The organism is Paenibacillus sp. (assembly GCF_031177825.1).
Classification (GTDB): domain Bacteria; phylum Bacillota; class Bacilli; order Paenibacillales; family YIM-B00363; genus Paenibacillus_AE.
Genome location: NZ_JAPSKE010000014.1, coordinates 55,311 through 147,937, shown reverse-complemented (window position 1 = coordinate 147,937; position 92,627 = coordinate 55,311). Strand labels below are relative to the sequence as shown.

90 protein-coding genes and 2 pseudogenes (1 of these 92 only partly in view) are annotated in these 92,627 nt (G+C 62.3%); 75 read left to right on the top strand and 17 right to left on the bottom strand.

The window, feature by feature from the left end; genetic code table 11:
• A partial coding sequence (locus tag RIN49_RS17260; protein ID WP_483874278.1) for an NADP(+)-dependent, decarboxylating phosphogluconate dehydrogenase occupies window positions 1–580 on the top strand: 580 nt, incomplete at its 5' end.
• Between the two features lie 118 nt (window positions 581–698).
• A complete protein-coding gene (locus tag RIN49_RS17255) occupies window positions 699–1,223 on the top strand; it encodes a shikimate kinase (RefSeq protein ID WP_309121392.1) in 525 nt (174 codons plus the stop codon).
• Window positions 1,224–1,226: 3 nt separating this feature from the next.
• Here RIN49_RS17255 and RIN49_RS17250 read toward each other — a convergent pair whose 3' ends face one another.
• Window positions 1,227–1,520: a rhodanese-like domain-containing protein gene (locus RIN49_RS17250; RefSeq protein ID WP_309121401.1), complete on the bottom strand. Its 294-nt coding sequence runs from the start codon at window positions 1,518–1,520 to the stop codon at window positions 1,227–1,229.
• A 101-nt stretch (window positions 1,521–1,621) separates the two neighbouring features.
• Here RIN49_RS17250 and RIN49_RS17245 point away from each other — a divergent pair, with 101 nt between their 5' ends.
• The 11 genes from RIN49_RS17245 (at window position 1,622) to RIN49_RS17195 (ending at window position 11,777) form a co-directional block, all read left to right on the top strand.
• On the top strand, window positions 1,622–1,990 hold the full coding sequence (locus tag RIN49_RS17245; RefSeq protein WP_309121391.1) for a fluoride efflux transporter FluC: 369 nt from the start codon (window positions 1,622–1,624) through the stop codon (window positions 1,988–1,990).
• Window positions 1,987–2,343, top strand: coding sequence for a fluoride efflux transporter FluC (locus RIN49_RS17240; RefSeq protein WP_309121390.1), 357 nt, complete (start codon window positions 1,987–1,989; stop codon window positions 2,341–2,343). Before RIN49_RS17245 ends, RIN49_RS17240 begins: the two co-directional genes overlap by 4 nt.
• Window positions 2,344–2,425: 82 nt before the next feature.
• The gene (gene aroA, locus RIN49_RS17235) at window positions 2,426–3,715 is read left to right on the top strand and encodes a 3-phosphoshikimate 1-carboxyvinyltransferase (protein ID WP_309121389.1); all 1,290 of its coding nucleotides are present in this window, start codon (window positions 2,426–2,428) and stop codon (window positions 3,713–3,715) included.
• Between the two features lie 16 nt (window positions 3,716–3,731).
• Window positions 3,732–4,157 (top strand): CoA-binding protein, encoded by a 426-nt coding sequence (locus tag RIN49_RS17230; RefSeq protein ID WP_309121388.1) that lies wholly within the window; start codon window positions 3,732–3,734, stop codon window positions 4,155–4,157.
• Window positions 4,158–4,276: 119 nt separating this feature from the next.
• On the top strand, window positions 4,277–4,996 hold the full coding sequence (locus tag RIN49_RS17225) for a hypothetical protein (protein ID WP_309121387.1): 720 nt from the start codon (window positions 4,277–4,279) through the stop codon (window positions 4,994–4,996).
• Between the two features lie 109 nt (window positions 4,997–5,105).
• Window positions 5,106–6,992, top strand: coding sequence for a glucose PTS transporter subunit IIA (locus RIN49_RS17220; protein WP_309121386.1), 1,887 nt, complete (start codon window positions 5,106–5,108; stop codon window positions 6,990–6,992).
• Entirely contained in the window at window positions 6,976–8,724 is a 1,749-nt protein-coding gene (gene ptsP / locus RIN49_RS17215) for a phosphoenolpyruvate--protein phosphotransferase (RefSeq protein WP_309121385.1), read from the top strand. The genes RIN49_RS17220 and ptsP overlap by 17 nt, the downstream gene beginning before the upstream one ends.
• Before the next feature lie 38 nt (window positions 8,725–8,762).
• Window positions 8,763–9,287 (top strand): type 1 glutamine amidotransferase domain-containing protein, encoded by a 525-nt coding sequence (locus RIN49_RS17210; protein ID WP_309121384.1) that lies wholly within the window; start codon window positions 8,763–8,765, stop codon window positions 9,285–9,287.
• Between the two features lie 128 nt (window positions 9,288–9,415).
• Window positions 9,416–9,823: a hypothetical protein gene (locus tag RIN49_RS17205; protein WP_309121383.1), complete on the top strand. Its 408-nt coding sequence runs from the start codon at window positions 9,416–9,418 to the stop codon at window positions 9,821–9,823.
• A 214-nt stretch (window positions 9,824–10,037) separates the two neighbouring features.
• Window positions 10,038–11,039, top strand: a complete 1,002-nt coding sequence (gene ccpA / locus RIN49_RS17200) for a catabolite control protein A (protein WP_309121382.1) — start codon at window positions 10,038–10,040, stop codon at window positions 11,037–11,039.
• Window positions 11,040–11,075: 36 nt separating this feature from the next.
• The gene (locus RIN49_RS17195; protein WP_309121381.1) at window positions 11,076–11,777 is read left to right on the top strand and encodes a 5'-methylthioadenosine/adenosylhomocysteine nucleosidase; all 702 of its coding nucleotides are present in this window, start codon (window positions 11,076–11,078) and stop codon (window positions 11,775–11,777) included.
• A 78-nt stretch (window positions 11,778–11,855) separates the two neighbouring features.
• Here RIN49_RS17195 and RIN49_RS17190 read toward each other — a convergent pair whose 3' ends face one another.
• Window positions 11,856–14,942, bottom strand: a complete 3,087-nt coding sequence (locus RIN49_RS17190) for a transglycosylase domain-containing protein (RefSeq protein ID WP_309121380.1) — start codon at window positions 14,940–14,942, stop codon at window positions 11,856–11,858.
• Between the two features lie 266 nt (window positions 14,943–15,208).
• Window positions 15,209–15,808 carry a 30S ribosomal protein S4 gene (gene rpsD, locus RIN49_RS17185; protein WP_309121379.1) on the bottom strand — a complete coding sequence of 200 codons (600 nt, stop codon included), beginning with the start codon at window positions 15,806–15,808 and terminating at the stop codon, window positions 15,209–15,211.
• A 366-nt stretch (window positions 15,809–16,174) separates the two neighbouring features.
• Between rpsD and RIN49_RS17180 the strand changes: the two genes are divergently transcribed.
• From RIN49_RS17180 to RIN49_RS17160, 5 genes are all read left to right on the top strand, one after another.
• Window positions 16,175–17,593, top strand: coding sequence for a sensor domain-containing diguanylate cyclase (locus tag RIN49_RS17180; RefSeq protein ID WP_309121378.1), 1,419 nt, complete (start codon window positions 16,175–16,177; stop codon window positions 17,591–17,593).
• A 115-nt stretch (window positions 17,594–17,708) separates the two neighbouring features.
• Window positions 17,709–18,824: an aminopeptidase gene (locus RIN49_RS17175; protein ID WP_309121377.1), complete on the top strand. Its 1,116-nt coding sequence runs from the start codon at window positions 17,709–17,711 to the stop codon at window positions 18,822–18,824.
• 70 nt (window positions 18,825–18,894) lie between these two features.
• The gene (locus tag RIN49_RS17170) at window positions 18,895–19,134 is read left to right on the top strand and encodes an HPr family phosphocarrier protein (protein ID WP_309121376.1); all 240 of its coding nucleotides are present in this window, start codon (window positions 18,895–18,897) and stop codon (window positions 19,132–19,134) included.
• A gap of 158 nt (window positions 19,135–19,292) precedes the next feature.
• Entirely contained in the window at window positions 19,293–19,592 is a 300-nt protein-coding gene (locus tag RIN49_RS17165; protein WP_309121375.1) for an Fpa/YlaN family protein, read from the top strand.
• Window positions 19,593–19,702: 110 nt separating this feature from the next.
• Window positions 19,703–20,083: an Asp23/Gls24 family envelope stress response protein gene (locus tag RIN49_RS17160; RefSeq protein ID WP_309121374.1), complete on the top strand. Its 381-nt coding sequence runs from the start codon at window positions 19,703–19,705 to the stop codon at window positions 20,081–20,083.
• A gap of 86 nt (window positions 20,084–20,169) precedes the next feature.
• Here the strand turns inward: RIN49_RS17160 and ftsW are convergent, their stop codons facing one another.
• A complete protein-coding gene (gene ftsW, locus RIN49_RS17155; protein WP_309121373.1) occupies window positions 20,170–21,387 on the bottom strand; it encodes a putative lipid II flippase FtsW in 1,218 nt (405 codons plus the stop codon).
• A gap of 12 nt (window positions 21,388–21,399) precedes the next feature.
• On the bottom strand, window positions 21,400–21,744 hold the full coding sequence (locus RIN49_RS17150; protein ID WP_309121372.1) for a YugN family protein: 345 nt from the start codon (window positions 21,742–21,744) through the stop codon (window positions 21,400–21,402).
• Between the two features lie 167 nt (window positions 21,745–21,911).
• Between RIN49_RS17150 and RIN49_RS17145 the strand changes: the two genes are divergently transcribed.
• From RIN49_RS17145 to RIN49_RS17125, 5 genes are all read left to right on the top strand, one after another.
• A complete protein-coding gene (locus RIN49_RS17145) occupies window positions 21,912–23,063 on the top strand; it encodes a M20 metallopeptidase family protein (protein ID WP_309121371.1) in 1,152 nt (383 codons plus the stop codon).
• Window positions 23,064–23,110: 47 nt separating this feature from the next.
• Window positions 23,111–23,569, top strand: a complete 459-nt coding sequence (locus tag RIN49_RS17140; protein WP_309121370.1) for a CBS domain-containing protein — start codon at window positions 23,111–23,113, stop codon at window positions 23,567–23,569.
• A gap of 82 nt (window positions 23,570–23,651) precedes the next feature.
• Entirely contained in the window at window positions 23,652–25,376 is a 1,725-nt protein-coding gene (locus RIN49_RS17135; protein WP_309121369.1) for a DNA repair helicase XPB, read from the top strand.
• Window positions 25,373–27,172, top strand: a complete 1,800-nt coding sequence (locus tag RIN49_RS17130; protein ID WP_309121368.1) for a helicase-associated domain-containing protein — start codon at window positions 25,373–25,375, stop codon at window positions 27,170–27,172. The genes RIN49_RS17135 and RIN49_RS17130 overlap by 4 nt, the downstream gene beginning before the upstream one ends.
• A gap of 69 nt (window positions 27,173–27,241) precedes the next feature.
• On the top strand, window positions 27,242–27,685 hold the full coding sequence (locus tag RIN49_RS17125) for a YlbF/YmcA family competence regulator (protein WP_309121367.1): 444 nt from the start codon (window positions 27,242–27,244) through the stop codon (window positions 27,683–27,685).
• A gap of 96 nt (window positions 27,686–27,781) precedes the next feature.
• Here the strand turns inward: RIN49_RS17125 and RIN49_RS17120 are convergent, their stop codons facing one another.
• Together RIN49_RS17120 and RIN49_RS17115 are read right to left on the bottom strand one after the other, a co-directional pair.
• On the bottom strand, window positions 27,782–27,931 hold the full coding sequence (locus RIN49_RS17120; RefSeq protein ID WP_309121400.1) for a hypothetical protein: 150 nt from the start codon (window positions 27,929–27,931) through the stop codon (window positions 27,782–27,784).
• 113 nt (window positions 27,932–28,044) lie between these two features.
• A pseudogene (locus tag RIN49_RS17115) lies at window positions 28,045–28,791 on the bottom strand (asparaginase); the annotation flags it as partial.
• Between the two features lie 32 nt (window positions 28,792–28,823).
• On the opposite strand from RIN49_RS17115, the gene RIN49_RS17110 reads away from it, so the two are divergent.
• The 7 genes from RIN49_RS17110 (at window position 28,824) to RIN49_RS17080 (ending at window position 34,035) form a co-directional block, all read left to right on the top strand.
• Window positions 28,824–29,087 carry a YlbG family protein gene (locus RIN49_RS17110; protein ID WP_138196755.1) on the top strand — a complete coding sequence of 88 codons (264 nt, stop codon included), beginning with the start codon at window positions 28,824–28,826 and terminating at the stop codon, window positions 29,085–29,087.
• A 156-nt stretch (window positions 29,088–29,243) separates the two neighbouring features.
• On the top strand, window positions 29,244–29,681 hold the full coding sequence (locus RIN49_RS17105) for a hypothetical protein (RefSeq protein WP_138196754.1): 438 nt from the start codon (window positions 29,244–29,246) through the stop codon (window positions 29,679–29,681).
• 102 nt (window positions 29,682–29,783) lie between these two features.
• Complete coding sequence (locus tag RIN49_RS17100) at window positions 29,784–30,695, top strand: selenium metabolism-associated LysR family transcriptional regulator (protein WP_309121366.1); 912 nt, start codon at window positions 29,784–29,786, stop codon at window positions 30,693–30,695.
• Complete coding sequence (locus RIN49_RS17095) at window positions 30,686–31,576, top strand: PHP domain-containing protein (RefSeq protein ID WP_309121365.1); 891 nt, start codon at window positions 30,686–30,688, stop codon at window positions 31,574–31,576. The genes RIN49_RS17100 and RIN49_RS17095 overlap by 10 nt, the downstream gene beginning before the upstream one ends.
• The gene (gene galU, locus RIN49_RS17090; RefSeq protein WP_309121364.1) at window positions 31,566–32,447 is read left to right on the top strand and encodes a UTP--glucose-1-phosphate uridylyltransferase GalU; all 882 of its coding nucleotides are present in this window, start codon (window positions 31,566–31,568) and stop codon (window positions 32,445–32,447) included. The genes RIN49_RS17095 and galU overlap by 11 nt, the downstream gene beginning before the upstream one ends.
• A 4-nt stretch (window positions 32,448–32,451) precedes the next feature.
• On the top strand, window positions 32,452–33,759 hold the full coding sequence (locus RIN49_RS17085) for a UDP-glucose dehydrogenase family protein (protein ID WP_309121363.1): 1,308 nt from the start codon (window positions 32,452–32,454) through the stop codon (window positions 33,757–33,759).
• 114 nt (window positions 33,760–33,873) lie between these two features.
• A complete protein-coding gene (locus tag RIN49_RS17080) occupies window positions 33,874–34,035 on the top strand; it encodes a hypothetical protein (protein ID WP_309121362.1) in 162 nt (53 codons plus the stop codon).
• Window positions 34,036–34,121: 86 nt separating this feature from the next.
• Here RIN49_RS17080 and RIN49_RS17075 read toward each other — a convergent pair whose 3' ends face one another.
• Window positions 34,122–35,846: an Rqc2 family fibronectin-binding protein gene (locus RIN49_RS17075; RefSeq protein ID WP_309121361.1), complete on the bottom strand. Its 1,725-nt coding sequence runs from the start codon at window positions 35,844–35,846 to the stop codon at window positions 34,122–34,124.
• 207 nt (window positions 35,847–36,053) lie between these two features.
• Here RIN49_RS17075 and RIN49_RS17070 point away from each other — a divergent pair, with 207 nt between their 5' ends.
• The 17 genes from RIN49_RS17070 to spoVM all read left to right on the top strand — a co-directional run bounded on the left by RIN49_RS17070 (window position 36,054) and on the right by spoVM (window position 55,868).
• Window positions 36,054–38,834, top strand: coding sequence for a calcium-translocating P-type ATPase, SERCA-type (locus RIN49_RS17070; protein ID WP_309121360.1), 2,781 nt, complete (start codon window positions 36,054–36,056; stop codon window positions 38,832–38,834).
• Window positions 38,835–38,941: 107 nt separating this feature from the next.
• Window positions 38,942–40,858, top strand: coding sequence for a bifunctional homocysteine S-methyltransferase/methylenetetrahydrofolate reductase (locus tag RIN49_RS17065; protein ID WP_309121359.1), 1,917 nt, complete (start codon window positions 38,942–38,944; stop codon window positions 40,856–40,858).
• A 26-nt stretch (window positions 40,859–40,884) separates the two neighbouring features.
• Window positions 40,885–41,766, top strand: a complete 882-nt coding sequence (locus RIN49_RS17060; RefSeq protein WP_309121358.1) for a YicC/YloC family endoribonuclease — start codon at window positions 40,885–40,887, stop codon at window positions 41,764–41,766.
• Window positions 41,767–41,873: 107 nt separating this feature from the next.
• Window positions 41,874–42,134, top strand: coding sequence for an extracellular matrix/biofilm regulator RemA (gene remA / locus RIN49_RS17055; RefSeq protein ID WP_138196745.1), 261 nt, complete (start codon window positions 41,874–41,876; stop codon window positions 42,132–42,134).
• A 5-nt stretch (window positions 42,135–42,139) separates the two neighbouring features.
• Window positions 42,140–42,796 (top strand): guanylate kinase, encoded by a 657-nt coding sequence (gmk, locus tag RIN49_RS17050; protein WP_238392627.1) that lies wholly within the window; start codon window positions 42,140–42,142, stop codon window positions 42,794–42,796.
• An 8-nt stretch (window positions 42,797–42,804) separates the two neighbouring features.
• Window positions 42,805–43,038, top strand: coding sequence for a DNA-directed RNA polymerase subunit omega (rpoZ, locus tag RIN49_RS17045; RefSeq protein ID WP_309121357.1), 234 nt, complete (start codon window positions 42,805–42,807; stop codon window positions 43,036–43,038).
• 35 nt (window positions 43,039–43,073) lie between these two features.
• Window positions 43,074–44,306 (top strand): bifunctional phosphopantothenoylcysteine decarboxylase/phosphopantothenate--cysteine ligase CoaBC, encoded by a 1,233-nt coding sequence (gene coaBC / locus RIN49_RS17040; RefSeq protein WP_309121356.1) that lies wholly within the window; start codon window positions 43,074–43,076, stop codon window positions 44,304–44,306.
• Window positions 44,303–46,765 carry a primosomal protein N' gene (gene priA / locus RIN49_RS17035; protein WP_309121355.1) on the top strand — a complete coding sequence of 821 codons (2,463 nt, stop codon included), beginning with the start codon at window positions 44,303–44,305 and terminating at the stop codon, window positions 46,763–46,765. Before coaBC ends, priA begins: the two co-directional genes overlap by 4 nt.
• A gap of 247 nt (window positions 46,766–47,012) precedes the next feature.
• Window positions 47,013–47,507: a peptide deformylase gene (gene def, locus RIN49_RS17030; protein WP_309121354.1), complete on the top strand. Its 495-nt coding sequence runs from the start codon at window positions 47,013–47,015 to the stop codon at window positions 47,505–47,507.
• Entirely contained in the window at window positions 47,507–48,484 is a 978-nt protein-coding gene (fmt, locus tag RIN49_RS17025; RefSeq protein ID WP_483874279.1) for a methionyl-tRNA formyltransferase, read from the top strand. The genes def and fmt overlap by 1 nt, the downstream gene beginning before the upstream one ends.
• Window positions 48,481–49,938 (top strand): 16S rRNA (cytosine(967)-C(5))-methyltransferase RsmB, encoded by a 1,458-nt coding sequence (gene rsmB / locus RIN49_RS17020; RefSeq protein WP_309121352.1) that lies wholly within the window; start codon window positions 48,481–48,483, stop codon window positions 49,936–49,938. Before fmt ends, rsmB begins: the two co-directional genes overlap by 4 nt.
• A 117-nt stretch (window positions 49,939–50,055) precedes the next feature.
• On the top strand, window positions 50,056–51,126 hold the full coding sequence (gene rlmN / locus RIN49_RS17015) for a dual-specificity RNA methyltransferase RlmN (protein WP_309121351.1): 1,071 nt from the start codon (window positions 50,056–50,058) through the stop codon (window positions 51,124–51,126).
• A 5-nt stretch (window positions 51,127–51,131) separates the two neighbouring features.
• Window positions 51,132–51,869 carry a Stp1/IreP family PP2C-type Ser/Thr phosphatase gene (locus tag RIN49_RS17010; RefSeq protein WP_309121350.1) on the top strand — a complete coding sequence of 246 codons (738 nt, stop codon included), beginning with the start codon at window positions 51,132–51,134 and terminating at the stop codon, window positions 51,867–51,869.
• Window positions 51,870–51,896: 27 nt separating this feature from the next.
• The gene (gene pknB / locus RIN49_RS17005) at window positions 51,897–54,050 is read left to right on the top strand and encodes a Stk1 family PASTA domain-containing Ser/Thr kinase (RefSeq protein WP_309121349.1); all 2,154 of its coding nucleotides are present in this window, start codon (window positions 51,897–51,899) and stop codon (window positions 54,048–54,050) included.
• 33 nt (window positions 54,051–54,083) lie between these two features.
• A complete protein-coding gene (rsgA, locus tag RIN49_RS17000) occupies window positions 54,084–54,992 on the top strand; it encodes a ribosome small subunit-dependent GTPase A (RefSeq protein WP_309121348.1) in 909 nt (302 codons plus the stop codon).
• Window positions 54,993–54,994: 2 nt separating this feature from the next.
• On the top strand, window positions 54,995–55,657 hold the full coding sequence (gene rpe, locus RIN49_RS16995) for a ribulose-phosphate 3-epimerase (RefSeq protein ID WP_309121347.1): 663 nt from the start codon (window positions 54,995–54,997) through the stop codon (window positions 55,655–55,657).
• A gap of 130 nt (window positions 55,658–55,787) precedes the next feature.
• On the top strand, window positions 55,788–55,868 hold the full coding sequence (gene spoVM / locus RIN49_RS16990) for a stage V sporulation protein SpoVM (protein WP_138196790.1): 81 nt from the start codon (window positions 55,788–55,790) through the stop codon (window positions 55,866–55,868).
• 151 nt (window positions 55,869–56,019) lie between these two features.
• On the opposite strand, the gene rpmB is transcribed toward spoVM, so the two are convergent.
• Entirely contained in the window at window positions 56,020–56,208 is a 189-nt protein-coding gene (rpmB, locus tag RIN49_RS16985; RefSeq protein ID WP_138196733.1) for a 50S ribosomal protein L28, read from the bottom strand.
• A 163-nt stretch (window positions 56,209–56,371) separates the two neighbouring features.
• On the opposite strand from rpmB, the gene RIN49_RS16980 reads away from it, so the two are divergent.
• From RIN49_RS16980 to abc-f, 8 genes are all read left to right on the top strand, one after another.
• Complete coding sequence (locus tag RIN49_RS16980; protein WP_309121346.1) at window positions 56,372–56,731, top strand: Asp23/Gls24 family envelope stress response protein; 360 nt, start codon at window positions 56,372–56,374, stop codon at window positions 56,729–56,731.
• A gap of 17 nt (window positions 56,732–56,748) precedes the next feature.
• The gene (locus tag RIN49_RS16975; protein WP_309121345.1) at window positions 56,749–58,497 is read left to right on the top strand and encodes a DAK2 domain-containing protein; all 1,749 of its coding nucleotides are present in this window, start codon (window positions 56,749–56,751) and stop codon (window positions 58,495–58,497) included.
• Window positions 58,498–58,528: 31 nt separating this feature from the next.
• Window positions 58,529–59,389 carry a DegV family protein gene (locus RIN49_RS16970; protein WP_309121344.1) on the top strand — a complete coding sequence of 287 codons (861 nt, stop codon included), beginning with the start codon at window positions 58,529–58,531 and terminating at the stop codon, window positions 59,387–59,389.
• Window positions 59,386–61,437, top strand: a complete 2,052-nt coding sequence (recG, locus tag RIN49_RS16965) for an ATP-dependent DNA helicase RecG (protein ID WP_309121343.1) — start codon at window positions 59,386–59,388, stop codon at window positions 61,435–61,437. Before RIN49_RS16970 ends, recG begins: the two co-directional genes overlap by 4 nt.
• A gap of 380 nt (window positions 61,438–61,817) precedes the next feature.
• Entirely contained in the window at window positions 61,818–62,108 is a 291-nt protein-coding gene (locus tag RIN49_RS16960) for a stage VI sporulation protein F (protein ID WP_309121342.1), read from the top strand.
• A 101-nt stretch (window positions 62,109–62,209) separates the two neighbouring features.
• Entirely contained in the window at window positions 62,210–63,451 is a 1,242-nt protein-coding gene (locus RIN49_RS16955; RefSeq protein ID WP_309121341.1) for a DNA polymerase IV, read from the top strand.
• Between the two features lie 61 nt (window positions 63,452–63,512).
• Window positions 63,513–63,869, top strand: a complete 357-nt coding sequence (locus tag RIN49_RS16950; protein ID WP_309121340.1) for a YolD-like family protein — start codon at window positions 63,513–63,515, stop codon at window positions 63,867–63,869.
• A 466-nt stretch (window positions 63,870–64,335) separates the two neighbouring features.
• Window positions 64,336–66,189: a ribosomal protection-like ABC-F family protein gene (gene abc-f, locus RIN49_RS16945; RefSeq protein ID WP_309121339.1), complete on the top strand. Its 1,854-nt coding sequence runs from the start codon at window positions 64,336–64,338 to the stop codon at window positions 66,187–66,189.
• A gap of 120 nt (window positions 66,190–66,309) precedes the next feature.
• On the opposite strand, the gene RIN49_RS16940 is transcribed toward abc-f, so the two are convergent.
• The 3 genes from RIN49_RS16940 to RIN49_RS16935 all read right to left on the bottom strand — a co-directional run bounded on the left by RIN49_RS16940 (window position 66,310) and on the right by RIN49_RS16935 (window position 67,187).
• Window positions 66,310–66,438, bottom strand: a complete 129-nt coding sequence (locus RIN49_RS16940; protein ID WP_309121338.1) for a hypothetical protein — start codon at window positions 66,436–66,438, stop codon at window positions 66,310–66,312.
• Complete coding sequence (locus RIN49_RS28835) at window positions 66,435–66,848, bottom strand: CBO0543 family protein (RefSeq protein WP_375295263.1); 414 nt, start codon at window positions 66,846–66,848, stop codon at window positions 66,435–66,437. Before RIN49_RS28835 ends, RIN49_RS16940 begins: the two co-directional genes overlap by 4 nt.
• 192 nt (window positions 66,849–67,040) lie before the next feature.
• Window positions 67,041–67,187, bottom strand: a complete 147-nt coding sequence (locus RIN49_RS16935) for a sporulation histidine kinase inhibitor Sda (protein WP_309121337.1) — start codon at window positions 67,185–67,187, stop codon at window positions 67,041–67,043.
• Between the two features lie 423 nt (window positions 67,188–67,610).
• On the opposite strand from RIN49_RS16935, the gene rsmD reads away from it, so the two are divergent.
• Together rsmD and coaD are read left to right on the top strand one after the other, a co-directional pair.
• Complete coding sequence (rsmD, locus tag RIN49_RS16930; protein ID WP_309121336.1) at window positions 67,611–68,177, top strand: 16S rRNA (guanine(966)-N(2))-methyltransferase RsmD; 567 nt, start codon at window positions 67,611–67,613, stop codon at window positions 68,175–68,177.
• Window positions 68,174–68,686: a pantetheine-phosphate adenylyltransferase gene (coaD, locus tag RIN49_RS16925; RefSeq protein WP_309121335.1), complete on the top strand. Its 513-nt coding sequence runs from the start codon at window positions 68,174–68,176 to the stop codon at window positions 68,684–68,686. Before rsmD ends, coaD begins: the two co-directional genes overlap by 4 nt.
• A gap of 23 nt (window positions 68,687–68,709) precedes the next feature.
• Here the strand turns inward: coaD and RIN49_RS16920 are convergent, their stop codons facing one another.
• Entirely contained in the window at window positions 68,710–69,990 is a 1,281-nt protein-coding gene (locus RIN49_RS16920; RefSeq protein ID WP_309121334.1) for a nucleoside recognition domain-containing protein, read from the bottom strand.
• 97 nt (window positions 69,991–70,087) lie between these two features.
• Between RIN49_RS16920 and RIN49_RS16915 the strand changes: the two genes are divergently transcribed.
• The gene (locus RIN49_RS16915; RefSeq protein ID WP_309121333.1) at window positions 70,088–71,155 is read left to right on the top strand and encodes a YlbL family protein; all 1,068 of its coding nucleotides are present in this window, start codon (window positions 70,088–70,090) and stop codon (window positions 71,153–71,155) included.
• Here the strand turns inward: RIN49_RS16915 and RIN49_RS16910 are convergent.
• The 4 genes from RIN49_RS16910 to RIN49_RS16895 all read right to left on the bottom strand — a co-directional run bounded on the left by RIN49_RS16910 (window position 71,107) and on the right by RIN49_RS16895 (window position 75,191).
• Window positions 71,107–72,378 (bottom strand): nucleotidyltransferase, encoded by a 1,272-nt coding sequence (locus tag RIN49_RS16910; protein WP_309121332.1) that lies wholly within the window; start codon window positions 72,376–72,378, stop codon window positions 71,107–71,109. The two genes, RIN49_RS16915 and RIN49_RS16910, sit on opposite strands and share 49 nt — an antisense overlap.
• Window positions 72,379–72,459: 81 nt before the next feature.
• Window positions 72,460–73,185, bottom strand: coding sequence for a twin-arginine translocase subunit TatC (gene tatC / locus RIN49_RS16905; RefSeq protein WP_309121331.1), 726 nt, complete (start codon window positions 73,183–73,185; stop codon window positions 72,460–72,462).
• Between the two features lie 20 nt (window positions 73,186–73,205).
• The gene (tatA, locus tag RIN49_RS16900) at window positions 73,206–73,400 is read right to left on the bottom strand and encodes a twin-arginine translocase TatA/TatE family subunit (protein ID WP_309121330.1); all 195 of its coding nucleotides are present in this window, start codon (window positions 73,398–73,400) and stop codon (window positions 73,206–73,208) included.
• A 123-nt stretch (window positions 73,401–73,523) separates the two neighbouring features.
• Complete coding sequence (locus RIN49_RS16895) at window positions 73,524–75,191, bottom strand: PhoX family protein (protein ID WP_309121329.1); 1,668 nt, start codon at window positions 75,189–75,191, stop codon at window positions 73,524–73,526.
• Window positions 75,192–75,351: 160 nt separating this feature from the next.
• On the opposite strand from RIN49_RS16895, the gene RIN49_RS16890 reads away from it, so the two are divergent.
• From RIN49_RS16890 to RIN49_RS16810, 17 genes and pseudogenes are all read left to right on the top strand, one after another.
• Complete coding sequence (locus RIN49_RS16890) at window positions 75,352–76,557, top strand: copper amine oxidase N-terminal domain-containing protein (RefSeq protein ID WP_309121328.1); 1,206 nt, start codon at window positions 75,352–75,354, stop codon at window positions 76,555–76,557.
• 61 nt (window positions 76,558–76,618) lie between these two features.
• The gene (locus tag RIN49_RS16885; protein ID WP_309121327.1) at window positions 76,619–77,119 is read left to right on the top strand and encodes a YceD family protein; all 501 of its coding nucleotides are present in this window, start codon (window positions 76,619–76,621) and stop codon (window positions 77,117–77,119) included.
• A gap of 47 nt (window positions 77,120–77,166) precedes the next feature.
• Window positions 77,167–77,343, top strand: a complete 177-nt coding sequence (rpmF, locus tag RIN49_RS16880; RefSeq protein ID WP_138196712.1) for a 50S ribosomal protein L32 — start codon at window positions 77,167–77,169, stop codon at window positions 77,341–77,343.
• Window positions 77,344–77,490: 147 nt separating this feature from the next.
• Window positions 77,491–78,099: a transcription factor FapR gene (gene fapR, locus RIN49_RS16875; RefSeq protein WP_309121326.1), complete on the top strand. Its 609-nt coding sequence runs from the start codon at window positions 77,491–77,493 to the stop codon at window positions 78,097–78,099.
• Window positions 78,083–79,084 carry a phosphate acyltransferase PlsX gene (plsX, locus tag RIN49_RS16870; RefSeq protein WP_309121325.1) on the top strand — a complete coding sequence of 334 codons (1,002 nt, stop codon included), beginning with the start codon at window positions 78,083–78,085 and terminating at the stop codon, window positions 79,082–79,084. Before fapR ends, plsX begins: the two co-directional genes overlap by 17 nt.
• Window positions 79,085–79,092: 8 nt before the next feature.
• Window positions 79,093–80,082: a beta-ketoacyl-ACP synthase III gene (locus RIN49_RS16865; protein WP_309121399.1), complete on the top strand. Its 990-nt coding sequence runs from the start codon at window positions 79,093–79,095 to the stop codon at window positions 80,080–80,082.
• A gap of 66 nt (window positions 80,083–80,148) precedes the next feature.
• Window positions 80,149–81,090, top strand: a complete 942-nt coding sequence (gene fabD / locus RIN49_RS16860) for an ACP S-malonyltransferase (RefSeq protein ID WP_309121324.1) — start codon at window positions 80,149–80,151, stop codon at window positions 81,088–81,090.
• A gap of 31 nt (window positions 81,091–81,121) precedes the next feature.
• Entirely contained in the window at window positions 81,122–81,862 is a 741-nt protein-coding gene (fabG, locus tag RIN49_RS16855; protein WP_309121323.1) for a 3-oxoacyl-[acyl-carrier-protein] reductase, read from the top strand.
• Window positions 81,863–81,926: 64 nt separating this feature from the next.
• On the top strand, window positions 81,927–82,160 hold the full coding sequence (acpP, locus tag RIN49_RS16850; protein WP_138196707.1) for an acyl carrier protein: 234 nt from the start codon (window positions 81,927–81,929) through the stop codon (window positions 82,158–82,160).
• A 155-nt stretch (window positions 82,161–82,315) separates the two neighbouring features.
• On the top strand, window positions 82,316–83,557 hold the full coding sequence (fabF, locus tag RIN49_RS16845; protein WP_309121322.1) for a beta-ketoacyl-ACP synthase II: 1,242 nt from the start codon (window positions 82,316–82,318) through the stop codon (window positions 83,555–83,557).
• 10 nt (window positions 83,558–83,567) lie between these two features.
• On the top strand, window positions 83,568–84,269 hold the full coding sequence (gene rnc, locus RIN49_RS16840) for a ribonuclease III (RefSeq protein WP_309121321.1): 702 nt from the start codon (window positions 83,568–83,570) through the stop codon (window positions 84,267–84,269).
• Window positions 84,270–84,334: 65 nt separating this feature from the next.
• Window positions 84,335–87,907: a chromosome segregation protein SMC gene (gene smc, locus RIN49_RS16835; RefSeq protein WP_309121320.1), complete on the top strand. Its 3,573-nt coding sequence runs from the start codon at window positions 84,335–84,337 to the stop codon at window positions 87,905–87,907.
• Window positions 87,908–87,926: 19 nt separating this feature from the next.
• The gene (ftsY, locus tag RIN49_RS16830; RefSeq protein ID WP_309121319.1) at window positions 87,927–88,919 is read left to right on the top strand and encodes a signal recognition particle-docking protein FtsY; all 993 of its coding nucleotides are present in this window, start codon (window positions 87,927–87,929) and stop codon (window positions 88,917–88,919) included.
• Between the two features lie 295 nt (window positions 88,920–89,214).
• A complete protein-coding gene (locus RIN49_RS16825) occupies window positions 89,215–90,063 on the top strand; it encodes a tyrosine-type recombinase/integrase (protein ID WP_309121318.1) in 849 nt (282 codons plus the stop codon).
• Between the two features lie 27 nt (window positions 90,064–90,090).
• Window positions 90,091–91,224 carry a betaine/proline/choline family ABC transporter ATP-binding protein gene (locus RIN49_RS16820; RefSeq protein ID WP_309121317.1) on the top strand — a complete coding sequence of 378 codons (1,134 nt, stop codon included), beginning with the start codon at window positions 90,091–90,093 and terminating at the stop codon, window positions 91,222–91,224.
• A 7-nt stretch (window positions 91,225–91,231) separates the two neighbouring features.
• Window positions 91,232–91,873, top strand: a pseudogene (locus RIN49_RS16815) (ABC transporter permease).
• Window positions 91,870–92,627 carry the 5' portion of a glycine betaine ABC transporter substrate-binding protein gene (locus RIN49_RS16810; protein ID WP_309121316.1) on the top strand. 145 nt of this gene lie beyond the right edge of the window, so only the first 758 of its 903 coding nucleotides appear in the window; the start codon lies at window positions 91,870–91,872; the stop codon falls past the right edge of the window. The pseudogene RIN49_RS16815 and the gene RIN49_RS16810 overlap by 4 nt, the downstream one beginning before the upstream one ends.

Below are 92,627 nucleotides of genomic sequence, written 5' to 3'. Positions count from 1 at the left end.
GTCGATCATTACGGAATCCGTCTTCGCGCGCTTCCTGTCCTCGATGAAGCAAGAGCGCGTCGAAGCGAGCAAGATCCTAAGCGGTCCGGTGGCGAGCCACGCGGAAGTCAACAAAGCCGAGTTCATCGAGCAGGTGCGCCGCGCGCTGTACGCGAGCAAAATTTGCTCGTATGCGCAAGGCTTCGCGCAGATGCGGGCGGCGTCCGAGCATTACGGTTGGAACCTCCAATACGGCGAGATCGCGAAAATTTTCCGCGGCGGCTGCATCATCCGCGCGCAGTTCCTGCAGAACATTACGGACGCGTACAACCGCGATCCGGAGCTGAAGAACCTGCTGCTCGACGACTACTTCAAGAATGCGGTCGAGAAGTACCAGGACGCTTGGCGGAACGTCGTCGCGACGGCCGTGCAGCGCGGCATCCCGACGCCGTCGTTCTCGTCGGCGCTGGCGTATTACGACTCGTACCGGACGGAGCGGCTGCCGGCGAACCTGCTGCAGGCGCAGCGCGACTACTTCGGCGCGCACACGTTCGAGCGCGTGGACAAAGAAGGGACGTTCCACTTCGAGTGGATGCAGTAAGCCGCGCCCCCCTGAGCCTTCCGACCGCGAGACGCGGGCGGGAGGCTTCTTTTTTCGGGCTGTTCGGTCCGCGCGCGCTATGGTATGATGTGAAAAAAATGGGGACGGGGAACGACCATTGAACGCAAGCAACCGTAACATCGTGATGATCGGTTTTATGGGAACGGGGAAATCGACCGTCGGGTCGGCGCTCGCGGAACGTCTCGGTTGGCGGTTCGTCGACACCGACGCGGCCGTGGTCGAACGGGAGGGTCGATCGATCCCGCAGCTGTTCGAGGAAGAAGGAGAAGCGTATTTCCGCGACGCGGAGGCGACGGTGCTGCGGAGCGTCTTGGCGGGTTCGCGGCAGGTCGTCTCGACGGGCGGCGGCGCCGTGCTCCGTCCAGCGAACCGAGAGACGATGCTGGAGGGCGGCTTCGTCGTCGCCCTGACCGCACCGCCGGACGTGCTGCTGGCGCGTCTTCGGGGCGACGCGAATCGGCCGCTGCTCGCAGGAGATAAAGAAGAACGCGTTCATCGGCTCCTCGAGGAGCGGAAGAACGCGTACGATTTCGCCCACCTCGTCGTCGATACGTCGCGCAGCAACGTAAGGGAGACGGTGGAGAGCATTATCGAGCGGACGGGCTTGTCGCGCCGGGCGTGACGGTCAGCGGCTCTCCCAAGCCATCATGCCGCCGTTCATATTGACCAGGTTCGCATACCCTTGGGCGGTGAGATACTCGTAGACGCGGCCGCTGCGGGCGCCGCTGCGGCAGACGAGGACGACTTCGCCGTCGCGGGGAATGTCCGCGAGCCGATCCGGGATCGTGCCCATCGGAATGTGCCGGGCTCCCGGGATCATGCCTGCGGCCACTTCCTCGTCTTCGCGGACGTCGATAATGCATACCGTCTCGCCTGCGTCGAGCCGGCGCGCTAAGTGTTCGGGTTCGATCGTGCGCATATCGCTCATCGTTGCGCTCCTTTCGGTTGTCAATGTAGGATGCGAAGTCTGCCATCATCTTACGTCGGCCTTGGATTCAAAGTCAACTCGGAGGTGCTGCCATGCGATACGGATGGATTGCCGCGGGCGGAGCGGCGGGGGCCGTCTCCCGTTGGGGGCTCGGCGTATGGCTGGCTCCGGCGTCGGCCGGCGGATTCCCGTACGCGACCTTGGCCGCGAATCTGATCGGCGCCTATGCGCTCGGGTGGATGTCCGCCCGTTTCTCGGCGGAGGACAAGTCTTCCGCCGCGTACCAGGGCGCCGCCTCGGGCTTTCTCGGCGCATTCACGACGATGTCCGCCTTCGGCTTGGAGGCATGGACGCTGCTGGCGGACGGCCGTTACGTCGCCGCGGCGACGTATGCCGCGGCGTCCGCTTGCGCCGGACCGCTGCTCGCGAACGCCGGCCTTCGGGCGGGAGGCGCGTCTTGAGCGCCCTCGTCCTCTTCGCCGTCGCGGCCGGAGGGGCGGTCGGCGCCGCCTTGCGGGCCGCCGTCCTTCGCCGGAACCGCGCTTCGCACCGTCTGCCCTACGCGACGCTGGCCGTCAACGTCGCCGGTTCGTTCCTCCTCGGGTGGATGGCCGGCGGCGGGATCGCGAATCCCGTCGCGGCAGCGGGGGTCGGCGCGGGCCTGCTCGGCGGCTTCACGACGTATTCGACGTTCGCCGTGGAAGCCGCGACTTTGTCGCGAGCGGGAAGCCGGCGGCGGTCGGCGGCTTATATCGCCCTTACCGTCGCGGCATCGATCGCGGCGGCCGGCGCCGGAACGGCGCTCGCGCCGTAGCGGCGACAGGCTGGCTGGATAAGATACATAACTACTCGCGTTCGCGGCTCGTTCGTTCTATAGAAGAGAGGAGAATTTCAACATGGATGCCATCGTTAAACCTACCGCCCGTTTGCAAGGGGAGCTTCAAGCGTTATCCTCCAAAAACTACACCACCCGCTATATGCTCGTCGCCGCGCTCGCCGACGGCGTCAGCCGCATCAAATATCCCGCGCACAGCGAGGACAGCGACGCGCTGCGACGCTGCCTGAGGGACCTAGGAGCCGGTTTGACCGAGACGGACGTCGAGATGACGGTGCACGGCTTCGGCAAGCATCCGAAAGCGGTCAAGGAGTTGAACGTCGGGAACGCGGGCGCCGTATTGCGCTTCCTGTTGTCGGTAGCTGCGTTGCTTCCGGAGGTCACTTTCGTCAACACGTACCCCGATTCGCTCGGCAAGCGGCCGCACGACGACTTGATCTCCGCGCTGCAGACGATGAACGTCCGCATCGATCATAACCAAGGCAAGCTCCCGATCACGGTGTACGGCGGGCAGCCGAAGGGCGGCGCGATCGAAGTGTCCGGCAGCGTCTCTTCGCAGTTCCTTAGCTCGCTGCTGTTCCTAACGCCGCTGCTGAAGGAAGACAGCGAAATTCGCGTGCTGCACGACTTGAAGTCGAAGATCGTCGTCGGCCAGACGCTGGAGGTGCTGCGCGACGCCGGCATCGAGGTGGAAGCAAGCGACGACTTAATGTTCTATCGCGTGCCCGGGAATCAAGCGTACCGCGTCGGCGATTATTCGGTGCAAGGCGATTACCCCGGCTCGGCGGCGATCCTCGCGGCGGCCGCGGTCACGCAATCGGACGTGACGGTGCATCGACTGCTGGAGAACAGCAAGCAAGGCGAACGCAAGGCGGTCGACGTCATCCGCGCGATGGGAACGCCGTTGACGCATGAGAACGGGATCGTTCGGGTGCAGGGCAACGGCAAGCTGCGGGCGGTGGAGTTCGACGGAGACGAGTTTACGGACGCCGTTCTGGCATGCGTGGCCGCGTCCGTCTTCGCCGAAGGCACGTCAAGGTTCTACAACGTGGAAAACTTGCGTTATAAAGAATGCGACCGGATTACAGACTACTTAACGGAACTGCGGAAAGCGGGCGCGAACGTCGAGGAGAAGCGCGACGAGATTATCGTGCACGGCAAGCCGGAAGGCGTGAAGGGCGGCGTCGTCATCGACGCGCATTACGACCACCGCGTCATTATGGCGTTGTCCGTGGTCGGTCTGCGGTCGAGCGAAGGTCTCGTCATTCGGGACGCGCATCACGTCGCGAAGTCGTATCCGCAATTTTTCGAACACCTGAAAGCGCTGGGCGCCGATATCCGCATGGAATAAGAAGGAGGCTGAACCTATGGCGTACGAACATCCGAGCAGGGACGCAATCAAGACGATTCTCGAGCAAGCGGGCGCGATCGCCGTCGTCGGGTTGACCAACAACCCCGACCGCCCGGCGTACGAAGTGTCGGAGGCGATGATGCATCGCGGGTACCGGATTATCCCGGTCAATCCGAAGGGGGAGGACGTGCTCGGCCAAAAAGGATACGCGTCGCTGAAGGACATCCCGGAATCGATCGACATCGTCAACGTCTTCCGTCGGGCGGAGCATACGCCGCCGATCGCGGAGGAGGCGGCCGCGGTCGGCGCGAAGACGCTGTGGCTGCAACTCGGCATCGCTAGCGAGGAGGCGGCGCGCATCGCGTCGGATGCCGGGATGAACGTTATCATGGATCGATGCATTAAAGTGGAAGACGCGGTGTTGCGTCCGAATCGAAAATGATCGCTCCGGCGTATTCATAATTTCGCCGTTCCTTAGACACAATATTAGAGGCTTCCAAGGATGCGTCGTCTCGGCGCGCCCTCGGGGGACCACTTTTACTCTAAGGAGGAAATTCGATCGTGTTCAATCAATCGTTCCAACCTTCCTTCGGGCAACAATCTTTCGGTCAGCAACAAGGTTTCGGCCAACAAGTGCAGTCGCAGTACCGCGGCCTGCAAAAGGCGTTCCAACCGACGGGCGCCGTCCAGTCGTTCTATCAGCCGCAACAGTCGACGCAATTCGGGGGTTCGAACTACCACACGTCCGGCTACGTGGGGAATCAGCCGAACCATGACCGCAGCTTCCGAGAGGACAGTCAGTCGCCGAGCATGCAGACGGGCAACTATCACACGTCTAGCTATGTAGGGAACCAGCCGAATCACGACCGCAGCTTCCGCGAAGACAGCCAGTCCCCGAGCATGCAGACGGGAAATTATCACACGTCCAGCTATGTAGGGAACCAGCCGAACCACGATCGCAGCTTCCGTGAAGACAGCCAGTCCCCGAGCTCGTATGCGTCGAACCAAGGCCAAAGCTTCGGCTCGACGTCTTCGTTCCAGCCAAGCGCGCAGTCGAGCTTCCAAGGGACGAACAGCTACCATACGCAAAATTACGTCGGCAACCGTCCGGACCATGACAACTACCTGCGGGAAGATTCCTTGCGCGCAAGCACGTACGCGACGGGTCGCTCGCAAGGCGTCAACACGCTGAACAACGTGCAGGGTACGTACAACGTCAACACGCCGACGAGCCAAATCATGCAAAACCAAAGCAATTTCTCTCCTTACCGCAACTTCTAATACCGGCAACAAGACGAACGGCGGACGGTGACGTCCGCCGTTTTTCTCTTTGACAAAAGACAAGCGGTTCATTACCATTACGAATAGACGAAAGGGGGACGGACCGAGCGTGAATTGGATGGGGATATTGCAGCAATTCGGCCGATCGCTGATGATGCCGATGATCGCCTTGCCCGCGGCCGCGATTCTGCTCCGACTCGGCGCGATCCCTTGGGAAGCGATCGGGTTCGATCAGTTAAGCGATCTGTTCAGATACGCCGGCATGACCGTCTTTACATATTTGCCTTACATTTTCGCCGTCGGGGTCGCCCTCGGCTTATCGGAGAGCGCCGGCATCGCCGGCATGTCGGCGTTGGTCGGCTACTTCGTATACGATCGGGTGACGCAATTTTTCATCCCGGCCGGCTTCGAGCTCGGCGTTACGAGCGGCATCGTCATCGGCATCATGGCGGCGTTGTTATATCATCGCTTCAAAGAAATTCGGTTTCCGGAATACATTCAATTTTTCGGCGGGCCAAGATTCGTGCTGCTGATCATGTGCTTCGCTTCGTTCCTGTTTTCCGTCCTGGTCGTACAGATCGGTCCATACGTCCAGACGGGGCTTCGCGAGCTGAGCGGCTTGCTGCTCGGGATGGGCGGCTTCGGCGCGTTCCTCTACGGCATGATGCATCGTCTGCTCGTACCGTCGGGCTTGCACTACATCTTGAACAACGTCGTATGGTTCCAGACCGGCACGTACGAGCGATGGGACGGCAGCATCGTGAACGGCGATCTGCCGCGCTTCTTCGCCGGAGACCCGACCGCCGGCATCTTTATGGCAGGCTTGTACCCGACGATGATGTTCGCGTTGCCTGCAATCGCTTTCGCGATCATTCATGAAGCGAGAGAAGACTTGAAGCCCAAGGTGAAGGCGACGTTCTTGACCGCGGCGCTGTCTTCGTTCCTGACCGGAGTGACGGAGCCGATCGAATTCGCGTTCTTGTTCGTCGCGCCGTATTTGTTCGTCATCCACGCGATCCTATCCGGCTTGTCGATGTGGATCACGTACGCGCTCGACATTCATCACGGCTTCGCCTTCTCCGCCGGGGCGATCGACTTCCTGCTCAACAACCACCTCGCGACGAACAGTTGGATGCTGCTGCCGATCGGTCTCGCCTATGGAGTCTGTTATTATTTGTTATTCCGCTGGGCGATTCGCCGGTTCCAGATTCCGACTCCGGGCCGGGAAGAAGGCTCGGCGCTGGATGATTGGGCGGGGGACATCCCGTACCGAGCCCCGCTCATCCTGCAGGCGCTCGGGGGCAAGGAGAACGTCGTCCGCATCGAGGCGTGCATCACGAGACTGCGTTTGACGCTCGCGAACGACCGGGAGATGGACATCGGAGCGCTGCGCCATCTCGGCGCGGCGGGCGTCATCACCCTCGGCGGAGGGAACGTGCAGGTCGTCTTCGGCACGTTCTCCGAGCTCATCCGCGAGGAGATCATGAAGACGATCCGCAAGGATCCGCGCGTCGTCCCGTTCCGCTCGCCGGTCGCGGGACGCATGATCCCGCTCGAGGACGTGCCCGATCCGGTGTTCGGCGGGAAGATCGTCGGCGACGGGGCCGCCTTCCTGCCGGAACGCGGGGAGCTCGTCGCGCCGGTGGCCGGGAAAATTTCCACCCTGTTCCCGACGGCCCACGCGATCGGCATCGTTACCCCGGAAGGACTCGAAGTGCTGCTGCATATCGGCATCGATTCGTCGCAGGTGCCGAACGAGCCGTTCGAAGCGCATGTCACCGAGGGCGAAACGGTGCAACCGGGGCAGCTGCTGATCACGTTCGATCTGGCGAAGCTGCGCAAGCACGCGAAGTCGATCGCGACGCCGATGGTCGTCACGAATCCGGCAAGGGTTAAGTCTTGGAGCTACGCTCCGTTCAAGGCCGTTCGCAAGGGCCAGGCTTCGGTCATGTCAGTCACGCTAAAGGAGGATCCGTCCGATGTCAACCGCGCGTAACATACAGGGCACGGGTGCCTCGTCCGGCATCGCGATCGGCAAAGCTTTCGTTCTGCCGCATTGGGAGTGGGACGTTCCCGAAAACAAAAAGGACGTCACCGATCTCGCGGCCGAATTCGAACGACTGTACGAGGGCATTCGCCACTCCAAGCAAGAAATCACGTCGATCAAACAGGAAATCTCGGGGTATATCGGCGAGCAGGAATCGAACATTTTCGACGCCCACTTGGCCATACTGGACGATCCCGTCTTCATGAACGAGATCCAGGGCATCATCCAGCGCCAGTATAAGGCGGCGGAGGTGGCGGTGAAAGAAGTCATCGACAAATTCGTCAACATGTTCGATCTGCTCGACGATCAATATATGAAGGAGCGCGCGCTCGACATCAAGGACGTCGGCAATCGTCTCCTGAAGCACTTGATCGGCACGCCGGACGTGAAGCTGCCGACGGACAACAAGCCGTTCATCCTCGTCGCGAAGGAAGTATCGCCGTCCCAGCTCGTGCATCTGAATCCGAATCACGTGCTCGGCATCGTGACGCTGGCGGGGGGCAGCACGTCCCATACCGCGATCATGGCTCGGGCGCTCAACATTCCGCTCGTGCTCGGGCTGGAGGGCAAGCTGGCCGAGCCGATTCAGACGGGCGACGTCCTCGTGATCGACGGCAAAGCGGGCATCGTGCTGGTCAATCCGCCGGAAGCGGAAATCCGACGGTATTCGGAGCTGCGCGAGAGCGAGGTCCGCGTGCTGGAACGCTTGCAGTCGCTCGCGACGCTGCCGACCGTGACGACGGACGGCCTTCGCATGTCGCTGTTCGCCAATATCGCGTCGCTGCGCGATCTCGAGGCGGCGCTCGAGGGCGGCGCGGAGGGCGTCGGCTTGTTCCGGACCGAATTCATCTACATGGACCGGGAGACGTACCCGACGGAGCAGGAGCAATACGAGATTTATTGCCAAGCCGCTTCCTTGCTGGAAGGCAAGCCGTTGACGATCCGAACGCTCGACGTCGGGGGCGACAAGCAGCTCGAGTACGCGGACGTTCCGGAAGAAGAGAACCCGGTGCTGGGCTTCCGGTCGATTCGGATTTCGCTGGCGCAGCCGCACACGTTCAAGACGCAGCTGCGCGCCATTCTTCGCGCGGGAGCCTGCGGCACCGTTCGCGTCATGTTCCCGATGATTCAGTCGGTCGAACAATTCCGCGCGGCCAAGCGCATCTTCGACGAAGCGAAGGCCGAGCTGCGCGCGGAGCGGCAGCCATACGACGAACATATGCGCGTGGGTATGATGGTCGAGGTGCCGGCCGCCGCGATCGTGGCCGATCTGCTCGCTTCCGAGGTCGACTTCTTCAGCATCGGCACGAACGATCTGACGCAATACATTCTCGCGGCGGACCGCCTGAACGAGCATGTCGCGTCGTTGTACGACCCGTTCCACCCGGCCGTCATCCGGATGATTCAGACGACGGTCGCCGCGGCGCAGCACGCGGGCATCGGCGTCAGCGTCTGCGGCGAGATGGCGGGCGATCCGCTCGCGCTGCCGATTTGGCTCGGATTAGGCGTAAGAGAGCTGAGCATGGCGTCGGGTTTGATGCTGCCGCTCAAGAGCGAGCTGCTGAAGGCGTCCGCCGCCCGTTCCGCGGCGCACTGGGGCGAGCTGTCGAAGCTCAAGACGAGCCGGGACATCCGCGAGGCGCTCGAGCGGATCGGCATGGGGTGCGGCTGCGCGACGTAAGCGCGAGATCATTTTCGAAACAGGAAGGAAGAAGGAGCATGCGGTTATCCGGGAAAAAGGTGCTTAGCCTCGTAGACGAAGAATTCGAGGATTTGGAGTTGTGGTACCCGATCTATCGCGTTCGGGAGGAAGGAGCGGAGGTCGTCGTGGCCGGCGCGAAGAAGGGCTTCGCCTACACCGGGAAATACGGCGTGCCCGCGACGTCCGACGTTGCGTTCGGCGACGTGAACATCGACGAGTTCGACGGGCTGTTGGTGCCCGGCGGCTGGGCGCCCGATAAGCTGCGGCGCTATCCGGAGGTGCTCGCGATGGTGCGCCGGATGGACGAGCTGAGACGGCCGATCGGCCAAATCTGCCATGCGGGCTGGGTGCTCGTCTCCGCGAAAATTTTGCGCGGCCGGAACGTCACCTCGACGCCGGGCATCCGCGACGATATGGAGAACGCGGGAGCGATCTGGCACGACGAGGCCGTCGTCGTCGACGGACACATCGTCTCGAGCCGCCGTCCGCCGGATCTTCCGCCGTACGCCAAGGCGTTCTGCGACGCGTTGGCGCCAAGATAATCCGACGCGGGACGACGATTCCAAGAACTTCTAAGAGCGAAGCGGAAGGAGTTGCGCGACGTTCCTCGAATACGTAAAGAGGCACGAAAGCGCGAGCAAGTTTGCCATGGCTCTTAGGAGGGCTCGGATTGGAGAAATATTGCGTCTGCGGACAGACGATGTCCATTCGGCTGCGCACGGTCATCTTCTCGAACAAAGTGAACATCGAGAACGTTCCGATTTACTCTTGCAACGGCTGCGAACGCAGCGAGGTGCTGCAGGACGTAAAACAGGAGCTGAGTTCGTTGATTCGACAACTCGGCCGAAATCCCGTGAAACAACATATTCGCTTTAACGAGTCCAACGAACTGGCGTTCCTGCTTCATGAAGCGACAAAGAAAGAACGAGCGAACGTTCCGGTGGAACAGATCGTGAAGGAACGCGTCAATCAGCTGTTGGACTTGATGCTTCTGGCGCAATCGCTCGGCGACGAACCGTGGTCGGAGGAAATCCGAGATCGCCTTTCGCAAATCGCGAAGGCCAGCATCCCCACGTAGGTCGTTTTCCGTCGATTTCCCCCAAACCTCTTCGGAGGTTTTTTTGTTTTCCGGGCCCTTTCGGCCGCTATCGTTGCGTAAAGTAAAAAATTGTCGTATCATATTTTATTATATCCTTCAATGGATGAATGGATCTCGAATTTCCGTGTTACCGAGGAATAGTCTACTACCCGCTGTTCATATCTACAAATATTCATTATTGGAGAGAATGCTCGTGACAGTGACAATTTACGACGTGGCTCGGGAAGCCGGGGTGTCGATGGCGACGGTCTCGCGCGTTGTGAACAACAACCCGAACGTGAAGCCGCAAACCCGGAAGAAAGTGTTCGAAGCGATCGAAAGACTGGGGTACCGGCCGAATGCGGTCGCCCGCGGATTGGCCAGCAAGAAGACGACGACGGTCGGCGTCGTGATTCCCGATATTTCGAACACGATGTACTCCGAGGTCGTACGCGGCATCGAAGATATCGCGAACATGTATCACTACAATATGATTCTCTGCAACTCCGACAAGAAGAAGGACAAGGAAATTCGCGTGATCAACACGTTGTTGGAGAAGCAGGTCGACGGGCTGCTGTTCATGGGCGGCGTCGTGACGGACGAGCATATCGAAGCGTTCCGGACGTCGGTACCGATCGTATTGTGCGCGACGACCGACGCGAACCGCGTGATTCCGTCCGTGGATATCGATCACGAAGCGGCCGCTTATGACGCCGTGAAGGTATTGATCGACCACGGGCACCGCAATATCGGCATGATCAGCGGCAGCCTGCAGGATCCGTCGAACGGATTCGCGCGTTACCAAGGGTATAAGCGCGCGATCGAAGAAGCGGGCATCCCGTTCCGGGAATCGCATGTTCGCGTCGGCAACTATCGCTATGAAGCGGGCCTCGACACGATGGAGTATTTCCTCCAGCTGCCGGATCGGCCGACGGCGATCTTCGCGGCGACCGACGAGATGGCGATCGGCGCCATTCACGCGATTCAAGACGCGGGTCTCCGCGTACCGGAGGATTTGGCGGTGGTCTCCGTCGACAACGTCCGGATGGCTTCGATGGTGCGTCCTCAGCTGTCTACGGTGGCGCAGCCGATGTACGACATCGGCGCCGTATCGATGCGGTTGTTGACGAAGCTGATGAAGAAAGAGCCGGTATCCAACCCGGTCGTCGTCTTGCCTCACGAGACGATTATGCGTAAATCTGTGGCTCATGTCTAATGAGCCCTATTTTTTTGCCCAGGAGGACGTATACAAGTGGATTATAAGACATTAGGCATTATCGGCGCGATGGACGAAGAGGTGGAACGCTTCTTGCTCCGGATGGAAGGGAACGTCGAGACGGTAAAGGCGGGTATCCGCTTCCGGGAAGGCGAATGGAACGGCAAGCGCGTCATCGTGTGCAAGTGCGGGGTCGGCAAGGTCAATGCCGCCGTCTGCACGCAGCTTTTGATCGACGGCTTCGGCGTCGAAGCCATCGTGTTTACGGGAGTGGCCGGCGCGGTCCATCCGGAGCTGAACATCGGCGACATCGTCGTGTCCACCGACTTGCTGCAGCATGATATGGACGTGACGCCGCTCGGCTTCGAGAAGGGCGTTATCCCGTACGCAGGGGAGTCGGTGTTTCCGGCGGACCCGACGCTCGTCGAAGCGGCGGTAGCGGCGGGAGAGAGCTTATATCCCGGTCTGACGCGTACGGGACGCATTCTGTCCGGGGACCAATTCGTCGCGAACCGAGACATCGTCGCGGGGCTGCATCGCGAGCTTCAAGGCGCTTGCGTCGAGATGGAGGGGGCGGCGGTCGCGCAAGTATGCCGAATGAACGGCACGCCGTTCGTCGTGCTTCGTTCGATGTCGGACAAGGCGGACGGTTCGGCCCACGTGAATTTCCCCGAGTTCACGAAGCTGGCGGCGGAGCGGTCGGCGGCGATCGTGGAACGGATGCTCGGCGTCATGTAACGAATCGTTCGTTGATGATGAAGAACAAGAGGCTGCAGGATGCGCGTTGGCGCTTCCTGCAGCCTCTTATTCGTTAGGTTACGGTTTGAATTGTACCGCGGGGGAAGGCGGGGACTCCCCGGCCGAGTTCGCGGCCGTCACCCGGTACCACCCGGCGGTCGTCAACGACAGGAACTCGAATTCCGCGCTGCCGGAGACGCCGATCTGGTTATAGGGTCCGCCTTCCTCAGGCGCGTAGTAGATGCGATACTCGTCGACCTGATCCGCCTCGGCGCCCGGCGTCCACTCGAGACGAACGCCCAAGTCCCGCGCCTTCGCGACCGGCTTGCCCGGCGCCTTCGGCGCTTCGGCCGCCTCGTCGCCGGGGAGCGGCTCGAGCGGTTCGCCTTCGCCTTCCCCGAGCGACAGCGGGAACGGATCGCCCGTGTAGACGACCTCGCTCGGCTCGGAGACGTGCCCGGCGATGTCGACGGAGACGATGTAGTATCCGTAGATGCGGTCCGCGCTCGTCTGATCGACGAAGCTTAACGCCTCTCCGGTGCGAATCGTCTTCTCCGGAAGCGGCTGGAACGGGCCGCCGTCGACGGAACGGAAGACGCGGTATCCGGCGACGTCGCCGTTATAGCTGGCGCCGAATTGCACCTGCGCGCCCTTGTCCGTCTTCGTCAGCTTCACCCAAGGAGGCGCCGCCGGCGGCAATCCGTTCTCCGAACGAGGATCGACCTCGCTCGGCGCGTCGCCGTAGCCATCCGTCGGACGATACGATTCGATCGGCCTTCGGCTCTTCTCCGGCAGCTTCGCGAGCGCTTCTTCGACCCGCTTGAGCAGATCGCCGATCGGCTCCTCGCGGCGCACGACGCGCATCTTCTTGACCATGTCGGCCGGCGTTCCGGGCTGCGGCGTATACGCCTTCCCGTCCACGAGCACGACGTCGGCGAGGCCCAGCACGTCGTCTTGCTTCGTCGGGATATGCTCCCGGTTGAAGATGTCGGTCACGGTCAACTTCTCCTGCGTCACAAGCTCGCTCGGGAGCAAGCCCGAGACGCGGGACACCGTCTTCGAGACGATGCCTTCGGGCTTCTCGAACGCCTCGGTCTGGAACAGGTCCGACTTCGAAGCGACCAGCTCGTTCATGACGTCCGCCCACACGTATTTCGCTCGATTCGCTTCCGTCAGCGGGGAAGGCTGGTCATACCCGATCCAGATGCCGAGCGTGACGTCGGGAGAGTACCCTACGAACCAGAGGTCGTAGTTGTCCGACGTCGTGCCCGTCTTCCCGACGATCGGCACTTTGTCCTCGTGTTCGAACCGGCTCTTGACTCTCGACGCCGTCCCGTTCGTGATGACCGTTCGCATCATATCCGTCATTAGATAAGCGGTTTGCTCGGAGAACACGCGCTCCGGTTTCGTTTCATGTTCGTAGACGACGTTATCGGCCGAGTCGGTGATCTTCTCGACGAAGTACGCGTCGGCGTACAGCCCCTTATTGGCGATCGTCGAGTAGGCGTTCGTCAGCTCCTCGACCGACACGCCGTACTGCAAGCCGCCGATGACGCCCGTGCTTGCATGGTAGTCGCTCTCGGTCAGCGAGGTGATGCCGAGCTTCTTCGCGAACTCCCACGCCTTATCGATCGTGACGTCGTAGAGGAACAGCTTGATCGCGGGAATGTTCCACGATTGATTCAGCGCTTCCCGGGCGGTCAGCAGACCGTGGTAACGGCCGTCATGGTTTCTCGGGATATGTACGCCCTTCTGGCCGTCCGGCAAAATGAGCGGCACGTCGTCGATAATGGAAGCCGGTTGAATGGTTCCCGACTCGATCGCCGGCAAGTAAGCGGCGATCGGCTTCATCGCGGAGCCCGGCTGGCGCTGCATCTGCGTCGCGTGGTTCAGCTGCTCCAAGTAGAAGTCGCGTCCTTCGATCATGCCGAGAATGGCGCCGGTGTCGTTGTCGAGCAGAATGCCCCCGACTTGCTCGACGCCTTTTTTCTCGTGGTCCTTGGTGAACAACTCCGGATTTTCCGAGACGCGGTGCATCGCTTCGTATACGGTCTTGTCGATTGTGGTATAGATTTTATACCCGCCGCGCAGCAGCATCTCCCGTGCGTCCTTCAGCGCTTCCTGATATTCGGGCTTGCGCATGTCTGCCGGACCGAGCTCCGGATTGCTCTGGCGAAGCAGCGTCTCGGCGGCTTGACGCTCGGCTTCGAGCATCAAATACGGGTATGTGGCATAAGCTTTCTTCTTCGGCTTCGCGAGGCTGGCTTTAATGTCGAACGCGAGCGCCTCTTCGTACTGCGCGTCCGTGATTTTGCCGGTCCGCTTCATATGATACAGCACGAGCTCTTGGCGTTCTCTCGCTTCCTTAAAGCCCTCCTCGTCGAATTCGCCCTTCCCGGTGAACGCGGAATACGTCGAGGGCGATTGCGGCAGACCGGCCAAGTAAGCGGCTTGAGCGATGTTCAGGTCGTCGAGGTCTTTATCGAAAATGCCGGTGGCGGCCGCCTTAATTCCGTACACCTGGTATCCGGACGCTCCGTTGCCGAACGGAATTTTGTTCAAATAGGCGGCCAAGATGTCTTCCTTCGTCATGAATCGTTCGAGCCGCAGCGCAAGGAAAATCTCTTTGAACTTCCGGCTGTCGGTACGGTCCAAGTTCAGGAACACGCGGCGCGCGACCTGCTGCGTGATCGTGCTGCCGCCGGTCTGCACTTCTTCGTTGAGCACCTTCTCCTTCACCGCTCGGGCGAGGCTCATGAAGTCGACGCCGATATGGTTATAGAAATCCTCGTCCTCGGTCGCGAGCACGGCGTCTTCCACGATCTGAGGGATGTCCTCGTATTCGATCAATCGGCGGTCTTCCTCGGTCCGGAGCTGGCCGATGATCGTTCCGTCGCGGAAATAGACGAATCCGGTTTCGGAGTTGTGCTGCATTTCTTCGAGGATCGTCTCGCGGCTGCGGACCTCGTCGTCGCGCACGAGGGCGGAGACGTAGCCGGTAACGGCGGCTCCGGCGGTGACGGCGCCTACGACGCCGAGCAGGAACGTCCACTTGACGACGGAGAGGGTGACTCTCGCCGCCACGGGCATTCGCTTGCGCTTCTTCTTCGGCGTCGCCGGCTCGGCTGGTTCGGCCGCCGGAAACTTCTCGTTCGTATCGGACATATGTACTGTACCTCCCCAAATTCCACCCACATTATAACATAGTACGGCAAGATTGGTCACCGTTCGCATCCGGCATGTCGATCGGGCGCTTCTAAAATACCATAGGATCGCGAGGTTGAAAGGAGCGAACGGACCTAGGACGACAGGGCATTTTCAAACTTTGGGGTAAGGAGCGACAAGGTCGACGAGGACGGATGCGGCGGGGGAGAGGGGGGCGAGCGCAGAAAAAAACCGGCGCCCGCGACGGCGGGGCCGGTTTTCGAAAATTAACGGGAGTAGAACTCGACGATTTGCTTCTCGTCGATTTCTTGCGGAAGCTCGGAGCGCTCCGGAATGCGAGCGAATTTGCCTTCGACGGCCGCATCGTTGTACTCGAGGTAGTTCGGCAAGAAGTTGCGGTTCGCGATCGCTTCCTTCACGGAAGAGAGGCCGCGGCTTCTCTCGCGAAGGCCGATCACGTCGCCCGTCTGCACGAGGTAGGAAGCAACGTCGACTTTCTTGCCGTTCACCGTGACGTGACCGTGGGAGACGAGCTGGCGAGCGCCCGCGCGGGAGTTCGCGAAGCCAAGACGGTACACGAGGTTGTCCAACCGGCTCTCAAGAAGAACCATGAAGTTTTCGCCTGTGATGCCCGCCATCTTGGAAGCTTTCTCGAACAAGTTCGCGAATTGCTTCTCGTTCAAGCCGTACATGTGGCGAAGCTTCTGCTTCTCCATCAATTGCACGCCGTAGCCGCTGACTTTCTTGCGTTGTCCCGGACCGTGTTGTCCCGGAGGGAACGGACGCTTCAATTCTTTGCCTGTTCCGCTAAGGGAAATGCCGAGGCGGCGGCTCAATTTAAACTTGGGGCCTGTATAACGTGCCATAGTTCGTGTTGCTCCTTTGTCTTGGAAAATTATTGTTGTTAAAAATCTCGATTGTTCATATAGGCTTCCGCAATCGTTCCGGCACTTAGCGCCTGCACGCGCGCGCGAAATGCGCTTATCGAGCGAGTTCAGCCGCTGGCTCGGTAAGGCGTTCAGGAAAGGGTACCGCGAAGGGGTCCGATTTACGTACTCGACTATATATTCTACGTGAATAGAATCGATGCTGTCAAGGGTAATACAGGTCGGGCGAAAAAACGGTTTCCGGAGCCCGTTCTATATAACCTGTCGCGAAAATATAGTAGAATATTGAAAGATAAAGATAAAGACTGCGAAAGCCCGTATCGGCAAGGCGAGGAGGCAAGGCGGATGGGAGGAAGCGAGAGTTTCTATCGATCCATGTTCGATTTAAGCCGCACGTTGTTTCTGCAGCAGACGACGGACGGCGTATTAAAGCATATCGTATCGTCGCTCCAAGGGCATTTCCCGTTCGCCGTCTCTCAAGTGTATATGTCTCAAGACACGACGCCTTCCGATATTCCGATACTGCCGCTCGTCTTCCGGCATGACGGGAACGATCTGTGCACGCGGGCGTTCATGGGGGGCAAGCCCGTGCTCGGCTACCCGGCCGGCGATGCGGACGAGAGCGGAATCCCGACGTTCGCGGCGGCGGTGCCGCTCGTCGGGAAGCAAGGCGTCTACGGCGTGCTGGAGGTGAGGGCGGACTCGAAGCCGCTCGACCGGCGGGACGTCGACTTGTTGGTCGGCATCGGAGAGACGGCGGGCGCGGCGTTCGAGAACGCCAAGCTGTACGAGCAGTCGAATCTGCTCGTGACGGAGCTGCGCCTCATTAACGAAATCACGAAGCGCCTCAATCAGAGTCTTAGGGTGTCGGACATCTTCCAATACGCTTGCAAGGAACTGATCGACGTCTTCCATGCCGACTTCGCGTGCATTCTGGAGCACGACCGCAAGGAGGGCACCTTCGTCGTGCAGGCGACGAACCTGAGCGAGATGCTCAGCGACACGTTCGAGATCGATTACGGCTTCGTCGGCTTGCTGCATCGCACGAAGGAGCCGGTCATCGTGTCCGATTATTCGCACAACGCGCGCATCGAGTCGAAGCTGATGAAGTCGACGGGGTCGCGCTCGCTCATCGCCTCCCCGATCCTCGTGAACGAGGAAGTCGTCGGGGCGGTGCTCGTGACGCATGCGGAACCGAATTATTTCACGTATGAAAATTATAAGCTGCTGCTGCTGTTGGCAGGGCATATCGGACTCGCGATCATGAAGGCGCAGCTGCACGCCGAGCTGAACCGGATGGTAATCACCGACAACCTGACGGGTCTGTACGCGCGCCGTTATTTGGACGAGCAAGTGCACTCGATGCAGCAGAAGGACGCGCGGGGTTCGCTGATCGTCGTCGACATCGACGACTTCAAGCAGGTGAACGACACGTTCGGCCATCAGATCGGCGACCAGATCCTGCGGCAAGTGAGCGCGATCGTCCGCTCTTGCATCCGGGATACCGACATCGCGGCGCGATGGGGCGGCGAAGAGCTCGCCATCTACTTGCCGCAGCTGACGCTCGAGCAGACGGAGAGAGTGGCGGAGCGCATCCGCAGCCGCGTCGAGCTCGAGACCGACCCGTCGGTCACCGTCTCGTGCGGCATCGCGGAGTGGAGCCGCACGGACGAGAAGGTGAGCGTCGAGACGCTGTTCTATAAAGCCGACATGGCGCTTTATTCCGCCAAGCACAACGGGAAAAATCAATACCGCATCGGGTGACGGGGAGGTCCGCTTCAGGGGCTTCCCTTTCCGGTTTGTAAGGGGGAAAACGGCTATGCTACAATGAAACCGTATGGGCCCCCGGGCCTTGCGACTGCCGAAGGAGGAACCTCTCTTGAAAGACCCTAGAATTTTAAAACTTGCGAAGACGATCGTGAACTACTCCACTCGGGTGCAAAAGGGCGAGCGGGTATTGATCGAGATGATCGGCCCGGAGCGCGAGCTTCTGAAGAGCGTGATCGACGAGGTGCACGCGGCCGGCGGCCATCCGTACGTGCAATTGACGGATCGCGCGGTGCAGCGGACGATGCTGAAGTCGATGACGAAGGAAAATCTGGAGCATTGGGCGGAGCTCGATTTGGCGCGCATGAAAGACATGGACGTATATATCGCCATTCGTTCCGGCGAGAACGCGAGCGAGCTGTCCGGCCTTCCGGACGGACAATTAGGTTTATACGAGAAGACATATTATAAGCCGGTGCATCTCGATCAGCGGGTCCGGAAGACGCGCTGGGTCGTCATGCGGTACCCGAGTCCGGCGATGGCGCAGCAGGCGGGCATGAACACGGATGCGTTCGAAGATTTCTACTTCGACGTCTGCACGCTCGACTACGAGAAGATGTCGAAGGCGATGGATCCGTTGTCCGAGCTCATGAGTAAGACGGATAAAGTGCGCATCGTCTCGCCGGGCACCGACCTGACGTTCTCCATCAAGGGCATCCCGAACGTGAAGTGCGTCGGCGACAAAAACTTGCCGGACGGCGAGCTGTACACGGCGCCGGTACGCGATTCGGTCAACGGCACGATTCAATACAATACGCCGAGCGTCTATTCGGGCATTACGTTCGAAAACATCTTCTTCCGCTTCGAGAACGGCAGGATCGTCGAAGCGACAAGCAACGACACGAAGAAGCTGAACGAAATTCTCGACAACGACGAAGGCGCGCGGCATATCGGGGAATTCAGCATCGGCTTCAACCCGTACATCCTGCATCCGATGAAGGATACGCTGTTCGACGAGAAGATCGACGGCAGCCTCCACTTCACGCCGGGCCAAGCGTACGAGGAAGCCGACAACGGCAATCGCTCTTCGATTCACTGGGATCTGGTGCTCATTCAGCGACCCGAGTACGGCGGCGGCGAAATTTGGTTCGACGATCGGTTGATCCGCAAGGACGGTCGTTTCGTGGTGCCGGAGCTGGAAGGCCTTAATCCGGAGCATTTGAAATAAAGCCTCTTGATTCCTGCGCAGGGCGGCAGTATGATAAAGGAAAGCTGTCACATTATGGGAGGCGACGACGTTGACGAATAACAAGAACGCTGCAATCGTAGACATCGCACAAACCGCTGGAAAGTTTAAATCGTCCATCGTTCTGCAATTCGATAACAAGTACATAGACGTGAAGAGCATCCTCGGATTGTTCACGACTTTGGTGTCGGACAACGACTACGAGCTGCACGTGCACGGTCCCGACGAAGAGGACGCGAAGAAGGCGATGATCGAAGTATTCGCCAAGCACGGCCTCAACATTAAGGCGTAAGATAAGAAATCGACGAACGAAATCGACGACCGCAGGCCGTTCCCGGCAGGCGGTCGTTTTCGCCTTATCGAACGTTAGCACCTCTTCCCAACTTGTATGTCCCGCCGTTTTCAATTAATATTAGAGTATCATCGGTGCCGGTAGGGGGAAATCAGGCCATGTCATCTTCGGATTTATTGCTCGAACTCTCGCACAAGGCGATGCAGTTGCTGCAAGAGGATGCGAATAAGATAGAGACGCTCATTCAGGTACAGATGGAAAACTTGGCGACGCGCAAGTGCCCGTTGTACGAGGAAGTGTTGGACACGCAGATGTACGGCCTCTCGAGAGAGATCGATTTCGCTGTGCGCGCCGGGCTTCTGGAAGAATCGGACGGCAAGCAGCTGCTCGCGAAGCTGGAACGCAATTTGGCGCAGCTGTACGAGGCGTTGGCCATTAACCAAAACGCGAGCTCGTAACGAATCGGTCCCGGACAGGGGCCGTTTTTTGTTTCCGTAAAGGTCGGTTGCAGGCCGCCCGGAAACCCTTTACAATGGAAATACAGCTAACGGGAAGAGGTGGGGTTGCCATGACGGACGGTAACGGGATCATTCGGATTTCGGACGACGTCGTCGCCACGGTGGCGGGGTTGGCCGCGCTCGATACGCCGGGCATTGCGGCGATGTCCGGCGGCATTTCGGAAGGATGGGCGAAGCGATTGTCCGGGAAGAACGCCCAGAGAGGCGTATCCGTGGAAGTCGGCGAACGGGAAGCGGCGGTCGACCTGAGGGTGATCGTGCATTACGGCGTCGCCATACACGATGTATGCTGGCAGCTCCAAGAGCGCGTACGGGAAGCCGTGCAGACGATGACGGGCCTTACGGTCGTCGAAGTGAACGTGAAGGTGGAGGGCGTCCAATTGCCCGACGAAGAACCGGAAGAAGCGCCGCCGCCCTTGCGGGTGCGATAAATCGCCGGAGCCGATGCACGGCCGAATACGAAGACAACGAGAAAAGCTGCCGACCCGGCAGCTTTTCTCTTCGTTCGATGGAGTTTTTATCGAATCATCGGAACGTGCTCCGGCACGCGTGTCGACGCTTTCTTCATCGGCTTGCGGCTTGCCCCGGGCTTGGACGAAGTCGACTTGTCGCGGACCTGGCCGGTATCTCGGGAGATGCTCAGGAGCAAGCCCATGCTCATCAAGCTGACGAGCAGAGAGGAGCCCCCGGCCGAGATGAACGGCAGCGTGATCCCGGTCATCGGAATGGTGCGCGTGACGCCTCCGATGTTGATGAACGCCTGAATGCCGAACATGCCGACGATGCCGATGCCGATCAAGGTGCCGAACGGGTCGGAGCAGCGCAGCGAAACGATGATGCCCCGCCATAGGAAGGCTAAGTATAACAATAAAAACAAGGTCACGCCCAGAAACCCGAGCTCTTCGCCGATAATGGCGAAGATGAAGTCGTTCTGCGCCTCGGGCAAGTAGAACAGCTTCTGCACGCTCTGCCCGAAGCCCGCGCCCGCGACGCCGCCGTGCCCGAACGCCATCTCGGCCTGCACCTGCTGCCAGCACCAGTTCTGCGTATCCTGCCAAGGGTCCAAATAACATTCGAACCGTTTGAATTGATACTCCCGCCCCGCTCCGTCATCCCCGCGGCTCAGGAGCTGACCGCCGAAAAACAACGTTCCGGCGACGGCCAGCGCGATCAACCCGAGAAACAGGTGTTTCATGTTCGCGCCGCCCGCGACGATGACGATCGCGCTGCAGAACAGAAAGACGACGGTGGAGCCGAAGTCGGGCTGAAGCATGATCAGGCCGCCGACGATGCCGACCATGAGAGCGACCGGCAGCAGTCCGTTGCGGAACCGTTCGAATTTCTCGCCCTTGCGCGTAATGATCGTCGCAAGGTATACGATAATCGCCAGCTTCGCGAATTCCGCGGGCTGGATGGACATGACGCCGAGGTCGATCCAGCTGCGAGGCTTGTCCCCCGAAGGCTGCATCAGCACGAATAGAAGCAGGCCTAACACGCCGACGAAGAAGGGGAAGTATAACCGCTTCCACTTCAAGTACGGAATGTTCATGAACGCGAGCATCAGAATCGCGCCGAGGCCCGCCGCCATGATCTGCTTCTTCGTATACCAGAGGGCGTCTCCGTATTGCGTCGCGGCTTCGGGTCCGCTGGCGCTGAACACCATGACGATCCCGAAGCCGACGAGAAGGACGGTCATCAGCAGCAAGAAGAAGTCAGGCGTTCCTCTGCGCTCCATCCGTCGCTCCCGTTAGGCGAGAAGCTGCTTCAACGCGGCCAGCTTCTGCTTTGCGTTCTTCAGAATCGCGTCCGGAATCGGGGATTCGTAATCGAGACCGTGAGGGAACGAAGCGCGTCCGAGATAGACGTCCTCCACGGCGAGCACGGCGGACGGATTTTCCAGCTTGCCTTCGACCGCTCTCGTGTTAATACGTAAGTAGTAGTCTTCCCGGTTCGGTTGGTCTTCGATCTTCAGATCGTACGTGGCGCGGTAATATTCCCATTGCCAACGGACGAAGCCGAGCTTCTCGGACGATTGGTCCAGATCGGCGAGCTCCGCTTGAAGGCCTTTCAACCCGCTGTCGTCGATAATCAACTTGCATTCCTCCTGTTACCTAATACGCATCAAGGTCGCGGAAAGCGACAACCTCATGATATTATGAATAAACCATGGAACGCAACCTTATTTAAACGACGAAAAGCACAATTCTGTTAATATAAGAACTAATGTGGAATCGGAATCCCGGAAGGAGACGGACGAGCATGAACGGTACGCGCAAAGAAACAATGGACAAGGTCATCGCGTGGAGGCGCCATCTGCACCGACACCCGGAAGTATCTTATGAGGAAAAGGAAACCGCAGCGTTCGTCGCGGGCGAGCTGCGGCGGATGGGATGGAGCGTGCGGACCGGCGTCGGCGGCCACGGCGTCGTAGCCGATCTGGAAGGCGGCCGAGGGCCCGGCAAGCGCATCGCGCTGCGCGCCGATATGGACGCGCTTCCGATCCAAGATCAGAAGCGGACGGAGTACGCTTCGACCGTGCCGGGCGTCATGCACGCCTGCGGCCACGACGGGCATACGTCCGCGCTGCTCGGCGCCGCGGAGCGGCTGGCGGAGACGGTCGACGCCTGGACCGGTTCGGTTCGGCTGCTGTTCCAGCCTGCCGAAGAAATTCCCCCGGGCGGCGCGCAGGCGATGATTCGAGACGGCGCGCTCGACGGCGTCGACGAAATTTACGGCATCCATTTATGGTCGCAGTTCCCGGCTTGCACGGTCCATACCGCGGCGGGCCCGATCATGGCGGCGTCCGACGAGTTCTCGGCGCGCATCGTCGGCAAGGGCGGCCACGGCGGGCTGCCGCATCAGGCGGTCGACGCGGTAACGATCGGCGCCCACTTCGTCGTGAACGCGCAATCGATCGTCAGCCGCAATAGCGATCCGATTTTGCCGCACGTCATTTCGATCGGATCGTTCCATGCCGGAACGACGTTCAACGTCATCGCCTCGGATTGCCGCATGGAGGGGACCGTTCGCACGATGACGCCGCAGACGCGCCTCTACTTGAAGGAACGTCTCGAGCAGGTGCTAGACGCGACGTGCCGGATGTACGGCGCGGAGTACGAGCTCGATTACAAGTTCGGATATCCGCCGGTCGTCAACCACGCGGAGCCGACGGAACGGGTGCTGTCGCTGGCGCGCGAGAGGCTCGGCGAGGATCGCGTCAGCGTATGCCAGCCGATGATGGCGGGCGAGGACTTCTCGTTTTATTTGGAGAAAGTGCCGGGCTGCTTCCTGTTCGTCGGCGCCGGCAACGACCAAGTGAAAGCGCCGCATCACCATCCGCTCTTCGACATCGACGAGCGCGCGCTCGAGACGAGCGTCGACCTGTTGTACGATTTGGCGACCCGCCGGTGAATGGTTTCTCCTCCGCCCGGATACGCTATGGGGGAGGAGGGATGACCATGAGCACGACAACGACGTTAAAAACCGTCAAAGATATTATGGAAACCGAAATCGTCACGGTCACCTTGAAGGATAACATTTACGAAATCGCGTTGAAAATGAAACAGCACGACATCGGCTTCATTCCGGTCGTGGAAGGCAATCAGCTGATCGGCGTCGTCACCGACCGCGACTTGGTCGTGCGCGGGTATGCGGAGAAGCATTCCGGCTCTACGGCCGTGAAGGAAGTCATGAGCGATCAGACGGTCGTCTCCGTGCCGTCGACGATGACGGTCGACGAAGCGGCCAAGCTGATGGCGAAAAACCAAATTCGCCGCCTCCCGGTCGTGGAGAACAACCAATTGATCGGCGTCGTGGCGATCGGGGACTTGGCCGTGCGCTCCAAGCTGGAGGAAGAAGCCGGACACGCGCTCAGCGAAATTTCCGAAAAACACAAGCAATCGATCGGTACGAATTGACGAGATCGATCCGTCGCCGCTCCGTTTTCCTTCGGGAAAACGGATTTTTTGCTATTCGTTCCCGTCGGAAGGAGGACGCTTCATGAAGGAAAAACCGATTATCGTGCAGAGCGATTTCACCGTGCTGCTCGAAACGAAACATCCGAAGGCCGACGAGGTTCGGGCGAAGCTGTCCGCCTTCGCCGACCTTCGCAAGAGTCCGGACGGATTACATACGTATCGAATTACGCCGTTGTCGCTCTGGAACGCGGCGTCGGCCGGCGCGACGGCGGAGAGCATCGTCGAGACGCTGACCGCGTACGCGAAGTTCGGCGTTCCGGCTGCCGTCGTCAAAGATATTCGGACGTACGTCAACCGGTACGGACTCGTTCGAATCGAGCGGGAAGGGAAGCAGCTGATGCTGCGCTGCGACGATCCGGAGGTGCTCAAGGCGATCTCCGCCTACGATTCGCTGCGGTCGTACTGGGAGCCGAGTCCGATGGATCATCGACACACGATCGCCGTGCGGTTGACCGAACGGGGTTCGGTCAAACAAGAGCTCATGCGGCTCGGATACCCGGTCGTCGACGTCGCCGGCTATCAAGACGGAGAGCCGGTGCCGATCGCGCTGCGCGCTTCGCTCCGCGCCTCGGGCAAGCCGTTCGGCTTGCGGGAGTATCAGGAGGAAGCGATCGAGGCGTTCTACCGCGGCGGCGCGGCGGCGGGCGGCAGCGGCGTGCTCGTGCTGCCGTGCGGGGCGGGCAAGACGGTGATCGGCATCGGCGCCATGGCGAAGCTCGGACGGGCGACGCTCATCCTGACGACGAACTCGACGTCGGTGAAGCAGTGGCGCCAGGAGCTGCTCGACAAGACGACGCTGACGGAGGACGACATCGGCGAATACGGCGCGGATCGCAAGGAAGTGCGGCCGATTACGATCGCCACGTACCAGATGTTGACGCACCGCAAGTCGAAGGACGGGGATTTCTCGCATATGAAGCTGTTCGGCGAACGGTCTTGGGGACTCATCGTCTACGACGAGGTGCATCTGCTGCCCGCGCCGGTGTTCCGCGCGACCGCGGACATTCAAGCGACGCGCCGTCTGGGCCTGACGGCGACGCTCGTGCGAGAGGACGGACGCGAGGAGGACGTCTTCTCCTTGGTCGGCCCGAAGCGCTACGAGGTGCCGTGGAAGCGGCTCGAGGCGCAGGGGTGGATCGCGACGGTCGACTGCACCGAGGTGCGCGTGCCGATGAGCGGCGAGACGTTGGAGGCGTATCGGAGGAGCGGCGCGCGGGAGCAGCATCGCATCGCCGGGGAGAACCCCGCCAAGCTGGACGTCGCGCGGCAGCTGCTGGACGAGCATCGGGGCACCCCGACGCTCGTGATCGGGCAGTATCTGGATCAGCTCGGCGCGCTGTCGGAAGAGCTGGGCTGCCCGGTCGTAACGGGCGAGACGCCGAGCGCGGAACGCGAACGGCTGTACGCGGCGTTCCGCAAGGGCGAAATCGGCGTGTTGATCGTGTCCAAGGTCGCGAACTTCGCGGTCGACCTGCCGGACGCGGCCGTCGCGATCCAGGTGTCGGGCAGCTTCGGCTCCCGGCAGGAAGAGGCGCAGCGGCTCGGTCGAGTGCTGCGGCCGAAGGAAGGGAATAACGAGGCGCACTTCTATGCGCTCGTCTCGGAAGGGACGAAGGAGCTGGAATTCGCGATGAAGCGGCAGATGTTCTTAGTCGAGCAAGGTTATCGCTATCGCAGCGTCGGCTGGGACGAACGGCGGGCGGACGGCTTGAGCGCGACGCCGAAGGAAGGAGAGCAAGCGGGATGAACGAATTGACGACCGTCGAACGCAAGACGCTGGAGATGATCGTGCTGCGGTTCGCGGAGGAGCCGTTCGGCGCGGAAGCGCTCGAGCGCGCCTTCCCGGGGCGCGTGACGGGTTTCGAGGCCGAGCTCGGCCTCGAGCGGCTTCGCGCGCGCGGCATCGTCGAGACGCGCCGGAAGGCATGGGGGGAGACGATTCACGCGCTCGCCCCGGGGCTGTTCGCGGACTGGCAGGGCTACTATTTGACGGCCCTCGGCGAGCCTTGCCTGCTCGACGACGCCGCGGTCGAGCCGAATTACGAGCCGAAGGCGGGCTTCGCGAAGCTGCTGCTCTTCTTCCTCGCGGACGTCGCGAACGTCGGGATCGGCCTGACGCAGAAGGGAACTTTCGCGAAGAAGGACGCGATGCGACTCGCGACTCGCGTCGACGTCGCCGAGGAGTCGCTGGCGGGTCTCGACATCGCGTACCTGCATCAGGACAAGCTCGGCAAGCCGCTTGCGGTGCTGTACGACGCCGCGCTTCGCCTCGGGCTCGTCCGGAACGGAGCTTCGGCGCTGGAGCTCGACCGGGAACGCGTCGACGCGTGGCTGGCGAAGCCGCTGCCGGACATCGAAGCCGAGCTCCGGGCGTTGTGGTGGGACGTCTATACGCCGTCCGACGTCTGGCTGCAGCACGGCGGGGCCGCGCTCCGTCGGATGCCCCCCGGCCGCTGGTTCGCGGTCGACCGCGCGGCTGACGGCTTGCTTGCGGCCGGCGTGCCGACGGGCGGACGGACGGAGGACGAGGCGCGCGAAGCGATTGCCCGCCATTGGCTGCGGCCGCTCGCCGCCTTCGGGTTCGCGGAACTCGGCAGTTCGGAGGAAGGGCTCGCCGCGAGAATGACGGCGCCGCTCGACATCGACGAAGAGGAGACGGGCTGGTACGTACAGCCGGACTTCGAGTTGATCGTGCCGCCGACGGCGCCGTTCCGCTCTCGTTGGGAGCTCGAAGCTTGCGCGGAGTACGCCGGGGGCGACGCGGTCGACCGGTACCGCATCACGAAGGCGAGCTGGGAGCGAGCGCTCGCTTCCGGCCGCGACGCCGAAGCGCTGCTCGAGGTCGTCCGGAGCGGCGCCCGCTACGGCGTGCCGGAACCGGTGGAAGCGGCGCTGCGCCAGTGGAGCGCCGCGTACGGCGCGCTGACGCTCGAGGACGTTACGCTGCTGCGGTGCCGCAACGCGGAAGACGCGGCGTATCTGAAGGCCGAGCCGTCGCTTTCCGAATGCTTCGTCGCGCAAATCGGCGAGTTGGATTTCATCGTGCGGCGCTCGATGACGAAGACGCTCGCCGACGCGCTGAAGCGGCAAGGCTTCTCGCTTCGCGCGGGCGGCTCCGCCGCGGACGCGGCATCGAACGCCGAGGACGCCGGGGAAGCGCCCGCTCGAGGGCGGTCGGCCGCGCCGGGGGCGAGCGCCGGGGGCATCGTCCATTCGCGCCGCAACGCCGCGCTGTTCCCGCTCGATCCGGCGCCCGCGGGCACGAAGCCGCTCCGCGAACGGCTGTCCGCCGCGCCGCAGGCATGGCTTCGATCGATGCGCAAATATCACGCCTCTACCGTCCGCGATCTGATGGAGACGGCGATCGACGCGCGAACGTCGGTCCGGCTCGTCATGGACGGACGGGAGGTCGAGCTCGTACCGAAGCGGGTGATGCCGGCGGGGACGGATTGGATCGTGCAGGGCTACATCGACGGGGAGGAGACGACGGTCGCGTCGTCCGCCTGCGGCGAAGCGCAGCTGCTCGTTCCCGAACAAGCCTAGTCCGCGGCGCGGGTTCATGTTATGATAGAACTCGTATATATCAAACGAATATAGACGAGGTGGAAATCCGTGAGTGTGACGGAACGCGAGGCACTGGATTTTTCCATGCTGCTGTCGAAGACGTGCGATCTGTCGGACGCGATGCTGCGTTCGAAGGAGATGGCCGATTTTCTATATTGGAAAGAACGCATGGAGCAAGACCCCGAAGTGAAGGCGCTGCTCCGGAAGATGTCTCGGGCCAAGGAACGGTTCGAGGAATGCGAGCGGTTCGGCCATTACCATCCGAACTACCATGAAGCGCTCGACGCCGTGAAAGCGGTGGAGGCCGAGATGGAAGGAATCGAATCGGCGCGGGAGTTCAAGCGCGCCGAGAAGGCGCTCGACGCGTTGTTGTACGACGTCTCCGTCGTCATCGCGCACGCCGTGTCGGAGTCGATCAAGGTGCCGAGCAACGATCCCCTCCCGAAGCATGGCGGGAGCTGCGGTTCGGGGGGCAGCTGCGGCTGCGGCTAGGTAAATCCGAGGTCCGAGGTCCGAGGCAAGGCGAACGAAAGAAGGCGCCCCAAGCCGCTGGCTTGAGGCGCCCGTCTGCATAGCGGGGAAACTTGCCTACTCGAGGGAGAACGACGGCATGACGGCGCCGACCGCGTCGCCGCTCCAATTGCGAATCGCCGGCATGCGGTACTCGACGAGCTCGGCGCCGGCCGCGGCGTCGATCCAGCCGAGCTGGAGCAGCGCTTCGGTGACGGCCGGGTACAAGGCCCGCTGCGCGCCGTCCTCGATCTTGACGGCGAGGCCGAGCCCTCTTCGCCCGGCACGGCGACGGCGAAGACGCCCTCGGCGCCCATCTTGCCGATGACGCGGCCGTTCGTGACGCGGATGAGCGCCGTGTCGTACCGGTCGGTACCGGCGAGCATCTCGGGATGCGCCCGTACCGCTTCGACGACCGTCCGGCGAGCGTCCGCCTCGGGGGCCGCGCCGGTCGGCGCCGCAAGACGGGCGTACGCGAGCGCCAGCGCCGACAGCGGCGCGCCGTACACCGGCACGCCGCAGCCGTCGACGCCCAGCGCGACGGACGCCGCGGGGACGCCGGCGAACGCCGCGTACGACGCGAGCATCGCCCGCTGCACCGGATGATCCGGCGATTTGTAGTCGTGCAGCGTCGCGCCGAGATGCTTCGCCAGCGTCAACATGCCGGCGTGCTTGCCGGAGCAGTTGTTATGCACCGCCTTCGGCGCGACGCCCGCGCGGCGCAGCGCGTTCGCGGACGGCTTGTGGTACGGCGCATGCGCGCCGCATAACAGCGCTTCTTCGCCGACGCCGAGCTTGCCGAGAATGCGGTACACCGCTTCTACGTGAGCTTCTTCGCCGCTGTGGGACGCGCACAGCAGGGCGATCTCCCGCGCGTCGAGCCCGAAGCGGTCGGCGGCGCCGGAGGCGACGACCGGAATCGCCTGTAGCAGCTTGGCGGAAGAGCGGGCGTACGCGAGGTGATGCGGGTTGCCCGCCGACCGGAGCAGACGTCCGCCGTCGTCGACGACGGCGACGTGACCGCGATGGACGCATTCGACGAGGCCGCCTCGGGTGACGGATACGAGCGGAATCGATTGAGTATGCATTCGTCAATTCTCCTTACGAAAGAGGGATCCTCTTGATCGCTGAACGCACTGGATACATCGTCTGGCTCCACGACGCCAAACCGGCCAGAAACCTGGATAAGTACGGCTCGCTCCACTATGTTTCTCGCAAAATGAACTATGCGGTCATCTACGTGAACAGCGATCGCGCGGAGGAGACGATGAAAAGTATACAACGTCTGCCCTACGTAAAGAAAGTCGAACGGTCGTACCGGAGCGAGATTCGAACGGAATATAACAGTAATATGCCGGATAAGACGAGGTTTTACTCTTACTAGACATATTTTTGAAATTTTTGCAATGCCCTCTTTTCGTCGGAGGGCACTTTTTTATGCGTTTCAAAATGTCTGGAAATTCCCGTAAGGTACTGTAATATAAAGATATAAACGTCGTTAACATTTGCTCGGCGGCCCATGGAATGGAGGGAATGACGGATGAAAGACAAAAAGATGGATCGTTACAGCACCTATGAATCGTTCTACGTACAGCTGGCGGATAAAAAAGTCGCGGATATCATCGTCACCAACCATGCCAAGGCGCGTTGGCTGGATCGTGTCGAGTCCGAAAAAACAGGCACCGACGACATCTGCGCGTTTCTTTGGGAACACCTGAAGAACGGCACGGTTAAATCGTATTACCGCAACGAGCAAGACGTCTACACGGTCGAGGACGACCTCGTGTTCGTGGCGGAATTTTCGCAATCCGACAAGCACCGGGACCTCGTCGGCAACCCGCTCCATAAGATGATCGTGGTCACGTTCCTCGGGCGCATGTCGGAGACGATGGAGCTCCGCGATTTGCGCACGTATTACTCCTGGCTGCGACATTCGCGCCGGATGACTTTGATCAAGAACAGCCGGAAGCGGCGATAATCGAATCGAATCGGATGCGGAAGAGCGCGGCGTAGGAACGCCGCGCTCTTTTCGTGTATAATGGGAAATGATTGAATTTCAGGCACGGGGGTCCATCGCACAATGGCGCTTAACTTCCACCAATTGCATATTTTCTACACGGTGGCCGACCGTGGAAGTTTTTCCGCCGCGGCGCATGCGCTGCATATGACGCAGCCTGCGGTAACGATGCAAATTCAAGCGCTCGAGGAATATTTCGGCACGAAGCTCTTCGTTCGTTCGACGAAAAAAATCGAACTGACCGAAGCGGGCAAAGCGCTCATGGTTTATGCGAAGCGGAGCATAGACTTAGTTAAGGAAACCGATCAAGCGATGTCGCGCTTCACGCACATGCTCCAAGGACGTCTGCAGCTCGGCGCGAGTCTCACGGTCGGGGAATACATCTTGCCGCGTCTGCTCGGACCGTTCAATCAAGCGTATCCGAACATCGCGATTCAGCTGAAGGTCATGAACTCGACGCAAATTCTGGAAGAAATGTTGAAGCATCAGCTGACGTTCGGCTTGATCGAAGCGCAGGTCGTGCATCCGGACGTCCATACGGAGCCGGTGCTAAGCGACGAACTGAAGCTGATCGTTCCGAACGGCCATCCGCTGACGGAGACGGACGACGTGACGATGGAAGATGTATTGCGTTATCCTTTCATATTACGGGAACGAGGCTCCGGAACGAGGCAGGTGATGGAGGAAGAACTGTCGCGCAAAGGGATTAACGAGCAGGACATGAAGATCGTCATGGAGCTCGGCAGCACGGGAGCCGTCAAGTCGGCGGTCGAGGCCGGGCTCGGCATTACGTTCTTATCCCAGACGTCGGTGAAACACGAGCTGACGCTCGGCGTGCTTCGGCTCGTGCCGATCCGCGGCATTCGCTTCGAACGCCAGTTTTACGCGACCTATTCGAAGTCGAATTTGCTGCCGATCTCGGCGGTGACGTTCTTATCATTTTTACGGGAAAAGGATTTGAGCCAATGGCTGTAACGCGAAGCTTGGCAGGCTACGATCTTCATTCGCACACGACCGCTTCCGACGGCATGCTGACTCCGGCGGAGAACGTCGCGCTCGCCGCCGCGCAAGGGCTAACGGGCGTCGCGGTGACGGACCACGACACGGTCGCGGGCGCGGCCGAAGCGGCGGCGGCCGGGCGGGAGCGGGGCGTCGACGTCGTCGTCGGCGTGGAAATCAGCGCGCAGGGGGACGGCGGAGACGTTCATGTGTTGGGGCTGTGGGTCGATCCGTCCGACGCGGCGTTCGCCGCGAGGCTGGCTTCGAACCGCGACGTGCGGCGCGGCCGCAACGAAGCGATGATGGAGGCGCTGCGGCGCCACGGCTTCGACGTGACGCTCGCGGAAGCCGAGAAGCTCGCCGCGTCGCGGCGAGCTTGCGGCGACGCGACCGTCGCCCGGCCGCATATCGCGGAGCTGCTCGTTCGCAAGGGCTACGTCGCCGACGTGAAGGAAGCGTTCGACGTCTGGATCGGCGAAGGCGGGAAAGCGTACGTCACGGCGGAGCGGGTCGCGCCGGAGACGGCGGCGGCGTGGATTCGGGACGCCGGGGGCGTCGTCGTCTTGGCGCATCCGGGACTGTACCGCGACGCCGAAGCGTTGATCGACCGGCTGGTCCGGATCGGCGCGCTGGACGGGATCGAAGCGGCGCATGCCGATCACGACGAAGCGCAGGAGAACTTCTTTCGGGAATTGGCTCGGAGGTACGGCCTGCCCTGCACGGGGGGCTCGGATTTTCACGGAGTACGGGACGGCGTTCCGTTCCATGCGATGCTCGGCGACCGGAGAACTCCGTTGGACGTCGTCGAACGGCTGCAGCAGATCAAGGAGAAGAGAGGGAATCGCAATGATTCGTAAGGCAATTATTCCGGCGGCGGGGCTCGGCACCCGATTTCTACCCGCAACGAAGGCTCAGCCGAAGGAGATGCTTCCGATCGTGGATAAGCCCGCGATTCAATACATCGTCGAGGAAGCGATCGAGGCCGGCATTACGGACATTATTATCGTGACCGGACGCAACAAGCGGGCGATCGAGGACCACTTCGACAAGTCGGTCGAGCTGGAGCTTATGTTAGAGGAGCAAGGCAAGAAAGAGATGCTCCGTCAAGTGCGCGACATCTCGCAGATGGTCGATATTCATTACATAAGACAGAAGCAGCCGCTCGGACTCGGGCACGCGGTGCTGTGCGCCCGGACGTTCATCGGCGACGAGCCGTTCGCGGTGCTGCTCGGCGACGACATCATCGAGTCGGATCCGCTTGCGCTGAGGCAGATGCTGCATCTGTACGAGGAGCATCAGGCTTCGGTGCTGGCGGTGCAGGAGGTGCCGTGGGAAGAGGTCGAGAAGTACGGCATCGTGTCGCCGGACGGGGGCGTGGCCGGCTCGCCGCACACGTCGCATATCGCGGATTTGGTCGAGAAGCCGGATCGGGACCAAGCGCCGTCGAATCTCGCGGTCATCGGACGTTACGTCATCGAGCCGGGCATCTTCGACATTCTGGAGAAGCAGCCTCCGGGGCGGGGCGGGGAAATTCAGCTGACGGACGCGCTCCGCGAGTTGAACCGCCGGAAGCGCATGATGGCGTACACCGTGCAGGGCAAGCGGTACGACGTCGGCGACAAATTCGGTTATATCGAGGCGACGATCGAATTCGCGCTGCGGCGCCCCGATTTGGGACCCGAGGTCAAGTCGTATTTGATCGATCTCGTTCGCGGCTGGGAGGCGTAACGATATGGGAGAGCCGATCGCTGTCGGCGTTCTCGGCGCCGGGTACGTCGGGCTCGTCTCGGCCGCCTGCTTCGCCGAGGTCGGGCATCGCGTCGTCTGCGTGGACCGGGACGAGCGCAAGATCGCCGCGCTTCGCCGCGGCGAGATGCCCATCTACGAAGCCGGACTCGAGGACCTCGTCCGCCGCAACGCCGCCGCGGGGCGGCTGACGTTCGAGACGGAGACGGCGGCCGCCGCGGACGCGTGCAAGCTGTTGTTCGTCGCGGTCGGCACGCCGTCGCTCGATAACGGCGACGTCGACATGTCGCAGATCAAGTCGGCGATGGAAGCCATCGCCGAGTCGTCGACGGACGACAAGATCGTCGTCATCAAGAGCACGGTGCCCGTCGGCACCGGCTCGATGGCCGAGACGCTGCTTCGCTCGAAAGCGCGAAGCGGCGTCTCGTTCGACGTCGTCTCGAATCCGGAATTTTTGCGCGAAGGGTCCGCCGTTCACGATACGTTCCATATGGACCGGATCGTGATCGGGGCGGCGTCTTCGGCGGCGGGAGAACGGGTCCGCGAGGCGCTCGCGCCGTTCGACGCTCCGGTGCTGATGACGAATCGCGAGAGCGCCGAGCTGATCAAGTACGCATCGAATTCGTTCCTCGCGACGAAAATTTCGTTCATTAACGAGATGGCGAATTTGTCCGAGAAGGTCGGCGCCGATATCGGCATGGTCGCGCAGGGCATGGGGATGGACAAGCGGATCGGCCCCTCCTTCCTGAATGCAGGCATCGGGTACGGCGGGTTCTGCCTGCCGAAGGACACCCGGGCGCAGCTCTTCATCGCGGAGAACGTGGACTACGACTTCAAGATCATGCGCGCGGTCGTCGAAGTGAACCAGCTGCAGCGACAGCGGTTCGTGCGCAAGGTGCGGGCCGCGTTCGACGGGGAGCTCGCCGGGAAGACGTTAGCCGTCATGGGGCTCAGCTTCAAGCCGAACACGGACGATCTTCGGGACGCGCCGTCGCTCGATATCATCGCCATGTTGCGGCAATACGGGGCGTCGATTCGAGCGTACGATCCCGTCTGCGGCCCGAAGGCGGCGAAGCTGCTGCCCGGCGTGCCGATTACGGACGATCCGTACGAGGCGCTGCGGGACGCAGACGCCATGTTGATCGTTACCGAGTGGGCGCAGGTGAAGTCGCTCGATCTCGATCGCGCGAAGGCGGCGCTCCGCCGACCGCTCGTCTTCGACGGGCGAAACGTCTTCGATCCCGCAGCGATGCGCGCGCAGGGCTTCCGGTACTTCGGCATCGGAAAGCCGTAGTCCGAAGGATATGGCCTACGGGCAAAATGGACAGGTTGTATCACGTTTGACAATTTTTTATTATGTCCGAAGGCAATTCCGGTTTACGGAGGCTGAAGCCGGCACTAAGCGCGGTTGGACGAACACATCTCGGCGGGGAACCGGCGAACCAAGGTGTTCGTCGGCGGGCGCGCGATCAAGGAGGACGCCGTCCTGTCGGGTACGCGCAACGTGTATTTATTGGCGGGCGACGCCAAGGAATCCGCGGCCAAGATCCGCTCGATGATCTCGATGTAAGCGAAAAGAAAGGCTGTCTCGCGTGAGTCGAATTTCGGTTCGACGCGGCGAGACAGCCTTATTTTTTGTTTGGCGGGCGCGGCGGGCTACTTCAGCGAAGGGAGCTCGCGGAGCTTCCGCTCGTCCGGCGTGACGAACAGCGTCTTCTGCTTATCGTAAATGACGAAGCCGGGCTTCGCGCCGGAAGGCTTTTTCACGTGGCGCACGAGCGTATAGTCGACCGGTACGAGGGACGACTGCTTGCCCTTGCTGTAATACGCCGCGAGATTCGCCGCCTCCGCCAAAGTGGCGTCGCCGAACGCATCGGACCGAATGACGACGTGGGACCCGGGCATATCCTTCGCGTGGAGCCAAGTGTCGTTCGGATGCGCCAGCCGGTTCGTAATGTAATCGTTCTGCATATTGTTCCGTCCGACGTATAAGGGAATGCCTTCGGACGAGCGGTACGCGTGGATCGCCGGCTTATCGTTCTTGCGCCCGCGCTTTCCGTCCTTGCCGACGCCGCCGCGGCGGCGCAAGTAGCCCCCTTCGACGAGCTCGGAGCGGATTTCTTCGATGTCCGCGATCGACGCGCCTTCGAGCTGCTGCAGCAAGATGTCCATGTACCGGATTTCTTCGCGCGCCTGCGCCATCTGTTCCTCGACGACGCCGAGCGAGTTTTTCATCTTCTGGTACTTGCGGAAATACCGCTGCGCATTCTCCGAAGGCGTGAGCAGCGGATCGAGCGGGATGGCGACGCTTCGCTGCTCCTCGTCGTAGTAATTCGCCGCTTCGACGGAGGCGTCGCCCTTCTCGAAGGTGTGCATATACGCGTTCAGCAGCTCGCCGTAGATGCGGTATTTGTCGGCGTCTCGCGCCTCGTCGATCGTCTCTTGCAGCTTTTCGAGCTTTTTCTCGTTTTTGTTCCGCTCGTTGACGAGCAGGCGCATCAGGTCGTGCGTTCGCTGCTTGACGAGGTCTCGCTCCGCCTTATCGCCGTAAAACCGCTCGAGGCAAGCGCTGACGTCGTCGAACGTCTCGCGGCGTCCGCCTTCGGGGACGGGCAGCGGCACGACCGAAAACGACGACTTGCCGCGCGCCGCATCCTCCGCGATATTCGGTTCGTACTCGTGCCGACCGATGCGAGCCATCGCCTCCGCGAACGCCGCCGCCGCATCCGCGCCGCCGGCGACGATCGCCCGCGCGGCGGTCGGGCTGATGCCCGAATACGTCTCCACGAGCCGCTTCGCCGCGGCTTCCGGATCTCCGGCCGCATCCCCGAGCGCCGCCGCGACGTCCGAACCGCCGTCCGCGAGCGGATCGCGCTTCTCCTGCTCCGGCGGCGGAACGTACGCGCTTCCGGGGGCGACGATCCGGTGCGCGCTGATGGCCGGCGTCACGCGATGAGCGGCTTCAAGCACCGTATTCGTCTCCGGATCCATCAGGATGATGTTGCTGTGGCGGCCCATGAGCTCGAACACGATTCGTTTGACGCTTAAGTCTCCGAGCTCGTCGCGCTGCCGGACGCGGAGGTGTACGATCCGCTCCATGCCGAGCTGTTCGATCGCTTCGACGACGCCGTTCTCGCAATACTTGCGAAGCAGCATGCAGAACATCGGCGCCTCGAGCGGATTTTGGTACGAACGATCGGTCAAGTGGAAGCGGGGGTAGGTCGGATTGGCCGACAGCAGCAGCTTCCGAGTAACGCCTTGGCCGCGAATCGTAAAGACGAGGTCATGCTCGTTCGGTTGATGAATTTTATGAATTCTGCCGCCGACGAACGGCTGCAATTCATGCACGACCGCCCGTACGACGAGTCCGTCGAAAGCCATTGGGTACATTCTCTCCTCTACTTGCGCTAAGAACATCGCATGAGTCTTCCATAGAAATTATATGTTTTTCCGGGCCGCGAAGGCAATCTCGGTTCGTTCCGAGGCGGCGCCGCGCCGAACTCGCGGACAAGTGGGATATTCTCGTCCCTCCCCGAATACATTGTACCTAGTACAAGTCTTTCATTGCGAGGGAGGGAAAACGGGGGTATGAGTCAACAATCGTGGTATCAACTGGAGACGGAAGCGCTGCTGGAAGCCCACGGCCTCGACCCGGAACGAGGGTTATCCGCGAGCGAAGCGAAACGGCGGCTGGAGGAGGCCGGCCCCAACGAGTTGAGCGAAGGGGCGAAGCTGTCGCCGCTGACGCTGTTTCTGAACCAGTTCAAGGATTTCATGGTGCTCGTCCTGATGGGGGCGACGCTCATTTCCGGTTTGCTGGGCGAATATTTGGACGCGGTCACGATACTGGCCATTATCGTCATTAACGGCGTGCTCGGCTTCATCCAAGAATTCCGCGCCGAGCGATCCTTGCGAGCGCTGAAGGAGCTGTCCGCCCCGACGGCGAAGACGCTGCGCGACGGGGAATGGGTCGTCGTGCCCGCGAAGGAGCTCGTGCCCGGCGACATCGTCGCGCTCGAGAGCGGGGACCGCGTGCCGGCGGACGTCCGCTTCCTCGAAGCGAACAGCGTGTACGCGGAAGAGTCCGCGCTGACCGGCGAATCGGTGCCGGTCTCGAAGTCGGCCGCGGCGATTCCGGAAGACGACGTGCCGCTCGGCGACCAGCGCAACATGGGCTTCCTCGGCACGATGATTACGATGGGCACCGCCCGCGGCGTCGTCGTCCGCACGGGCATGCGCACCGAGATGGGCAAGATCGCGGACCTGATCAACAACACCGAAGAAGCGGAGACGCCGCTTCAGCGTCGTCTCGAGCAGTTCGGGAAAATCCTGATCGGCGTCGCGCTCGTCCTGACCGTGCTCGTCGTCGTCGCCGGCATCATGCACGGCCAACCGATGTACGGCATGTTCCTCGCCGGCGTGTCGCTCGCGGTGGCGGCGATTCCGGAGGGGCTGCCGGCGATCGTGACCGTCGCGCTCGCGCTCGGCGTCCAGCGCATGATCAAGCGCAAGGCGATCGTCCGCAAGCTCCCGTCGGTCGAGACGCTCGGCTGCGCGTCGGTCATCTGCTCCGACAAGACGGGCACGCTGACGCAAAACAAGATGACCGTCACGCGCCTGTGGGTCGGCGGCCGGCTGCTCGACGTGTCGGGCGAAGGCTACGAGCCGGCGGGGGACATCGTCGAGCGCGGCGCGAAGACGGGCGTGAAGGACGATCAAGCGCTGCGCCGCCTGCTCCAAGTCGGGGTGCTGTGCAACGATGCGGATCTCGTGCAGGAGGAGGCGGAGCCGCAAGGGAAGAAGAAGCGTTCCAAGGAGCCGGCGAAGCCGATCTGGTCGATCAAGGGCGACCCGACGGAAGGGGCGCTCACCGTGCTGGGCGCGAAGGCCGGCATGACTCGCGCCAGCCTCGAGGGCCTGTACCGACGCATCTCGGAGTTCCCGTTCGATTCGGAGCGCAAGCGCATGTCCGTCGTCGTGGAGCATCAAGGCGGCCGGCTCGTCTGCGCGAAGGGCGCGCCGGACGTGTTGATCGAGCGCTGCAGCTACATTTTGTGGGACGGCAAGCTCGTGCCCTTCACCTCGACGCTGAAGCAGAAGGTGATGGAGGCGAACGAATCGTTCGCCGGCGACGCGCTGCGCGTGCTCGGCCTCGCGTACCGCGACCTGAAGCCGAACGAAACGGCGGACAGCGCGGAGATGGCGGAGCGGGGGCTCGTGTTCGCGGGCCTTACCGGCATGATCGATCCGCCGCGCAAGGAAGTGCGCGAAGCGATCGCGAAGTGCCGCAAGGCGGGCATCAAGACGGTGATGATTACGGGCGACCACCTGACGACCGCCGAAGCGATCGCGGGGCAGCTCGGAATGCTTCCGAAGGGCGGCCGCACGGTGACCGGCATGCAGCTCGCGGCGATGAGCGACCAGCAGCTGCTGAAGGTCGTCGACGATATTTACGTGTACGCCCGCGTATCGCCGGAGCATAAGCTGCGCATCGTCAAGGCGCTTCAGGAGCGCGGCCATGTCGTGGCGATGACGGGCGACGGCGTCAACGACGCGCCGGCGATCAAGGCGGCCGACATCGGCATCGCGATGGGCATCTCGGGCACCGACGTGTCGAAGGAGGCGTCCGCGCTCATCTTGTCCGACGACAACTTCGCGACGATCGTCGCGGCGATCGAGGAAGGGCGGGGCATCTACGAAAATATCCGCAAGTTTATCCGCTACCTGCTCGCGTCGAACGTCGGCGAAATTCTCGTCATGTTCATCGCGATGATGCTCGGCATGCCGCTCCCGCTGCTTCCGATCATGATTCTGTGGGTCAACCTCGTCACGGACGGACTGCCGGCGATGGCGCTCGGCGTCGACCAGCCGGAGCGGGATTTGATGGAGCACAAGCCGCGCGGCAGGTCGGAGAACATTTTCGCAAGAAGGCTCGGTTGGAAAATCATCTCGCGCGGTTTCCTGATCGGCGTCTGCACGCTCGTTCCGTTCTGGCTCGTGCTGCAGCAAGGCGACGACGCGGCGACGCTCACGCACGCGCAGACGGTCGCGTTCGCTACGCTCGTCATGGCGCAGCTCATTCATGTGTTCGACTGCCGGAGTTCTCGGTCCATCTTCCACAGAAATCTGTTCGAAAATAAAGCGCTCGTGCTGGCGGTCGTCTCTTCCATCGTCCTGATGCTCGGCGTGCTCTATATCGAGCCGCTGCAGCCGATCTTCAAGACGATGGCGCTCGGTCTGACGGATTGGATTCTCGTGCTCGTCTTCGCGGCGATCCCGACGCTGTTCTTCGGCATCGGCAGCCTCATCTCCGCGCCGAAGAAGAAGCGCACGATTCGATACGACGGAAGCGCTCGATCCGCCGCTTGATAAAAACGGTGCGCGGAGCCCCTTTTTGCGGTATGATATTGGCTAACCAATTTCATGCCTCGAAGAGGGGCTTTTTCTTATGGGCTGCAGCGGGGGAGAGAGATGTCATGCATCGTAACGAACGACGCGGGGACGGCGGCAAGCCGGATCTTCGCGATATTCTCATAAAGCAAGCGATCGTCGGCGACGGCGCCATGGGCACGTACTTGTATCAGCTCGGCGTGCCGATCGGCGTCTGCGCGGAGGAACTGAACCACACGCGGCCCGAGGTGATCCGGGACGTGCACCGGCAATATTACGAAGCGGGCGCTCGGCTCATCGAGACGAACACGTTCGCGGCGAATCGGCACAAGCTGGCGCGCCACGGCCTCGAAGGCGACGTCGAGCTGTTGAACCGCGTCGGCGTCGCGCTGGCGAGAGGCTCGGTCGGCGCCGACGCGTACGTCGCGGGCTCGGTCGGCTCCGCGAGGCCCGCCCACCGCGTACCCGTGACGGACGAGGAAGCGGAAGCGGCGTACGCGGAGCAGATGTCCGCGCTGCTGACGGAAGGGGTCGACGCGCTGCTGCTCGAGACGTTCTCCGACGCGGACGACGCGGCGATGGCCGTGCGCGTCGCGAGACGGCTGACGGACAGGCCCGTCATCTGCCAGCTCGCGATCGAGTCCGGCGGCGTCGCGGCCGACGGACGATCGCTCGACGACGCGTTCGCCAGATTGCGCGACGTCGGGGCGGACGTCGTAGGCCTTAACTGCCATAGTGGTCCGTACGGCATCATTCGAGCGCTCGAGCGGCTAACGCGGCGCGGGGACTTCCCGTTGTCGATCTTCCCGAACGCGGGGCTGCCGGCGTATGTCGACGGCACGTTCTCGTATCCGGCGGGGCCGGAGTATTTCGGGGAGAGCGCGCTGACGCTCGCACGGCTCGGCGCGCGCATCGTAGGCGGCTGCTGCGGCACGACGCCGGCGCATATCGCCGCGGTGGCGAAGTCGCTCGCATCGTTCTCGCCTTCGGACGAGACGTCGGTCGAAGCCGCGCCGCCCGCGCGGGAGACGGTGTCGGTGCGAGAGTCTGCGGAACCGCCGGAGCCGCCGCGCCGCGAACCGTCGATCCTGGACATGGTGAAAGAACGCCATACGGTCATCGTCGAGCTCGATCCGCCGCGGGACCTGAACATCGACAAGTTCATGAAGGGCGCGGAAGCGCTCCATGGCGCGGGAGCGGACGCGATCACGATGGCGGACAACTCGCTCGCGATGACCCGAATGAGCAACAGCGCGCTCGCGTTCTTGATCAAGGAACGTCTCGGCGCGCGCCCGCTCGTCCATATCGCCTGCCGCGACCGCAACCTGATCGGCACGCAGTCGCACTTAATGGGGCTTCACGCGACCGGCATCGATCACGTGCTCGCCATTACGGGCGACCCGGCGCGATTCGGCGATCTTCCGGGCGCCAGCTCGGTATACGACGTGACGAGTTTTCAGATCATTAAGATGATTAAACAGATGAACGAGGGACTCGCGTTTTCCGGCAAGCCGATGAAGGAGAAAGCGAATTTCCTCGTCGGCACGGCGCTCAATCCGAACGTGAAACATCTGCATAAGGCGGTCGAGCGGCTCGAGAAGAAAATCGAGGCCGGCGCCGATTACGCGATGACGCAGCCGGTATACGATCCGGAGCTGATCGTGAAGCTGCATGAAGCGACGAAGCATCTCGACTTCCCGATCTTCCTTGGCATTATGCCGTTCACGAGCGGGCGCAACGCCGAATATTTGCATAACGAGGTGCCCGGCATCACGTTGTCCGACGACGTTCGCCGCCGGATGGCGGGACTCGAGGGCGAGGCGGGGCGTCAGGCGTCGCTCGGCATCTCGAAGGAGCTGCTCGACGTCGCGATGGAGCGGTTCAAGGGCATCTATCTCATTACGCCGTTCATGGCGTACGAGATGACGGTCGAGCTGACGAAGTACGTGCGGGAGCGGGCGGGGAGCCGTTTTCCACTTGTACCCACTAGGGAAATGAAGTAATATAGAGAAACGGAGCGTGCGAAGCTGTGTTGCGAAGCATGACCGGCTATGGACACGATTCCAGAAGCGCAGGAAACCTTACGTTCACGGTCGATATGAGATCCGTGAACCATCGATATTCGGAAGTGGCGTGCCGATTGCCGCGGGAGTGGTCCCATATGGAGGATCGCCTGCGGCGTCTCGTTCTCGCCCGCGTCAAGCGCGGCCGCGTGGACGTCAGCGTGACGGTGGAGCGGGCCGCGGACGCGCCGCGGCAAGCGGCCGTCGATTGGGCGCTCGCCTCCGCTTACGTCGACGCCGCCCGGCAGCTGGCCGAGCGGTTCGGCCTCCCGGACGGCCGTCCGTCCGCGCGCGAGCTGCTCGCGGCGCCTGGCGTCTGGAGGGTGGCGGAGGACGCGCCGCCGGACGACGCGGGCGACCGGCTGCTCGAATGCGCCGAGAGCGCGCTCGCGCAGCTCGTCGCCATGCGCGAGACGGAGGGACGCTACCTGGCCGAAGACGCCGCAGGCAAGCTGGCCGCCGTCGGAGCGGCGGTCGAACGGATGCGCGCCTTGGCGCCGGCCGTCGCGGACGAGTACCGCGAGCGGCTGCGCGAACGGATCGCGTCGGCGCTCGGCGGCGCGGCGCCCGTCGACGAGCAGCGGCTGGCCGCGGAGATCGCGTATTTCGCGGAGCGCAGCGCGATCGACGAGGAGCTGACTCGGCTTAGCAGCCACGCTGCGCAATTCGCCGAGCTGCTGACCTCGGGCGAGCCCGTCGGAAGGAAGCTGGATTTTTTGTTGCAAGAGATGAATCGCGAGGCGAACACGATCGGGTCCAAGGCGAACCATGCCGCGTTATCGGCGCTCGCCGTCGACGTGAAGTCCGAGCTCGAGAAGCTCCGGGAGCAATCGCAAAATTTCGAGTAATCCGTTTTATCATACATATAGATATCGTCCCGTCTTCGGCAAGCCGTATGGCGGGGAGCGGCGAGGGTTACAATGCCTATTAAGAGGCGCTAGGGGGAAACCACAGTATGGCAATCAAACTCATCAACATCGGATTCGGCAACATCGTCTCCGCCAATCGCATCATCTCCATCGTCAGTCCCGAATCGGCACCGATCAAGCGCATCATTCAAGAGGCGCGAGACCGGCATATGCTGATCGACGCGACGTACGGCCGCCGGACGCGCGCCGTCATCATCACGGACAGCGATCACGTCATCTTGTCCGCGGTGCAGCCGGAGACGGTCGCGCATCGGTTGTCCAACAAAGACGAAGACAACGACGAGTGAACGCGATGACCCATACCGTAACGACCACCCTAACCAAAGTCGAGGAACGCTTCATGACCAAGGGCTTGCTTCTCGTCCTATCCGGCCCGTCCGGCGTAGGCAAGGGAACGCTGTGCAACCGGCTTCGCGCATTGTCGCCGGAGCTCGTCTATTCCGTCTCCGCCACGACCCGGAAGCCCCGGGAAGGCGAGATCGACGGAGTCAATTACTTTTTCAAAACCCACGAGCAGTTCCGGGCGATGATCGAAGCCGGGGAATTGTTGGAGTGGGCCGAATACGTCGGCAACTATTACGGCACGCCGAAGTCGTTCGTGCAGCAGACGATCGATCAGGGGAAGGATATCATCCTTGAGATCGACGTGCAGGGCGCGATGCAGGTGAAGGAACGGTTCCCGGAAGCCATCTTCATCTTCGTGCTGCCGCCTTCGCTGGAAGAGCTGCAGAAGCGCATCGTCGGCCGCGGCACGGAGAGCGAAAGCTCGATCCGCTCCCGCATGGCGGCGGCGGCCGAAGAGCTCAAGCTGATGGAGCATTACGATTACGCCGTCGTGAACGACGTGCTCGAGACCGCGTGCAATCGCGTCCAGAGCATTATCGCGGCGGAGCACTGCAAGCGGGAGCGCCTGTTCCCCGCAATCCAAAAATGGCTGAATGGAGTGTAACCCAACACATGTTATATCCGTCTATAGACAAGCTGGTCGACAAAGCCGGCAGCAAGTACTTGCTCGTCGTCGCCGCGTCGAAGCGCGCGAGAGCGCTGCGCGAAGGCGCGAAGTCCGACCTTCGCAACCCGAAGTCGCATAAGCAGGTGGGCGTCGCCCTCGAAGAGATTCATAACGAGTACATCACATACGAGAAGACTTCTAAAGAAACGGCTCTCGACGATTCAAAACAACAACCCTAGCGGTTGTTATTTTTTTCTTCACGGAGGGGAACGGCATGCTACAGGGGAAGACGGTCCTCCTCGGCGTCACGGGAGGCATTGCGGCATATAAAGCGGCGGCGGTCGCCAGCAAGCTCACGCAGTCCGGAGCCGACGTTCGCGTCGTCATGACCGAGTCCGCGGCGAAATTCATCGCGCCGCTGACGTTCCAGGCGATTACGAGACATCGGGTCGTCGTCGATACGTTCGACGAAGACGACGCTTCGGTCATCTCGCACATCGACCTTGCCGACCGCGCCGACGCGGTCGTCGTCGCGCCCGCGACGGCGAACAGCCTCGCGAAGCTGGCGCTCGGTCTCGGCGACGACATGCTGTCGACGACGCTGCTCGCGATCGGGAACCGGGCGCCCGTCTTGATCGCGCCGGCGATGAACGTGCATATGTACGCGAATTCGGTCGTGCAGTCGCATATGGAGACGCTGCGCGCGCGCGGCGCCGTCTTCGTGGAGCCGGGGGAAGGGTTTCTTGCCTGCGGGTACACCGGCAAGGGACGTATGGCGGAGCCGGAGCACATCGTGGACCGGCTGATCGAGCGGCTCGGCCGCCGCCGGGCGATGGAAGGCGTGCGCGTGCTCGTCACGGCCGGCGCCACGGTGGAGCGGATCGATCCGGTCCGCTATCTGACGAACGATTCGTCCGGCAAGATGGGCTTCGCCGTAGCGGAGGCGGCTCGGGATTTAGGAGCGAAGGTGACGCTCGTCGCGGGACGCGCGGACGTCGCGCCGCCGGGGGGCGTCGAGCTCGTCCGGGTCGAATCCGCGCAGCAGATGTACGATGCCGTTCTGTCGCGGTTCGCGGAGGCGGACATCGTCGTGAAGGCGGCCGCGGTGGCGGATTACCGGCCGGCGCAGACGGCGGCGCGCAAGCTGAAGAAGACCGAAGCGACGCTGACGCTAGAGCTCGAACGGACGCCCGACATCTTGAAGGCGCTCGGCGAACGCAAAGCGCCGGGACAAGTGCTCGTCGGCTTCGCCGCGGAGACGAACGACCTCGCGAAGCATGCGATGGGGAAGGCTGCAAGGAAGCAGGCGGACTTCATCGCAGGGAACGACGTGTCGAAGCCGAACGTCGGCTTCGGCCACGATACGAACGCGGTGACCGTCTATACGGCGGAGGGACTCGTCGAGGACTTGCCGCTGCAATCCAAGCGGGCGGTGGCCGAACGGCTGCTCGCAATCGCGTACGACGCGTATAAGGCTCGCGCGGAAGCGCGGGGGACGGGACTATGATTGCCAAAGTGATCGTCGATGCGCCGGCCCGGGATACGGACCGGCCTTTCGATTATGCGGTGCCGGACAAGCTCGCGCCGCTCGTGCGGCCCGGGGTGCGCGCCGCGGTGCCGTTCGGCCCCCGCACGCTGAACGGCTTCGTCTTGGCCGTCGAGGAGACGTCCGATATGGATCCTTCGCGGCTGAAGCCGCTGAAGAGCGTGTTGGACGCGGCTCCGGTCGTGACGGAAGAATTGCTGGACTTGGCCGGCTGGCTGAGCCGGAAGTACTTGTGTCCGCAATATACGGCGCTTACGGCGCTGCTGCCGAGCGCGCTCAAGACGAAGACGGAAACCGTGTTCGAAGCGGCCGTTCCGCCGTCGTCTCCGGACGTGCCGGAATCGCTGCGCGAGCTGCTCGCTTACGTCGATCGGCGCGGACGCGTTCCGGAGAAGTCGCTGCTGCAGGCGTTCGCCGACCGGGCGGAGCTGCTCACGTCCGCCATCCTGCTCGGGCTGCTGACGGAATCGAAGGAAGTGAAGGACCGCTTAGGCATGAAGGTGCAGCTGTGCGTTCGCCCGGTCGCGTCCGCGGAAGCGTTGACGGCCGCCGCGGACGCGGCGAGGCGTCGCGCGCCGAAGCAGGCGGAGCTGCTCGACCGCCTGGCGGCGCTCGCCGACGAAGGCGGGGAGCCTCCGCTGCTCGCGGAGCTTGCGAAGGACGGCGGCATCGGGCCGTCGGCCGTGAAGGCGCTCGAGGCCAAAGGGTTCGTCGTCGTCGAGGCGAAAGAGCTGGCGCGGGATCCGTACGCGGATCGCCGATTCGCCGCGTCCCGGCCGCTGCCGCTGACGGAGACGCAGGCGGCGGCGCTGGCGCCGATCCGGCGCGCGATCGAAGCGAAGACGTATGCGCCGTTCCTGCTGCACGGCGTTACCGGCAGCGGCAAGACCGAGGTGTACCTGCAGGCGATGCAGGCGTGTCTGGAAGCCGGCCGCGAGGCGATTCTGCTCGTGCCGGAAATTTCGTTGACGCCGCAGACGGTGAACGCGTTCAAGGGCCGGTTCGGCGACGAGGTCGCCGTCATGCACAGCCGCCTGTCGGCCGGAGAACGCTACGACGAGTGGCGCAAGATCGCGAGAAGGCGCGTCAAGATCGCGATCGGCGCGCGGTCGGCCATCTTCGCGCCGTTCACGAACATCGGCCTCATCATCGTCGACGAAGAGCACGAGTCTTCGTATAAACAAGAGGAGTCGCCGAAATATCACGCCCGCGACGTCGCGCTCGAGCGCGGTTCCCGGCACGGCGCGGCGGTCGTGCTCGGCTCGGCGACGCCGGCGTTGGAGACGTACTTGGACGCGCATCGCGGCGTCTATACGCTGCTGGAGATGCCGGATCGCGCGCTCGGCCAACCGCTCCCGGCCGTAGAGATCGTCGACATGCGGCAGGAGCTGCGCGACGGCAATCGCTCCATGTTCAGCGCCAAGCTTCGGGAAGCGCTGGAGGCGCGTCTCGAACGAGGCGAACAGTCGGTGCTGCTGCTCAACCGCCGCGGATACTCGACGTTCGTCATGTGCCGCTCCTGCGGGTTCACGGCGCAGTGTCCGCATTGCGACATCACGCTGACCTACCATCGGTCCGGGCGTCACTCTCGCTGCCATTACTGCGGGTATACGGAACGCGAGGCGACGAGCTGTCCGAGCTGCGAGAGCGAGCATATCCGCCACTTCGGCGCGGGCACGCAGCGCGTCGAGGAAGAGCTGGCGAAGCTGTTTCCGGGCATCCGCACGATCCGGATGGACGTCGATACGACGTCGCAGAAGGGGGCGCACGAGAGGCTGCTCGCCGACTTCCGCGAACGGAAGGCCGACGTGCTGCTCGGCACGCAGATGGTGGCGAAGGGGCTCGATTTCCCCTACGTGACGCTCGTCGGCGTCATTAGCGCCGATACGGTGCTCCGGCTGCCGGATTTCCGCGCGGCGGAGCGGACGTTCCAGCTGCTGACGCAGGTGGCGGGGCGCGCGGGGCGTCATCGGCTGCTCGGCGAGGTCGTCGTGCAGACGTATACGCCGGAGCACTACAGCATCCAATTCGCGTCGAACCACGACTTCCGCGGCTTCGCGCGACGCGAGCTCGTCTCGCGGCGGGAGCTCGGCTATCCGCCGTACTGTCGTCTCGCGCTCGCGACGCTCGCGCACGAAGACATCTCGCGGCTCGTCGCCTCGAGCGAACGATTCGCCGCGGAGCTGAAGAGACGGTTCGCGGAGCTGCGGGGAACGGCCGGGGAGCCGGAGCTGCTCGGTCCCGTGCCGTCGCCGATCCCGAAACTGAAAGATAGATATCGGTTCCAATGCATGGTAAAATATCGGGGAGAAACGAACGTGGCCGATGCGCTGCGCGCGTCGGCGGACGCGCTCTCGGACGACGTCCGCAAGTCTAAACTGAGCATCCAGCTCGACGTGGATCCTCAAGTTCTCTTATAGTGGTACACGTGCCGGGAAGGGATCGACGTTTCGTTTCCCGGAAAGTTTGAGAACGTCTGCTCGGAGGAGCGCAAAAGGAAAACCTCCCGTTCAGATGCGCTCCAAACGTCGAAAACGATCGCCGAACGGGACATTCACCCACTTATACGGGTAACGAGTTCGAACCGGATGGACGCGGCGCAAGCCGGGCCGGTTCATCGGTCATTACACATCAGACGGGGTTTCATCGAAAGGGGTACGAACCTATATGGCGATTCGCATCATCGTCAAGCATCCGGACCCGGTCCTTCGCGAAGTCGCGAAGCCGGTGCCGAAGGTAACGCCGAATATCCAGAAGCTGTTGACCGACATGGCCGAGACGATGTACGACGCGCCCGGCGTCGGTCTCGCGGCGCCGCAGATCGGCATCTCCAAGCGCGTCATCGTCATCGACGTCGGCGACGATCACGGGTTGATCGAGATGGTCAATCCGGAGATCGTCGAGGCGGGCGGCGAGCAGCTCGGACCGGAAGGCTGTCTCAGCATTCCCGGCTTGCAGGGCGACGTTCGGCGCAAGGACCGCCTGAAGGTCAAGGGACTCGACCGCAACGGCAACGAGATCGTGATCGAAGCGGACGGCTTCCTCTCTCGCGCGTTCCAACACGAGATCGACCACCTGAACGGCGTCTTGTACATCGACATCGCCGAGCGCGTCTACGAGCCGAAGCCGGACGAAGACGAAGAGGATGACGACGTCGTATGATGAAAGCGAATATCGTATTCATGGGGACGCCGGACTTTGCCGTGCCGTCCCTTCGTGCGTTAATCGATGCCGGGTATAACGTCAAGGCGGTCGTCACGCAGCCCGACCGGCCGGTCGGGCGCAAGAAGACGATGACGCCGACGCCCGTGAAGGAAGAAGCGCTTCGCCTCGGCTTGCCCGTGCTCCAGCCGGCGAAGCTGCGGGCGCCGGAAGCCGTCGCGGAGCTCGCGGCATACGAGCCGGACCTGATCGTGACGGCCGCGTACGGGCAAATTTTACCGAAATCGGTGCTGTCGATGCCGCGCTTCGGCTGCATCAACGTGCACGGCTCGCTGCTGCCGAAATACCGGGGCGGCGCGCCGATCCAGCGGGCGATCATGAACGGCGAAACCGTCACCGGCGTAACGATCATGTATATGGCCGAGGGCTTGGATACCGGCGACATGATCTCGAAGGCCGAGCTGTCGATCGGTCCGGACGACGACGCGGGCCTCGTCTTCGAACGCCTGAGCGTCGTCGGCGCGAAGCTGCTGCTCGAGACGGTGCCGGCGGCGTTGAACGGGACCGCTCCCCGCACGCCGCAGAACGAGGAGGAAGCGACGTATTCGCCGAATTTGTCGCGCGAGGACGAACGCATCGACTGGACGCGCCCCGCCTCGGCGATCTACGATCAGCTTCGCGGTCTGTCGCCGCGTCCGGGCGCCTTCACGTTCTGGAACGGCGACGTCTTTAAGATTTGGAAGGCGGCGCGTCCGGAGCCGGGGCGGGCCGCCGGCGCGGCGCCCGGCACGGTGATCGGCGTCGGCGCGGACGGCCTCGCGATCGCGACCGGCGACGGCGTGTTCGTCGCCACCGAGGTGCAGCCGGCGGGCAAGAAGGCGCTGCCGGTTTCCGAGTTCGCGCGGAACGGCCAGATGAAGAAGGGCGATACGCTAGGCGATCCGCCCGAAGCGCCGTTAGGGGAGGCGGTTCGATGACCGGGCCGAAGACGGGACCGACCGCCGGCGCCCGCTCCGGGGCGAAGGCCGGATCGAGGCCCGGCTCCAAGCCGTCGTCCGGCCGGAAGCCGCTCGGCGCCCGCGAGCTGGCGCTCGAAGCGTTGACCGCCGTCGAACAGGAAGGCGCGTATAGCAACTTAGCGCTCAATGCGGCCCTCAAGCGTTCGAAGCTCGAGCCTCGGGAAGCGGGGCTCGCGACCGAGCTCGTGTACGGCACGATCCAGCGCCGGAACACGATCGATACGGTGCTGGATACTCATCTCGCCAAAGGCGCGAAGAAGCTCCAGCCTTGGGTTCGCAGCCTGCTGCGGCTCAGCGCGTATCAATTGCTCTTCCTCGACCGCGTGCCGCCGCATGCCGCCGTGAGCGAGGCGGTCGCCATCGCGAAGCGCCGCGGCCATCAAGGCGTATCCGGCCTGGTGAACGCCGTGCTGCGCAAGCTCGCGGCGAACCCCGGGCGGCCGACCCCGCCGATCGACGCGACCGCGGTCCAGCGCATCGCGTTCGAGCACTCGCACCCGGAATGGCTCGTTCGCGAATGGGTGCGCGCGTTCGGCGAGGAAACCGCCGAACGCATCGCCGCGGCGAACAACGAGCCGCCGAAGGCGAGCGCGCGGGTGAACCCGCTTCGGATCGACCGCGCCGGCTTGATCGCGAAGCTGGCGGCGGAAGGCGTCGAAGCGGTTGCGTCCGAAGTAAGCGAGGACGGCATCGTCGCGCCGAACGGCGGCAACCTAGCGTTTACCGAAGCGTTCAAAGGCGGGCTGTGCACCGTGCAGGACGAGAGCTCGATGCTCGTCGCCGCGCTGCTCGATCCGGCGCCGGGCATGCGCGTGCTCGATTGCTGCGCCGCGCCGGGCGGGAAGACGACGCAGCTCGCGGAGCGGATGGGGGACAAGGGAGAGATCGTCGCCTGCGACATTCATCCGCACAAGAAGGAGCTTATCGACGGCGCGGCCAGCCGTCTGGGGCTCTCGAGCGTCCGGACGGTCGTCGCGGACGCGTCGAAGCTGCACGAGGTGTTCGAGGAAGGCTCATTCGATCGGATTTTGCTCGACGCGCCTTGCTCCGGCTTCGGCGTCATCCGGCGCAAGCCGGACATCAAGTGGACGAAAACGCCGGAGGACGTCGCGAGCATCGCCGAGACGCAGCGCGCGATTCTCGCGTCCGTCTCGAAGCTGCTGAAGCCGGGCGGCATTCTCGTCTACAGCACGTGCACGCTGGAGCCGAGCGAGAACGAAGCGCAGATCGACGCGTTCCTCTCGGCGAATCCGGACTACGCGCCGGAGGCGACGCTTCCGCCGGGGATATCCGGCGAGACGGCCGCGAGATGCGCCGCGGGTCCCGGGCGGTTGCTGGTGACCCCCGCCGATTTCGGCTCCGACGGGTTCTTTATGGCTAGGCTGATCCGATCATCCTCTCGCTCGTCCTAGAAGTGATGTGTTAAAAAGGCGGACGAACGTTTACAATAGAGAGAAGAGTTTCGGCGGGGGGCGCCGCGGACAAGGCGGGCGCCCGTCGGCCCGAGACGGCAGAAAGCAGGGATACCTATGAAAAAAGAGATACAGCTGCCGGAGAAACCTTTCATCTACGACCTGACGCTGGAAGCGTTGCAGGACTGGTTGAAATCGCAGGACGAGCCGGCGTTCCGCGCGGGACAAATTTTCGACTGGCTCTACGGCAAGCGGGTCGTCGACTTCGACGACATGACGAATCTATCGAAGGAGCTTCGGGAGAAGCTGAAGGCGAGTTACCAATTCGTGACGCTGAACGAAATCACGAAGATGGAGTCGAAGGACGGCACGATTAAGTTTTTGTTCGGCCTCTACGACAATCATGCGATCGAGACGGTCGTCATGCGGCATAACTACGGCATCAGCATCTGCGTGACGACGCAGGTCGGCTGTCGGATCGGCTGCACGTTCTGCGCGTCGACGCTCGGCGGGCTGAAGCGCAACCTGTACGCGGGCGAGATCGTGGCGCAGGTCGTGTACGCCCAGAGACTGCTCGACGCGACGAACGAGCGGATCAGCAGCATCGTCGTCATGGGTTCGGGCGAACCGTTCGAAAACTACGAAGCTACGAAGACGTTCCTCACGCTCATGGTGCACGACAAAGGCATGAAGATCGGCCAACGCCACGTCACCGTATCGACGAGCGGCATCGTGCCGCAAATTCGCGAGTTCGCCGATTGGAATACGCAGATCAATCTCGCGATTTCGATTCACGCGCCGAACGATGCGCTGCGCTCGAAGCTGATGCCGGTCAACCGGCGGTTCCCGTTCGCGGACGTCATGGATGCCTGCCGGTATTACATCGAGAAGACGGGCCGCCGCATTACGTTCGAATATGCGCTCATCAACGGGGTCAACGATCAGCCGGAGCACGCCGAGGAATTGGGCGCCGTGCTGAAGGGAATGCTGTGCCACGTCAACCTCATTCCGGTCAACTACGTGCCGGAGCGCGATTACGTTCGCACGCCGAAGGAGCACATTTTCGAATTCAAACGCATTCTGGAGTCGAAACAGGTGAACACGACGATCCGCAGGGAGCAGGGGCATGACATCGCCGCCGCCTGCGGCCAGCTGCGGGCGAAGCATATGGAGTCGACCGCGAGGTGAATCTGATGTTGAAAACAGCGTATAAAACCGATGTCGGCCGCGTGCGGTCGGTCAACGAAGATCGGATCGTCGTGAAGGACGGGGTGGCGGGCTGCACGCTCGCCATCGTCGCCGACGGCATGGGCGGCCATCAAGCCGGAGACACGGCCAGCCAAATTACGATCGAGTTATTGGTAGGCGCGCTCGATCGCGTCTCTGGCGATCTCGACGACGACGAACGGAAGGCGCGTCTCGTCGGCGCGATTCGCGAGGCGAACGCCAAAGTATTCGAGGTCGCTTCGGGGAAAGAGCATTATCGGGGGATGGGCACGACGGTCACGGCGGCGCTCGCCGACGCCTCCCGCGTATTGATCGGTCATATCGGGGATTCCAGGGCTTACTACATAAATCATGAGACGATTTCGCAAATCACCGAAGACCATACGCTCGTCAACGAGCTCGTCAAGACCGGACAGCTGACGCCGGACGAGGCCGCGGTTCATCCGCGCCGCAACGTGATTACGAGAGCGCTCGGCACGGAGGCGGACGTGGACGTCGACCTTGTCTTTTTGCCGTGGTCGGCGGGGGATATGTTGCTGCTGTGCAGCGACGGGCTTTCGAATATGGTGCCGGAATCGGAGATGACGCGCACGGTGCGCGGAGAAGGAACGCTAAGCGAGAAGGCGGACCGCCTCGTCGAGTATGCGCTGAACGCGGGCGGAGACGACAATATTTCGGTGGTGCTGATCGAAAATGGTTCATAACGCCGAGACGAAAGGGGAGAGAAGCGGATGAACGGAACGACTTTATCGGGGCGCTACGAGTTGATCGAACGCGTCGGCGGCGGAGGCATGGCCTTAGTGTACAAAGCGAGGGACACGCTGCTGAACCGGCACGTGGCGGTCAAGGTGCTCCGTCAGCAATACGTACACGACGAGGAGTTCATCCGTCGCTTCCGGAGGGAGGCGCAATCCGCCGCGTCGTTATCCCATCCGAACGTCGTAAGCATCTATGACGTCGGGCAAGACGAAGAGACGCATTTCATCGTTATGGAGTATATCGAAGGCTCCAACTTGAACGATATCATCAAGGCGCAGGCTCCGCTGCAAACCGCGGAAGCCGTACATATCGCGACGCAAATTTGCGACGCTCTCGAGCATGCGCATGCGAACGGCATTATTCATCGGGACATTAAACCTCATAACATATTGATCGGCAAGAACGGCCGCGTGAAGGTGACCGACTTCGGCATCGCGCGGGCGATTACGACGTCTACGATTACGCAGACGGGCTCCGTCATCGGCTCGGTTCACTATTTCTCGCCGGAGCACGCCAAGGGCGTGACCGCGGGAGAAAAGTCGGACTTGTATTCTCTCGGCATCGTCTTGTACCAGATGCTGACGGCGAGACTTCCGTTCATCGGGGAAAGTCCGATCAGCGTCGCGTTGAAGCATCTGCAGGAGCCCGTCGAGGAACCGCGGGTCGTCAATCCGATGATTCCCCAAAGCGTGGAAAACGTGATCCTCAAGTCGCTTCGCAAACGGCCGGAAGAGCGATACGTCTCGGCCGGGGAGATGCTGCGGGACTTGGAAACGTGCCTCGCTCCCGAACGTAAGGACGAGCCGAAATGGACATACGCCAGCGACGCGGAAGACGACGCGGAGGCGACTCGGGTCATTCCGGCCATTCGCGGCGCCATGAACGCCGCGGGGCGGCCGGCCGCGAACGAAGGCGCCGGCGCGACCCCCGGCGGCGCCGGAGCGCCTGTCTGGCGGGAAGGCAGCTATGTGGACGAAGAGGAAGAGGAGCGCAGAGGCAATCCGTGGGTGAAGCCCCTGATCTGGTTCGGCGTGCTGCTCTTGCTGCTCGGCGGCGCCTGGTGGGGCGTGAACAAAATCCAGGACATCTTCGTCATTCCGACCGTCAAGGTGCCGACCGTCGAAGGGCTGCCGCTCGAGCGGGCGAAGACCGAAATCGAAGCGGCCGGACTCGTCGTAGAGGATCCGATCGTCTACGAGTTCAATCGCGAAGTGCCGCTCGATTACGTCATATCGCAGACGAAGAAAGATGAGGAAGCGAGAGCCAGTACTCCGATCCGGCTCTATGTCAGCAAAGGGATCGAGATGGTCGAGATGCCGGCGCTCGTCGGTCTGACGGAGGCGGAGGCGAAAGCCGCCCTCGACGAGCTCGGCATTCCCGGCGAGAGAGTCGAATACGACACTGAATTCAGCGACAAGGAAGACCCGGGCGACGTCTTCGAGCAATTCCCGCCGGCGCTGCAGCCGATCGATCCGCTCGATACGTCGGTGCGCGTCGTCGTCAGCCGGGGGCGCGAAGAGATCGACATGCCGGAGCTGCTCGGATTGACCGCGCAAGAGGCGCAGGCGATGCTGGAACGCGCAGGTCTCGAACTGTTGGAGAAAAACATCGTCCGCGAGCCCGCCTATTTCGAGAAGGGCCGCGTGTTCAAGCAATTCCCGTATCAACCGGGCGACCCGGTGAAGCCGCCGGGCGAAGGCATCATGATTTATATCAGCGAAGGCCTGCCGAAGGAAGCTCGCGCGACGACGTATACCGTCGTCATCGGACCGAAGGAGCAAGGCGCCGAGAGCGCTATTCGCATTCTCGTCACCGATGCGATGGGCGAACGCGTCGAGGCGGTGAATCAGAAGGTGTCGTCCGAACAGTCGTTCACCTTCGAGGTCGTCACGTCGCCGAGCAAGAACGCGTCGATCGAAGTGTTCCAGGACGATGCGAAGCTCGACCAATATACTTGGACGCACAGGCAAGCGGAAGAAAGCGGCGGTTCGGCGAACGCGCCGCGTCAGGAAGAGCCGGAGGAGCCGTTCGGGGAGGAGCCCGCGGAGCCGGTCGACGGCGAACCGGGTAACGAGGAAGGTCAGAGCTCGTCGGACGAGACGGAACAGACCGTCGAAGGTCTATAAACTTAAGTTTCTAGCGGGAGGCAAGCGGAACGCATGCAGGATGGCTTGATTGTGAAGGCGCTCAGCGGTTTTTATTACGTGCAGCCGGACGACGGCGGCGACGTCGTCGCCTGCCGGGCGCGGGGGTTGTTTAAGAAGCAGGGGGTGTCGCCGCTCGTCGGCGACCGCGTCCGATTCGAGGCGAAGGTCGACGGTTCCGGAGAGGGCACGGTCGTCGAATTGAAGCCTCGGTCGACGGAGCTCGTGCGCCCGCCGATCGCCAACGTGGACACGGCGCTGATCGTCTTCGCGGTGACGCGGCCGGACATCAATCGGTCGCTGCTCGACAAGTTTTTAGCGTTGTCCGAGCTGGCCGGCTTGCGTTCGATTCTCTGCTTCACGAAGGCGGATTTATTGGAGAAGCCGGAGGCGGCCGATCTCCAGGCGGAGATCGCGGAGCTGCGCGCGACGTACGAACGCATCGGGTATCCCGTCTATTTGACGAGCTCGCGCGGGGGCGAGGGGATCGCGGGCTTGCTCGGCGAGCTGGAAGGCCGCATCACGGTCATCGCCGGCCAATCCGGCGTCGGCAAGTCTTCGCTGCTCAATCGGCTCGCGCCGGGGCTGCTGCTCGCGACGAACGAGATCAGCGAGAAGCTGGGACGGGGAAAGCATACGACCCGCCATGTGGAGCTGTTCCGCGTCGGGGAGCGCGGCATGCTCGCGGATACGCCCGGGTTTTCGTCGCTCGAGTTTCCCGAGATGGAGCCCGAGGCGTTGACGGAGGCGTTCCCGGAGTTCGCGGAGCTGTCGAACGGCTGCAAGTTCCGCGGCTGCCTCCACCTGAAAGAACCGGGCTGCCGCGTCCTGGAAGCGGTAGCGTCCGGAGAAGCGGACAAGCAGCGGTACGAGCATTACGCTGCGTTCGCGGTCGAAATCCGGGATAGAAAACGGAGGTATTGAATATGGCGATCATCGCTCCATCGCTGCTCGCCGCCAACTTCGCGACGCTCGCGGAGGAGGTGCGGGATATCGAGCAAGGCGGCGCGGATTGGCTGCATCTGGACGTGATGGACGGCAAATTCGTGCCGAACATCACGTTCGGTCCGCTCGTGGTCGAAGCGCTGCGGCCGCGCACGTCGCTGTTCATGGACGTGCATCTGATGATCGAAAAGCCCGAAGCGTATGTCGACGCCTTCGTAGACGCGGGAGCGGACGGCGTGACCGTGCATGTCGAGGCATGCACGCATCTGCATCGGACGATCCAAACGATTAAGGCGCGCGGCGTGAAGGCCGGCGTCGCATTGAATCCGGCGACGCCCGCGGAATGGGTGCGGCCGATCTTGGCGGACATCGATCTCGTGCTCGTCATGACGGTGAATCCCGGCTTCGGCGGTCAGGCGTTCATCCCTTCGACGTTGAAGAAGATCGCGTCGCTGCGGGAATGGATCCGCGAGGACGGCTTGGACGGCCGCGTGGCGATTCAAGTGGACGGCGGCATCGCGCAAGGCACGGCGCGTCTCGTCACGGAGGCGGGCGCTTCGGTGCTCGTCGCGGGAAGCTCCGTCTTCGGCGTGCGCGATCGCGCGAAAGCGATGGCCGAGCTGCGCGCCGACGCGGCCCGCTGAACAAATTTTTGTCCCTCGGAAGCGAAAGTAGGCACATTTCCGGAATCCCTGAATACAATAGGGCTATAAGGCTTGTAGTGGGGAACGTACGGGATCGTGAGCGGCGGAAACTTTGCGAGGAGGGGTAGAGATGAAGTTTTATACAATCAAACTACCTAAATTCTTAGGCGGATTCGTGAAAACTTTGTTAAACGCTTTTAACAAGAATTGACAAGGGTTTCCGTGGGCGCCATTTGGGGATCATCGATGAAAGCACCTGAACGGTGCTTTTTGTCCTTTTCGAAAACAAACAAGCAGCGTTACATACGACAAGAAGAGGAGGATGCATATGCATCCTCCTCTTGTCAGCGGCGTGTTTGAAATTATACGCGGGTGATTAACCCCGATTTCAGCGCACGAGTGCTCACGTACACGCGCTTCGGCTTCCCGTTCACAAGAATCCGTACCTTCTGGACGTTCACGCCCCACGAACGGCGGTTGCGGTTGTTCGCGTGCGATACGTGGTTGCCGGACCCCGGTTTCTTACCGGTAATATAGCATACTCTGGACATTGCAGACACCACCCTTCCGTGGCAAACATAGTTATTAATATAGCATATGACTTGGGCGCCAGTCAACGCGAAGTTGTTGGGGGATTGCATTTATTTCTTTGGTCTAATATAGTACAATGAGGTTTAGTCCATAATATTACATACCATGAAGGAGAGGTTATAGATGCCCATTCAATTGGACACGGAAAGAGGGAAAGTGTACGTCACCGACGAAGTCATCGCGACGATCGCCGGCTCCGCGGCTCTGGAATGTTATGGACTTGTAGGAATGGCCTCCAAGAACAAGCTGAAAGACGGCATCGCCGAGCTGCTTCGCCGCGACAATCTCGGACGAGGCGTCGATGTGCGCCGCGAAGCGGATGCCGTGCATATCGACTTGTATATTATCGTCAGTTACGGTACGAAGATTTCCGAAGTGGCGCATAACATTCAATCGAAAGTGAAATACGTGTTGAACGATATCGTCGGCCTGCATGTCGACTTCGTCAACATTTTCGTTCAAGGAGTTCGCGTTTCATCATAAGGAAGGAGAATGTCGAATTGAGTAAGCGCTTTATTGACGGAGCGGAGTTTACGTCCATGGCGTTGGCCGCAGCCGAACGATTACACGCGAACGTGCAGCGAGTGAACGCCCTGAACGTCTTCCCCGTTCCCGACGGGGACACAGGCACCAACATGAATCTAACTCTCACCTCCGGAGTGGACGAACTCAAGAAGAGGACTTCTCCTCACCTCGGCCGATCGGCCGAAGTCATGGCCAAGGGGCTGTTGATGGGCGCGCGCGGCAACTCGGGCGTCATCCTGTCGCAGCTGTTCCGCGGCTTCTCGAAGAGCGTCGCCTCGTTCGAGAAGGCGGATGCCGCGCAATTCGCGCTGGCGCTGCAGCAAGGCGTGGAGACGGCGTACGCCGCCGTCGTACGGCCTGTCGAAGGTACGATTCTGACCGTGTCGAAGGAAGCAGCGAAGGCGGCGATCCAGAGCGCGCGCCGCGGCGGAGACGTCGTCGCCGTCATGCGGGACACGTTGGATGCGGCGAAGCATGCCCTCGCCCGCACGCCGGACTTGCTCCCGGTACTGAAGCAGGTCGGGGTCGTCGATTCCGGCGGCCAAGGTCTCGTATTCGTGTACGAAGGCTTCTATGCCGTCCTGTCGGGCGAAGTTCCGGCGGCCACGATCGTAGAGCCGGTCGCGGCCGCAGGGCCGAAGACCGATTACTCCGTCATTCCGCCGGAGTCGATTGAGCAGGCGCGGCGCGCCGCGGAGAAGCATGCCCCGGTACAGGCGCACATCGAGACGGAATCGATCGAACACGGCTACTGTACGGAATTTATCGTTCGGCTGACGCCGGGCGGGAAAATGCCGGGCGTCGTCTTCGAAGAGCCCGGCTTCCGCGAGAAGCTCGAAGGCATGGGCGATTCGCTGCTCGTCGTCGCGGACGACGACCTCGTAAAGATTCATATACATGCGGAGCATCCGGGCGAGGTCATGACCTATGCTCAGCAATTCGGCGATCTGACGCGCATTAAGATCGAGAACATGCGCGAGCAGCACAGCCATATCTTGTCGCAGGATTACGAAACCGACGTTATTACGGACGTCGATCCGGCGATGGCCGCGGTCGAGCCGCCGCGCAAGCCGTTCGCCATGATCGCCGTCGCGGCGGGCGAAGGACTTAGCGACGTCTTCGCGAGTCTGGGCGTCGACTTCGTATTGTCCGGCGGGCAGACGATGAACCCGAGCACGGAAGACATCCTGAAGGCGATCGACAGCGTACCGTCGGACCGCGTGTTCGTGCTGCCGAACAATTCCAATATCGTGATGGCGGCGAACCAGGCGAAGGAGATCGCGGAGAAGCAAGTGATCGTCGTGCCGACGAAGACGATCCAGCAAGGCATCGCCGCGGTGCTCGCGTACCAAGAGGGCGGAGACTTCGAACGGAACGGCGAGGCGATGTCCTCCGCCGCGAAGCGCGTGAAGTCCGGCCAGGTGACGTTCGCCGTGCGCGATACGTCCATCGACGGCGTCGACATCAAGGAAGGCGACCATATCGGCATCTTGGACGGCAAGATCGTCGTGTCGAACGACGACCCGTACGAGACGTGCACCGAGCTGCTGCGCTCCATGCTGAGCGACGGGGAGGAGATCGTCTCCGTCTACGTCGGCGAATCGGCGGACGACGCGGTGACGGACCGTCTGCGCGGCTTTTTCGAAGAACAATATCCCGACGTAGAAGTGGAACTGCTCCCGGGCGGACAGCCCGTGTACGCATACCTCTTCTCCGCGGAATAACGGTATCCAATTTATAAACGAGGTGATCTGTATGGGCAAAGTGCGCATCGTCGTCGACAGCACGTCCGATTTGCCGAAAGACGTCCGAGAACGGCTCGGCATCGAGATGGTGCCGCTGAAGGTGCACTTCGGCAACGAGACGTTCCTGGATTCGGTGACCCTCGCGTCGAGCGACTTCTTCGTGAAGCTGGCCGGTACGAAAGAGATGCCGACGACGTCTCAGCCGTCTCCGGTCGACTTCGTGGACGTCTATAAGAAACTGCTGGAGGAGCCGGGTACCGCCATCATCTCCATCCACTTGTCTTCGGCCTTCAGCGGGACGTACCAATCCGCCGTGCTCGCGAAGTCGCTGCTCGGCGGGGATCCGAACATCCATATCGTCGATTCGAAGAGCGCGTCGCTCGGCTTCGGCATGCTCGCGATCGCGGCGGCGGAGGCGGCCGCGAACGGCGCGGACGTCGAAGCTATCCTCGCTCGGATCCGGAGCTTGAAGGAGCAGACGCAGTTGTACTTCCTCGTGGACACGCTGGAGTACCTGCACCGGAACGGCCGAATCGGGAAGGCGTCCGCCGTATTCGGCTCGCTGCTCAACATTAAGCCGATCTTGTCGATCGATCCGGAGGAAGGCGTCATCTACCCGGTCGACAAGGTGCGGGGCAGCCGGAAGGCGATGGGGCGGATCGTCGAGCTGCTGCAAGAGAAGTTCGACGGCAAGTCGATCGACGTGATGTTCGTGCATGCGAACGCGCGCGCCGGGGCGGAGGAATTCGAGGGCGTTCTGAAGGAACGGTTCGACGTGAAAGACGTGTCGTATTTCGAGCTCGGCCCCGTCATCGGCACGCATGTCGGCCCGGGCACGCTCGGACTGTTCGTCACGCCTGCGGAAGCATGACGCAAGATTTGTACGCGATCCCGGTGGAACAAGTGCGCGGCGTTGGCGAAGCCAAGGCGCGCGAGCTTGCTTCCTTCGGGATTTTTTCCGTCGGCGCGCTGCTCGATTCGTTCCCGATCCGGTACGAAGACTTCCGCATCCGCCCGCTGGAGGAGACGCCGGACGGGGAGAAGGCGACGGTGTCCGCCGTCGTCATGAGCGAGCCGAACGTGCAGCGATTCGGCAAGAAGACGCGCATGGTGTGCAAGGCGGCCTCCGGCTCGATCCTGTTCACCGCCGTATGGTTCAATCAGCATTACCTGAAGGATCGGCTCCCGTACGGCGGGGAAGCGGTGCTGACCGGCAAATGGGACAAGGCCCGCAAGCAGCTGACCGTCTCCGGCACGGAGTTTCCGAATTCGCGGGTGCAGAAGGCCGGCTCCGTCATTCCGGTATACGCCGTCGGCGGCGAAATTACGCAGCCTTGGATGCGCAAGGCGATAGCGACGGCCCTCGATCAGTTCGGGGATGCGATGCCGGAGCTGCTGCCGCCGGAGCTCGTCCGGAAATACCGGCTGCTGCCGCGGCGCGACGCGGTCCGCGGCATCCATCTGCCGGGCGGCGCCGTGTCCGGCGCGGACGCGCGGCGGCGCCTCGTCTACGAGGAGCTGTTCTTGTTCCAGCTCAAGATTCAGGCGTACCGCGCCTGGGCGAACCGGCGCAAGGAAGGCGTCGCGCACCGGTTCGACCGCGAGGAGGTGCGGCGCTTCGTGCGGGCGCTGCCGTTCGAGCTGACCGATTCGCAGAAGAAGGTCATCGCCGAAATTTTAAAGGACCTCGAGTCGCCGCACAGCATGAATCGCTTGCTGCAGGGCGACGTCGGCGCGGGCAAGACGATCGTCGCCGCCGTGGCGCTGTACGCTTGCGTTCGCGGCGGCTTGCAGGGGGCCTTGATGGTGCCGACCGAAATCTTGGCCGAGCAGCACGCGAAGTCGCTGCGGCGCTTATTCGAGCCGCACGGCATCGAGGTCGGCCTGTTGATCGGCTCGCTCCGCGAGCGGGAGCGTCGCGACGTGCTCGCGAGCCTGCAGAGCGGACTCGTCGACATCGTCGTCGGCACGCATGCCCTCATTCAGGAGGACGTGTATTTTAGAGGTCTCGGGCTCGTCGTCACGGACGAGCAGCATCGGTTCGGCGTGGCGCAGCGCAGCATCTTGCGCCGCAAGGGGCTGCATCCGGACGTGCTGACGATGACGGCGACGCCGATCCCGCGCACGCTCGCGATCACGGCGTTCGGGGACATGGACGTGTCCACGCTGCGGGAGCTGCCGAAGGGGCGGCTGCCGATCCGCACGACGTGGGTGAAGCACTCCGGCATGGACGAGGTGTTGGATCTCATTCGCCGGGAGATGGCCGCGGGCCGGCAGGCGTACATCGTCTGTCCGCTGATCGAGGAGTCGGACAAGCTCGACTTCCAGAACGCGCTCGACATGTACGCGCAGCTGCAGGCGGTGTTTCCGCCGGCGGCCGTCGGGCTGCTGCACGGCCGGATGGCGGCGTCCGAGAAGGACGACGTCATGGGCCGGTTCGCGGCGGGCGACATCGGCGTGTTGGTGTCGACGACGGTCATCGAGGTCGGCGTCGACGTGCCGAACGCAACGGTTATGGTCGTGTACGACGCGGAGCGGTTCGGTCTGTCGCAGCTGCACCAGCTGCGGGGCCGCGTCGGGCGGGGGGCGCATCAGTCGTACTGCGTGCTCGTAGCCGATCCGAAGTCGGAGCAGGGCCGCGAACGGATGCGCGTCATGACGGAGACGAACGACGGCTTCGAGGTCGCGCGCCGCGATCTCGAGCTGCGGGGGCCGGGCGATTTCTTCGGCACGAAGCAGAGCGGCGCGCCGGAGTTCCGGCTCGCCGACCCGTCGGCGGACTTCGCGGCGCTGGAAGCGGCGCGCGACGACGCGGCGGAGCTCGTGCGGGGCGATACGTTCTGGACGGGCGCGGCGTACGCCGATTTGCGGGCGCTGCTCGCCCGGGAGCAAATTTTGGACGGCGATTTGATCGATTAGGCGGCAGGAACGGGGCGGTCCCTTGGGGCCGTCCTGTTTGCGTCCGCAAGTCCCATCCTGGGTCTGCAAAAAGTACATTTCGCGAGAGACATCTATTCCGCCGCGGGCATGCTGAAAGGGAAAGACTCCCGCTTAAAACAGGAATAGACGTCCGAAACTCTCGTCAAGCGGGAAATTGTCCGTCTTCTTCCGCCAAAACCAACGCTTTCTTTAATTTCCGGTTGAGAAGGTGGAGGGTTTCCCGTTCGCTAATTCGGTCGCCGCCCCGCGTATGCGGCTCCGGGCGTTGGGGTGCGCCCTTTTCCCGTACAAAAAAGCAGGTTCCGCCGCCTCCCCACATACAATAGGTAGCGTAGTTTGTACCTCGGGAGGCGATTCGATTGCCCGCATACGAAAAGTACGGCATCAGCGTTCAGATGGTGGACCGCGTGAAGACGAAATTGAAAGATCCCGCGACGAAGGAACGGCTCAAGACCGCGGTCGGCACCGTGACGAAGGCCGATCTGCAGAGTCGTTCGACGGTGAAGCGGCTCCTGAGCCTCGCCTGCAAGGCGCTCGACGAGAAGCTGACGGACGCGCAGAGGGAGAACGTCATCCGCTTCGTGCTCGATCAGAAGCTCGATCCGAACAACCCGCTGCATTTGATCAAAATGTGGAATTTGTTCCGCTGATCGTTTCGCCTCTGGATAAGAATATATGTTCGGTGTATAATAAGTCGTAACCGCCCCCGAACATATATTCTTATTTTTCTGCCCAGGTAAGGTGATGACCGATGAATCATAGCGGAAGCCGCATCGTCATGATGGCCGACATGCAGAGCTTCTACGCCAGCGTCGAGAAGGCATGCCGGCCCGAGACGGCGGGCAAGCCGGTCGTGGTGGCCGGGGACCCGAAGATCCGCTCGGGCATCGTGCTGGCCGCCTGTCCGATCGCGAAGCGGTACGGCGTAACGACGGCGGAGCGGCTCGGCGAGGCGCTGAATAAGTGCGCGGATCTGATCGTCGTCCGTCCTCGCATGCAGACGTACATCGACGTCTCGATGCAGATTACGCGCATTCTGGAGCGGTACGCGGACGCGGTGGAGCCCTTCTCCATCGACGAGCAGTTCTGCGAGTTGACCGGCAGCCTTCACCTCCACGGCGGGGACGCGGAAGAGACGGCGAGGCGCATGCAGCGCGAAATTCTCGAGAAGACGGGCGTCTACGCCCGCGTCGGCATCAGCGACAACAAGGTGCTGGCGAAGATGTCATGCGACCAGTTCGCGAAGAAGAACGCGGCGGGCGTATACATCCTGCGGAAGGCGGAGGTCGAGGAGAAGCTGTGGAAGGTGCCGGTGCAGGGCATGTTCGGCGTCGGCAGCCGCATGATGAGGCATCTGAACCGAATGGGCATCTACACGATCGGAGACCTCGCGCGCACGCCCGTCGAGACGCTGAAGCGGAAGTGGGGCATCAACGGCGAGGTGCTATGGCGCATTGCCCACGGCATCGACGATTCCCCCGTGACGCCGGGCACGCACGAAGGGGCGCAGCAGGCGATCGGGCACGGCATGACGCTGCCGCGCGATTACGCGGAGGCGCGCGACATCGAGACGGTGCTCTTGGAGCTCTCGGAGGAGGTGTGTCGGCGCTGCCGGTTCCGCGGGGTGATGGGCCGCGTCCTGTCGGTCGGCTGCACCGGAGCCGGCTTCGAGTTCGGCTTCTCCCGGCAGACGACGCTGCTCATGCCGACGCAGGTGACGAATCACGTGTACCGCGCGGCGAAGGAGCTGTTCCGCGTCCACTGGGACGGCCGGCCGGTCCGTCAGGTAAGCATTGCGCTCGGCGGCCTCGTACGCGACGATACGTACCAGCTCGAGATCGACGACGAACGCGAGACGTACCGCGCGCTCGAGCGGGCGACCGACGGGATCAAGGCGCGTTTCGGCGTATCGTCGCTCGTGCGCGCCGTATCGGCGGGACTCGCCGGGCAGGCGTACGGCCGCGCGGCGAAAATCGGCGGGCATTACAAGTAACGAGGGCAACGGCGACGAAAGACCGAAAGACCGAAAGACCGAAGGAGGCGCGCTTATCATCATGACGACACGAGGAAAAAAACTGCGCGGCAACGGCATATGGGAGGCGTCGCGCATGATGCTGCCGGAGCACAAGTCGGCCATTCGCACCCATCGCACGAGATTGAACGAACGGACGAAGCCCGAGCTCGACGAGCAGCGCGTCGAGGAGCTGTCCGCGTCGCTCGCGGAGGCGCTGGAGACCGGGGCCGCGACGGCCGTGACGACGTTCGGCGCGTACGGCGACGAGACGGCGGTCGGCGTCGTGGCGAAGATCGACCCGATCGAACGGTATGTGAAGCTGACGACGCCGGAGGAGACGCTGTGGATCCCGTTCGGGGACATCGTGCACGTGACGCTACGCCGCCCGGATCGATAATCCCTTCTTGCAATCCGGCGGGATCTATTGTAAGATGCATTTGTTCGGCAAGATTGGTAACGCCGATACGCAGACGCACGCGCAAGCGCAAGGAGGATTCCGCCGACCGATGGAGCAATAACACTGATTCGATACGCTTATGACAACTTGACGCGAGAGATGCGGCAAGCGCTCTGCCTATGGCGGAGGGAAGCGGAATCGGTGTGCCTTCGGGACCGGACTCTTTAAGCGATGCGACGTTCGTTGGTTCGCGACGATTTTATTTGGCGAACCTTCCAGCGCGCATTCCGTCCATGCGTCCCTGCATGCACCCATAGTTTCGTTCACCCCAACGCCCGGAGCGATCAGCTTCCGGGCGTTTTTTGGCGCGTTTGACCGGATCCGGAGCACCGACGCACCGACGCCGCAACGCCGAGGCGAAGCCGGCGGCGGGAGCGTACGACAACGGCAAAGGGGAACGACCTGTATGTTTATAGTGAAAACGAAAGACCTCGAAAAAGAGTGGAACGGTAAGACGATCTTTAAGGGCGTCACGATGGACGTCCGCGAAGGCGAGAAGCTGGCGCTGTTCGGCCGCAACGGCGCGGGCAAGACGACGTTGCTGGCGCTGCTGCGCGGCGACGAGGAGCCGACGGGCGGCACGATCCAGCGGTTCGTCTCGGCGGAGTCGTGGGGCTCGCTCGATCAGCATCCCCGCGTCGACGGCGAGCAAGCCGCGATCGACTACGTGCGCGAAGCGGATCCGCGCGTCGCCGCCGCGGGGGCGGAGCAGCGGGCCGCCGAACGGGAGCTGCGGGGTGCCGCGACGCCGGAGGAGCAGGCGGCCGCCGCGGAGCGGTACGGCGAGGCGTTGGACGCATACGCGGCGGCCGGCGGCTACGCGTGGGAAGCCGAGGTAGAGCGGGCGCTGCGCCAGGTCGGGCTGCAGCCGGAGACGTGGGAGCGACCGTTCGGGTCCTTAAGCGGCGGGCAGCAAACCCGCGCCGGGCTCGCGCGCCTCGTCGTCCGAAGGCCGAAAGCGCTGTTCCTCGACGAGCCGACGAATCATCTCGACGAGGAGACGCTTCGCTGGCTGCAAGCGTGGATCCGCGAGTATCCGGGCGCCGTATTGGTCGTCTCGCATGACCGGACGTTCCTCGACGCGGTCGTGGATCGGATCGTCGAGCTGACGCCGGACGGCGCGAAGTCGTACAAGGGCAACTACGCCGCCTTCCGCGAGCAGAAGGAGCTGGAGCGAAAGACGCAGGCGGCGCTGTACCGGAAACAAGAGCAGGAGCGAGAGAGCATCGAAGCGTCGATCCGTATGTACCAGCAGTGGTACTTGATGGCGAGCCGGGACGCGGCGGACGCCGAGCTCGGCATCGCGAAGCCGTACTACGCCGCAAGAGCCAACAAGCATACGGCGCGGTACCACGCTAAGGAGAAGGAGCTCGAGCGCCTCGACCAAAGGCGGGTCGAGAAGCCGCGCGAGGCGGACCGGCTGAAGGTCGCGTTCAAGGAAGGCGCGTTCGAGGCGAAGACGTTGATCCAGGCGGAGGGCGTCGCGTATCGATACGAGAACGCCGGAGCGCCGATCTTCGCGGGCGGCAGCCTCGCCGTGCATCGCGGCGACAAGCTGGCGGTCGTCGGGCCGAACGGGGCCGGCAAGACGACGCTGCTGCGGCTGCTGACGGGCGAGCTGGCGCCGATCGCCGGGACGATTCGGCGTCATCCGGAGCTGCGCATCGGCTACTTCTCGCAGCAGCTCGGGCACCTGCGGGACGAAGAGACGCTGCTCGACAGTCTGCTCCGCGTGCCGGACATGACGGAGTCGTTCGCGCGGACGATTCTCGGCTGTTTCTTGTTCAGACGCGAGGACGTCTTCCGCCGCATCGGCGATTTGAGCATGGGGGAGCGGTGCCGCGCCGCCTTCCTGCAACTGTACTTCAGCGGCGCGAACCTGCTGCTGCTCGACGAGCCGACGAACTATCTCGACATCGAGACGCGGGAGCGGATGGAAGAAGCGCTCTCGGCATACCCCGGCGCACTGATCGCCGTGTCGCACGATCGTTATTTCCTGCGGGCGGTCGCCTCGCGCGTTGTGACGCTGTCCGGCGGCGGGGGCGCGTGGCGCGTCCACGAGAAGACGTTCGCGGAATACGAAGCGGACGACCCGGCGCCGCCGCCGTCGCCGGAGGCGAGAGACCGAGACGCGGCGATTCGTCTCGCGGAGCTGGAGCGGGCGGCGCTCATGGCGAAGGCGGAGTTATCGGAAGAGGAACGCGAGCGACTGCCTGCGCTGACCCGAGAGATCGAGGCGCTGCGCGGAGGGCGGCAATGAGCCGTCCCCGCCGATAGAATAGGCCATGGGGCGCCAAGAAAGAACGTTCGCAAGCGTTCCCGCACTCGATCCTGCAAGAAAAAGAAGCCGCTCGGACGCCGAGCGGCTTCTTCTACCGATCTAGATAAAACCCGCCCATTCGATGTGAAGTTCGCCGGGCTCTTCTTCGACGACTTCCTCGAGCGCCGCTTCCGCGGTTTCGACCGGCTCGGCCGCTTCCGCGGACAACTCTTGTTCTTTATCCGTCACGACGAAGTTCCTCCTTTAGCGGCGGGGGGACCCGCGCCTTTTTCGACAAACCAAAGATACAACATGCGCGTCATATGGAAGGTGATCAAGAGCGTCAACCAGGTCCAGTGCCACGACCAATGAATGGATCGGACGAGATCCGTATACCGTTCGATTCCGATCTCCAGCGCCGTCATCCAAGTCGGGAAGAAGACGTACCACCCGAGCTTCGCCCAGACGCCGCGCCGCTCCGGATAGCGCAGCGTGAAGGCGACGCAAGTCGCCGGGTAGATGAAATCCTCGAAGGAGAAGCTCGTGAACGTCGCTTGCGGAAACTCCCGAACGGGGTAAGCAAGTAAGCCGTAGGGACGACGAGTGCGATTCGATCCAGCGGCAAGGCCGCGACCTCCCCCGCTCCTTCCGCACCTGATCTAGGTACGGCATTAGTTTGCGCTCCCGTTGGGAGATGATTACATAGGGACAACGCCAAAAAAAGGCAGGCCGCACCAAAAGAACCCTTGGCTCAAAAGAGCCAAGGGAGGCGAGGGGAGAGGACCGATGCTCTATAGAAATAGAATGGAATGCAAACCGGGGAGGATCACTCCCCGGCCGTTATCATCGAATCAATGATCCTTCAGGTTGTACACTTTATCTGTAAGCCCTCTTCGAACGATCTCTCGGTGCAGCATCTCGATGAAATCCCCTTCCAGCTCAAGACTAACGGCTGTAATGTATGCCGCGATCAATGCTTCGTCAGGTAAGGTTCGCATGATATCTCCTTTGCAAGCAACCGGCCCCTTCCCCTTGCCCGAGGATTATTATGGCATTCCTCGGAGAGACAAAAAAACCAGCCCCTTCCATGGGAGGGCGATCCGCATTTGGAATCCCGGTAAACTTTTCGAAAGAATGACGACAAAAAAAGCGCATAGCACGAGGCTATACGCGAGTTTTCCGCCGGAGCCTGCTTTCGCAGACTCCTTTCATGGGAGAGGAGAAACCGGACGAAGAGCTTATGGGGAAACGTAAGTCTTCTCCGCGGTTGTCTACGACATACAAGATGTCGTTAGCTCTAGCATTGCCAGTCCGGGAAGTTTTATACATCGGGCGCGGAACTTTTTTCAAATGGCCGCAAGGTGTGTTACCATATTTTCGACACATTCAGAAAACGAGTACGCGCGATGGGGGTACGAAGCGTGAGAGTCATCTCGGGAAGCGCGAAGGGGAGGCCGCTGAAGGCGGTGCCGGGCACCGGCACGCGGCCGACGACGGATAAAGTGAAGGAAGCGCTGTTCAGCATGATCGGGCCGTATTTCGATGGAGGCGAAGCGCTCGACTTGTTCGCCGGCTCGGGCGGACTCGGCATCGAGGCGCTCAGCCGCGGCATGAACCGGGCCGTATTCGTCGACAGCGACCGGAAGGCGGTCGAGACGGTGCGGGACAATGCGAAGGCGGCGAAGGTGGAAGGGGCGGCGGAAATTTATCGCAACGAGGCGATGTTGGCGCTCAAGGCGCTCGCGAAGCGGGGGCGGACGTTCGACTTAGTGTTTTTGGATCCGCCGTACCGCATGAAAGACGTGCCGGATTACTTATTATATATGGAAGAGCACGGCATGCTGCGCGACGGGGCGACGGCGGTGGCGGAGCATGAGGCGTCCCATGCGTACCCCGAAGCGTTCGGCGGTTTCGCGCTGCGGCGTCGCGCCGATTACGGCGATACGGCGGTTAGCATCTACAGCTATCAGAAGGAGATGGAGTCATGAGCGATGCGTCGGCAGGAGTAGGACAAGCGCCCTTGAAGGTAGCGGTATACCCCGGGAGCTTCGACCCGGTAACCAACGGGCATTTGGATATTATTCGCAGGGCGGCGAAGCAGTTCGATCGGCTGATCGTCGCGGTGCTGAACAACACGTCGAAGAAGCCGTTGTTTTCGCTTGACGAGCGGATGGAGCTGCTTCGAGAGGTGACGGCCGATCTGCCGAACGTGGAGGTAGACGGTTTTCGGGATTTGCTCGTCAATTACATGACGCACAAAAACGCGCACGTCGTCGTGCGCGGATTGCGGGCCGTGACCGATTTTGAAAACGAGCTGCAGCTCGCGTCGGCGAACCATATGCTAAATCCCGACGTGGAGACGTTCTTCATGATGACGAGCCCGCAATATTCGTTCCTCAGCTCGAGCATCGTGAAGGAAATCGCCATGTTCCGAGGCCCGGTGGCCGATCTGGTGCCGCCGAGCATCGAGAAGGCGCTGCGGGCGAAGTACGACTGAATCGCAGCGCATCGGAGAAGGAGCTACCGGACCGCGGAGCTTCGGATCCGTCGGAACAGGCGGATCGCGGCCGACAAGGCGAGGGCGGCGAGCAGGAAGACGCCGAGCGCTTGGGCGGAAGCGGCGTAATACGGCAGGGCGCCGCCGAAGGCGACGATCGGCTCCGCGCTCGGCGTAGCGCCGCCCGGACGTACGGCGAACGCTTCCGTCGCGACGCCGAACCAACGCAGCAGCGGGTTCCAGAGCGCGAAGGCGAGCGCGAAGGCGACGGCCGCGTGCGCGAGCCGGGCGAGCAGGAACGGCGCGTACCGGAGATCGGTGCCGCCGATCAGGCTCTTCACCTGCGCGTGGACGGACAGTCCGCCCCAGCCGATCACGGCGCTCAGCAGCGCGGCCGTCCATGCGCTCGGCGGGCCGCCGTGCGCGATCGCGTACGCGCCTAGATGCACCTCGAACGCGGCGGCGAGCGCGCCGCCGGCCAACACGGACGGCGCTTCTCGCTGCAGCAGCGCTCTCCACAGCCATTCGAGCGCTTCGCCGACGCCGATGAGCGACAACAGCTGCAGCAGCACGGAGAAGACGATCATGAGGCCGCCGAGGACGAGCAGCGACTGTACGGCGGAAGCGACCGCGTCGCCGAGCAGCCGCCCGAGGGGGCGGCCGTCTTTGCGATGGGCGTCCGCCATGACGGAGGCGAGCGTCCGCGGACCGCTTCGAGGGGCGACGCCGAGGCTCGGGATCGGGGCCGGCGCCGGAGCCGGCGCGATCGAACCGCCGAAGCGGGTCCGCCCGATCAGCACGCCGACGACGAGCGCCGACAGCAGATGGATCGCGACGAGCGGCAGTCCGAGCTCGGGGCGGCCGAGAAAGCCGGCGGCGACGACGCTCGTGAGAAAGATCGGGCTGCACAGATGGGATAAAGCGAGCAGGCGGTCGCCTTCCGCGCGGCTGACGACGCCGTCCCTGCGCAAGTCGGCGGCCGCTTTGGCGCCGCTCGGGAAGCCGGCGGCGAAGCTCATCGCGACCGCCCAGCCGCCGGCCCCGGGCAAGCGGAACAGCAGCCGCATCGCGGGAGCCATCATCGCGCCTAGCGCATGCACGACGCCGAAGCCGAGAAGCAGCTCGGACAGGATAAAGAAGGGGAGCAGCGCCGGGAAGACGAAATCCCACCACACTTTCAGCCCGGAGAGCGAAGCGTCGAACGCTTGCCCGGGGTACGCGACGATGAGGGAGACCATCGTGACGGCTGCGAGCGCCAGCAGCCCGGTTTGCGCGCGGCTGCCGGCGGCTTGGTTTCGATTCATGCGTAAGACCCCCGGACCATACATAGAGTTGGTACAAGTTTACGCGCCGATCGCGCAAAAAAGACCAAGCCCCGCATGCGGAGAGGAGGCGGTCCGATTGAGAAGACGCCGTTGGCATTCCTGGCTGAGCGTCGCTTGGCCGGGATTCGCCGGTTTGATGGGTACGATCGCGATATGGTTTTTGATCCCGGTTCCTTATATCGTATACGAACCCGGTCCGGCCGCGGAGACAAGGCCGATGGTCGAAACGAAGGCTGCCGCCGATCGGGACGCCGTCCCGTCGGAAGGCGCGTTCCTCATGACGACGGTGCGGTGGACGTACGCGAACGTCTTCAAATACGTCGCCGCGACGTATGACCCGGATGCGGAAATTTACGAGAAAGAGACGATTACGCGGGGGGCGAGCCGCACCGATTACGTCCATCGGCAACGGCTGCAGATGCGCTCGTCGCACAGCGACGCGTTGGAGGCCGTCTACCGGTCGCTCGGCATTCCGTACGAGGCGCGCACGCAGGATATCGTCGTCTTCTCGGTGCTGGACGGCTTCGCGGCCGACGGCGTGCTTCGACCGGGCGACCGGCTGCTCGCGATCGACGGCAAGCCGGTCGAGCGGGACGAGGACGTCCGGGCGGCGATGGAGGGCAAGGCGGTCGGAGAGGAAGCGGAAGTGACGTTCCGCCGGGGAGGCGCGAAACAGACGGCGCGTCTGACGCTCCGGGCGCTGCCGAATTCGGAGCCGCCGAGGCCCGGCATGGGCATTACGTACGGCGCGCTGCTAACGATCGAAAGCGAAGATCCCGCGTACCGGGTCGACATTCGGGCGGGATCGATCGGCGGGCCGTCGGCGGGACTGATGTTCGCGCTGGAGATGTACGATCGATTCACGGAGGGCGACTTGACGCGCGGGTACAGGGTCGCGGGGACGGGGGAAATTGCCCCGGACGGGAGCGTAGGCACGATCGGCGGCGTCGTCCATAAGGTGGTCGGCGCCCATCGGAGCGGCGCCGAGGTATTCTTCGTGCCGCCGGGCAACGCCGAGGCGGCGCTGGCGAAGGCGGCGTCGATCGGCACCGACATGGACGTCGTGACGGTGGCCTCCCTGAAGGAGGCGCTCGACTATTTGGCGTCGCTGCCCGAGAAGTCGACGCGAATCGGCGGCTTGTAGTAGTCGGCGAACCACTCGTCCGGCCCCGACGACGCGTAGCCGAGCGCGTACGCCGCCGTCGCCGCCGCGTCGAGCGCGAGCAGCGGATGCGGCGCCGCGGCGCCGACGTTCGTGACGATCGGCGCCGCGGCTTCGCGCTTCATCCGCGCGAGCAGCGTCCGGCCCGCTTCGGTGAAGCCGAGGACGCGCAAGTACGGCGCGCCGCCCCGCAGCGCCGCGCCGGACGTCGCGTCCTTCGCGTGCTCGAGGTAGACGGCGGCGAGCATGCGCTGCAGCTTCGTTCGCGTATACCGCTTCGTCTTCAGCGCATCGAGCAGCGCCTCCACGGACGCTTCCGGCCTTAGAGTCGGAAGCGTCTTTTTGATGCGGCCCTCGAGTCCTTCGACGACTTCGCGGACGGCCGCGAGCCGCTCCTCGGGCATCGTCAGGAGCCGATGGAACAGCGGCGTCCGATACCGCTCCCAATGCATCGGCGCGCGTCCCGCGTCCCATTCGCGCGATAGGATTCGCAGCGTCGCCGCCGGCGCGTACGGCTCGATCGCGGCCAGCGCCGACGCCCGATCGCCGCCGGCGTCCAGCAAGCGCTTCCGAATCGCCGTAGCGCTCGCGATGGACGCGTCCTCGAAGCCCGCGTCGTGGTAGCCGGCTTTCACGCGCCGGATCGTCAGCGGCTCGATATCGGCGCCGAGCCGCTCCCGCGCGAGCAGATAGTGGAAGCCGAGCGAGTTGTTCGGCTCGGCCAGCGCCCGCGCGGCGTCCGGCGAGCCCGTCAGCGCGGCGGCCGCCGCGGCGTAGGCGGCAGGGTAGGGGGCGCCGCGCTTAAGCTCGGCTTGCAGCAGGCCCGCGAACGACTCGGGCTCGGCCGCGAGCCGCTCCGCAAGCGAGCGGAGGGCGTCGACGTCGCCGCTCTCGCTGCCGAAGCAGAACGCGTCGACGACGCCGGTCCGCGCGAGGCAAGAGACGGCGCCGTACGCGAACCATTCGGCGGGCTGCGCGCTGTAGGCGACCGGCAGCTCGAGCACGAGGTCGACGCCGGCGTGAAGCGCGGCCTCGGCGCGCGCCCACTTGTTCATCAGCGCCGGTTCGCCGCGCTGCAGCCAGTGGCCGCTCATGACGGCGACGACCGCGCTAGCTCCGGCGGCTTCCTTGGACGCCGCCAGATGGTAGGCATGTCCGTTGTGCAGCGGATTGTATTCGACGATGACGCCTACGACGCGGCTCATATGCGGGCCGGCCTCCTCCTAAGCAAAAATACGCCCCTCCGCCGCGCGAGCGGAGAAGGGGCGACACGCGAGCCGCTCGCTTCAATCGGCGACGGCTTCCAGCCGGGCCAGCCGCTTCCGATAGACGAAGCGGGATAAGCCGACGCTGATTTCGTACAGCAGGAACAGCGGGATGATGACGAGGATGTCGGACACGAGGTCGGGCGGCGTGATGGTGACCGCGACGACCGTGAGCACCAAGTACGCGATCCGGCGCATCTTCGCGAGCCGCACCGGATTCAAGATGCCGAGCGATGTCAGAAACATGACGATGACCGGCATCTCGAACAATACGCCGAACGGCACCGTCATATTGATCATGAAACGGAAATACTTGTCCGCGGTATACGACGTCACGAAGTTGCCGGACAGGCCGCCGAGGAACGAAAGCACCATCGGGTAGATGACGAAGTAGCCGAAGGCGAGGCCGATCAGGAACAAGACGGCGAGCGCCGGGATGTACGCCAGCGACGTGCGGCGCTCCGTAGGCCGAAGGCCCGGCGACACGAACCGCCATACCTGAAAGCCGGCGACCGGGATCGTCACCGCGATGGCGAATACCCCGGCGATCATGAAGTAAACCCACAGCGGATCCGACGGACTGAGCACTTGGAGCTTGCCGTCCAAGTCCCGGGTCAGCCAGAGGTAGATGCGTTCCACGTAGACGAAAGCGCCGCAGAGAGCGACCAAGAAGGTGCACAGCGTGACGATAAGGCGCTTGCGCAGCTCCGCGAGATGTTCCGTAAGATGCATGTCTAGTTCGGTCATGTTAACTCCTGGAGACGAATTTAATTCTTGTTCGCGGACGACTTGTCTTCGTCCTTATCGTCGTGCGAGACGAGCTCGCGCGTGGACGACTTGAACTCGCTGAGCGTCCGGCCGAAGGCGCGGCCCAGCTCCGGCAGCTTGGACGGACCGAAGACGATCAGGGCGATGATCAAAATCAAAATCAAGCCCGGGATCCCGATGCTGCTGAACGACATAATTAAACAGCTCCCCGTGTGAAAATCGCGCGCGCGAAAGACGGGGAAGCCCCGTCTTCGCGTCGCGCGTTCATTGGTTCAACAAAGTGATTCCATTATATCAAACCTAAAGGACAAAGTGTATTAGAACTTGAATCCGGAAATCGCGACGACGGCGGGACGCGGTTGATCGTCTCCCTTGCGGTGCGGCCACATCGACGTCGGCTTCGCCGCGTCTTCCGTATTTTCGCCCGGATGCTGCACGGCGAGAAACAGCGTCCGCTCGTCGGGGGTAAACCAAGGGCCCGTCAGCTCGGCGTCCTTCGGCGCCGAGGCGAATTGCAGCGCCTCGCCCTTAGCGGGACCGCTGCTCGGAATGACGAACACGCCGTTGTTGCCGAACGCCGTGAAGACGCCCTTGTTCATGGAGCCGCTCGACATGTCCGTGACCGTCCAGAGGTCCCCGTTCGAATCGAACGTAATGTTGTCCGGCGCGGAAAATCCGCTCTGCCTTCCGCCCGCCGCGAAAATTTCGAAGTCGAACTCCATCGCGCCGAGATCGCCGTCCTTCTCCATATATCTCGTAATATGCCCATGAATGTTGCCGTGCGAGTCGTTGTTCGTATGGCAGACGAAGAAGGTGTTGTCGAACGGCGAAATTTCGATGTCCTCGGGACGGTCGGTCGGCGTGCCGCCGAGCAGCATGGCGACTTCGTGCGCGTTCACGACGACGTCGGCTTGCGTCTGGTATTTGTTTTTCCATTCCTCCGCCGTCCCTTTGCTCGGCTTCCAGCCTTCCTTTTCCATTACGGCCTTGAGGGCTTCGATCGTAACGGCCACCCACTTGCCGCTCTTCATGTTCGCGACGTACAGCGTGCCGTCTTCGAGCAGCTTGGCGTTCGATTTGCCTGCGGCCGGATTGTACTTGCCTTTGGAAACAAATTTGTACACGCCCGCGTCTTTCTTATCGTCGCCCATGTACACGACCACGCGGCCGTCTTTGGAAAGACCCATCGCCGTATTTTCGTGATTGAAGCGGCCGAGCGCCGTATGCTTGACGATCGGGGCCGACGCGTCGAACGGGTCGACTTCTACGACCCAGCCGTAATGCGTCACGTTCAGACCCGCGTCGCCGGCCGTCGTTTCGAAGTTTTCCTCGCAGGTGAGAAGGGTGTCCCAGAGCGTCATGCCGCCGGAGCAATTCGCGAACGTGCCTTGCACCGTCGTCGCGCCGCCTACCGTCTTGGAGCCGGCCGCGGGTCCGGACAGCCGAATGCCCTTCGTCAAGCCCGTCACGCGGCGGGCGAGGGTCGACTTCGCGTCCATCTTCCAGACGCCGTCCTTATCTCGGTACACTTCGATGACCGACCCGCCTTGGTTGTACAGCAGCTTCTCGATTTGCGCCGGGGTGAATTTGCCGTCCTTCTTTTCGCCGGTCACCCAAAGTTCGCTCGTATATTCGTGATTGACCCACAGCAGGCCGCGTTCGTTGGAGCCGTCGATCGGGAAGTACACCGTAAAATCGTTATTATAGCCGAAGGTGTCGCCTTTGGGGTTGATCACGTCGCCGTAGGCCGCCACGACGTCGTACTTAAAGCCCTTGGGAAGCACCAGCTCGTCATTCGTGGAGGGACCGATCGGTTCGAAATAACCGGACACCTTATTCGTCTTGAAGCCGAACATGTGGTCCGCCGCCGTCGCGGCGTTCGCCTTGCCGTCGAGCGTGCCGAGACCTGCGCTTGCTGCGGCGAGCGCGGCGGCGCCGGTGCCGAGGTATTGGAGGAACGTGCGGCGATTCATGGCTTTGTTCATTTGCGGATAGCCTCCCGAAATAATTGTGTATTCGCTAGTCATAGACAAGCATAGGAGGGAAATGTAAATAGAGTTTAAAGCGGAGATGAAGAATTTGTTAATCTAGTACTCGCTGCCTCGATTTGTTACAATGGGACAATGTCGGTCGAAAGGGAAGAGGATGATGAACAAAGGGAAGTGGACGGCGCTCGCGCTCGTCGGCGGTTTGCTGGCGGCGACGCTTGCGCCGAACGGAGCCGCGGTCGCCGCGAATCCGCCGATCGAAATCCGGTTCGACGGCGAGACGCTCGTCTCGGACGCCGAGCCGTTCATTAAGAACGGAACGACGTTCGTACCGTTCCGCGCGCTGTTCGAAAGGCTGGGACTCGAGGTCGGCTGGGATCCGGCGACGAAGACGGTCACCGGACAAGGCGGCGGCGTCGCGATCACGCTGCGGGTCGGGAACGCGGAGGGCATCGTGAACGGCGATGCCAAGACGATGCTCGAACCGCCGGCGATCGTGGGCGGACGCACGTTCGTGCCGCTGCGCTTCGTCAGCGAGAACGCCGGCGCCGACGTCGCCTGGAGCGGCGCGGAGCGGCTGATCACGATCGTCACCGGACCGCCGATCGCGGATCGGGAAGCGGCGGTGCGAGCCGCGTACGAGGCGTACGTCGCGGCGGCGAACCGGGAAGACGCTTCGGCCGTGCAGCGCGCGCTGCACGCGCAGTCGCCGCTGCGGACGACGCTGTACAAATCCGTGGCCGACGCGTTCGCGCGCCGCGACGTCGAGACGACGGTCGAGTCGCTCGTCGTCGAGGAGCTGCACGGCGGTCAAGCGACGGTGCTCGTCACCGAATCGAATCGGCGAACCGCAGGCGCCTATTACGTCGACAACCGCGTCGATCTGAAGGTGTCGATGCGACAGGACGCGAGCGGGGCGTGGGCGATTTACGACGCCGCGACGCTAGGGCAGGAGTGGCTCCAGCCGTTCGGCGCGGACACGGGCGCGGACATCGATTCGAACGACGAGACGATCGCCCGGAATACAATCGCATCATATATGGAAGCATTAAATCGAGAAGATCTCACCGCCGCTCTTCGACTCGTTCACGTCGATTCGCCAATGCGAAGCGCGACCGAGAAGACGCTCGCCTGGATGTTCGATACGTACGAGCTGTCGCACGAGCTGGAGGACGTCCGGGTGCTGGAACGCGCCGGCGACGAAATGTACGTCCATACGGTGCAGGCGACGCGGAAGTCCGCCGGACCGAAGCTGGCCGACGTGCGGACGCGATCGATCCATACGCTCCGGCTCACGAACGGGCAATGGAAGCTCTATGCCACGATCCAGGGCGAAGTCGAGGCATTGTCCATTCCGCAATAGTTGTTGACAAACCGTTGATGCACTGGATATAATAAACTTTGTGTGTTTGAGGTGATGCTTCGTGAACCTGAATTTGCGCGAGCTTGCGCTCCGCGGCGCTCCGATCGAATTGAACGGCCGGCTGCCCCTCGAAGAGGATGTAACCGGACGGAACGACGTTCGAGTCGCCGGGCCGTTGGAAGCAAGATTGACCGCGCGTTCCGATTCCGGAACGGCGATCGTGAACGGAACGCTCTCGGCCGACTTGGAGCTGGTTTGCTCGAAGTGTCTGCGGGCGGTTTCGGAGAAGACGGAGGTTCCGGTAACGGAGTTGTTCACGTTGCAGCGCGGAATCGCCGAGCGCGACGAGGATGTTCATCTCGTCCACGAGGAGATCGTCGACTTGACGCCGTACCTTCGCGACGCGTTCGTCGTACAGCTGCCGATGGCGGCGGTGTGCGGGGAATCGTGCAAGGGGCTGTGTCCCGTCTGCGGCAAGGACCGGAACGTCGAGTCCTGCGATTGCGTGCAGGAGAAGATCGATCCGCGGCTCGCCGGTCTCAAAGATTTTTTCAAATCTTAACAAACTACGGTGTTGTTTCACGAGCACTCTCGCAAGGAGGTGGGAACATGGCAGTACCATTTGCAAAAACGTCGAAGATGCGCAAGAACAAGCGCCGGACTCACTTCAAATTGGAAGTTCCGGGCATGGTTAAGTGCGATCACTGCGGCGAATTGAAATTAGCCCATCACGTATGCGGAGTTTGCGGGACGTATAAATCTCGCGACATCGTGAAGCAAGGCTGATCATCCGAATAAAAGAAGCATCTCGATTCGATCGAGGTGCTTTTTTTGTTGCATGATTTTGGGTAAGTACTATATACTAGTATTAAGACTAGGTACTAATCATTAACGTCATAGAAGATTAACGTTGCGCACCCGGGGGTGTCCGTCATGGAGCGATTACCGAAACCGAAGCGCCAGGAGCGTCTGGCGGAAACCTTGCGATCGAATCCGTTCGTCACCGACGAGGAGCTGGCGGGGGACTTCGGCGTCAGCATCCAGACGATTCGTCTCGACCGGATGGAGCTCGGCATTCCCGAGGTTCGGGAAAGAATAAAGCAGATGGCCGCCGTCTCGCAGAGCATCGTGCGGTCGCTGCCGATGGACGAAGTGATCGGAGACGTCATCGACCTGCAGTTGGACAAATCGGGCATCTCGATCATGGAAATCGGCGAGGAGCACGTGTTTTCCCGCACGGGCATCGCGCGCGGACATCATATTTTCGCGCAGGCGAATTCGCTGGCGGTCGCTTTGATCAACGACGAGGTCGCGCTGACGGCGTCGGCGGACATCCGCTATTTGCGGTCGGTTCGGCTCGGCGAGCGATGCGTGGCCAAGGGCTACGTCAAGTCGGCGCCGGGGGACAAAGGGAAGGCGAAGGTCGAAATTTTCACGTACGTCGGAGAAGATCTAGTGTTTCAAGGACATTTCGTAATTTATCGGTCGGGCAAGTCGGCCGATGCCATGAGAGGAGATTCGGTCGATGCGAATCGCCATTGACGCGTTCGGGGGAGACAACGCCCCGGAAGGAATCGTAGCGGGCGCCGTGGAAGCGGCGAAAGAATATACGGAAGCGATGATCACGCTCGTAGGCGACGAGGCGCGCGTCCGCGAGCTGATCGCGGCGAACGGAGGGTCGGCGCTCTCGAACCTCTCCGTGCGCCATGCGTCGGAGGTCATCGCGACCGACGAGGAGCCGGTGCGGGCGGTGCGCCGCAAGAAGGACGCGTCGCTCGTCGTCGCCGCCGCGATGGTGAAGGACGGAGAGGCGGACGCCGTCATCTCCGCGGGCAACACGGGCGCCTTAATGACGGCGGGCTTGCTCGTCGTCGGTCGGCTGAAGGGCATCGAGCGTCCGGCGCTGGCGCCGATGATTCCGACGATGGACGGCGTCGGCGTGCTGGCGCTCGATCTCGGCGCCAATATGGACGCGACGGCGGAGCAGCTGGCGCAATATGCGGTCATGGGCAGCGTGTACCGCGCCAAGGCGCACGGCATCGCCTCGCCGCGCGTCGGGCTGCTGAACGTCGGGACGGAGCCGGGGAAGGGCAACGAGGTGACGAAGGCGGCGTATCCGTTGCTGGAAGCGGCGCCGATTCGATTCGTCGGCAACGTCGAAGCGCGCGACGTGTTGAACGGCGTGTGCGACGTGCTCGTCTGCGACGGCTTCGTCGGCAACGTCATGCTCAAGTCGCTCGAAGGGACCGCCTCCGCGCTGTTCGGCGCGCTGAAGCAAGAATTCACCCGCAATGCGATCAGCAAGCTCGCGGCGGCGATTTTGAAGCCGGGGCTGAGCAAATTCAAGAACAAGATGGATTATAAAGAGGTCGGCGCGGCGCCGATGCTCGGGCTGACCGGCATCGTCATGAAGAGCCACGGCTCGAGCGACGCGCGGGCGATCAAGAACGCAGTGAGGCAGACCGTATCCGCGATTCGATCCGACGTCGTAGGTACGATCCGCTCCGAATTGGGGAAAGGGGTATGAGCGGCATGATGATGGGGAGACCGGTCGGCATTCTCGGGACGGGACACTACGTACCGGAGAAGGTGCTGACGAACGCGCAGCTGGAAGCGATGGTGGAGACGAACGACGAGTGGATCGTGACGCGGACGGGCATTAAGGAGCGCCGGATCGCAGCCGACCATCAGGCGACGTCGGATCTGGCCTACGAAGCGGCCCGGATGGCGCTTTCCAATGCCGGCATTACGGCGGATCAACTCGGCTTGATCGTCGTGGCGACGATGACGCCGGACGTCATGTGCCCGTCGACCGCGTGCATTCTGCAGGATAAGCTCGGCGCGAAGAAGGCGGCGGCGTTCGATCTCGCCGCGGCGTGCTCCGGCTTCGTGTACGGCCTCGCCAACGGCGCGAACTTCGTCGCCTCCGGGATGTACGATTACGTGTTGGTCGTCGGCGCCGAAGTGCTGTCGCGCGTGACGGATTACACCGACCGCAATACGTGCATTCTGTTCGGCGACGGCGCGGGCGCGGTCGTCCTTGGCGCGACCGAGGAAGGCCGCGGCTTCGAAGCGTTCGAGCTCGGCGCCGACGGCGCGGGCGGTCCGCTTCTTCGCGGGGGCTGCGTCGGCGGATCGCGTTATCCGAACAAAGAGTGTCTGCCGGAAGGCGTGACGCATTACATCTGGCAGAACGGCCGGGAAGTGTTCAAGTTCGCGGTGCGGATCATGGAAAACTTGACGGAAAGCGTGCTCGCCAAAGCCGGCAAGTCGAAGGAAGACATCAAGCTGCTCGTCCCGCACCAAGCGAACATCCGCATCATTCAGGCGGCCATGGACAAGCTCGAGCTGACCGAAAACGAAGTCATGATCAACGTCGACCGCTACGGCAACATCTCCGCGGCGACGATTCCGATCGCCCTGTCCGAGGCGGTCGAGGCCGGTCGCGTATCCAAGGGCGATACGGTCGTGCTCGTCGGCTTCGGCGGGGGCCTTACGTGGGGCGGCGCCGTCTTGACTTGGTAAGACGCGCCTCGCGCGCAGGGTTCGCGAAGAGAACGGAAGGATGAATATCGGGAGGGCGAACGAACGATGGGCAAGATCGCATTCGTCTTCCCCGGCCAAGGCGCGCAAGCGGTCGGCATGGGGAAGGACGCACTACATATCCCCGCGGTAAAGCGGTTGTACGAGGCCGCCGACGAGGCGGTCGGGTACGCGTTATCCGGCATCGTCTTCGACGGGCCGGAGGAGCGGCTGAAGAGCACGGCCAACACGCAGCCGGCGCTGCTCACGACGAGCCTCGCGTACCTCGAGGCGTTCCGGGAAGCGGGCGGCGCGAAGCTGACGCCGGATTACGTCGCCGGGCACAGCCTCGGCGAATGGACCGCCCTTGCGGCGGCGGGGGCGCTTCCGGCGGCCGAAGCGGCGCGGCTCGTGCACCTGCGGGGCCGCTTCATGGAAGAGGCGGTGCCCGGCGGGCAAGGCGCGATGGCGGCCGTGCTCGGCGCGGAACGCCAGGCGCTGCAGGCGCTGTGCGACGCCGTCTCCGGCGAAGCGGGCCGCGTGGAGCTCGCGAACGTGAACTGTCCGGGGCAGATCGTCGTGTCGGGCTCGCGGGCGGGCGTCGAAGCGGTCGCGGCGCGGGGGAAGGAAGCCGGCGCGAAGCGCGTCATTCCGCTCGAAGTGAGCGGACCGTTCCATTCCTCGCTCATGGCGCCCGCGGCCGAGCGGCTGGACGCACTGCTCGGCGAAGTCGCGTTCGCCGCGCCGTCGACGCCGCTCGTCGCGAACGTGACGGCCGACGTCGTCGTCGACCCGGAGGACATCCGGGGATTGCTCGTGAAGCAGGTGTGCGCTCCGGTGCTGTGGGAAGACAGCGTGCTGCGCCTGATTGCGCTCGGCGTCGATACGTTCGTGGAATTCGGCCCGGGGGCGGTATTAAGCGGATTGATTAAGAAAATCAATAAAGACGCGCGCATCGTGACGGTGAACAGCGCGGAAGCGGCGGTCTCCGCCGTTCCCGCGCTGTTGTAACCGCCGCGCCTGCGCGGGAGGAGGAATCGGCATGCTGGAAGGCAAAGTGGCGCTCGTCACCGGCGCGTCGCGCGGCATCGGCCGGGCGATCGCGATCGAGCTCGCGAAGAACGGAGCGGACGTCGTCGTCAATTACGCGGGCAACGAAGCGGCCGCGCTCGAGGTCGTCGGCGCGATCGAGGCGCTGGGACGGTCGGCTGCGGCGGTCAAGTGCAACGTGGCGTCCGCGTCGGAGGTGGACGCGATGGTCGCCTCCGCGATCGAACGATTCGGGAAGATCGACATTCTCGTCAACAACGCCGGCATCACGCGCGACAATCTGCTGATGCGGATGAAGGAAGAAGAGTTCGACGAAGTCATCGACACGAACCTGAAGGGCGTATTTAACTGCATCAAGGCCGTGACCCGGCCGATGATGAAGCAGCGGAGCGGGCGCATCGTGAACATCTCGTCCGTCGTCGGCGCGCTCGGCAATCCGGGACAAGCGAACTACGTGGCGGCGAAGGCGGGAGTCATCGGGCTCACGAAGTCGGTCGCGCGCGAGCTCGCGTCCCGGGGCATTACCGCGAATTGCGTCGCTCCGGGCTTCATCGAAACCGATATGACCGACAAGCTGACCCCCGAGCTGAAAGAAGCGATGCTGAAGCAAATTCCGCTCGCCGCTTTGGGTCAGCCCGAGCAGATCGCGAAGGTCGTTCGGTTCCTCGCATCCGACGAGTCGTCTTACATGACGGGCCAGACGCTTCACGTCGACGGCGGCATGTATATGTAAGACTTGCAGGATATGGCTTTTTGCTTGTCCGTCTCGTATAATACCAAATGAGGAGGTGAACCGGATGTCCGACGTATTGGATCGCGTGAAGAAAATTATCGTCGACCGCCTTGGCGTAGATGAGGCTGAAGTGACGCTTGAAGCTTCTTTCAAGGAGGACTTGGGCGCCGACTCGCTTGACGTCGTCGAATTGGTAATGGAGTTGGAAGATGAGTTCGATATGGAAATCTCCGATGAAGATGCGGAGAAGATCACTACCGTAGGCGAAGTAGTGAATTACATACAAGCTCATACGTAATCAAGTGGACACCAACGCAAGTCCCGTCTCTCCCAAGGAGCGGGACTTCTCCACATCTACCGAACGCATCGACTTGCGTTATGACATAGCATGACACGCGGATTTATTAGGTAAGGTTTTCCACAACACAATCGGAAACGTTGAGGTGGGTCGTCATGAAACAAAGAGTCGTAATCACCGGCATGAGCGCCATTACGTCGCTGGGCCAGGATTTAGATACGTTATGGAACAACTTGATGGAAGGCAAGTCGGGCGTAACGCCGATCGAAGCGTTCGACGTCAGCGAATATCCGACACGGATCGCGGCCGAGATCAAGAACTGGGATCCGGAGACGTACATGGACCGCAAGGAAGCGCGCCGCATGGATCGATACGTGCAGTTCGCGGTGGCGGCGGCCGGACTCGCGCTGAAGGACGCCAACCTGTCGATTCGGGACGACACGGATCCGGAACGCGTCGGCGTATACATCGGCTCCGGCATCGGCGGCCTCGGCACGTTCGAAGATCAATACCGCACGCTGCTCGAGAAGGGACCTAAGCGCGTCTCCCCGTTCTTCATCCCGATGATGATCGCGAATATGGCTTCCGGTCAAGTGTCGATTCTGACCGGGGCGAAGGGGCCGAACTCGACGACGGTCACCGCCTGCGCGACGGGCACGCATACGATCGGCGATTCGTTCCGCTTGCTGCAGAACGGCGAAGCGGACGTGATGCTGTGCGGCGGCGCGGAAGCGACGATTCGTCCGACGGGACTCGCGGGCTTCTGCTCCATGCGGGCGATGTCGACCCGCAACGAAGAGCCGGAGCGGGCGAGCCGCCCGTACGACGTCGATCGCGACGGATTCGTCATGGGCGAGGGCGCCGGCGTGCTCGTGCTCGAGACGCTCGAGCACGCGAAGAAGCGCGGCGCTCGCATCTACGGCGAAGTGATCGGCTACGGCATGAGCGGCGACGCGCACCACATGACCGATCCCGATCCGAACGGCGCGGCGCGCTGCATGAAGAAGGCGCTCTCGGACGCGGGGATCGCGCCGGAGGACGTCGATTACATTAACGCGCACGGCACGTCGACGCCGGTCGGCGACATCTCCGAGACGACGGCGATCAAGTCGGCGTTCGGCGACCACGCCTACAAGCTGGCCGTCTCGTCCACGAAGTCGATGACCGGCCATCTGCTCGGCGCGGCCGGCGGCGTCGAAGCGGTCATCTGCGCGCTGGCGCTGACGCGCGGCAAGCTGCCGCCGACGATCAATCTCGACAACCAAGATCCGCAGTGCGATCTCGATTACGTGCCGAACGCGCCGAGAGAAGCGAACGTCCGCGTGGCGTTATCCAACTCCTTCGGCTTCGGCGGACATAACGCGACGATCATCCTGCGGAAATACGAAGAGGCATAGGCGATAACCGATGGACCGATTCGAACGACTTCAAGCGCAATTGAATATCCAATTCCGGGACGCTTCGCTATTACGCGAAGCGTTTACCCATTCTTCCTACGTTAACGAGCATAAGGACGCTACGCATAACGAGCGGATTGAGTTTCTGGGCGACGCCGTGCTGCAGCTGGCGGTATCCCAGCATCTATACCGCTTATACCCCTCCTGGCCGGAAGGAAAGCTCACCTTCGTTCGCGCGGCGATCGTCCGCGAACAGGCGCTTAGCAAGCTGGCGAAGACGTTGTCGCTCGGCGAATATTTGCTGCTCGGGCGCGGGGAGGACTTGTCCGGCGGCCGGGAGCGTCCCTCGCTGCTGGCGGACGTGTTCGAAGCGTTCGTCGGCGCTCTGTATCTCGACGCCGGGTGGGACGCCGTCATAAAGTTTCTGACGGCGCATATGTTCCCCGAGATCGAAGCGTACGTCGAGCGCGGCGTCATCGACGCGAAGTCGAGGCTGCACGAGAAGGTGCAGCAGCTCGCGCTCGGCGCCGTCGAATACGTCGTTCGCGAAGAGCGCGGGCCCGCCAACGAACGGGAATTTATCATCGAAGCCCGCATTCAAGGAGAATCGTACGGCGCCGGTTCGGGTCGCACGAAGAAAGAGGCGGAGCAAGAAGCCGCGGCCGAAGCGCTGCAACGGATCGCCGCGGCGGGCCGCGAGCCTCGCCGATAGCGGCGGGCTTCTTTTTTAGGCGGAAGGCGCCGTTGTTGTGCTACAATAGGCTGGGGTGATTTCACTTGTTTCTTAAGAGACTAGAGCTGGCCGGCTTTAAGTCGTTCGCCGATCGGACGGAGCTGGAATTCGTATCCGGCATTACGGCGGTCGTCGGTCCGAACGGCAGCGGCAAGAGCAACATATCCGATTCCATACGCTGGGTGCTCGGCGAGCAGAGCGCGAAGAGCCTCCGCGGCGGCAATATGCAGGACATCATCTTCGCCGGGAGCGACGCGCGCAAAGCGGTGAACTTCAGCGAAGTGTCGCTGACGCTCGATAACGGCGACAACGCGCTGTCCCTCGACTTCAGCGAAGTGACGGTCACCCGCAGGCTGCACCGCAACGGCGAGAGCGAATATTTCATCAATAAACAACCATGCCGCTTGAAGGACATCACCGAGCTGTTCATGGATACGGGCATCGGGAAGGAAGCTTATTCGATCATCGGACAAGGCCGCATCGAAGAGATCTTAAGCACGCGGTCCGAAGACCGCCGCGGCATCTTCGAGGAAGCGTCCGGGATCGTCAAATATAAATCCAGGAAGAGAGAAGCTTCGAAGCGACTCGAGGAGACGGAAGCGAATCTCGTGCGGATCCGCGATCTGACCTCCGAGCTCGAGGATCAGCTGGAGCCGCTGAAGAAGCAGTCCGAGAAAGCCGTCGAGTTCAAGCGGTTGAAGGAGCTGCTGAAGTCGAAAGAGGTTTCGCTGTACGTGCATAGCATCGGCGAGCTGCACCGGTCGTGGACGGAAGCGACGGAAACGTTGAAACGATTGAAAGACGAGGAGCTGAAGCTCGCCTCGGTCGTCTCCGCCCACGATGCGGAGCTGGAAGATCGGCGTCTTGCGCTGCGCAAACTGGACGAGACGCTCGAAGGGCTGCAATCCGAGCTGTTACATACGAGCGAAGAGTTGGAGAAGACGATCAGCGCCGGCGAAATTTTGAAGGAACGGCGCAAGCACGCGGAAGAAAACGTCGAGACGCAGCGGGACGCGGCGAAGTCGCTCGCGAGAAAGCTGGAAGAGCGCGCCGCGGAGAACGAGCAGCTCCGAACGCAGCGCGACGCGATCACGCGGGAGTTGGACGAGCTTAACCGCAACATTCGCCTCGAGGAAGACCGCCTGCTCGCGGAGACGGGCGGCGCCCTCGGCGAGACCGAAGAGCGTCTGAAGGCGGAGCTGCTCGACAAGCTGAACGAGCTGGCGTCGGCCCGCAACGAATTGAAATACGTAGAGGCGCAATCGGAGCAATCCGGCCGACGTGCCGCCAGACTCGCCGAAGACCGCGAGAAAGCGAACGCGCGGCTGAGGGAACTGGAAGCGTGCCGGGAAGATTGGCTGTCCCGTCTCGAGTCCCTCAAGGCGCAAATCGAAGGCGAGCGCAATCGATACATGGAGCTCAGCCAGCTGATTCACGAAAAGCAAGGGCTGTTGGAAGAAGTGCAGGCGACGGTTCGGAAGTGGGAGCAGAAGGTCGACGCGCTCGTCTCGCGGAAGCAGACGATTCAGGATCTTCAGGACGATTACGACGGCTTCGCGCTCGGCGTCCGTGAGGTACTGAAGGCGAAGCAGAAGAGCTCCCTGCAAGGCATTCGCGGCGCCGTCGCGGAAATCATCCGCGTGCCGGGCGCTTACGAGCTCGCGGTCGAGACGTCGCTGGGCGCCGCGCTGCAGCACATCGTCGTCGAGAACGAAGCGCGGGCGCGGGAAGCGATTCAATATTTGAAGTCCCGCCAGCTCGGACGGGCGACGTTCCTGCCGCTCGAGGTCATTAAGCCGCGTTCGATTCCGGAAAGCGAACGCCGCTCGGCGTCGAGCGCCGAAGGCTTCGTCGGCGTCGCCGCGGAGCTCGTCTCGTTCGACGCGGCGTATTCGGGCATCGTGCACAGCTTGCTCGGCAACGTCGTCATCGCCGACACGCTCGAGCACGCGAACCGGATCGCGGCGAAGCTGCAATACCGGTACCGCGTCGTTACGCTCGAAGGCGACGTCGTGAACGCGGGCGGCTCCATGACCGGAGGAAGCCTGCAGAAGAAGAACGTGTCGCTGCTCGGCCGAACGCGTCAGATCGACGAGCTGACGAAGGAGATCGAGGCGGCCGAGCGGCAAATCGGCAAGCTGCGCGAATCGGTGGACGCGGTTCGCGCCGAAGCGGCCGCGCTGCAGAAGCAGCTCGAGGGTTGCCGCGACGCGGGCGAGCGCAAGCGCGGGGAAGAAACCGAGGCGAGATCGGAGCTGAGCCGCATGGACTCCGAGCTTCGCGCGGCGAAGCAGCAGCTGGACATCCTTGAAGCCGATGCGGCGACCCTCGCCGAAGAGACGTCCACCGAAGCGGACCGACGAGCGGAGCTCGGTTCGCGAATCGAACGGCTCGCCGAGGAAGAGAAGGCGCTCACGGAGGCGATTCGCGAAGCGGAGCTTCGCCGCAAGGCGGCTCAATCGGCGAAGGAGGAGACGCAGCAGCAGCTGACGGAATGGAAGGTGAAGGCGGCGGCGGCCGCGCAGGACAAGATGGCCGTGACCGCGCAGCTGACCCGGCTCCAAACCGAAACCGACGCGCTCGAAGAAGAGCGGACGACGGCGCTGCAAGCGGAGGCGAGGCTGCTGGAAGAGCTCGCCGGCTACGAGCGCGATTCGAACGCAAGGACGGAGCAGGCGAACCACCTGCGCATCTTGAAGGACGCTTGCGCCGAGAAGCTCGACTTCGCCCGCGCGGAACGCGCGGAGAAGACCGCCGCGCTCGAACGCGAGGAGAACGCGACGCGGGAGGAGCGGAACCGGTTGCGTTCGGTCGAAGAGCAGACGAGGCAAACCGACATTCGCGTCAATCGCTTGGACGTGGAGCTCGACAACTTGCTCCGCAAGCTCGCGGAGGATTACGAGTTGAGCTACGAGCTCGCCAAGGAGCGCTACGACGTGCCGGAGGACGTGCCGGCCGTGCAGATCGAGGTTCGCGATTTGAAGCGGGCGATCTCCGCGCTGGGCGAAGTCAATCTCGGCGCGATCGAGGAATATGCGAGGGTGTCCGAGCGCTACGAATTTTTGGCGGGGCAGCGGAACGACCTCATCGAAGCGAAGACGACGCTGTACGGCGTCATTCGCGAGATCGAAGAGGAGATGTCGAAGCGCTTCCTGCAATCGTTCGAGTTGATTCGGGAGCAGTTCACCGACGTCTTCTCCAGGCTGTTCGGCGGCGGACGAGCCGATCTCGTCTTGTCGGAGCCGCATAACCTGCTCGAGACGGGCATCGACATCGTCGCCCAGCCGCCGGGCAAGAAGCTGCAAAACCTGCAGCTCCTCTCGGGAGGCGAGCGGGCGCTGACGGCGATCGCGCTGCTGTTCGCGATACTCCGGATCAAGCCGGTGCCGTTCTGCGTGCTCGACGAAGTCGAAGCGGCGTTGGACGAAGCGAACGTCGCGCGATTCGCCCAATATTTGCGCGAATTTTCGATGCACACGCAATTCATCGTCGTGACGCACCGCAAGGGGACGATGGAAGAAGCGGACGTCTTGTACGGCGTCACGATGGAGGAAGGCGGCGTATCGAAGCTCGTGTCGGTGCGCCTCGATCAAGAAGAACAGCCGATGACAGCGTAAGGAGCGTGTAACGAAAAGCATGAGCTTTTTTAAAAGGCTGAGAGAAAGCATCTCTTCCAAGGCGGAAGAGGTCACGAATAAGTTTAAGGAAGGCTTGTCCAAGACGCGCGACGCGTTCGTCGGCAAGGTCGAGGACCTGTTCACCCGTCGGAAAAAGATCGACGAGCCGTTCTACGAAGAGCTCGAGGAAATCTTGATCGGCGCCGATGTAGGCATCAACACCGTCATGAAGCTGATCGACGAGCTGCGCGTCGAAGTGCGCAAGCGGAAGATCGAGGATCCGAAGGAGCTGCGTCCGATTCTGACCGAGAAGCTCGTCGAGCTTCTCTCCGGCGGAGAAGAGACGGAGCGGCTCAAGACGGCGCCGGAAGGGCTGACGATCTACTTGGTCGTCGGCGTGAACGGCGTAGGCAAGACGACGACGATCGGCAAGCTCGCCCATCGATTGAAGCAAGAGGGCAAGTCCGTTCTGCTCGCGGCCGGCGATACGTTCCGCGCGGCGGCGATCGAACAGCTGGAAGTATGGGGGCAGCGCGCCGGCGTGGACGTGATCCGGCAAGGACAAGGCTCCGACCCGGCGGCCGTCATCTTCGACGCGGTCCATGCCGCGAAGCAGCGGAACGTGGACGTACTGATCTGCGATACGGCGGGCCGACTGCAAAACAAAGTGAACTTGATGGAAGAGCTGAACAAAATTTTCCGCGTCATCCGCCGCGAAGTGCCCGAAGCGCCTCACGAGGTGCTGTTGGTGCTCGACGCGACGACGGGGCAGAACGCGCTGCAGCAGGCGAAGCTGTTCGGCGAGAAAACCGGCGTCACCGGCCTCGTGTTAACGAAGCTGGACGGCACGGCCAAGGGCGGCATCGTTATCGCGATTCGCCAGGAGATGGAGCTTCCGGTCAAGATGGTCGGGCTCGGCGAGAAGATCGACGACCTGCAGCCTTTCGATTCCGAGCAGTTTGTGAACGCGCTGTTCCTAGGGCTCGGAGGGGCAGCGGAGGAAACGGAATAACAACGCAATTTCATAAGAAACGACCGAGGAAAGACCTGTTGCCAAGCGGCGACGGGTCTTTTTCTTTTTTTGGCTAGAAAACCGGCGTTACAGCATCCGGGAGGATCGGGGCGGATTTATAAGAATCGCTTATGTATCTGGACGTGAGCCCGGCTGAGGCTGGATAGAGCAGAAAGGAGGCGTCTGGGCCGGGTTGAGCGATGGTAAAGAAGCCCATATAATATTCATCATAGAATTAATTATTCATCGCAGAATTAAGATCTGTGAATGACGTACGGAAAGTAGGTGACTCATCGTGGAACGGGTAAACCGGATGCTCCTCGAAGCGTTCGCGCTTTACTTACGGAACGAGAAAAAGGAGGAAAGCACGATAAAGCTGTACGTCGCCGAGCTGGAAGCGCTCCTAACGAAGCTGGGCGAACGACCGGGCGGCTTGGCCGAGGCGACGACGGACGACCTGCTCCGCTATCGAAACGACTTGCAGGCCGGCGGCATGAAGCCGGCGACGATCAACAAACGGATGTCGATCGCGCGCACGTTCTTCCAATGGGCCGGCGGCGAAGGCGCCGCGGATTCGACCGCCGCGGAGGGACTTCGGCTCGCCGCGAACGCGCCGCTTCCGATTCAATGGCTGTCCGAAGCGCAGGAACGCGCGTTGCTCGCCGCAGCCTCCAACGCCTTGACCGTCGAGAACGGCGTTCGGAACGAAGCGCTGCTCGCCGCGATGCTCTTCGCCGGTCTTCGCGTGAAGGAGGTTTCGTACCTTCGGCTGGACAGTCTTCAAGGCTCGCGGCTCGTCGTCACCGACGAATCAGGCTCGTTCCTCCGAGGCGTGCCGCTGGACGACCGCGCGCTCGTGCCGCTTCTTCGTTGGCGCCGGCATCGGTCGGAGGCGATTCGTTCGAAGCATAAGGAAAGCGACTACTTGTTCGTTACGGAACGTTCGGGGTTCATGCAGCCGAGAGCGGTGCAGTTCGCCGTCGAGTCGTTATCGGCGAAGGCGGGTTTTCCCGTACGCTGCAGCGAGCTGCGACATACGTACTGCAGACGCCTCGCCCGGGAAGGGGCTAGCGTCGAACGGATTCGAGATTGGGCCGGACACAAGTCGCCGCAGACGACCGTTCGTTATTTCGAAGATGTATAGACAAGAGAGGAAGTGACGTAACGCGCAATGATTAAGCTAGAGCAAGTCAATAAGGTGTACGACGACGGGTTCCGGGCGCTTCAGGATATCGAGCTCCATTTCCGCGAGGGAGACCTCAACGTTTTGATCGGGCCGAGCGGCTGCGGGAAAACGACGACGATGAAGCTGATCAACCGGTTGATCCGGCCGACGAGCGGGAAAATTTCGGTCGCCGGCAAGGATATATCCACGATCGATTCGGTGACGCTGCGCCGCAGCATCGGGTACGTCATTCAGAGCATCGGCTTGTTTCCGCATATGACGATCGCGGCGAACGTGGCGGTCGTGCCGAAGCTGCTGAAGTGGGACGCGAAGAAGACCGAACGGCGCGTCGACGAGCTGCTCGAGCTCGTCGGGTTGGATCCGGATACGTACCGGAACCGGTACCCGTCGGAGCTTAGCGGCGGGCAGCAGCAGCGGATCGGCGTCATTCGGGCGCTCGCCGCGGAGCCGGACATCATCTTGATGGATGAGCCGTTCAGCGCGCTCGACCCGATCAGCCGAGAACAGCTGCAGGATGAACTCGTACGGCTGCAGCAGGACTTGAAAAAGACGATCGTCTTCGTCACGCACGACATGGACGAAGCGATCAAAATCGCGGACCATATCGTGCTCATGAAAGACGGCCGCGTCATGCAGCAAGGCAGCCCGGAAGCGATTCTAAGGCATCCGGCCAACGAGTTCGTCTCCAGCTTCGTCGGGAAGAAGCGGCTGATCGGGCAGGAATTCGCCGACGTGCCGACGGTAGACGACGTCATGACGACGCAGCCGGTAACGGCCCAGCCCACCAAGGGGTTGGCCGAAGCGGTCAAAATCATGCAAAACAAACGGGTCGACTCGCTGCTCGTCGTCGATCAATGGAAGAAGCTTCGCGGCACCGTATCGGTGTACAGCGTGCTGGAGCATTACCGAGACGAAACGAAGACGCTCGCGGAGCTGGCGAGACCGTTCCCTCACGTCCTGCCGACGGGGACGCCGTTGTCCGAAGCGTTGCGAATCATGACCGAGCACCAGACGCCATACGTCGCCGTCGCGGATCGGGAGGGCCGGTTCCTCGGCATGGTGACGAGAGGCAGCGTCGTCAAACATCTGGCCGACGTCTACCCGACGGAGGGGGCGTGATGAAGCAATGAACGATTACTGGACGTTCCTGCTCGATAGATACCCCGACGTCCTGCGCGCCGCGGGAGAGCATCTGACGATTTCCGGAATCGCCGTCGTACTCGGCTGCCTCGTGGCCGTGCCGCTGGGGGCGTATATTTCCGGCGATCGGCCGGGATGGATCAAGACGACGGTCTTCGGCATCGCGAACGTGTTCCAGACGATTCCGAGCCTCGCCTTGCTCGCGGTACTGATTCCGCTGTTCGGCATCGGGCTGCGCCCGGCGATATTCGCCTTGTTTCTGTATTCGCTGCTGCCGATTCTTCGGAATACGTTCGCCGGGTTCCGCTCGGTCGACACCGGCATCTTGGAAGCGGCGAGAGGCATGGGGTACAGCGGCTAGCAGCGGCTGTGGACCATTCAGCTGCCGTTGGCGGTCCCGTACATCATGTCGGGCATCCGAGTGACGACCGTATACGTCATTAGCTGGACGACGCTCGCGACGTTAATCGGGGCCGGCGGTCTCGGGCAGCTCATCTTTTCGGGACTCGGCGTCAACAAGGAAGAACTCATCTTCACCGGGGCGGCCGCAGCGATCGCGCTCGCCTTGGCGGCGGATCTCGTCTTAGGAAAAATCGAAAAAGCATTCAAAGGGGGAGTCGTTTCATGAAAAAGTTAGCTTTAGCGGTACTATCGGCCGTCGTCGCAGGGGCGGTCGCAGGGTGCGGAGCGCAAGGCGGCGCTTCGGGGGAAGGAATCAAAATCGGAACCCAGACGTACACGGAGCCGAAGATCGTGGCGGAAATGTATAAGGCGTTAATCGAGGACCGCACGGAGCTGACCGCGGAAATCGTGCCCGATCTGGCCGCCAGTCCGGTCGTCATCAACGCGATGAAGGAAAACGAGATTCAGATGGCGTCCATCTTATACTCGGGCGAAATCTTCAACGGGTATTTCGACATCGAACAGACGAAAGACCGCGCGCGCGTCATGGAACAAGCGCAAGCCGGCTTCGAGGAGCACTACGGGTTCACGTGGTTCGACGGCTACGGCTTCGAGAACACGTACGGCTTCACGGTGCGCCGCGACGTAGCCGAGAAATACGGTCTTGAGACGGTGTCGGATTTGGGCGGAGTAGCGGGCGAGATGCGGCTCGGCGTCGATACGACCTGGCTGGAGCGGGACAATGACGGGTACGCCGCGTTTAAGGAGTTTTACGACTACGAATTCGGCAAGACGTTCCCGATGGAAATCAGCCTCGTATACGAAGCCGTCGCGAACGACGAGGTCGACGTTGTCTTAGCGTACACGACCGATCCGCGCCTGAAAGAATTCGATTTGAAGGTGCTCAAGGACGACAAGCAATTTTTCCCGCCGTACGACGGATCGGCGGTCGTCCGGAACGACGCCTTGGAGAGCCATCC

Bases quoted from the DNA above. Each gene is read 5' to 3' on its own strand.
- RIN49_RS16935 (WP_309121337.1), bottom strand. From the start codon at position 67,187: ATGCGAACCTTACCTGACGAAGCATTGATCGCGGCATACATTACAGCC.
- RIN49_RS16980 (WP_309121346.1), top strand. From the start codon at position 56,372: ATGCCCATTCAATTGGACACGGAAAGAGGGAAAGTGTACGTCACCGAC.
- RIN49_RS16895 (WP_309121329.1), bottom strand. From the start codon at position 75,191: ATGAACAAAGCCATGAATCGCCGCACGTTCCTCCAATACCTCGGCACC.
- rpe (WP_309121347.1), top strand. From the start codon at position 54,995: ATGGCGATCATCGCTCCATCGCTGCTCGCCGCCAACTTCGCGACGCTC.
- RIN49_RS16910 (WP_309121332.1), bottom strand. From the start codon at position 72,378: ATGAGCCGCGTCGTAGGCGTCATCGTCGAATACAATCCGCTGCACAAC.
- RIN49_RS16890 (WP_309121328.1), top strand. From the start codon at position 75,352: ATGATGAACAAAGGGAAGTGGACGGCGCTCGCGCTCGTCGGCGGTTTG.
- galU (WP_309121364.1), top strand. From the start codon at position 31,566: ATGATTCGTAAGGCAATTATTCCGGCGGCGGGGCTCGGCACCCGATTT.
- abc-f (WP_309121339.1), top strand. From the start codon at position 64,336: ATGTTTATAGTGAAAACGAAAGACCTCGAAAAAGAGTGGAACGGTAAG.
- RIN49_RS17105 (WP_138196754.1), top strand. From the start codon at position 29,244: ATGAAAGACAAAAAGATGGATCGTTACAGCACCTATGAATCGTTCTAC.
- RIN49_RS17065 (WP_309121359.1), top strand. From the start codon at position 38,942: ATGCATCGTAACGAACGACGCGGGGACGGCGGCAAGCCGGATCTTCGC.
- RIN49_RS17075 (WP_309121361.1), bottom strand. From the start codon at position 35,846: ATGGCTTTCGACGGACTCGTCGTACGGGCGGTCGTGCATGAATTGCAG.
- RIN49_RS17010 (WP_309121350.1), top strand. From the start codon at position 51,132: ATGTTGAAAACAGCGTATAAAACCGATGTCGGCCGCGTGCGGTCGGTC.
- tatC (WP_309121331.1), bottom strand. From the start codon at position 73,185: ATGACCGAACTAGACATGCATCTTACGGAACATCTCGCGGAGCTGCGC.
- rnc (WP_309121321.1), top strand. From the start codon at position 83,568: ATGGACCGATTCGAACGACTTCAAGCGCAATTGAATATCCAATTCCGG.
- RIN49_RS17180 (WP_309121378.1), top strand. From the start codon at position 16,175: ATGGGAGGAAGCGAGAGTTTCTATCGATCCATGTTCGATTTAAGCCGC.
- RIN49_RS17230 (WP_309121388.1), top strand. From the start codon at position 3,732: ATGGCGTACGAACATCCGAGCAGGGACGCAATCAAGACGATTCTCGAG.
- ftsW (WP_309121373.1), bottom strand. From the start codon at position 21,387: ATGGAGCGCAGAGGAACGCCTGACTTCTTCTTGCTGCTGATGACCGTC.
- def (WP_309121354.1), top strand. From the start codon at position 47,013: ATGGCGATTCGCATCATCGTCAAGCATCCGGACCCGGTCCTTCGCGAA.
- rsmB (WP_309121352.1), top strand. From the start codon at position 48,481: ATGACCGGGCCGAAGACGGGACCGACCGCCGGCGCCCGCTCCGGGGCG.
- rsgA (WP_309121348.1), top strand. From the start codon at position 54,084: ATGCAGGATGGCTTGATTGTGAAGGCGCTCAGCGGTTTTTATTACGTG.
- aroA (WP_309121389.1), top strand. From the start codon at position 2,426: ATGGATGCCATCGTTAAACCTACCGCCCGTTTGCAAGGGGAGCTTCAA.
- RIN49_RS17130 (WP_309121368.1), top strand. From the start codon at position 25,373: ATGAACGAATTGACGACCGTCGAACGCAAGACGCTGGAGATGATCGTG.
- ftsY (WP_309121319.1), top strand. From the start codon at position 87,927: ATGAGCTTTTTTAAAAGGCTGAGAGAAAGCATCTCTTCCAAGGCGGAA.
- gmk (WP_238392627.1), top strand. From the start codon at position 42,140: ATGACCCATACCGTAACGACCACCCTAACCAAAGTCGAGGAACGCTTC.
- rpoZ (WP_309121357.1), top strand. From the start codon at position 42,805: ATGTTATATCCGTCTATAGACAAGCTGGTCGACAAAGCCGGCAGCAAG.
- fabF (WP_309121322.1), top strand. From the start codon at position 82,316: ATGAAACAAAGAGTCGTAATCACCGGCATGAGCGCCATTACGTCGCTG.
- RIN49_RS17070 (WP_309121360.1), top strand. From the start codon at position 36,054: ATGAGTCAACAATCGTGGTATCAACTGGAGACGGAAGCGCTGCTGGAA.
- RIN49_RS17085 (WP_309121363.1), top strand. From the start codon at position 32,452: ATGGGAGAGCCGATCGCTGTCGGCGTTCTCGGCGCCGGGTACGTCGGG.
- priA (WP_309121355.1), top strand. From the start codon at position 44,303: ATGATTGCCAAAGTGATCGTCGATGCGCCGGCCCGGGATACGGACCGG.
- RIN49_RS16955 (WP_309121341.1), top strand. From the start codon at position 62,210: ATGAATCATAGCGGAAGCCGCATCGTCATGATGGCCGACATGCAGAGC.
- RIN49_RS17190 (WP_309121380.1), bottom strand. From the start codon at position 14,942: ATGTCCGATACGAACGAGAAGTTTCCGGCGGCCGAACCAGCCGAGCCG.
- fabD (WP_309121324.1), top strand. From the start codon at position 80,149: ATGGGCAAGATCGCATTCGTCTTCCCCGGCCAAGGCGCGCAAGCGGTC.
- RIN49_RS17160 (WP_309121374.1), top strand. From the start codon at position 19,703: ATGACGGACGGTAACGGGATCATTCGGATTTCGGACGACGTCGTCGCC.
- recG (WP_309121343.1), top strand. From the start codon at position 59,386: ATGACGCAAGATTTGTACGCGATCCCGGTGGAACAAGTGCGCGGCGTT.
- fmt (WP_483874279.1), top strand. From the start codon at position 47,507: ATGAAAGCGAATATCGTATTCATGGGGACGCCGGACTTTGCCGTGCCG.
- remA (WP_138196745.1), top strand. From the start codon at position 41,874: ATGGCAATCAAACTCATCAACATCGGATTCGGCAACATCGTCTCCGCC.
- coaD (WP_309121335.1), top strand. From the start codon at position 68,174: ATGAGCGATGCGTCGGCAGGAGTAGGACAAGCGCCCTTGAAGGTAGCG.
- RIN49_RS16970 (WP_309121344.1), top strand. From the start codon at position 58,529: ATGGGCAAAGTGCGCATCGTCGTCGACAGCACGTCCGATTTGCCGAAA.
- RIN49_RS16865 (WP_309121399.1), top strand. From the start codon at position 79,093: ATGATGGGGAGACCGGTCGGCATTCTCGGGACGGGACACTACGTACCG.
- RIN49_RS17250 (WP_309121401.1), bottom strand. From the start codon at position 1,520: ATGCGCACGATCGAACCCGAACACTTAGCGCGCCGGCTCGACGCAGGC.
- RIN49_RS17140 (WP_309121370.1), top strand. From the start codon at position 23,111: ATGAGCACGACAACGACGTTAAAAACCGTCAAAGATATTATGGAAACC.
- pknB (WP_309121349.1), top strand. From the start codon at position 51,897: ATGAACGGAACGACTTTATCGGGGCGCTACGAGTTGATCGAACGCGTC.
- rpsD (WP_309121379.1), bottom strand. From the start codon at position 15,808: ATGGCACGTTATACAGGCCCCAAGTTTAAATTGAGCCGCCGCCTCGGC.
- RIN49_RS16950 (WP_309121340.1), top strand. From the start codon at position 63,513: ATGACGACACGAGGAAAAAAACTGCGCGGCAACGGCATATGGGAGGCG.
- RIN49_RS17165 (WP_309121375.1), top strand. From the start codon at position 19,293: ATGTCATCTTCGGATTTATTGCTCGAACTCTCGCACAAGGCGATGCAG.
- RIN49_RS17135 (WP_309121369.1), top strand. From the start codon at position 23,652: ATGAAGGAAAAACCGATTATCGTGCAGAGCGATTTCACCGTGCTGCTC.
- RIN49_RS17210 (WP_309121384.1), top strand. From the start codon at position 8,763: ATGCGGTTATCCGGGAAAAAGGTGCTTAGCCTCGTAGACGAAGAATTC.
- RIN49_RS17245 (WP_309121391.1), top strand. From the start codon at position 1,622: ATGCGATACGGATGGATTGCCGCGGGCGGAGCGGCGGGGGCCGTCTCC.
- RIN49_RS17095 (WP_309121365.1), top strand. From the start codon at position 30,686: ATGGCTGTAACGCGAAGCTTGGCAGGCTACGATCTTCATTCGCACACG.
- RIN49_RS16820 (WP_309121317.1), top strand. From the start codon at position 90,091: ATGATTAAGCTAGAGCAAGTCAATAAGGTGTACGACGACGGGTTCCGG.
- spoVM (WP_138196790.1), top strand. From the start codon at position 55,788: ATGAAGTTTTATACAATCAAACTACCTAAATTCTTAGGCGGATTCGTG.
- ptsP (WP_309121385.1), top strand. From the start codon at position 6,976: ATGTCAACCGCGCGTAACATACAGGGCACGGGTGCCTCGTCCGGCATC.
- RIN49_RS17100 (WP_309121366.1), top strand. From the start codon at position 29,784: ATGGCGCTTAACTTCCACCAATTGCATATTTTCTACACGGTGGCCGAC.
- acpP (WP_138196707.1), top strand. From the start codon at position 81,927: ATGTCCGACGTATTGGATCGCGTGAAGAAAATTATCGTCGACCGCCTT.
- fapR (WP_309121326.1), top strand. From the start codon at position 77,491: ATGGAGCGATTACCGAAACCGAAGCGCCAGGAGCGTCTGGCGGAAACC.
- coaBC (WP_309121356.1), top strand. From the start codon at position 43,074: ATGCTACAGGGGAAGACGGTCCTCCTCGGCGTCACGGGAGGCATTGCG.
- RIN49_RS17145 (WP_309121371.1), top strand. From the start codon at position 21,912: ATGAACGGTACGCGCAAAGAAACAATGGACAAGGTCATCGCGTGGAGG.
- RIN49_RS16920 (WP_309121334.1), bottom strand. From the start codon at position 69,990: ATGAATCGAAACCAAGCCGCCGGCAGCCGCGCGCAAACCGGGCTGCTG.
- tatA (WP_309121330.1), bottom strand. From the start codon at position 73,400: ATGTCGTTCAGCAGCATCGGGATCCCGGGCTTGATTTTGATTTTGATC.
- rpmF (WP_138196712.1), top strand. From the start codon at position 77,167: ATGGCAGTACCATTTGCAAAAACGTCGAAGATGCGCAAGAACAAGCGC.
- rlmN (WP_309121351.1), top strand. From the start codon at position 50,056: ATGAAAAAAGAGATACAGCTGCCGGAGAAACCTTTCATCTACGACCTG.
- fabG (WP_309121323.1), top strand. From the start codon at position 81,122: ATGCTGGAAGGCAAAGTGGCGCTCGTCACCGGCGCGTCGCGCGGCATC.
- plsX (WP_309121325.1), top strand. From the start codon at position 78,083: ATGCGAATCGCCATTGACGCGTTCGGGGGAGACAACGCCCCGGAAGGA.
- rpmB (WP_138196733.1), bottom strand. From the start codon at position 56,208: ATGTCCAGAGTATGCTATATTACCGGTAAGAAACCGGGGTCCGGCAAC.